Annotated in this window: 107 protein-coding genes, 4 tRNA genes and 1 pseudogene (2 of these 112 only partly in view); 45 read left to right on the top strand and 67 right to left on the bottom strand. The window is 64.8% G+C overall.

Annotated features, from left to right (window positions below):
- A protein-coding gene (locus GA645_RS18535) for a DUF5801 repeats-in-toxin domain-containing protein (RefSeq protein WP_256676197.1) crosses the window boundary here: on the top strand, nt 1-3,405 show its 3' portion. The gene continues 2,577 nt to the left of window position 1, outside the view; the window shows 3,405 of its 5,982 coding nt (coding positions 2,578-5,982); its start codon lies off the left edge, out of view; its stop codon occupies nt 3,403-3,405.
- Between the two features lie 151 nt (nt 3,406-3,556).
- On the opposite strand, the gene GA645_RS18540 is transcribed toward GA645_RS18535, so the two are convergent.
- From GA645_RS18540 to GA645_RS18570, 7 genes are all read right to left on the bottom strand, one after another.
- Nucleotides 3,557-4,312 (bottom strand): response regulator transcription factor, encoded by a 756-nt coding sequence (locus tag GA645_RS18540; protein ID WP_152224448.1) that lies wholly within the window; start codon nt 4,310-4,312, stop codon nt 3,557-3,559.
- Between the two features lie 591 nt (nt 4,313-4,903).
- Nucleotides 4,904-6,283, bottom strand: a complete 1,380-nt coding sequence (locus GA645_RS18545) for a TolC family outer membrane protein (protein WP_152224449.1) — start codon at nt 6,281-6,283, stop codon at nt 4,904-4,906.
- A gap of 2 nt (nt 6,284-6,285) precedes the next feature.
- Nucleotides 6,286-7,599 (bottom strand): HlyD family type I secretion periplasmic adaptor subunit, encoded by a 1,314-nt coding sequence (locus GA645_RS18550; protein ID WP_152224450.1) that lies wholly within the window; start codon nt 7,597-7,599, stop codon nt 6,286-6,288.
- Nucleotides 7,580-9,367, bottom strand: a complete 1,788-nt coding sequence (locus GA645_RS18555; RefSeq protein WP_152224451.1) for a type I secretion system permease/ATPase — start codon at nt 9,365-9,367, stop codon at nt 7,580-7,582. The genes GA645_RS18550 and GA645_RS18555 overlap by 20 nt, the downstream gene beginning before the upstream one ends.
- A 275-nt stretch (nt 9,368-9,642) precedes the next feature.
- Nucleotides 9,643-9,718, bottom strand: a tRNA-Gly gene (locus GA645_RS18560).
- Between the two features lie 84 nt (nt 9,719-9,802).
- Nucleotides 9,803-9,878, bottom strand: a tRNA-Gly gene (locus tag GA645_RS18565).
- A 2-nt stretch (nt 9,879-9,880) separates the two neighbouring features.
- A tRNA-Glu gene (locus GA645_RS18570) sits at nt 9,881-9,956 on the bottom strand.
- 215 nt (nt 9,957-10,171) lie between these two features.
- Between GA645_RS18570 and GA645_RS18575 the strand changes: the two genes are divergently transcribed.
- Together GA645_RS18575 and GA645_RS18580 are read left to right on the top strand one after the other, a co-directional pair.
- A complete protein-coding gene (locus GA645_RS18575) occupies nt 10,172-10,945 on the top strand; it encodes a hypothetical protein (protein WP_152224452.1) in 774 nt (257 codons plus the stop codon).
- Between the two features lie 46 nt (nt 10,946-10,991).
- Nucleotides 10,992-11,654: a glutathione S-transferase family protein gene (locus tag GA645_RS18580; RefSeq protein WP_152224453.1), complete on the top strand. Its 663-nt coding sequence runs from the start codon at nt 10,992-10,994 to the stop codon at nt 11,652-11,654.
- A 56-nt stretch (nt 11,655-11,710) separates the two neighbouring features.
- On the opposite strand, the gene GA645_RS18585 is transcribed toward GA645_RS18580, so the two are convergent.
- Nucleotides 11,711-12,193: a GAF domain-containing protein gene (locus GA645_RS18585; RefSeq protein ID WP_152224454.1), complete on the bottom strand. Its 483-nt coding sequence runs from the start codon at nt 12,191-12,193 to the stop codon at nt 11,711-11,713.
- The gene (locus tag GA645_RS18590) at nt 12,190-13,086 is read right to left on the bottom strand and encodes an ATP-binding protein (protein WP_152224455.1); all 897 of its coding nucleotides are present in this window, start codon (nt 13,084-13,086) and stop codon (nt 12,190-12,192) included. The genes GA645_RS18585 and GA645_RS18590 overlap by 4 nt, the downstream gene beginning before the upstream one ends.
- A gap of 111 nt (nt 13,087-13,197) precedes the next feature.
- Between GA645_RS18590 and GA645_RS18595 the strand changes: the two genes are divergently transcribed.
- Complete coding sequence (locus GA645_RS18595) at nt 13,198-15,519, top strand: ATP-binding protein (protein ID WP_152224456.1); 2,322 nt, start codon at nt 13,198-13,200, stop codon at nt 15,517-15,519.
- A gap of 2 nt (nt 15,520-15,521) precedes the next feature.
- Here GA645_RS18595 and GA645_RS18600 read toward each other — a convergent pair whose 3' ends face one another.
- The 3 genes from GA645_RS18600 to msrB form a co-directional block, all read right to left on the bottom strand.
- Nucleotides 15,522-15,992, bottom strand: coding sequence for a MarR family winged helix-turn-helix transcriptional regulator (locus GA645_RS18600; RefSeq protein ID WP_152224457.1), 471 nt, complete (start codon nt 15,990-15,992; stop codon nt 15,522-15,524).
- Nucleotides 15,992-16,474, bottom strand: a complete 483-nt coding sequence (locus GA645_RS18605) for a glutathione peroxidase (RefSeq protein WP_152224458.1) — start codon at nt 16,472-16,474, stop codon at nt 15,992-15,994. Before GA645_RS18605 ends, GA645_RS18600 begins: the two co-directional genes overlap by 1 nt.
- 297 nt (nt 16,475-16,771) lie before the next feature.
- The gene (gene msrB, locus GA645_RS18610; RefSeq protein WP_152224459.1) at nt 16,772-17,167 is read right to left on the bottom strand and encodes a peptide-methionine (R)-S-oxide reductase MsrB; all 396 of its coding nucleotides are present in this window, start codon (nt 17,165-17,167) and stop codon (nt 16,772-16,774) included.
- 291 nt (nt 17,168-17,458) lie between these two features.
- On the opposite strand from msrB, the gene GA645_RS18615 reads away from it, so the two are divergent.
- From GA645_RS18615 to htpX, 3 genes are all read left to right on the top strand, one after another.
- A complete protein-coding gene (locus GA645_RS18615; protein ID WP_152224460.1) occupies nt 17,459-18,670 on the top strand; it encodes a pyridoxal phosphate-dependent aminotransferase in 1,212 nt (403 codons plus the stop codon).
- 4 nt (nt 18,671-18,674) lie between these two features.
- Nucleotides 18,675-19,127: a hypothetical protein gene (locus GA645_RS18620; RefSeq protein WP_152224461.1), complete on the top strand. Its 453-nt coding sequence runs from the start codon at nt 18,675-18,677 to the stop codon at nt 19,125-19,127.
- A gap of 150 nt (nt 19,128-19,277) precedes the next feature.
- Nucleotides 19,278-20,153 (top strand): protease HtpX, encoded by an 876-nt coding sequence (htpX, locus tag GA645_RS18625; RefSeq protein WP_152224462.1) that lies wholly within the window; start codon nt 19,278-19,280, stop codon nt 20,151-20,153.
- 56 nt (nt 20,154-20,209) lie between these two features.
- Here htpX and GA645_RS18630 read toward each other — a convergent pair whose 3' ends face one another.
- On the bottom strand, nt 20,210-20,866 hold the full coding sequence (locus tag GA645_RS18630; protein ID WP_152224463.1) for a thiopurine S-methyltransferase: 657 nt from the start codon (nt 20,864-20,866) through the stop codon (nt 20,210-20,212).
- A 378-nt stretch (nt 20,867-21,244) separates the two neighbouring features.
- Here GA645_RS18630 and GA645_RS18635 point away from each other — a divergent pair, with 378 nt between their 5' ends.
- Nucleotides 21,245-22,015 carry a class III extradiol ring-cleavage dioxygenase gene (locus GA645_RS18635; RefSeq protein WP_152224464.1) on the top strand — a complete coding sequence of 257 codons (771 nt, stop codon included), beginning with the start codon at nt 21,245-21,247 and terminating at the stop codon, nt 22,013-22,015.
- A gap of 137 nt (nt 22,016-22,152) precedes the next feature.
- Here the strand turns inward: GA645_RS18635 and GA645_RS18640 are convergent.
- Nucleotides 22,153-23,885: pseudogene (locus GA645_RS18640) on the bottom strand (DEAD/DEAH box helicase).
- A gap of 303 nt (nt 23,886-24,188) precedes the next feature.
- Here GA645_RS18640 and GA645_RS18645 point away from each other — a divergent pair.
- The 3 genes from GA645_RS18645 (at nt 24,189) to GA645_RS18655 (ending at nt 28,714) form a co-directional block, all read left to right on the top strand.
- Nucleotides 24,189-24,980, top strand: coding sequence for a crotonase/enoyl-CoA hydratase family protein (locus GA645_RS18645; protein ID WP_152224466.1), 792 nt, complete (start codon nt 24,189-24,191; stop codon nt 24,978-24,980).
- A gap of 255 nt (nt 24,981-25,235) precedes the next feature.
- Complete coding sequence (locus GA645_RS29195; protein ID WP_152224467.1) at nt 25,236-26,975, top strand: collagen-like triple helix repeat-containing protein; 1,740 nt, start codon at nt 25,236-25,238, stop codon at nt 26,973-26,975.
- A 71-nt stretch (nt 26,976-27,046) separates the two neighbouring features.
- Nucleotides 27,047-28,714: a ShlB/FhaC/HecB family hemolysin secretion/activation protein gene (locus tag GA645_RS18655; RefSeq protein ID WP_152224468.1), complete on the top strand. Its 1,668-nt coding sequence runs from the start codon at nt 27,047-27,049 to the stop codon at nt 28,712-28,714.
- A gap of 15 nt (nt 28,715-28,729) precedes the next feature.
- Here the strand turns inward: GA645_RS18655 and GA645_RS18660 are convergent, their stop codons facing one another.
- Nucleotides 28,730-29,491, bottom strand: coding sequence for a spermidine synthase (locus GA645_RS18660; RefSeq protein WP_152224469.1), 762 nt, complete (start codon nt 29,489-29,491; stop codon nt 28,730-28,732).
- Between the two features lie 194 nt (nt 29,492-29,685).
- Between GA645_RS18660 and GA645_RS18665 the strand changes: the two genes are divergently transcribed.
- The 3 genes from GA645_RS18665 (at nt 29,686) to GA645_RS18675 (ending at nt 33,573) form a co-directional block, all read left to right on the top strand.
- On the top strand, nt 29,686-31,017 hold the full coding sequence (locus GA645_RS18665) for an NAD(P)/FAD-dependent oxidoreductase (protein ID WP_152224470.1): 1,332 nt from the start codon (nt 29,686-29,688) through the stop codon (nt 31,015-31,017).
- 316 nt (nt 31,018-31,333) lie between these two features.
- Nucleotides 31,334-32,680 (top strand): class II 3-deoxy-7-phosphoheptulonate synthase, encoded by a 1,347-nt coding sequence (locus GA645_RS18670; protein ID WP_152224471.1) that lies wholly within the window; start codon nt 31,334-31,336, stop codon nt 32,678-32,680.
- 131 nt (nt 32,681-32,811) lie between these two features.
- Entirely contained in the window at nt 32,812-33,573 is a 762-nt protein-coding gene (locus GA645_RS18675) for a M48 family metalloprotease (protein WP_152224472.1), read from the top strand.
- 36 nt (nt 33,574-33,609) lie between these two features.
- Here the strand turns inward: GA645_RS18675 and GA645_RS18680 are convergent, their stop codons facing one another.
- The 3 genes from GA645_RS18680 to GA645_RS18690 form a co-directional block, all read right to left on the bottom strand.
- Nucleotides 33,610-34,830, bottom strand: a complete 1,221-nt coding sequence (locus GA645_RS18680; protein WP_152224473.1) for a winged helix-turn-helix domain-containing protein — start codon at nt 34,828-34,830, stop codon at nt 33,610-33,612.
- Nucleotides 34,831-34,890: 60 nt separating this feature from the next.
- A complete protein-coding gene (locus tag GA645_RS18685) occupies nt 34,891-35,361 on the bottom strand; it encodes a DUF3291 domain-containing protein (protein WP_152224474.1) in 471 nt (156 codons plus the stop codon).
- A 74-nt stretch (nt 35,362-35,435) separates the two neighbouring features.
- Complete coding sequence (locus GA645_RS18690; RefSeq protein WP_152224475.1) at nt 35,436-35,666, bottom strand: DUF1127 domain-containing protein; 231 nt, start codon at nt 35,664-35,666, stop codon at nt 35,436-35,438.
- Nucleotides 35,667-35,763: 97 nt separating this feature from the next.
- Between GA645_RS18690 and GA645_RS18695 the strand changes: the two genes are divergently transcribed.
- The 3 genes from GA645_RS18695 (at nt 35,764) to GA645_RS18705 (ending at nt 37,786) form a co-directional block, all read left to right on the top strand.
- Nucleotides 35,764-36,615 carry a LysR substrate-binding domain-containing protein gene (locus GA645_RS18695; protein ID WP_152224476.1) on the top strand — a complete coding sequence of 284 codons (852 nt, stop codon included), beginning with the start codon at nt 35,764-35,766 and terminating at the stop codon, nt 36,613-36,615.
- Between the two features lie 146 nt (nt 36,616-36,761).
- A complete protein-coding gene (locus GA645_RS18700; RefSeq protein ID WP_152224477.1) occupies nt 36,762-37,211 on the top strand; it encodes a MarR family winged helix-turn-helix transcriptional regulator in 450 nt (149 codons plus the stop codon).
- A gap of 146 nt (nt 37,212-37,357) precedes the next feature.
- Entirely contained in the window at nt 37,358-37,786 is a 429-nt protein-coding gene (locus GA645_RS18705; RefSeq protein WP_152224478.1) for an organic hydroperoxide resistance protein, read from the top strand.
- Nucleotides 37,787-37,859: 73 nt separating this feature from the next.
- On the opposite strand, the gene efp is transcribed toward GA645_RS18705, so the two are convergent.
- Together efp and earP are read right to left on the bottom strand one after the other, a co-directional pair.
- Complete coding sequence (gene efp / locus GA645_RS18710) at nt 37,860-38,426, bottom strand: elongation factor P (protein ID WP_017517001.1); 567 nt, start codon at nt 38,424-38,426, stop codon at nt 37,860-37,862.
- A 42-nt stretch (nt 38,427-38,468) separates the two neighbouring features.
- Entirely contained in the window at nt 38,469-39,596 is a 1,128-nt protein-coding gene (gene earP / locus GA645_RS18715; RefSeq protein WP_152224479.1) for an elongation factor P maturation arginine rhamnosyltransferase EarP, read from the bottom strand.
- Nucleotides 39,597-39,760: 164 nt separating this feature from the next.
- Here earP and GA645_RS18720 point away from each other — a divergent pair.
- Both GA645_RS18720 and oprI read left to right on the top strand, forming a co-directional pair.
- A tRNA-Ser gene (locus GA645_RS18720) sits at nt 39,761-39,850 on the top strand.
- A gap of 412 nt (nt 39,851-40,262) precedes the next feature.
- A complete protein-coding gene (oprI, locus tag GA645_RS18725) occupies nt 40,263-40,514 on the top strand; it encodes an outer membrane lipoprotei OprI (RefSeq protein ID WP_017517003.1) in 252 nt (83 codons plus the stop codon).
- 145 nt (nt 40,515-40,659) lie between these two features.
- On the opposite strand, the gene GA645_RS18730 is transcribed toward oprI, so the two are convergent.
- The 3 genes from GA645_RS18730 to GA645_RS18740 all read right to left on the bottom strand — a co-directional run bounded on the left by GA645_RS18730 (nt 40,660) and on the right by GA645_RS18740 (nt 42,664).
- Nucleotides 40,660-41,637: a L,D-transpeptidase family protein gene (locus GA645_RS18730; protein ID WP_152224480.1), complete on the bottom strand. Its 978-nt coding sequence runs from the start codon at nt 41,635-41,637 to the stop codon at nt 40,660-40,662.
- A 73-nt stretch (nt 41,638-41,710) separates the two neighbouring features.
- Entirely contained in the window at nt 41,711-41,989 is a 279-nt protein-coding gene (locus GA645_RS18735) for a hypothetical protein (protein WP_152224481.1), read from the bottom strand.
- 69 nt (nt 41,990-42,058) lie between these two features.
- Complete coding sequence (locus tag GA645_RS18740) at nt 42,059-42,664, bottom strand: arylesterase (protein ID WP_152224482.1); 606 nt, start codon at nt 42,662-42,664, stop codon at nt 42,059-42,061.
- Nucleotides 42,665-42,674: 10 nt separating this feature from the next.
- Here GA645_RS18740 and GA645_RS18745 point away from each other — a divergent pair, with 10 nt between their 5' ends.
- The 3 genes from GA645_RS18745 to greB are packed head-to-tail and all read left to right on the top strand — an operon-like array spanning nt 42,675 to nt 46,412.
- Nucleotides 42,675-43,358: an ABC transporter ATP-binding protein gene (locus GA645_RS18745; RefSeq protein ID WP_152224483.1), complete on the top strand. Its 684-nt coding sequence runs from the start codon at nt 42,675-42,677 to the stop codon at nt 43,356-43,358.
- Between the two features lie 13 nt (nt 43,359-43,371).
- A complete protein-coding gene (locus GA645_RS18750) occupies nt 43,372-45,873 on the top strand; it encodes an ABC transporter permease (RefSeq protein WP_152224484.1) in 2,502 nt (833 codons plus the stop codon).
- A gap of 41 nt (nt 45,874-45,914) precedes the next feature.
- Nucleotides 45,915-46,412 carry a transcription elongation factor GreB gene (gene greB / locus GA645_RS18755; protein ID WP_152224485.1) on the top strand — a complete coding sequence of 166 codons (498 nt, stop codon included), beginning with the start codon at nt 45,915-45,917 and terminating at the stop codon, nt 46,410-46,412.
- Nucleotides 46,413-46,451: 39 nt separating this feature from the next.
- Here the strand turns inward: greB and GA645_RS18760 are convergent, their stop codons facing one another.
- A complete protein-coding gene (locus tag GA645_RS18760) occupies nt 46,452-46,772 on the bottom strand; it encodes a hypothetical protein (RefSeq protein WP_152224486.1) in 321 nt (106 codons plus the stop codon).
- 192 nt (nt 46,773-46,964) lie between these two features.
- On the opposite strand from GA645_RS18760, the gene thpR reads away from it, so the two are divergent.
- Nucleotides 46,965-47,483 (top strand): RNA 2',3'-cyclic phosphodiesterase, encoded by a 519-nt coding sequence (thpR, locus tag GA645_RS18765; RefSeq protein ID WP_152224487.1) that lies wholly within the window; start codon nt 46,965-46,967, stop codon nt 47,481-47,483.
- Here the strand turns inward: thpR and GA645_RS18770 are convergent.
- On the bottom strand, nt 47,469-48,353 hold the full coding sequence (locus GA645_RS18770; protein WP_152224488.1) for a LysR family transcriptional regulator: 885 nt from the start codon (nt 48,351-48,353) through the stop codon (nt 47,469-47,471). The two genes, thpR and GA645_RS18770, sit on opposite strands and share 15 nt — an antisense overlap.
- Before the next feature lie 93 nt (nt 48,354-48,446).
- Between GA645_RS18770 and GA645_RS18775 the strand changes: the two genes are divergently transcribed.
- A complete protein-coding gene (locus GA645_RS18775) occupies nt 48,447-49,475 on the top strand; it encodes a YeiH family protein (RefSeq protein WP_152224489.1) in 1,029 nt (342 codons plus the stop codon).
- Nucleotides 49,476-49,539: 64 nt separating this feature from the next.
- Here GA645_RS18775 and GA645_RS18780 read toward each other — a convergent pair whose 3' ends face one another.
- Entirely contained in the window at nt 49,540-49,974 is a 435-nt protein-coding gene (locus GA645_RS18780) for a DoxX family protein (protein ID WP_152224490.1), read from the bottom strand.
- Between the two features lie 117 nt (nt 49,975-50,091).
- On the bottom strand, nt 50,092-51,516 hold the full coding sequence (locus tag GA645_RS18785; RefSeq protein WP_152224491.1) for a transglycosylase SLT domain-containing protein: 1,425 nt from the start codon (nt 51,514-51,516) through the stop codon (nt 50,092-50,094).
- A 226-nt stretch (nt 51,517-51,742) separates the two neighbouring features.
- On the opposite strand from GA645_RS18785, the gene GA645_RS18790 reads away from it, so the two are divergent.
- The 5 genes from GA645_RS18790 (at nt 51,743) to GA645_RS18810 (ending at nt 56,790) form a co-directional block, all read left to right on the top strand.
- On the top strand, nt 51,743-52,543 hold the full coding sequence (locus GA645_RS18790; protein WP_152224492.1) for a TatD family hydrolase: 801 nt from the start codon (nt 51,743-51,745) through the stop codon (nt 52,541-52,543).
- A 138-nt stretch (nt 52,544-52,681) separates the two neighbouring features.
- On the top strand, nt 52,682-54,160 hold the full coding sequence (locus GA645_RS18795; RefSeq protein WP_152224493.1) for a methyl-accepting chemotaxis protein: 1,479 nt from the start codon (nt 52,682-52,684) through the stop codon (nt 54,158-54,160).
- Between the two features lie 114 nt (nt 54,161-54,274).
- Complete coding sequence (locus tag GA645_RS18800; protein WP_152224494.1) at nt 54,275-54,634, top strand: Mpo1-like protein; 360 nt, start codon at nt 54,275-54,277, stop codon at nt 54,632-54,634.
- 81 nt (nt 54,635-54,715) lie between these two features.
- A complete protein-coding gene (locus tag GA645_RS18805) occupies nt 54,716-55,219 on the top strand; it encodes an oxidoreductase (protein ID WP_256675968.1) in 504 nt (167 codons plus the stop codon).
- Nucleotides 55,219-56,790: a diguanylate cyclase gene (locus GA645_RS18810; protein WP_256676198.1), complete on the top strand. Its 1,572-nt coding sequence runs from the start codon at nt 55,219-55,221 to the stop codon at nt 56,788-56,790. The genes GA645_RS18805 and GA645_RS18810 overlap by 1 nt, the downstream gene beginning before the upstream one ends.
- Here GA645_RS18810 and GA645_RS18815 read toward each other — a convergent pair.
- The 6 genes from GA645_RS18815 to GA645_RS18840 form a co-directional block, all read right to left on the bottom strand.
- Nucleotides 56,787-57,587 carry an acyl-CoA thioesterase II gene (locus GA645_RS18815; RefSeq protein ID WP_152224495.1) on the bottom strand — a complete coding sequence of 267 codons (801 nt, stop codon included), beginning with the start codon at nt 57,585-57,587 and terminating at the stop codon, nt 56,787-56,789. The genes GA645_RS18810 and GA645_RS18815 overlap by 4 nt on opposite strands.
- Nucleotides 57,588-57,705: 118 nt before the next feature.
- Nucleotides 57,706-58,467, bottom strand: a complete 762-nt coding sequence (locus GA645_RS18820; RefSeq protein ID WP_152224496.1) for a CHAD domain-containing protein — start codon at nt 58,465-58,467, stop codon at nt 57,706-57,708.
- A gap of 75 nt (nt 58,468-58,542) precedes the next feature.
- Nucleotides 58,543-60,525, bottom strand: a complete 1,983-nt coding sequence (locus GA645_RS18825) for a DUF3488 and transglutaminase-like domain-containing protein (protein ID WP_256676199.1) — start codon at nt 60,523-60,525, stop codon at nt 58,543-58,545.
- 5 nt (nt 60,526-60,530) lie between these two features.
- Complete coding sequence (locus GA645_RS18830; protein ID WP_152224498.1) at nt 60,531-61,484, bottom strand: DUF58 domain-containing protein; 954 nt, start codon at nt 61,482-61,484, stop codon at nt 60,531-60,533.
- A 9-nt stretch (nt 61,485-61,493) separates the two neighbouring features.
- Entirely contained in the window at nt 61,494-62,411 is a 918-nt protein-coding gene (locus GA645_RS18835) for a MoxR family ATPase (protein ID WP_152224499.1), read from the bottom strand.
- 128 nt (nt 62,412-62,539) lie between these two features.
- Nucleotides 62,540-63,400: a LysR family transcriptional regulator gene (locus tag GA645_RS18840; RefSeq protein WP_152224500.1), complete on the bottom strand. Its 861-nt coding sequence runs from the start codon at nt 63,398-63,400 to the stop codon at nt 62,540-62,542.
- Nucleotides 63,401-63,519: 119 nt separating this feature from the next.
- On the opposite strand from GA645_RS18840, the gene GA645_RS18845 reads away from it, so the two are divergent.
- Entirely contained in the window at nt 63,520-63,966 is a 447-nt protein-coding gene (locus tag GA645_RS18845) for a multidrug/biocide efflux PACE transporter (RefSeq protein ID WP_152224501.1), read from the top strand.
- A 256-nt stretch (nt 63,967-64,222) separates the two neighbouring features.
- On the opposite strand, the gene pyrF is transcribed toward GA645_RS18845, so the two are convergent.
- The 3 genes from pyrF to GA645_RS18860 all read right to left on the bottom strand — a co-directional run bounded on the left by pyrF (nt 64,223) and on the right by GA645_RS18860 (nt 67,485).
- Nucleotides 64,223-64,921, bottom strand: a complete 699-nt coding sequence (gene pyrF, locus GA645_RS18850) for an orotidine-5'-phosphate decarboxylase (RefSeq protein WP_152224502.1) — start codon at nt 64,919-64,921, stop codon at nt 64,223-64,225.
- Nucleotides 64,922-65,260: 339 nt separating this feature from the next.
- Nucleotides 65,261-66,181 (bottom strand): response regulator, encoded by a 921-nt coding sequence (locus tag GA645_RS18855; protein ID WP_152224503.1) that lies wholly within the window; start codon nt 66,179-66,181, stop codon nt 65,261-65,263.
- A 2-nt stretch (nt 66,182-66,183) separates the two neighbouring features.
- Entirely contained in the window at nt 66,184-67,485 is a 1,302-nt protein-coding gene (locus tag GA645_RS18860; RefSeq protein ID WP_152224504.1) for a sensor histidine kinase, read from the bottom strand.
- Nucleotides 67,486-67,691: 206 nt separating this feature from the next.
- Here GA645_RS18860 and GA645_RS18865 point away from each other — a divergent pair, with 206 nt between their 5' ends.
- From GA645_RS18865 to GA645_RS18875, 3 genes are all read left to right on the top strand, one after another.
- A complete protein-coding gene (locus GA645_RS18865; RefSeq protein WP_152224505.1) occupies nt 67,692-68,615 on the top strand; it encodes a YeeE/YedE thiosulfate transporter family protein in 924 nt (307 codons plus the stop codon).
- Nucleotides 68,616-68,707: 92 nt separating this feature from the next.
- Nucleotides 68,708-68,878, top strand: a complete 171-nt coding sequence (locus GA645_RS18870) for a DUF2897 family protein (protein ID WP_152224506.1) — start codon at nt 68,708-68,710, stop codon at nt 68,876-68,878.
- Between the two features lie 100 nt (nt 68,879-68,978).
- Nucleotides 68,979-69,743 (top strand): CPBP family intramembrane glutamic endopeptidase, encoded by a 765-nt coding sequence (locus tag GA645_RS18875; protein WP_152224507.1) that lies wholly within the window; start codon nt 68,979-68,981, stop codon nt 69,741-69,743.
- 110 nt (nt 69,744-69,853) lie between these two features.
- Here GA645_RS18875 and GA645_RS18880 read toward each other — a convergent pair whose 3' ends face one another.
- The gene (locus tag GA645_RS18880; RefSeq protein WP_218572333.1) at nt 69,854-70,474 is read right to left on the bottom strand and encodes a TetR/AcrR family transcriptional regulator; all 621 of its coding nucleotides are present in this window, start codon (nt 70,472-70,474) and stop codon (nt 69,854-69,856) included.
- Between the two features lie 220 nt (nt 70,475-70,694).
- Between GA645_RS18880 and GA645_RS18885 the strand changes: the two genes are divergently transcribed.
- From GA645_RS18885 to GA645_RS18920, 8 genes are all read left to right on the top strand, one after another.
- Nucleotides 70,695-72,497: an acyclic terpene utilization AtuA family protein gene (locus tag GA645_RS18885; RefSeq protein ID WP_152224508.1), complete on the top strand. Its 1,803-nt coding sequence runs from the start codon at nt 70,695-70,697 to the stop codon at nt 72,495-72,497.
- Between the two features lie 122 nt (nt 72,498-72,619).
- On the top strand, nt 72,620-73,495 hold the full coding sequence (locus GA645_RS18890) for an SDR family oxidoreductase (RefSeq protein ID WP_151187715.1): 876 nt from the start codon (nt 72,620-72,622) through the stop codon (nt 73,493-73,495).
- Nucleotides 73,496-73,498: 3 nt separating this feature from the next.
- Complete coding sequence (gene atuC, locus GA645_RS18895; protein ID WP_152224509.1) at nt 73,499-75,115, top strand: geranyl-CoA carboxylase subunit beta; 1,617 nt, start codon at nt 73,499-73,501, stop codon at nt 75,113-75,115.
- Between the two features lie 104 nt (nt 75,116-75,219).
- Entirely contained in the window at nt 75,220-76,380 is a 1,161-nt protein-coding gene (atuD, locus tag GA645_RS18900) for a citronellyl-CoA dehydrogenase (RefSeq protein ID WP_152224510.1), read from the top strand.
- A gap of 150 nt (nt 76,381-76,530) precedes the next feature.
- Complete coding sequence (gene atuE / locus GA645_RS18905; RefSeq protein ID WP_152224511.1) at nt 76,531-77,328, top strand: isohexenylglutaconyl-CoA hydratase; 798 nt, start codon at nt 76,531-76,533, stop codon at nt 77,326-77,328.
- A 130-nt stretch (nt 77,329-77,458) separates the two neighbouring features.
- Complete coding sequence (atuF, locus tag GA645_RS18910) at nt 77,459-79,447, top strand: geranyl-CoA carboxylase subunit apha (RefSeq protein ID WP_152224512.1); 1,989 nt, start codon at nt 77,459-77,461, stop codon at nt 79,445-79,447.
- A gap of 141 nt (nt 79,448-79,588) precedes the next feature.
- Nucleotides 79,589-80,425 (top strand): NAD(P)-dependent oxidoreductase, encoded by an 837-nt coding sequence (locus tag GA645_RS18915; RefSeq protein WP_152224513.1) that lies wholly within the window; start codon nt 79,589-79,591, stop codon nt 80,423-80,425.
- A 300-nt stretch (nt 80,426-80,725) separates the two neighbouring features.
- Nucleotides 80,726-82,552: a long-chain-acyl-CoA synthetase gene (locus tag GA645_RS18920; protein ID WP_152224514.1), complete on the top strand. Its 1,827-nt coding sequence runs from the start codon at nt 80,726-80,728 to the stop codon at nt 82,550-82,552.
- Between the two features lie 377 nt (nt 82,553-82,929).
- On the opposite strand, the gene GA645_RS18925 is transcribed toward GA645_RS18920, so the two are convergent.
- From GA645_RS18925 to GA645_RS18960, 8 genes are all read right to left on the bottom strand, one after another.
- Nucleotides 82,930-83,532: a translation initiation factor 2 gene (locus GA645_RS18925; protein ID WP_152224515.1), complete on the bottom strand. Its 603-nt coding sequence runs from the start codon at nt 83,530-83,532 to the stop codon at nt 82,930-82,932.
- A 131-nt stretch (nt 83,533-83,663) separates the two neighbouring features.
- Nucleotides 83,664-84,299, bottom strand: a complete 636-nt coding sequence (locus tag GA645_RS18930) for a hypothetical protein (RefSeq protein WP_152224516.1) — start codon at nt 84,297-84,299, stop codon at nt 83,664-83,666.
- Nucleotides 84,296-84,886, bottom strand: a complete 591-nt coding sequence (locus GA645_RS18935; protein WP_152228201.1) for an RNA polymerase sigma factor — start codon at nt 84,884-84,886, stop codon at nt 84,296-84,298. Before GA645_RS18935 ends, GA645_RS18930 begins: the two co-directional genes overlap by 4 nt.
- 279 nt (nt 84,887-85,165) lie before the next feature.
- A complete protein-coding gene (locus tag GA645_RS18940; RefSeq protein WP_152224517.1) occupies nt 85,166-86,605 on the bottom strand; it encodes a PLP-dependent aminotransferase family protein in 1,440 nt (479 codons plus the stop codon).
- A gap of 123 nt (nt 86,606-86,728) precedes the next feature.
- A complete protein-coding gene (locus GA645_RS18945; protein ID WP_152224518.1) occupies nt 86,729-87,364 on the bottom strand; it encodes a response regulator transcription factor in 636 nt (211 codons plus the stop codon).
- Nucleotides 87,365-87,520: 156 nt separating this feature from the next.
- Entirely contained in the window at nt 87,521-88,333 is an 813-nt protein-coding gene (locus tag GA645_RS18950; RefSeq protein ID WP_152224519.1) for an OmpA family protein, read from the bottom strand.
- Nucleotides 88,330-88,674: a DUF4398 domain-containing protein gene (locus GA645_RS18955; RefSeq protein ID WP_372239811.1), complete on the bottom strand. Its 345-nt coding sequence runs from the start codon at nt 88,672-88,674 to the stop codon at nt 88,330-88,332. The genes GA645_RS18950 and GA645_RS18955 overlap by 4 nt, the downstream gene beginning before the upstream one ends.
- 28 nt (nt 88,675-88,702) lie before the next feature.
- Nucleotides 88,703-89,530: an ABC transporter substrate-binding protein gene (locus tag GA645_RS18960; protein WP_152224521.1), complete on the bottom strand. Its 828-nt coding sequence runs from the start codon at nt 89,528-89,530 to the stop codon at nt 88,703-88,705.
- A gap of 97 nt (nt 89,531-89,627) precedes the next feature.
- Between GA645_RS18960 and GA645_RS18965 the strand changes: the two genes are divergently transcribed.
- On the top strand, nt 89,628-90,578 hold the full coding sequence (locus GA645_RS18965) for an alpha/beta fold hydrolase (RefSeq protein WP_152224522.1): 951 nt from the start codon (nt 89,628-89,630) through the stop codon (nt 90,576-90,578).
- Nucleotides 90,579-90,658: 80 nt separating this feature from the next.
- Here GA645_RS18965 and fabV read toward each other — a convergent pair whose 3' ends face one another.
- From fabV to GA645_RS18980, 3 genes are all read right to left on the bottom strand, one after another.
- Nucleotides 90,659-91,855 carry an enoyl-ACP reductase FabV gene (gene fabV / locus GA645_RS18970; protein WP_152224523.1) on the bottom strand — a complete coding sequence of 399 codons (1,197 nt, stop codon included), beginning with the start codon at nt 91,853-91,855 and terminating at the stop codon, nt 90,659-90,661.
- Nucleotides 91,856-92,069: 214 nt separating this feature from the next.
- Complete coding sequence (locus GA645_RS18975) at nt 92,070-92,999, bottom strand: electron transfer flavoprotein subunit alpha/FixB family protein (RefSeq protein ID WP_152224524.1); 930 nt, start codon at nt 92,997-92,999, stop codon at nt 92,070-92,072.
- Complete coding sequence (locus GA645_RS18980; protein ID WP_152224525.1) at nt 92,999-93,748, bottom strand: electron transfer flavoprotein subunit beta/FixA family protein; 750 nt, start codon at nt 93,746-93,748, stop codon at nt 92,999-93,001. The genes GA645_RS18975 and GA645_RS18980 overlap by 1 nt, the downstream gene beginning before the upstream one ends.
- 342 nt (nt 93,749-94,090) lie before the next feature.
- Between GA645_RS18980 and GA645_RS18985 the strand changes: the two genes are divergently transcribed.
- Entirely contained in the window at nt 94,091-95,746 is a 1,656-nt protein-coding gene (locus tag GA645_RS18985) for an electron transfer flavoprotein-ubiquinone oxidoreductase (RefSeq protein ID WP_256675970.1), read from the top strand.
- A 119-nt stretch (nt 95,747-95,865) separates the two neighbouring features.
- On the opposite strand, the gene GA645_RS18990 is transcribed toward GA645_RS18985, so the two are convergent.
- From GA645_RS18990 to GA645_RS19010, 5 genes are all read right to left on the bottom strand, one after another.
- A complete protein-coding gene (locus GA645_RS18990) occupies nt 95,866-96,432 on the bottom strand; it encodes a DUF1285 domain-containing protein (protein WP_152224527.1) in 567 nt (188 codons plus the stop codon).
- Nucleotides 96,429-97,040, bottom strand: coding sequence for a DUF4823 domain-containing protein (locus GA645_RS18995; protein WP_152224528.1), 612 nt, complete (start codon nt 97,038-97,040; stop codon nt 96,429-96,431). The genes GA645_RS18990 and GA645_RS18995 overlap by 4 nt, the downstream gene beginning before the upstream one ends.
- Before the next feature lie 64 nt (nt 97,041-97,104).
- Nucleotides 97,105-97,998: a radical SAM protein gene (locus GA645_RS19000; RefSeq protein WP_152224529.1), complete on the bottom strand. Its 894-nt coding sequence runs from the start codon at nt 97,996-97,998 to the stop codon at nt 97,105-97,107.
- Nucleotides 97,999-98,026: 28 nt separating this feature from the next.
- A complete protein-coding gene (locus tag GA645_RS19005) occupies nt 98,027-98,995 on the bottom strand; it encodes a GTP 3',8-cyclase MoaA (protein WP_152224530.1) in 969 nt (322 codons plus the stop codon).
- Between the two features lie 93 nt (nt 98,996-99,088).
- On the bottom strand, nt 99,089-99,727 hold the full coding sequence (locus GA645_RS19010; protein ID WP_152224531.1) for a TetR/AcrR family transcriptional regulator: 639 nt from the start codon (nt 99,725-99,727) through the stop codon (nt 99,089-99,091).
- 84 nt (nt 99,728-99,811) lie between these two features.
- Between GA645_RS19010 and GA645_RS19015 the strand changes: the two genes are divergently transcribed.
- Nucleotides 99,812-100,945 (top strand): aminotransferase class V-fold PLP-dependent enzyme, encoded by a 1,134-nt coding sequence (locus GA645_RS19015; protein WP_152224532.1) that lies wholly within the window; start codon nt 99,812-99,814, stop codon nt 100,943-100,945.
- Between the two features lie 250 nt (nt 100,946-101,195).
- On the opposite strand, the gene GA645_RS19020 is transcribed toward GA645_RS19015, so the two are convergent.
- From GA645_RS19020 to GA645_RS19080, 13 genes are all read right to left on the bottom strand, one after another.
- Nucleotides 101,196-101,972: a TatD family hydrolase gene (locus tag GA645_RS19020; protein ID WP_152224533.1), complete on the bottom strand. Its 777-nt coding sequence runs from the start codon at nt 101,970-101,972 to the stop codon at nt 101,196-101,198.
- Nucleotides 101,973-102,046: 74 nt separating this feature from the next.
- A complete protein-coding gene (locus GA645_RS19025; RefSeq protein WP_009621447.1) occupies nt 102,047-102,403 on the bottom strand; it encodes a PilZ domain-containing protein in 357 nt (118 codons plus the stop codon).
- A gap of 35 nt (nt 102,404-102,438) precedes the next feature.
- Complete coding sequence (locus tag GA645_RS19030; RefSeq protein ID WP_152224534.1) at nt 102,439-103,425, bottom strand: DNA polymerase III subunit delta'; 987 nt, start codon at nt 103,423-103,425, stop codon at nt 102,439-102,441.
- The gene (gene tmk / locus GA645_RS19035) at nt 103,418-104,050 is read right to left on the bottom strand and encodes a dTMP kinase (protein WP_152224535.1); all 633 of its coding nucleotides are present in this window, start codon (nt 104,048-104,050) and stop codon (nt 103,418-103,420) included. Before tmk ends, GA645_RS19030 begins: the two co-directional genes overlap by 8 nt.
- Nucleotides 104,051-104,076: 26 nt before the next feature.
- Nucleotides 104,077-105,141: an endolytic transglycosylase MltG gene (mltG, locus tag GA645_RS19040; RefSeq protein WP_152228203.1), complete on the bottom strand. Its 1,065-nt coding sequence runs from the start codon at nt 105,139-105,141 to the stop codon at nt 104,077-104,079.
- A 6-nt stretch (nt 105,142-105,147) separates the two neighbouring features.
- Complete coding sequence (gene pabC / locus GA645_RS19045; RefSeq protein ID WP_152224536.1) at nt 105,148-105,963, bottom strand: aminodeoxychorismate lyase; 816 nt, start codon at nt 105,961-105,963, stop codon at nt 105,148-105,150.
- Nucleotides 105,963-107,207, bottom strand: coding sequence for a beta-ketoacyl-ACP synthase II (gene fabF / locus GA645_RS19050; RefSeq protein ID WP_152224537.1), 1,245 nt, complete (start codon nt 107,205-107,207; stop codon nt 105,963-105,965). The genes pabC and fabF overlap by 1 nt, the downstream gene beginning before the upstream one ends.
- Before the next feature lie 118 nt (nt 107,208-107,325).
- On the bottom strand, nt 107,326-107,562 hold the full coding sequence (gene acpP, locus GA645_RS19055) for an acyl carrier protein (RefSeq protein WP_015477931.1): 237 nt from the start codon (nt 107,560-107,562) through the stop codon (nt 107,326-107,328).
- 192 nt (nt 107,563-107,754) lie between these two features.
- Nucleotides 107,755-108,498, bottom strand: a complete 744-nt coding sequence (gene fabG, locus GA645_RS19060) for a 3-oxoacyl-ACP reductase FabG (protein WP_152224538.1) — start codon at nt 108,496-108,498, stop codon at nt 107,755-107,757.
- Between the two features lie 13 nt (nt 108,499-108,511).
- On the bottom strand, nt 108,512-109,450 hold the full coding sequence (gene fabD / locus GA645_RS19065; RefSeq protein WP_152224539.1) for an ACP S-malonyltransferase: 939 nt from the start codon (nt 109,448-109,450) through the stop codon (nt 108,512-108,514).
- Between the two features lie 105 nt (nt 109,451-109,555).
- Nucleotides 109,556-110,563 carry a phosphate acyltransferase PlsX gene (gene plsX, locus GA645_RS19070; RefSeq protein ID WP_152224540.1) on the bottom strand — a complete coding sequence of 336 codons (1,008 nt, stop codon included), beginning with the start codon at nt 110,561-110,563 and terminating at the stop codon, nt 109,556-109,558.
- Nucleotides 110,564-110,566: 3 nt separating this feature from the next.
- The gene (gene rpmF / locus GA645_RS19075) at nt 110,567-110,749 is read right to left on the bottom strand and encodes a 50S ribosomal protein L32 (RefSeq protein WP_009621425.1); all 183 of its coding nucleotides are present in this window, start codon (nt 110,747-110,749) and stop codon (nt 110,567-110,569) included.
- Nucleotides 110,750-110,762: 13 nt separating this feature from the next.
- Complete coding sequence (locus tag GA645_RS19080; RefSeq protein ID WP_152224541.1) at nt 110,763-111,293, bottom strand: YceD family protein; 531 nt, start codon at nt 111,291-111,293, stop codon at nt 110,763-110,765.
- 112 nt (nt 111,294-111,405) lie between these two features.
- Here GA645_RS19080 and GA645_RS19085 point away from each other — a divergent pair, with 112 nt between their 5' ends.
- A complete protein-coding gene (locus GA645_RS19085) occupies nt 111,406-111,984 on the top strand; it encodes a nucleoside triphosphate pyrophosphatase (RefSeq protein WP_152224542.1) in 579 nt (192 codons plus the stop codon).
- Nucleotides 111,985-112,061: 77 nt separating this feature from the next.
- Here GA645_RS19085 and sppA read toward each other — a convergent pair whose 3' ends face one another.
- Nucleotides 112,062-112,775, bottom strand: the 3' portion of a protein-coding gene (gene sppA, locus GA645_RS19090; protein ID WP_152224543.1) for a signal peptide peptidase SppA. Its footprint extends 282 nt past the window's final position; only the last 714 of its 996 coding nucleotides appear in the window; the start codon falls outside the window, past its right edge; its stop codon occupies nt 112,062-112,064.

Raw genomic sequence — 112,775 nt, forward strand, 5'->3', positions numbered from 1 at the left:
GTGTTCACCGTCAGCGTGGCGGCCAACGGCGACGTCACCCTCGATCAGATCCGCGCCATCGTGCACCCCGACCCCACCAATCCCGACGACACCAAGACTTTGTCTGCGGATAACCTGGTGACATTGACCGCGACCAAGACCGACGGCGACGGCGACAGCGCCCAGGCCACCCTCAACATCGGCCAGAACCTGGTGTTCAAGGACGATGGGCCGAGCATCAGCACCACTGGCATTGAACCTGTGATGACGGTGGACGAGTCGAACCTGACCATCAACTCCACCCAGAGCTTCGCCCCCAACTTCAGTTCGTCCTATGGCGCGGATGGCGCCGGCACGCTGACCTATGCGCTGGGTGTAGTGGCTGGAGGCTCGGGGCTGACGGACACGGCTACCGGTGAAGCGGTCAACCTGGCCCTCAACAACGGTGTGGTGGAGGGCCGTACGGCCACCACCAACCTGCTGGTGTTCACCGTCAGCGTGGCCGCCAACGGGGACGTCACCCTCGACCAGATCCGTGCCATCGTGCATCCGGACGCCACCAACCCCGATGACTCCAAGACACTGACCTCGGACAACCTGGTAACCCTGACCGCGACCAAGACCGACAAGGACGGCGACAGCGTCCAGGCCACCCTCAACATCGGCCAGAACCTGGTGTTCAAGGATGACGGACCGAGCATCAGCACCACTGGCACCGAGCCGACCCTCACGGTCGACGAATCGAACCTGGCCATCAATGCCACCCAGGGCTTTGCCGCCAACTTCAGCTCGTCCTATGGCGCGGATGGCGCCGGCACGCTGACCTACGCCCTGGGCGTAGTCGTGGGCGCTTCCGGGCTGACGGACACAGCCACCGGCGAAGCGGTGAACCTGGCCCTCAACAACGGTGTGGTGGAGGGCCGCACGGCCACCACCAACCTGCTGGTGTTCACCGTCAGCGTGGCCGCCAACGGGGACGTCACCCTCGACCAGATCCGCGCCATCGTGCATCCGGACGCCACCAACCCCGATGACTCCAAGACCCTGTCCGCGGACAACCTGGTGACCCTGACCGCAACCAAGACCGACAAGGACGGCGACAGCGTCCAGGCCACCCTCAACATCGGCCAGAACCTGGTGTTCAAGGACGACGGACCGAGCATCAGCACCACCGGCACGGAGCCCGTCATGACGGTGGACGAGTCGAACCTGACCATCAACTCCACCCAGAGCTTCGCGCCCAACTTCAGTTCGTCGTTCGGCGCGGATGGCGCCGGCACCCTGACCTACGCCCTGGGCGTGGTGGCCGGGGGATCGGGGCTGACGGACACGGCCACCGGTGAAGCGGTGAACCTGGGACTCAACAACGGCGTGGTGGAGGGTCGCACGGTCACCACCAACCTGCTGGTGTTCACCGTCACAGTGGCCGCCAACGGTGACGTCACCCTCGACCAGATCCGCGCCATCGTGCATCCGGACACCACCAATCCCGATGATTCGAAGACCCTGTCCGCGGACAACCTGGTGACTCTCACCGCGACCAAGACCGACAAGGACGGCGACAGCGCCCAGGCTACCCTCAACATCGGCCAGAACCTGGTGTTCAAGGACGACGGACCGAGCATCAGCACCACCGGTACGGAGCCTGTGCTGACGGTGGATGAAACCGACCTGACCACCAACGCCACGCAGAACTTCGCCGCCAACTTCAGCTCGGCATATGGCGCGGATGGCGCCGGCACGCTGACCTATGCCCTGGGCGTGATCACCGGAGCTTCCGGGCTGACGGATACCGCCACCGGTGAAGCGGTCAACCTGGCCCTCAACAACGGCGTGGTGGAAGGCCGCACGGTCACCACCCACTTGCTGGTGTTCACCGTCAGCGCCGCCAGCAACGGTGACGTCACCCTCGACCAGCTCCGCGCCATCGTGCATCCGGACGCGACCAACCCCGACGACACCAAAACCCTGTCCGCGGATAACCTGGTAACCCTGACCGCGACCAAGACCGACAAGGACGGCGACAGCGCCCAGGCAACGCTCAACATCGGGCAGAACCTGGTGTTCCACGACGACGGTCCCTCCCTCGCCTTCGGCAACGTGGTCGGCACCGGCAGCACCCTGCCGCAGACCGGGTACTGGGACAAGGCTTACGGCGCCGACGGACTGGGTGCGACGGGCCTGGATATAGCCCTGGCCAATAACTCGTTCACCCTCGTCAGACCGGACAGCTCGACCGCTACCGGGACCGGCACGCTCACCGAGCAATCGCCCTCACCGGATGCCAATGGCGCGTTCCATTTCGCCGGGACCCTGACCGGTGACTTCGACAACAACGCCTCGACACCCAATACCAGCGTCGACTACACCTTGACCGCCTTTGCCGACGGCAGCTACCAGTTGGATCTGGTGCAGGGCTTCAGCTCGACGCTGATCCTCAGCACGGCCAACGGCTCGCTCGGGGCCGGTGGTCCGGACCCGGTGCAAACGCTGACGATCGGCACCGATGCCGTGGTCTTCTTCACCGCGAACCCGCTGGCGCCGCAAACCGTTGGTCCCGACAGTATCCTGGTCGGTATCGGCAAAGGGGCGCCCGACCCCACGGAAGCACAGCTGCAGACCAACCCCCTGCCGTCGTTCATCGGCACCAATGCCTTGAACGTCAGCACCTCCGGGATCGGCATCAAGAACAACATCCTGCAGGGCGACGGCACCGCAGGCATCACCTCCGGTGACGATAGTTTCGTCGCCAACCCACAGACCCTGCTGACCTCGGTGAAAGTCTTCATCGATAACTCGGTAGGCGGCTACGACCCCTCAACGGAAGCGCTGTACTACACGGCCTACTACGACGACGGCACGACGTCCGGCACGCCCATCAAGGTGCAAGCCGCTGACCTGCATACGGAGTTGGGTAACCAGAAGTCGTTCACCATCCAGACGGCCACCGGCAAGATGATCGACGCGGTCCAGCTCACGATGGGCCTGGGAGCGGTCAAGATCCCGACCATCCAGTTCATCAAGCAGGTCGAAAGCCTGGCCAGCGACGTCAAGCTGTCATTCAACGCCCTGGTAACGGACAAGGATGGGGACACGGCGTCGAGCGCCTTCACCGCCAACCTGTTCGCCAACAAGGCCGCCGGCTCCACATTCGACTACACGCTGGCTGGCGTGACCGGTGCGCGGGACGCCTTCAACGTCGACCTGTCACGGGCGGAGAACAAATATCAGGTCACCGGCTTCGATGTGACCGCGGGCCACCACGACACTCTGGTGCTCAATGGCGACCAGGCATCCACCGCCTCGATCGACAACACCGGCGTCAACAGCATCGTGACGGTCAATGAAACGGGCGGACAGGTAACGACCATCACGGTGGTCGGGGTCCACCTGCTCAATACCGACGTCGTGCATGGCAGTGCCTGAAAAATCGCACGCATAAAAAAATGCGAGGGTGGCCTGGAAACCACCCTCGCATTTTTTATATCCCGCAACGGGAGACGCACGCTCACACCCGGCAGGAATACCTGAGCCGACTACGGCATGAGCCCCCACGAAGTCGGCGAACGGAGACGCCTTAGCTCCCTCTGGGAGGCGGAACGTTCTGGCGCGAACCGCGATCCAGCTCCACCCAGGTGGACTCGGCCGGTTCATCGTTGCCGTTGAGCCCGTGCTTGAGCGCGTACATCAGTAGATCCATGCGGTTGATGAGATCCAGCTTCTGATAAATGCTGCTGAGGTGGTTGTGCACCGTGTGCTCGCTGATGCCCAGGCGCTCGGCGATGCTGATGTACTTGGCAGACGGTTCCTCGACGATCGCGCGAATCAGCTCCCGCTCGCGCAGCGTCAGCCGAGCCTGCTTGGCCTGCTCCAGATTGCAGTTCAAAGGCACATGATCGCTGGCGGCGTAGCCGGAAAGCCCGCCGGCCCAGGCCCTGTCCAGCCCGATGTCGCGATGGTGGACATTGATGATGGCCTGGATGATCGACTCCGTCGGATCTTCCGCCAGCACGACGCCACGTGCACCTGCCTCTATCGCCTGGGCAACGGGGACGGACTCGTACAACCCCTTGAGCACCAGCACTTTCATCTCGGCACTGCGGGTGAGCTCCGCGACGACTTCCAGCGGGTTCAGGGCATCCGGAAAGAAGCTGAAAAAGATGACATCGGGGCGCAGCTGGTCGGCGAGATCCAGCGCATAGGCATAGGTAGTGGCCTGGCCGCCCACTTCCATCCGGGGTCGCCTGGCATTGATCAAATCATGCAGGCCGACAAGAACGAGCGGGCGACAATCGATCAGCATCACGCGGATTGGTTTCCTGTGGTCAGGCATTTTCTTCTGACCTCCTCGAACGATGAAGCATGGCCTCATTCCCGCAGGACTTCCGGGAAAAGCGATTCGCTCACCCGGCCACTGCGATTGGCGGACAGGCGCGAGCGCCGACAAGGCTGGACTGTGCCGCTCGGGTTTGAGGGAACAAGAGAGGGTTGGCCGTGAAGAAACGTCCATCCGCTGAACCAGCAGAGGTTGCGGACATTTCCAGAGCCGGGGAGTGCCGTCGAGACGAAAGGAATGGGAATAGCTACCGCAAGCCCAGGAAGCTGCGCTCTCTCGACCGGTCAACAGAGTCTAGGCCAGCCTCCTCATCCGGCATCGACCCAGGCTGCGCGCGGGCTGCCCGGATGGCGCTCCAGAGAGAAGAAAAAGATCGCATTTAAATCAATCATTTAGATAGTCAGTCAACGACCAGAATCCCCACTCCATCAGGGGCAAATACGTCAATTAACCGACGAAAGGCTTGCGAAAGAAGAAAAATGATAATTACGTCAAATTATCGCCAAAGCCCGCCCCGCTCATCCCCGCATAGCCAGACCTCGGCGAAACCGGCGAATCACCGGAAACGCCCCACCCTGGCGGATTAGCTCAGCGGCGCATGATGTCCTGGACGGAGCGGCTGGGGCTCAACCAGCCATTCACGCTTTCGACACTTTCGACCGGCGCTTTTCCAGCCCAGCGGTTGAGGGTGAACACGTTGCTGAGGAAATCGTACTGCGTCTTGAGCAGATCACGCCGGGCGCGGAACTCATTGCGTACCGCGGACAACACATCGACGGCGTTGACCATGCCATAGCTCATCCCCTTCTCCGCCGCCACCCGGGACAGCTGCGCCGATGACAGGGCCAGGCGGCTCGCCTCGATCTTCTCGCCATTGGAGTTGGCGGTCAGGTAAGCGCTGGTGATCTCCTTGACCACCCGACGGCGAATTTCTTCCAGTTGCTCTTCGGCAACCACCTGGTCCTGGTAGAGCCCGCGGACCCGCGCCGAGGTCGAACCGCCGCTGTAGATCGGTACCTGAACGCCGACTCCCGCGACATAACTGTCGGTACGCGGCGCCAGAGAGTTGTTGTAGCCCTCGTTGGTCTGCTGGGCGCTCAGGTTCAGGCTCACGGTCGGGTAGTGCCCGCCTTCGCCGCTGCGCAATGCCGCCTCCGCGGCTTCCACGCCGCTCTCGCTGGCCTTGAGTGCCGGGTTCTGCGCTATCCCCTCACGGACCCAGGTTTCCAGGCTTTGTGCCGATACCTGCATGTGCACGTCATCGCGAATCCGACTGAGCTTCTCCTTGACGGGCCGACCGACGATTTCCGCCAATGCCTCGCGACTGATGGTGGCCTCGTTGCGGGCTTCCAGCTCCTGCGCGGCGAGCAGATCCACCCGCGCCTTGAGGTCGAGCTGATCGGTCACCAGTGCCAGCTGCTTTTCGTACAACGCATTGACCCGATCCAGGCTTTCCTGCGTGGTTCGACGCTCCGCCCTCACCAACTCCAGTTCATCCTCGGCCGCCAACGCGGTGAAGTATCGCCGCGCCAATTCCACGGTGGCCTCCGCCTGGGCGTCCAGCGCTTCCGATTCGGACTGTTTGGCCAGGCTCTTGAACTTCTGGTAGTTCTCCCACGCAGCCTTGTTGTAGAGATACTGACGCAGCACCAGGCTGTAGTCCTCGCTGTCGTAACTCTCCTGGACCAGGTCGCTTTCCTGGTGAATCCGGTTCGTCCCCGCGTTCAGCGATACTTGCGGCAGCAGCACGCCCATGGCCTCGGTCTGATGCTCCCGGCCCGCCTGTGCCTGGGCAAAGGAAGCCAGTACCTTCGGGTCCTCCAGCCGTGCCTCGTGATACAGCTGCAGGAGATCGGTGGAAACCGTCGAAGCACTGACCCCGCCCGAAGTTGCCGCAGCGGTCTGCGCCAGGGCGCTGCCTGCCGCCAGCATGAACGCCCCCGCCAACAGAATGACCGACGTGCCCATGGTCACTCCTCGATCATCGATTGAGCCAGGGCATTGCGGGCCGGCTGCATCAGGTACTGCAGCAACGTGCGGCGCCCCGTGATGATCAACACGTCCGCCGGCATCCCCGGCACCAGCTTGCGCTCACCCAGGGTGTGCACGCCATGTTCGGTTACCCGGACCCGCGCCAGATAATAGGCTGTCCCGCTCTTTTCATTGGTCAGGCGATCTGCCGATACGCTGCTGACCTCGCCCTCGATCACAGGCGTGGTCGCGGTGTTGAATGCACTGAAACGGATGTCGGCGCGCTTGCCGATGGCGATCCGGTCGATGTCCACCGGCGGCACCTGGGCCTCGATGATCAGCTCGGAAACCGATGGAACGATGTCCAGCAGCGGCGTCCCCGGGTGCACGACCCCACCTACGGTGTGCACGGTCATGCCAATCACCATGCCCGCATCGGGTGCGCGGATGACGATACGGCTGAGCCGGTCTTCCAGGGACGAGGCCTTCTCCCGCAGGTCGTAGATCCGGGTCTGGACCTCGGCCAACTGCTTGGCGACATCGGCATTGAAATCCTTGTCGACCTGCAGGATCTGCAGCTGTGTTTCGTTGATCTGCAGACGGGCCCGATTGATCGTAGCGCGGTGATCCGCCACCTCGGACTTGAGCATCTCCAGCTTGCGCTGCTGCTCGACCAGGCGCTGCTTGTCGACAAAGCCCTGCTTCAGCAAGTCGGACAGCTCGCCAATTTCTCCACTGTAGGATCTCTCCAGCTGGAGCTTGGTATCGATGACCGACTCCAGCCCGCTGATCTGTTGATTCAACTGGCCGATACGTTCACGCAGCACAGCGCTCTGTCCCTGCCTCGAACCTTGTCGGGCATTGAACACCAGCGTTTCGCTCTGGCGTGCTTCCACCCCCCGTGGACTGGTGAGATCGGCGAGTTCCCCGAAGTCGATCGCCGACAGCGAGTCGCGCTCGGCCTTGAGTCGCGCCTCCATGGCCTTGGCCGCGATCAGCTGACCACGAGTCATCTCGTATTCGAAGCGCAGCTGGGCATCATCGAGAACGATCAGCGGATCATCGCGTTTGACGATGTCACCGTCGTGGACCAGAACCTCTTTGACGATACCGCCTTCAAGGTGCTGAACCGTCTTGCGGTAGGTCTGCACCGTGACCACCCCCGGTGCGTAAACGGCCCCGTCCAGCGGCGCGAATGCCGCCCAAGTGCCGAACAGGCCGAAGGTCACCCCGACAATGGCAAGGCCCAGGCGGCGGATCTTGCGATCCGATACTGGCAGGTCGGCGAAGCTTTCAATTTGACGACTGGGCATCGTGGTCGTCCTTGCCGGTATCCACCGGTGCAATGCTGGCGCCAGCCGGCATGACGCGCTGCTGCGCATGCGCCTGCTGCTGTACCTGCTGCTTGGCGTTGAGCTCCGCCAGCACTTGGTCGCGCGGCCCGTAGAGCGTGATGATCCCGTCATTCATCAGCATGAGCCGGTCGAGTTGCGAGACGATGTTGGTGCGATGGGTAATGACGAATACGGTCGCGCCGGTCTGCTTGAGCTGCTGGATGGCGACTGCCAGGGCGCGATCGCCGACATCGTCCAGATTGGAGTTGGGCTCGTCGAGCACGATCAGCCGCGGGCTGCCGTACAGGGCTCGGGCCAGCCCGATACGCTGGCGCTGCCCTCCCGAGAGCATCACCCCCTCGCTGCCGATGACGGTGTCGTAGCCATCGGGCAACAACAGGATCATTTCGTGAACGCCTGCCATCCGGGCCGCCAGGATGACCTTCTCCGAATCGACTTCGGCGAAGCGGGCGATGTTCTCGCCAACGCTGCCTTCGAACAGCTCGATGTCCTGAGGCAGGTAACCGATGTGCGGACCCAGCTCATGCTTGTCCCAGGTGCTGATGTCGGCGCTGTCGAGCCTGACCACCCCGTGCAGCGGCGCCCACACCCCCATCAAGGACCTGACCAGGGTCGACTTGCCGGCGGCGCTCGGGCCGATGACACCGACCACACAACCGGCGGGCACGCTGAAACTGACATTCCTGATGATCGGGGTCCTGGAGCCGGGGGCCGCGACAATCAGCTCCTCGACCTGCACGTGCCCCTTGGGCGCAGGCAACGGCATGCGCTCGGGCTGGGCCTGCAGCTTGCCGAGAATGTCGTTCAGGCGGTTGTACTGCGAGCGAGCCGAAATGAAACCCTTCCAGCTGGCAATGAGCAGATCGATGGGCGCCAGTGCGCGCCCCAGCAGCACGGCCCCAGCGAACACCATGCCCGGCCCCACCTGGTGGTCCACCGCCAGGTACGCCCCCAACCCCAGCACCAGGGATTGCACCAGTAGCCGGAAAGTCCTGGACAGCGTACTGATGATGGCCCCTCTATCGCTCGCCTCGGACTGCAGCAGAAGAACGTTTCGCTGCCGACGTCCCCAGCGATCCATCAGGGTCTCCAGCATGCCCATGGACTCGATGACTTCGGCATTGCGCAGGTTTTTCGTGGTGTAGAGCGTCGCCCCGATATGCTCCTTGTTGGCCTGGGCCAGTGCCGGGGCCGTCAGCTTCTCATTGGCGTACGCCAGTAGAAGCAGCAACAGGGCACTGCCCACCGCCACCCAGCCGAACCAGGGGTGGAACAGGAACATCACCGCGATATAGATCGGCAACCAGGGCGCATCGAAAAAGGCGAACAGCCCACTGCCGGTGAGAAATTGCCGCAAGCCCGTCAGGTCGTTGAGTGGCTGCGCCGTGGCATCCATGCCGCCACTGTCGAGGGCGCGCTTGAAACCGGCCTTGTAGACCTGGCGACTGAGCAGTACATCGAGCCGGGTGCTGACCCGGACCATGATGCGCGAGCGAATCCACTCCAGGGAGCCGAGCGTGATCACCAGCAGGGTCATGATCAGCGTGAGCATGGCCAGGGTCGTCAGGCTTCCGCTGGTTATCACCCGCCCGTACACCTGAAGCATATAGAAGGTTGGAACGAGCATTAGCGCGTTGATGAACAAGCTGAAAAAGCCAACGAAGAGAAAACTCTCGCGACAGGCCTTCAACACACTATTGAGGTTTTCTTCCGGTGTGCTTCGCATAGCAACCGCGACTCGACAGGCCAACATTTGTGGAGCTTAGATCACGCCGAAAGACTCCGTGCGGCAACTGGCCAGCCCATCTCGGGTAGCGCAGATCGCCCCTGACGGCGCTTTGGCGCCACGGCGCACGGGCATAACCGGCAATGCGTCGCAGTACCAAAGGCGGCTGGAAACGAAGAAAGCCCGCACGATGCGGGCTTTTTTCATGGACAGGTGAGAAACATTTTTCGAACGCACGAACGAAAACGCCGCCCATAAGGGCGGCGTTTCGATTTTGGAGCGGGAAACGAGACTCGAACTCGCGACCCCGACCTTGGCAAGGTCGTGCTCTACCAACTGAGCTATTCCCGCATCAACTTTTTGCAACCTTCAGCTTTCGCCGAAGGGTAACGCCATTTCATTTTTCGGTCACCGCCGAAGCGATGATCGAGAATTTGGAGCGGGAAACGAGACTCGAACTCGCGACCCCGACCTTGGCAAGGTCGTGCTCTACCAACTGAGCTATTCCCGCAATGGCGTCCCCTAGGGGACTCGAACCCCTGTTACCGCCGTGAAAGGGCGGTGTCCTAGGCCACTAGACGAAGGGGACGCGGCCCGGAACTTACAACATCTTTCCGACTTCTTCGCTTTGCGTTTCCGCGTTTCGCGTCGAAGTGGCGCGCATTCTATGGACCCTTTGAGGGGTCGTCAACCCTCAGAAGAAAATTTTTTTAAATCAAAGACTTCTGGGTAAAAAGCGAGCGGCTGCTATCAGCGCTAGCACTAAGACATTACACTCGAGAAAAACCTTCGGGAGCTTTCCAGGTGTCGCCACTCGTCATTACCGTCCTGGTCCTCGTCGGCATCGCCCTGCTGGTTGCCATCGGCTACATCAACCATATGGTCGAGAACCGAAAGCTGGAACAGGCCCGACAGAAGGCCGATCTGCTCGACCGCTGTCGACGCTGCTCCGACATTTCCGAGTCCATGCCCGGCCAGTTCATGTCCCCGGCACTGAAGCTGCTGCTCAGCCGGTTCGAGCTGAACCTGGGCGAACGCCTGGTGGCCTTCGACAAGCAGAATACCCAGATAAAGGAGCGCATCGCCGAATTGCGCCCGCTCGTTGCCCAGGGCGAGTCCATCCCCGTGCGCAATGCGCCGCAGGCGATCCTCACCGAAGCCAAGGCCAAGGAAGTCCGCTTTATCTTCGAGAGCCTGCACGCCCAGCTCACCCGCTGCGCCCAGGACGGCCTGCTGCCACGCAACGAAGCCCAGCAGTGGGTCAAGGAAGTCCGCCACCTGCTCGCCCTTCTACATATAGAGTTCTTCGCCAACCTCGGTCAGCAGGCCCTGCAGCAGGGACAGCCAGGCCAGGCGCGGTTGGCCTTCGAGCGCGGCGTCCAGTACCTGAGCAAGCAGCAGGACGTTGGTCGCTACCAGGCGCCACTGCAGCAGATGCAAGCCCAGCTGGCCCGCGCCAACGCGATGGTGCTGGAAACCGCCCAGCCCGCCGCCGATGCCGATAGCACGTTGAACGATGGCCTCAAGGCCCTCGACGACGATGATCTGTGGAAGAAGAAGAACCTTTACGACGACTGACCCGTCGAATCAGCATATCCGGCCACCTACGCCCCAGGAGTCCTACATGAGCCTCGTAGTCTTCGGCGCCCCGCTCTCCCCCTTCGTTCGCAAGGTCCGTCTGTTCTGTGCCGAAAAGGGCATGGACTACCAGTTGGAGAACGTCAATCCGTTCAACCAGCCCGACTGGTACCGCGAACTCAACCCCCTGCGCCGCGTGCCGGCGATCCGTGACGGCGAGTTCACCCTCGCCGACTCCAGCGTCATCTGCCATTACCTGGAAGAGCGCGATCCGCAGCGCGCCCCGCTGTGCGGCGAAACTCCGCAGGCGAAGGCGCGCATCCGCTGGCTGGAGAAGTACGCCGACTACGAAGTCGCGCCGCTGGCCACCTTCACCGTGTTCCGCAACCGCCTGCTCAAGCCGCTGATGGGCAAGCTCTGCGATGAGGATGCGGTGAAAGGCGCGATGCAGGAAAAGCTGCCGGAGCACTTCGACTACCTGGAGAAATGCCTGGGCGCGAACGACTACTTCGTCGACAACCGTTTCAGCCTCGCCGACATGGCCATTGCCAGCCAACTGGTGAACATGCGCCACGGTGGCGAAGAGCTGGACGCCCAGCGCTGGCCCGCACTGGCCGCGCACTTCGAACGCATCGCCAGCCGCCCCACCCTGGCCACGATCCTCGAGGGCGAACAGCAGATCATCGCCAAGATCCTCGCCAAGCGCTGATCCAGGCGCCAACGAAAAAGCCCCGCAATTGCGGGGCTTTTTCATGGAATCGCGGATCAGCAGTCGGTCAGGCGCAGGAAGATCGCCACCAGCCGCTCGATGCCGGCCTGGTCGGCTGCGCTGAAGCGGCCGACCTTGGGGCTGTCCAGGTCCAGCACGCCGATCAGACGGCCGTCCTTGACCAGCGGCACCACCAGTTCGCTATTGGAAGCGCTGTCGCAGGCAATGTGGCCGGGGAAGGCATGCACGTCCTCGACCCGCTGGGACTCACGGGTGCGCGCCGCCGCACCGCACACGCCCTTGGTGAAGGGAATGCGCACGCAGGCGACCTTGCCCTGGAACGGGCCGAGCACCAGCTCCTCATTGCGATTGAGGTAGAAGCCGGCCCAGTTCAGGTCCGACAGTTCGTTGAACAGGAATGCCGAGAATTGTGCGGCGTTGGCGATTACGTCGCGCTCGTCGGCGAACAGCGACTCCGCCTGCGCGGCCAGCAGCTCATAGCCATCCAGGCCGGCACCGGCCTGTTGCAGATCGATCATGGGGTTTCTCCTTCCAGCAGTTGGCGGCCCACCCAGTAGCGGGCGAATTGGTAGGCGCAGCGGCCATTTCGATTGCCGCGCCCGAGAGCCCAGCGGATGGCCTCTTTCTCCAATGTTTCGTCCCAGTGCCAGCCGGCCAGGCCGGACTTCTGCGCCAGCGCCTCGATCCAGTGGCGAACCACGCTGAGGAAGTGTTCCTGGGTGAAGGGGTAGAAAGAGAGCCAAAGGCCGAAACGGTCGGACAGGGCAATCTTGTCCTCCACCGCTTCGTTGGGATGCAGTTCGCCGTCGACCATCTGCCAGTTCTCGTTGTCGCTCTGTCTTTCCGAGACCAGATGGCGGCGATTCGAGGTCGCGTACAGCAGCACGTTGTCCGGTGCCTGTTCCAGGGAACCGTCGAGCACGCTCTTGAGCACCCGGTAGTCGCCCTCGCCGGCATCGAACGAGAGGTCGTCGCAGAACAGCACGAAGCGTTGCGGCAGACCGTGCAGTTGTTCGACAACACGCGGCAGGTCGGCCAGGTGATCGCGCTCGATCTCGATCAGGCGCAGCCCCTCGCCAGCCAGCTCGGCCAACAGCGCACGCACCAGGGAGGATTTGCCGGTGCCCCGCGCACCCCACAGCAAGGCATGGTTGGCGGGCTTGCCGGCGACGAACTGACGGGTGTTGCGCGCCAGCTGGTCACGCTGCGTGTCGACGCCCAGCAGGTCGTCCAGGCGCAGGTCGAGGCTGACCTCCAGAGGCTGCAGATAACCACTGCGCCCATCGCGGTGCCAGCGCGCGGCCAGGCTGCGCTGCCAATCGACGGGCGCTTGCAATGCCGGCAGCAAAGGCTCCAGGCGCGCCAGCACCGACTCGGCGCGCGCGAGAAAATCGTTCAGACGGGAATCCATGCGGGTCTCCACGGATCGTTCGAGGTTTGGCTACGGACGATGCCGACAGGCGGTTGCGATCGGCTATGCTACGCCGCAGGAAAGCTTTTGCGAGGCGATGCTACGCACTCCATGGATATTGCGCTCACCCATCGCCTCTCGTTCAAGCAGGCCAGCCTGACCGTGCTGGTGGCGTTCCTGCTGGGGACGCTGCTCAGCCTCATCCAGGTTGCCGTCGATTATGCCAGCCAGGACGCCTCCATCAACCGCGAAGTTCGCGCCTTGCTGGATGTCAGCCACAACCCCGCCGCACGCATCGCCTACAACATCGACGCCGAACTGGCGCAGGAGCTGGTGGTTGGCCTGCTGCGCTCGCCAGCGGTGATCCGCGCCGAGATCATCGACAACGCTGGCACGCCCCTGGCCAGTGCCAATCGCCCGCTCGCAGAGAGCCATCTGCGCAGCCTGAGCGACTTCCTCTTCGGCGAGCAGCGCAGTTATGAGGAGCCACTGTTCGTCGATCACGCACCCAGCGAATCCCTCGGCGTGCTGCGCCTGGAGATCGACACCTTCGTGTTCGGCAACGACTTCCTGCGCCGCGCCGGCATGACCTTCATCTCCGGTTTCATCCGCAGCCTGCTGCTGTCGCTGATCCTGCTGGTACTGTTCTACGCGCTGCTGACCAAGCCACTGGTGAGCCTGATCGACGCCCTCAGCCGTCACGACCCGCGCTCGCCCTCGCGCTTGCGCCTGCCCTGCCCGCACGGCCACGAGCGTGACGAGATCGGCGTGCTGGTGGAGGTCACCAATCGCCAGCTCAACCGCATCTCGGTGGAAATGGAGCAGCGCCGCGAGGCCGAAGACCGCCTGACCCAGTACCTGGAAGAGCTGGAAAGCATCGTCGCCGCCCGCACCGCCGAGCTGAAGGCCGCGAATGCTCGACTCACCCTGTCCAACCAGGAACTGGAGCACGCCCGGCAGACCGCCATGGGCATGGCCCAGGCACGCGGCAGCTTCCTGGCCAACATGAGCCACGAGATCCGCACCCCGCTCAACGGCCTGCTGGGCATGCTCGGCCTGGCCCTGGATGGCCCGCTGACCACCGAGCAGCGCCAGCAGCTGTCCATCGCCCATGACTCCGGCAAGGTGCTGCTGGAGTTGCTCAACGATGTGCTCGACCTGTCCAAGTTCGAGGCTGGCCAACTGGAACTGGAAAAGATCCCCTTCGACCTGGGCACCCTGGTGGAAGACACCGCCAGCCTGCTGTCGCAGAACGCCGCGCCTGCGGTGGAACTCACCTGCCTGATCAGTCCGCAGTTGCCGGCACAGCACTCCGGGGACCCGACGCGGGTGCGTCAGGTGGTGAGCAACCTGCTGTCCAATGCCTTGAAGTTCACCCGACTGGGACGCGTCGATGTGCGCGTAGAACCGCAGGGCCATGGTGTGCGCATCAGCGTGCGCGACACCGGTATCGGCATCGCCGCTGAAGCCCTGCAGAAAATCTTCCAGCCCTTCACCCAGGCCGACGCCGGTATTGCCCGCCAGTACGGTGGCACCGGACTCGGCCTGGCGCTGACGCGCAAGCTGTGCGAGGCGATGAAGGGCGAACTGATGGTGACGTCCGAGCCCGGGTTTGGCAGCGAATTCGTCGCCACCCTGCCTCTGCAGGCGCTGGAGCCGGCCCCGCCGCCACAGCCCCTGGATGGCAAGCTCATCGTGCAATGCGCCGCCAGCAGCGGCCTGGCGGCACTGCTGGAGAACTGGCTGCCGCACTGGAACATCGAGTACCGGCGCCTGGACATCGACGCGAGCCTTGCCGGCGTTGAGCTGGACGCACTGCTCTCGGATTGCCCGGACTGCCTGATCACCCTGCGTCGGCATCTGGCCAAGCCAGTCCTGCTGGTTACCGCCTATGGCAACTTCCTCGAACCACCACTGGCCCAGCGCCTGGCGCCCTTGCGCCAGCTGGCCCGCCCGCTGTCACGGGCAGTGCTGTACCAGGCACTCAAGCAGGCTTTCGAGCATCAACCGCTGCCGGCCTCCACCGACGCCAATGCCGCACAGGCGGAGCGCTTCTCGGCACGGGTGCTGCTGGTGGAGGACAATCCGGTCAACCAGTTGGTGGCCAAGGGGCTGCTGCAGAAACTCGGCTGTGTCGTCGCCGTCGCCGCCAATGGCGAAGAAGCGCTCGCACAACTGGGCGATGGCACCTTCGATCTGGTGCTGATGGACTGCAACATGCCGGTCATGGACGGCTACCAGGCCACCCAGGCGATTCGTGAAAGCGAATGCTGGCCGGGCCTGCCGGTCATCGCCCTGACCGCCAACGTCCTGCCGGACGAGCGCGAACGCTGTCGCGCCGCCGGCATGGACGACTACCTGGCCAAGCCTTTCCACCGCGACGAACTGGCGGCGATTCTGGAGCGCTGGGTCGATCATCGCCCGCGCGGCTGAGCTCAGCCCTCCAGCCTGGCGAGTTGCATCAGCAGCGAATCCAGCTGCTCGCGCAGGCCGTCGGTGACGCTCAGGTCCAGGCCGCTGCGGCAGAGCAGGTCTTTGCGCAGCGGCAGCACCTTGTCGCGCAACGCGATGCCCGACGAGGTCAGCCCCAGATGCACTTCCCGCTCGTCATGCCGCGCCCGGCGACGCTCGACCAGGCCCAACTGTTCCAGGCGCTTGAGCAGCGGTGTCAGGGTGCCGGAATCCAGCATCAGCCGTTCGCCCAGCGCCTTCACCGACGGCTGCGCTGGCGGCTCGGCCTGCCACTCCCAGAGCACCAGCATCGCCAGGTACTGCGGATAGGTCAGGCCAAGCGCCTCCAGCATCGGCCGGTAGCCGCGGATTACCGCACGGGACAAAGCGTACAGGCGAAAGCACAGCTGGTTGTCCAGCTGTAGCTCCGCCGGCAGGGATGCAACATCTTTCATCACAGCAGCGCTTCGATCTCGGCGGACAGTTGCTCGGGCTTGGTGGTCGGGGCAAAGCGCTTGACCACCTTGCCGTCCTTGCCGATCAGGAACTTGGTGAAGTTCCACTTGATGCCCTGGCTGCCCAGCAGACCCGGCGCACGCTGCTTCAGCTGCACGTAGAGCGGGTGGGCCTCGGCGCCGTTGACGTCGATCTTCTTGAACAACGGGAAGCTGACGCCGAAGTTCAGCTCGCAGAACTGGGTGATCTCCCCTTCGCTGCCCGGCTCCTGCTTGCCGAACTGGTTGCAGGGGAAGCCGAGCACCACCAGGCCCTTGTCCTTGTACTGCCGCCACAGCGCTTCCAGGCCCTTGTACTGGGGGGTGAAGCCGCACTGGCTGGCGGTGTTCACCACCAGCAGCGCCTTGCCGCCGAAATCGGCGAGGGTCTTCTGTTCGCCCTTGATGGTGGTCACGGGAATGTTCAGCAGTGCATCGCTCATCGGGCTTGGCTCCAGCGGATAGTGGGAACTCAAAGAATAGTGATCAATTAAATTGTGAGCAATTCAATTGGTCATGAATCACCCAGTGAAATAGCGGGGCATCACGCTTCCCGTAGGAGCGGGCCATGCCCGCGAACCGGCCGGAAGGCCGGAATCATCCGTTGGCGACAGACGTCGGCCATGGAGTTCAGCGACAACAGCGGACTTTGTCCGCTGATCGCGGGCATGGCCCGCTCCTACCGATAAACACCGTGCAAGCGTCCAAAGAAAAGGCCCGCTCGGTGGCGGGCCTTCGCGTCACTCTTTCGGCAACAGCTTCAACGACGCCGAATTGATGCAGTAGCGCAGCCCGGTCGGCCGCGGGCCGTCGGGGAAGACGTGGCCCAGGTGCGCATCGCACTTGCCGCAACGCACCTCGATGCGGTGCATGCCGTGGCTGAAGTCTTCAAGCTCCTTGACCACCTCGCCGTTCACCGGCTGGAAGTAACTCGGCCAGCCGCTGCCCGAATCGTACTTCGCGTCGGAGTCGAACAGCGCGGTGCCGCAGCACACGCAGTGGTAGATGCCGGGGGTCTTGGTGTCGTGGTATTCGCCGGTGAAGGCGCGCTCGGTGCCGCCCAGACGGCAGATGTGGAACTGCTCGTCGGTGAGTTCGTCACGCCAGGAATCCAGGGGCTTTTCCAGCTTTTCCATCGATCTGCCTCCATTAATGGAAAAAATGCCCGATGCCTCCTTTTCCGGGAATCGGGCCGCACGTATGATGCGCGTGGTTAACGTCATGTTCAGAATCTGCCGCACAGAGACATTCTCGCGATAGAAAAGCCTTAAAAACTCTACTTTTTCGAGAAATCCACTGTTTTCCTGTCGATTTTCAGGGTCGACACCAGGGAAAAGCACTTCCGAACCGATCATTTGACGCCAGTCTGTCACCCGCGTTACAGCCTGCCAAGTCGCCGGCCGCGGACTATTTCGGAATCCCAGATCATGCAGGTCACCAAATCGAACAAGCTCGCCAACGTCTGCTACGACATTCGCGGGCCCGTGCTCAAGCACGCCAAACGCCTGGAAGAGGAAGGCCACCGCATCCTCAAGCTGAACATCGGCAACCCGGCGCCGTTCGGTTTCGAGGCGCCGGACGAAATCCTCCAGGACGTGATCCGCAACCTGCCCACCGCCCAGGGCTACAGCGACTCCAAGGGCCTGTTCAGCGCACGCAAAGCGGTGATGCAGTACTACCAGCAGAAGCAGGTGGAAGGCGTCGGCATCGAAGACATCTACCTGGGCAACGGCGTCTCCGAGCTGATCGTGATGGCACTGCAGGCACTGCTCAACAACGGTGACGAGGTGCTGATCCCGGCGCCCGACTACCCGCTGTGGACCGCCTCGGTAGCCCTGGCCGGCGGCAAGCCGGTGCACTACCTGTGCGACGAGCAGGCCGGCTGGTTCCCCGACCTCGCCGACATGAAGGCGAAGATCACCAGCAATACCAAGGCCCTGGTGCTGATCAACCCGAACAACCCCACTGGCGCGGTGTACTCCAAGGAAGTGCTGCTGGATATCGTCGAACTGGCGCGCCAGCACAATCTGGTGATCTTCTCCGACGAGATCTACGACAAGATCCTCTATGACGAGGCCCAGCACATCTCCACCGCGTCGCTGGCGCCGGACGTGCTCTGCCTGACCTTCAACGGCCTGTCCAAATCTTATCGCGTCGCCGGCTTCCGCTCCGGCTGGATCGCCATTTCCGGTCCCAAGCACAAGGCGCAGAGCTACATCGAGGGCCTGGATATCCTGGCCAACATGCGCCTGTGCGCCAACGTGCCGAGCCAGCACGCGATCCAGACCGCGCTGGGCGGCTACCAGAGCATCAACGACCTGGTGCTGCCGGGCGGGCGCCTGCTGGAACAGCGCAACCGCGCCTGGGAACTGCTCAACGACATTCCCGGCGTCAGCTGCGTGAAACCCATGGGCGCGCTCTACGCCTTCCCGCGCATCGACCCGAAGGTCTGCCCGATCCACAACGACGAGAAATTCGTCCTCGACCTGCTGCTTTCCGAGAAGCTGCTCATTGTTCAAGGCACCGCTTTCAACTGGCCCTGGCCGGATCACTTCCGGGTGGTTACCCTGCCCCGTGTCGATGACCTGGAACAGGCCATCGGCCGCATCGGCAACTTCCTGAAAACCTATCGCCAGTGACTCGATGGACCTCCAGATCGACGACTTCTACAAGGACATCGCAGCGGGCCTGCTGATGCTCTACCAGGCCTTCCCGCGCAAGATCGCCCTCTACGTCGAGGACCTGATCGGCCGGGAAGAGCCCGATGAGTTCGGCCTGCCCAGCCAGCGCCACCAGAGTTGCCTGGGGGCCCTGCTGTGGTTGGCGGACGAGGGCTATCTGCGCTTCGAGACAACCATTCGTTACGAAGCGCTGGACCAGGCAGTACTCAGCGAAAAGGCCTTCATGCGCCTGACCCGCATCATCCCCCACGCGGTGCGCGCCGGCGAGGAGCTGCCACCCAGCGTGCGCCGCGAGCAGGCGTCACTGATCAACCAGCTGCGCGAGGCACTCGCCAGCCGTCACAGTGACCGCATCGCACGTTTGACCCGTCTATTCTTCGAGAGTGACCTCGGACGGCCGAACGACACAGTTTGAAATAGTCCCCGAGTTGAATCACCTCGGGGGCAACCGTATATACCCCGCATACTATTGAGCGATCCTGGGTTCCGATGTGCCCAGCGATCCGGAGAGCCGCGCTCCCAAGTGGTTCTCCCCTAATCCAGCCGTGAGGAGAAGCTTTACGCCATGATGCGCATCCTGTTGTTCCTGGCCACCAACCTGGCAGTTCTGGTGATCGCCAGCATCACCCTGAAACTGCTCGGCGTGGACCGATTCACCGGCCAGAATTACGGTAGCCTTCTGATCTTCTGCGCCGTCTTCGGCTTCGCCGGCTCCCTGGTTTCGCTGTTCATCTCCAAGTGGATGGCGAAGATGAGCACCGGCACCGAGATCATCAGCCAGCCGCGCACCCGTCATGAGCAGTGGCTGCTGCAGACCGTGGAAGAGCTGTCCCGCGAGGCCGGCATCAAGATGCCGGAAGTGGGCATCTTCCCCGCCTACGAAGCCAACGCCTTCGCCACCGGCTGGAACCGCAACGACGCACTGGTCGCGGTCAGCCAGGGCCTGCTGGAGCGCTTCTCGCCTGAAGAAGTCAAAGCCGTGCTGGCCCACGAGATCGGCCACGTGGCCAACGGCGACATGGTCACCCTGGCGCTGATCCAGGGCGTGGTGAACACCTTCGTGATGTTCTTCGCGCGCATCTTCGGCAACTTCGTCGACAAGGCCATCCTGAAGAACGAAGACGGCCCAGGCATCGGCTACTTCATCGCGACCATCTTCGCCGAACTGGTCCTGGGCATCCTGGCCAGCATCATCGTCATGTGGTTCTCGCGCAAACGCGAATACCGCGCCGACGAAGCCGGCGCTCGCCTGGCCAGCACCGGCGCGATGATCGCCGCCCTGCAACGCCTGCGCGCCGAACAGGGCGTGCCGGTGCAGATGCCCGACACGCTGCAGGCCTTCGGCATCAACGGCAATCTCAAGCACGGCCTCGCCGGCCTGCTCATGAGCCACCCGCCGCTGGAAGACCGCATCGAAGCCCTGCGCGCCGCTGCTCGCTAAGGCTCGAAGCAACAAAAAAGGGCGACCCTCGGGTCGCCCTTTTTCATGCCGGCGAGTCAGCCGCGTCGCAGCGCGAATACCACCTCGTCGAGCCGGGTGACGCCGTTCTTGAGGAACTTGGGACTCTCGGTCAACACATCGACGCGCTCCAGCTCATCGACCTGCCAACCCTCGGCGAAGTGCCGGCGCACCTCGTCATCCAGCACCGCAAAGGGCGGCCCGTCCATTTCCGCCTGCGGATACTCCAGGGTGACCAGCAGCCCGCGCATCTGCTGCGGCAGTATGCGCTGCAGGTGGATCGAGTAATCAGCGCGCATGTCCTCCGGCAGCGCGATCAGCGCCGCGCGGTCGTACAGGGCGCAGCAGTCGGCCACCTGCCCGGCGGTGACATCGAAGATATCGCCCTGGAGAATCTCCAGCCGCTCGAAACGGTAGCGGCGCAGCGTCCCCTCCTCGGTGATCTCCGGCTCGACGCCCAGCTCGGCGAAGAAGTCCACTGCGGCGCGCTCCGCCAGCTCGACGCCCAGCACGCGATAGCCCCATTGCGCCAGCCAGAGCATGTCCAGGCTCTTGCCGCACATCGGTACCAGCACCTGCGACTCCACTGGCACACCCAGGGTCGCCCACTGACGATCCAGACCAGGGTTCACCTTCTGCTGGTGAAAGCCAATCTCATTGCGCGCCCAGCGCGCCTGCCAGAATTCATGTTGCATGAAGCACCTGCTCGATTGCTGCGCCACGCGAGGCAGTCAGCAGTGCCACCCGGCACCACCCCTCGCGCCAAATCTTCCACCTCGACGCACGTCTGTCGCGCTGGCTCGCCCTACCGGGCCGACCTGCTGCACGACTGAACACGCCATCTGCTTCGGAAATTTCCACAAACTCTACCGCATCGACCGACAGACATCCTCCAAATACACCCAGCAACAGCCCGCCCGACTGATCTGCAACTCAGTTGGCATTCCGAGCGCCCGGCACTGACGGTGCGGCAGCAACGCATCTCTGAAGTCGATCATTCCGGTCGAAAACCCATACTGGTCTTCGATCTGTTCCAGCGAGAAGATAGGGTCATCCATGTAGCGAGGTTCATCATGCTGCCTACCCTGTTCATCTCCCACGGCTCCCCCATGCTGGCCCTGGACCCCGGCGCCAGCGACGCTCCACTCAAGCGCCTGGCCCACGAACTGCCAAGGCCCAAAGCGATTCTGGTGGTTTCCGCCCACTGGGAAACTCCGGACCTGCGCGTCACCGCCGCTGCCCAGCCGGCGACCTGGCACGACTTCTACGGCTTCCCGGCGGAACTCTACGCCGTACAGTACCCAGCCGCCGGCTCACCGGCGCTGGCAGCCCGGGTTGCCGAGCTGCTGGCGAAGGACGGCCTGCCGGCCACCCTCGACGCCGAACGCCCGCTGGACCACGGCACCTGGGTACCGCTGAGCCTGATGTACCCGCAGGCGGACATTCCGGTGGTGCAACTGTCGCTGCCCACCCGCCTCGGCCCGCAGATGCAGGACCGCGTCGGCAAGGCGCTGCAGGCACTGCGTGAGGAAGGCATCCTGCTGATCGGCTCGGGCAGCATCACCCATAACCTGGGCGAGCTGAACTGGCGTGCCGGGCCGGAGGTCATCGAGCCCTGGGCCAAGGCCTTCCGCGACTGGATGGGCGATCGCCTGGCCGCCAACGATGACGCCGCACTGTTCGACTACCGCAAGCAGGCACCCTGGGCCACCCGCAATCACCCCAGCGACGAACACCTGCTGCCGCTGTACTTTGCCCGTGGAGCAGGCGGTACACCGATGACCGTGGAGCACGCCGGCTTCACCCTCGGCGCGCTGGGCATGGATATCTACCGCTTCGGCTGAAGCTCACTGACCTGCAGGAGCGCCCCATAGGCGCGATCGCGGGCATGGCCCGCTCCTACAGGGAAAGCCACCCCAAACCCTGGAAACGAAAAAGCCCCGCCAAGGCGGGGCTTTTTCATGCGCGGGAGACTGACGGATCAGTCTTCGCGGTAGCGGCGCAGGCGCAGCGCCTTGCCAGCGACGCGGGTGTCCTTGAGCTTGGTCAGCAGGCGGTCGAGGTTCTCTTCCGGCAGCTCGATCAGGCTGAAGGTCTCGCGGATCTGGATACGGCCGATGGCCTCGCGGGACAGGCCGCCCTCGTTGAGGATGGCGCCCAGCAGGTTCTTCGCCTGCACGCCATCACGGGCGCCCAGGGCGGTACGGCAACGGGACTTGCCTTCCGACGGCGGGGCCATCGTGCGGGGCGCGCCGCTGCGTTCCGGACGGTCGCCGCGCTCAGGACGATCACCACGCTCGCTGCGCTCGTAACGGTCGCTGCGCTCACGCGGGGCGGCCGGGGTCAGCGGCTGTTCGCGGCGAACCGATTCCAGGTCCAGCGCCTTGCCTTCGGTCAGCTTGGCCAGCAGCACGGCAGCCAGGGTGTCCATGTCGGTACCCAGGCGACGGCACAGCTCGTCACGTACGGCGCCACGGCTGGCAACGGCGTTGGCCAGCAGCGGTTGCAGGCCGGTGGCCAGGCGGTTCAGGCGCGCTTCGAGCACGGTGTCGGCGTCCGGCAGGCGAACTTCGCCGACCTTCTGACCGGTCACACGCTCGATCACCTGCAGCATGCGGCGCTCGCGCGGAGTCACCAGCAGCAGGGCGCGGCCTTCGCGACCGGCACGGCCGGTACGGCCGATACGGTGTACGTAGGATTCCGGATCGTAGGGCATGTCCACGTTCAGTACGTGGGTGATGCGCGCCACGTCGAGGCCGCGGGCGGCGACGTCGGTGGCGATGACGATGTCCAGCGAGCCGTCCTTCAGGGACTCGATCACGCGCTCACGCTGGGCCTGCGGCATGTCGCCGTTCAGCGCGGCGGCACGGTAGCCCTGGCGCTCGAGCAACTCGGCGATGTCCAGGGTGGCCTGCTTGGTGCGGACGAAGCCGATCAGGGCGTCGAACTGCTCGACTTCCAGCAGACGCAGGATCGAGGCCGGCTTCTGGTCGGCGTGGACCATCAGGTGCACCTGCTCGATGCGGGCGACGGTCTGGGTCTTGGCAGCGATGCGGACGTGCTTGGGCTCTTTCAGGTGGCGTTCGGCGATGCTGCGGATCGAGGCCGGCAGGGTCGCGGAGAACAGCACGGTCTGGCGGCTGGCCGGCATGGCTTCGAAGATCACTTCGAGGTCATCCATGAAGCCGAGCTTGAGCATCTCGTCCGCTTCGTCGAGGACCAGGCGCTCGACGGTGGAGAGCAGGTTCTCGTCGCGACGCAGGTGGTCGCACAGACGGCCCGGCGTGGCGACCAGAACCTGGGCGCCCTGGCGCAGAGCCTTCAGCTGCGGGCCCATGGGGGCGCCACCGTAAACGGCGACGACGCCAACGCCCGGCATCTGCTTGGAGTAGGTTTCGCAAGCGGTAGCAACCTGCAGGGCCAGCTCGCGGGTCGGAACCAGCACCAACACCTGGGGTACGCGGCGGCTCGGTTCGATCTTCGACAGCAGCGGCAGCGCAAAGGCAGCGGTCTTGCCGGTACCGGTCTGGGCCTGGCCGATCATGTCGTGGCCTTCGAGGATCACCGGGATCGACTGGGCCTGGATCGGCGACGGCTCTTCGTAACCGACAGCGGCAATGGCAGCGAGAATACTGGGGTGAATACCGAGCGCGGCGAAGCCGGCGGTTTCCTGGGTCATGGGTTTTGCCTCTAAGTACATCCGCAAAGACCCAATAGCCGAGCTGCGCATGCCCTGTACGACAATGAAGTCACCCAGGCAGCTGGAAGCGGGGATTTGCGAAATGAAGATTGGAAGAATACGTCAAGGAAGTCCGCACAGCGGACGCACAGACAGCGTGTGAAAACACCGAAAAATGCGGGATCCGAAACGGGGCCTTAGCTTGGCCGGCGCGCATCATACCGGAAAATCGTCCGTCATGTGCGGATTTTCAGACAAGGACCGGCGAACGGTCGCGTCTGGACGAGGCCGGCAACGCCGACTATACCGAGCAGGCCCCTCCCCGCCGGATGCCACCGATGAAGCCCAGCAGCGAGCCCCGCATCACCCGCGAACGCCACGACCATGTCCTGCTGCTCGGCCTGAACCGGGTCGACAAGCGCAATGCCTTCGACCTGGACATGCTCAACCAGCTGGTGCTCGCCCTGGGCGAGTACGAGCGTGACGATCAGTTGCGCTGCGCCCTGGTGTTCGCCCACGGCGACCACTTCACCGCCGGGCTCGACCTGGGCAATGTCAGCGAAACCTTCCGCACGGGCTGGCAGTTGCCCAATGGCGCAGTGGACCCCTGGGGCACCTTCGGCGGGCCCCGCCTGACCAAACCCTTGATGGTCGCCGCCCAGGGCTACTGCTTCACCCTCGGCATCGAGCTGATGCTGGCGGCGGATATCAACCTCTGCGCCAGCAACGCTCGCTTCGCCCAGCTGGAAGTGCAGCGCGGCATCTTCCCCTTCGGCGGCGCAACGCTACGCCTGCACCAGGTGGCGGGTTGGGGCAATGCGATGCGCTGGCTGCTTACCGGCGACCAGTTCGATGCCCACGAAGCATGCCGCCTGGGGCTGGTCCAGGAAGTCACCGCACCCGAGGAACTGATGCCCCGCGCCCTGTGGATGGCCCAACGGGTCGCGGCCCAGGCACCGCTGGGCATTCGCGCCACCCTGGCGTCAGCCCGCAAATGCCTGGACGAGGGCGAACTGGCCGCCGCGCGCGAATTGCCCGCGATGGCCAGCCGCCTGTTGTCCAGCGAAGACGCCCAGGAAGGGTTCAAGGCCATGCAGGAAAAACGCGAAGGACGCTTCAGCGGAAAATGAGTGGGGACTGGAACGCACTCCAGGCCCGCACAGAAAGCGCTATATCCAAGGTATTAAAATCGTTCGAAAAATCCATATAACCACAAAGTTTTCTCCTTAAAAATCAACAACATAAAAACAACAAAACGACTATATACAAGTTCCAATTACGCGATCAGAAACAAATCTCTAGAACTGACATCGAGCGCAGCGCAGTGACTCGCCGGAACTACCGTTCGAGCCGCGCTGGATTTAGTCCCTCAAGGAGGAACTCGCATGTCAGGCCCGATTCGCATCTTCGCACTGTCTCTTCTGGTTGCCGCCATGTCGCTGCAGGGATGCAGCAGTCACGGTGGCGGTAGTCATCACAGTTCCGGCAGCAGCTCCCAGGACGCCGCCGCGGGCACTGGCGGCTCGGGCACAACCGGCAGCAGCGATGGCAGCAGTGCCAGTGGCGGCAGCGACGCCAGTGCCGGCACGGGTGGCAGCGATGGCAGTGCGGGCGGCAGCACCGGCGGTACGACGGGCACGGGAGGATCGGGCGGTACGGCTGGCACCGGCACACTTGGCGGTACCGGTGGCATTGGTGGTACCACTGGCGGCACGGGTGGCAGCACTGGTGGCACCGGCAATACTGGCGGAACCGGGAGCACTGGCAGCACCGGAGGCACCGGAGGCACCGATGGTGGTACCGGCGGCGGCAGCACCACCCCCAACCTCGCCACCAGCAACGTCCTGAGCGAGACCGGCCAGGTCGTGTCCGGCGTCGGCGACACCGTCGGCAACGTGGGTGGCGCAGTCAAGAACATCGACGTTCCGCTGGTTGGCAGCGGCGTTACCAACAATGCTGGCGGCGTCATCCAGCAGGTTGCCGCCGGCGTGGATCACATTGGCGAAGGCGTCACCGACGGCCTGGGTAACCTGAGCAACAATCCCAACGCCATCGGCATCACGGTGGCCGGCCCGACCAACCTGGTCAGCCATACCGGCAAGGCAGTCAGCAGCCTCGGCGGCACGGTGGCCGCGGTCGGCGACGGCCCTCTGCTGGCCAGCACCCCGCTCAACGGCGCCACCGGCCAGGTCGGCGGCGTGGTGAACGGCGTCGGCAACCAGATCACCATGCTCGGTGACTCCCTCACCGGCGCAGTCACCACCGGCCCACTGAGCCAACTGACCACACAACTCAGCGGCACAACCAAAGGCCTGGCGGGCACGGTCGAGAACACCACCAGGACCGTGGGCGCAACCACCACCCTGGGCGCGCCGGTGAACAACCTGTTGACCACCGTCGGCACCGCAGTGACCCAGACAGGCAACCAGGTAGCCAGCCAGAGTCCGGCGCTGGCCCCCGTCGGCGCAGTCGTCAGCAATACGGGTCAGGCAGTCAGCGATGCCGGCGGCCTGGTCAGTGGCAGCACGACAGCTGGCAGCAATCCAGTTGGTGGACTGCTCGGCGGTGTATCCAACACGGTGGGTACTGTCACTGGCTCCCTGGGGGCTACGGCCGGCGCCAGCAACCCGGTCGGCGGGCTGGTCGGCGGCGTAACAGGCGCGGTGGGCACCGCAACTGGCGGCCTGGGCGCAGCGGCCGGTGGCAGCAACCCGGTTGGCGGGCTGGTCAATGGCGTGACCGGCACAGTCGGGACCGTCACCAGCTCCCTGGGTGGCACGACGGCTGGCAGCAATCCGGTCGGAGGCCTGGTAAATGGCGTCGCCAGCACAGTCGGCGGCCTTACCGCCCCCCTGGGCGGCACGACCGGTGCCAGCGCCCCGGCTGGCGGTCTGCTCAATGGCGTCACCAATACGGTCAGCGGCGTGACCGGCACCGGCGGCCTGGCGGCAGGGGCCGGGGTCGGTACCAATAGCACCCCGCAGGGCACGGGAGTTGCCGTGGGTGCCGGTGTCGGCAGCACTGGCGGCACCACGCCCCAGGGCGGGCTGTTGGGCGCGGTCGGCGGCACTCTCGGTGGCCTCGGGGCCGGCCTGGGGGTTGGCGTCGGGACTCCCCACCAGTAATCCCTCCCCTGTAGCCAGGAGCCGCCAGAGGCTCCTGGTCCCCGCTGAAGTCGGTCCCATGGAGGAGCCAGATGCGCAGACTCGCCGCCCTCACCCTGTTGTTGGCCAGCCCCCTCGTCTGGGCTGAACGTCCGGTCCAGATCCCCGGGTCCGATATCGAACAGACCCTGCCCCGCCCCAACCTCCCCGGCGGCGAACTGCGCCCCACCGCTCCCAAGGTCAGCGCGCCCGCCCCGGCGGCCGAACAGCCCGGCCAGATCCTGCAGAAGCGCATCCAGCTCAAGCGCATCGAAATCGCCGGTGGTGGCCACTACCCGCTGGACACCTGGCGCACGCTGCTGGAGCCGCTGACCCAGCGGCCGATCCAGGTCAGCGAACTGGTGACGGCGGCCAAGGCCATCACCCAGCATTACCAGGACGACGGGTTCTTCATCTCCTTCGCCTACGTACCCAACCAGGACTTCCGTGGCGGTGTCGCGCGCATCGTACTGGTCGAGGGCCATATCAAGGAGGTGCGCAGCAGTGGCGACGTGGGCGCTCACCAGGCTCGCGTGGACCGCTGGATCGCCCGCCTGAAGAGCGAACGGCCGCTGACCCGCGCAAGCTTCGAACGCTTCAGCGTCCTGATGAGCCGCGTACCGGGCCTGCAACTGGCGATGGTGCTCAATCCACCGACCACCAGCGACGGCGGCGCGGTGCTGGAGCTGGCCGGGCAGAGCAAGCGCTTCAATACCGGTGCCAACCTCGACTCACGCCATGGCGAACAGCGCGGCCTGCTTTCCGCCGAGGTGATGTCGATGCTCGGCCTGGGCGAACAGCTGCAATTCAACTACCTCTACCCGCCGGGCCAGGACCACGAGTACTACCGCGCCTGGAACTACAGCCAGCTGCTGGGTGACAACGGCCTGCAGCTGACCGCCGGCTACAGCCACTACAACTCAAGCCCGGAAGACCACCTGCGGCTGGCCAACGGCCTGGAGTTCGCTCGCAAGCGGGAGAACGAGCGGGTCAATGCGGGGCTCGGCATCCCGCTGGTGCTGCGCCGCGACCTGACCTGGGACATGAACCTTCGCGGCTACACGGTGAACGACACCAACCGCTACGACCTGGTGGTGCCGAACATCCCCTACAGCATCGAGCAGAAGAGCAAGCTGCGCGTCGTCGGCGTGGATACCGTGGTCCAGCAGTTCGCCGCCAAGCGCGTGCGCGCCGGGAGCCTGGCGATCTTCCAGGGCCTGAACGGAATGGGGGCGGAGACCGAGGCGCCGGTGCGCAAGGACTTCACCCGCATACAGGGCTACGGCGCCCAGCAGGATCAGTTCACCGATCGCTGGCAAGGCGTCGTCACCGCCGGCTTCCAGTGGACCGACGACGTGCTGCCCGACTCCGAACAGGTCACCTACGGCGGCGCCAACTTCGGCCGCGGCTACCCGGACGACCAGGCCAGCGGAGACAAGGGCTGGGGCGCGGCCTACGAGGTGAATTACTCCTTCCTGCGCCAGAGCGTGGTGCTCAACCAGATCCAGCCCTACGCCGTGGTGGACACTGCCCGCACCCATTACACCCAGGATGGCCTGCCCGACGCCCAGCTCGGCTCGGCGGCCGTCGGCGTGCGTCTGACCAACCGCAAGCACTACCTGGTGTCGATGGAAGTGGCCAAGCCGTTTGGTGATCGCGCGGTGGACAACAACGAGCGCACCCCACGCCTCAACTTCGCCTTCAGCTACCAGATTCCCTGAGGACGCCTGCCCGGCTCACTGCGCCGGGCACAACGAATCGATATAGCCGCGCAGCGAGTAGCCGAGCTTCGGTTCGAGGCTCGCCACGCGCTTCTTCAGCGCCCGCAGATCGAGTTCCTGCTCCAGCTCGGCGGGGACGAAGACGATCACGTTGCCCTCTGGCACCGAGCATTCCCAGTAGTGACGATGGAAGCGCCCACGCAACAGCGCCGCCCCCAGCGGACGGCCATCGTCGGTGCTCCACTGGTTGATCACCAGCCAGCCGCCGGGGCGCAGGCGCTCGCGGCAGGCGCCGAGGAAGTCCCAGGCGATGTGGGCCGGCGCGGGGCCGGTGTCGGTGTACAGATCGAGGAAGATCAGGTCCGCCGGCTCGCAGCGCTCCAACTCCTCCACCGCATCGCCGACGCGCAGGTTCAGCCGTGGATCATCCCCCAGTCCCAGGTGCTCGCGGGCCAGCCGGGGAATCGATGGCCGCAGCTCGATGGCCTCCACCTCCTCCAGCGGCAGGTACTTCAGGCAGGCCTGGGTCAGGCTGCCGGCACCAAAGCCCAGGAACAGCGCGCGGCGCGGGCGCGCATGGCACAGCGCGCCGAGCAGCATCGCCCGCGAGTAGTCGTACTCCAGCCAGCAGGGGTCCTGCATCAGCACGCAACTCTGCTCGACCTCGTCGCCGAACTCCAGGTAACGGAAGGCGCCGCTCTCCACGACGCGAATCACACCGAAGGCGTCGTGCTCCTCGACGATCAGGCGCTCCTCGATCAGGTGCTCCTCGCTCATGCGCGCGCCCCGAGGAAGGCGACTGTGACATTGCGACTCGCCAGGATGCACAGACGGCGCGGTTTGCCATTGAACTGCAAGGGCTGAAGCACGTGATAATCCTTCAAAAACAGGCGTGGACAGCCTGAGCAGCCAGCAAGCGGCTGCCAGGTCCGAAAGCCGCAAGAATAACAGCCCAAGAGGCACAAACGAGCATGTATGCCATTATCGGCGCGGGTCCGGCCGGCCTTGCCGCCGCCCGCCAACTGCAGAAGTACGGCATCCCCTTCACCGGATTCGAATTGCACGGCAACGTCGGTGGGCTATGGGACATCGACAATCCGCACAGCACGCTTTATCACTCCGCTCACCTGATTTCCTCCAAGGGCACGACCCAGTTCGACGACTTCCCCATGGACATGGATGTCCCCCCTTATCCGCACCACACCCAGGTACTGCGCTACCTTCACGCCTACGCCCAGCACTACGGCCTGCACACCCACTACCGCTTCAACACCCGGGTCACCGCCCTGCTCCGCCAGGAGCGCGGCTGGCGGCTGCGCTGCGAGCACAACGGCGAAGTGCATGAGGGGCTTTTCGATGGCGTGCTGATCGCCAACGGCACCCTGCACATGCCCAACCGGCCGGAGCTGCCCGGCGAGTTCAGCGGCGAAATCCTCCACGCCAGCCAGTACCGCGATGCCGACTGCTTCGCCGGCAAGCGCGTGCTGATCATCGGCTGCGGCAACTCCGCCTGTGACATCGCGGTGGACGCCGTGCATCGCGCACGCTCGGTGGACCTCTCGGTGCGACGTGGCTACCACTTCCTGCCCAAGTTCTGCATGGGTCGGCCGATCGACACCTTCGGCAGCCTGGTCCGCCTGCCGCGTCCGCTCAAGCAGCGGCTCGATGCGGCGTTGCTGCGCCTGCTGATCGGACGCCCGTCGGACTATGGCCTGCCCGATCCCGACCACCGCCTGTACGAATCGCACCCGGTGGTGAACTCGCTGGTGCTGCATCACCTCGCCCACGGCGACATCCGCGCCCGCCGCGATGTGCGCAGCCTGGAGGGTCAGCGCGTGGTGTTCAGCGATGGCGAGCGCCAGGAGTACGACCTGATCCTGCTCGCCACCGGCTACCACCTGGACTACCCCTTCATCGACCGCGGGCTGCTCAACTGGCCCCGCGACTGCGCCGCACCGCAGCTGTACCTCAACGCCTTCCACCCGCAGTACGACGACCTGTTCATCCTCGGCATGCTGGAAGCCTCGGGCCTGGGCTGGCAGGGGCGTGCCGAACAGGCCGAGCTGGTTGCCCTGTACATCCGCCAGCTGGCGGCGGGCAACCCGGCCGCCGAGCGCTTCCGCCAGGTGAAGCGAATGCTCGCCGGGCAACGCATCGACGGCGGCTACCAGTACCTGCCACTGGAACGCATGGCCCACTACGTGGACAAGGACAGCTATCGGCGCAGCGTGCGCGAGCACATCGCCGAGCTGCGCCGCGACCTGCCACGCACCGCCCCGCTGCAACCGCTGCCGGCGCACTGAGAACCTGTTTACGATCTCGCACGCTGGCGCAGAACAAAGCGCAACGACCCACGGGAGTAACAGCCGCAGGCTGGCCCGAAGGGTGAGCGCCAGCGAATCAAACAGGCGAGGACGCGGAGGGTAAATAAGCAGTACTCGCTACGCTCGCCCCTGCGGGGCCGCACTGAAGTGCGTTAGCCGCAAGCGGCTTCCGAGCCTGTTTTTAACGCAGTTATGCCGACGCGCAGCAGATCGTTAACAGGTTCGTAGTGCGCGCCGCACGCGGGGCGAGCTGATACCATGGCCTTCACCGCCCCTAGCCGCGAACGAGCCACCGATGAGCCTGCCCTGGAGTCCCGACAGCTGGAGAAGCAAGCCGATCCAGCAACAACCCGCCTACCCTGACCCCGCTCACCTGGGCGACATCGAGCGCACCCTGGCCGGCTTCCCGCCGCTGGTGTTCGCCGGCGAAGCCCGCGAGCTGCGCCGGCAGTTCGCCGAAGTCACCGCCGGACGCGCCTTCCTGCTGCAAGGTGGCGACTGCGCCGAGAGCTTTGCCGAATTCTCCGCGGCAAAGATCCGCGACACCTTCAAGGTGCTGCTGCAGATGGCCGTGGTGATGACCTTCGCCGCCGGCTGCCCGGTGGTGAAAGTCGGGCGCATGGCCGGCCAGTTCGCCAAGCCGCGCTCCTCCGGCGAGGAAACCATCGACGGCGTGACCCTGCCCGCCTACCGCGGCGACATCGTCAACGGCATCGGCTTCGACGAGAAGAGCCGCGTGCCGGACCCGGAGCGCCTGCTGCAGGCGTACCACCAGTCCACCGCCTCGCTGAACCTGCTGCGCGCCTTCGCTGGCGGCGGCTTCGCCGACCTGCACCAGGTGCACCAGTGGAACCTGGTCTTCATCGCCAACTCGGCGCTGTCCGAGCGCTACCAGCAACTGGCCGACCGCATCGACGAAACCCTCGCCTTCATGCGCGCCTGCGGCCTGGACACCGCGCCGCAGCTGCGCGAGACCAGCTTCTTCACCGCCCATGAAGCGCTGCTGCTAAATTACGAGGAAGCCTTCATCCGCCGTGACAGCCTGACCGGCGACTGGTACGACTGCTCGGCGCACATGCTGTGGATCGGCGACCGCACCCGCCAGCTCGATGGCGCCCATGTGGAAATGCTGCGCGGCGTCGGCAACCCCATCGGCGTGAAGGTCGGCCCGAGCATGGACAGCGACGAGCTGATCCGCCTGATCGACATCCTCAACCCGGACAACGACCCCGGCCGCCTCAACCTCATCGTACGGATGGGCGCGGACAAGGTCGGCGATGGCCTGCCGCGTCTGATCCAGACTGTGCAACGCGAAGGCAAGCAGGTGCTGTGGAGCTCCGACCCCATGCACGGCAACACCATCAAGGCCTCCAGCGGCTACAAGACCCGCGACTTCGCGCGCGTGCTTACCGAGGTGCGGCAGTTCTTCGAGGTGCACCAAGCCGAGGGCAGCTACGCCGGCGGCATCCACATCGAGATGACCGGGCAGAACGTCACCGAGTGCATCGGCGGCGCCCGTCCGATCACCGAGGCCGGGCTGAGCGATCGCTACCACACCCACTGCGATCCGCGCCTGAATGCCGACCAGTCCCTGGAACTGGCCTTCCTGATTGCGGAAACCTTGAAGCAGGTGCGCCGCTAGTTCCGACAAGGCCGCCGGATAAATCCCAAACCTCCTTCCTTCGATTGTCCTCCGCGAGGGCGCCTACCTAGAGTGGCCGCCCTTCGTGCGCCCCGCACACCGGATCATCCGTCAATCCCAGGAAGACCTCGATGTACCTGCACCGCTCCCTCCTCGCCCTGCTCATCGGCGCCAGCGCCGCGCTTTCCGGCTGCCAGAACATGTCCACCGACGGCCTCGTGCAGTCGGGCCTTATGGCGATGAAAGCCGCCACTTTGAGTGACGCCGAAATCAAGCAGGTGGCCGACGAAGCCTGCGCCAAGATGGACTCCGAGGCGCAGATTGCCCCGGCCTCCAGCCCCTACACCCAGCGCCTGGACAAGATCGCCGCCGCCCTGGGCAACCCGCTGACCGGCACCTCGATCGACTACAAGGTCTACATCGCCAAGGACATCAACGCCTTTGCCATGGCCAACGGCTGCGTCCGCGTGTATTCCGGCCTGATGGACCTGATGAACGACAACGAGGTGGAAGGCGTGCTCGGCCATGAGATCGGCCACGTCGCCCTCGGACACGTGAAGAAGGCTACCCAGACCGCTTACGCCGCTGCCGCCGCGCGCACCGCTGCAGCCTCCACGGGCAATAACGCCGTTGCCGCCCTGTCGCAGTCACAGCTGGGTGAAATCGGTGAAGCGCTGATCAACGCGCAGTTCTCGCAGTCCCAGGAGTCGGCGGCCGACGATTACTCCTTCGACCTGCTGAAGCAGCGCGGCATCCCGCTCGAAGGTCTGGCCAGCGCATTCGACAAGCTGGCCAAGCTGAACGGTGGCGCCGATAGCAGCATGTTCGACTCCCACCCTGGCGCCCAGCAGCGCGCGGATCACATCCGCCAGCGCATCGCCAGCGGCAAGTGATGTCCCGGCGAGCCTCCTTGCGAGGCTCATCCTCTTTCACACCTCAGCCAGCAGTGCCTGCAAGCGCACGCCCAACGGCCGCCGACAGTTCACTTCCACACGCTCCAGCCCCAGCCAGGTCGCCATCTCGTCGAGTTGCTGTGCCAATGCGATCCAACCCTCCTCACCCGGCCCCTTCGGCTCTTCATGGACGGCATGCACCATGAGTTTTCCCGCCGCGCGATCGGAGCGCAGGTCGACCCGCGCCGCCAGGTGCTCGTCGAACAGGAAGGGCAGCACGTAGTAGCCGTAGACGCGTTTGTGCTGCGGCGTGTAGATCTCCAGACGATAGCGAAAGTCGAACAGGCGCTCGGTACGTGCGCGCTCCCAAACCAGCGAGTCGAAGGGTGAAAGCAAGGCGCTGGCGCGCACCTTGCGCGGAATGACCGCATCGGCCAGGCAGTAACCCGGCGCCTGCCAATCCTGCACCTGCACCGCCAACAAATCGCCCGCCTCCACCAGCTCGGCCAGGCGCGCCTTGCTGTCGGCTGGCTCCAAGCGGAAGTAATCGCGCAGGTCCTTCTCGGTGGCAACGCCCAACGCCTGCGCCGAATGCAGCAGCAACCGGCGCTGCGCCTCGGTCTCCCCGAGGTCGGGTTGATCGAGGACGGCGGGTGGCAGAACCCGCTCCGGCAGATCGTAAAGCCGCTCGAATCCACGGCGTCCGGCCACCGTCACTTCACCTGCGGCGAACAGCCATTCCAGCGCGTGCTTCTCATCGCTCCAGTCCCACCAGGGCCCGGCGCGTTCCTCGCGGGTATTCAGGCTGCCGGCCCCCAGCGCGCCCTGCTCGCGCACAGCGTTCAGCACGCGCTGGATCACCGGCTGCTGCTCACGACCGAAGCGTGCCAGTTGCTGGTAGATGCCACGGCCATCGGCGGCGCGACGCATGCGCCAGCGCATCAGTGGATAGAGCTCCAGTGGCAGGAGCGAAGCCTCGTGCCCCCAGTACTCGAACAGGCGCCGGTGCCGCCCGGAACTCCAGGCCGCCTCTTCCAGCAGGGTCGGCGAGTAGTTGCCCAGGCGCGAGAACAGAGGCAGGTAATGCGAGCGCACCAGCGCATTCACCGAGTCGATCTGCAGTACGCCCAGGCGCTCCAGCAGGCCGCGCACATGGCGGCGCTGGACTTCCCCATTCGGCCTGCGCAGGGTGAAGCCCTGGGCGGCCAGGGCCAGGCGGCGGGCTTGCTTGAGGGACAGCGTGTCGGCAATCGGCATCGGTGCACTCCAGGACTGAAGAGCCCTAGAGCCTAGCGCCAAAAACGCGGGCTGACCGCATCAGGCCGGTTCGCCAACGCGCTCGGGTATCGGAAATGGCCGGGCAAAGGTGAAAACCTCCGGCGACGCCCCCTGCGCCTGCAACAGCTCCAGCTTTCGCCGCGCCATCAGCACATCGGGCAACTCTCCTTGCGGCAGCCACCACAACGCCAGGCTCGGCGTCGGCAGCCTCTCCATCCAGTCGCGCTTCTGGCGCAACACGGCCAGGTGCTCGCCGCCGTAAACATACTCGCGCAGCGCCTCGACGGACTCCCATACCGACAGGTTGACGATGATCAGCGGGTCGTCGAATGCGCGGATGGCCGTGGCATCGCCTTCATCCGTCTGCAGGCGCCAGACGAACCCGGAGCTGGCCTCGGCCAGCCGGTTGATGTGATCCAGCTGATCGACGAAGCCTTTCATCACGGGGTGATCCAGCGGCGCGCGGGCCTTGGCGATATTGACCTGGGCGAGATGGTAGTGCGAAGACATGGGGGCATTCCCTGGCAAAGTGATTTATCCCGTACAACGGCGGGCGACACGATCTCGCGTGCCGCCCGTGCGGATTAACGCCTCAGATGATCGACCCAGAACGGACGCTCGATTTCCTCCTGGATGTCGGCACGGCTCAGACCGATATCCTTGAGCGCCTCATCGCTCATGCTGGCCAGCAGACTGCGCTGGCGAGCCAGTTCGTGCCAATGCAATACGCGCTTCAGGGCACGTTGCCATAGTGGCGCGGCCGGCGCCTTGTGGGCGTGATAGGACATCGATACGAAACCCAGTTGACCTTTCATCGTGAATCCCTCCGTGTGGGCCTGGATGCAGTCTCACTCCGGGGATAAGATCAATCCAACGAATCATTCTTATGCGACCCATCTCGGAGATTGATGAATGAGCAGCTTCCCCAGTATCGACAGCGAACTGCTGCGCACCTTCGTCGCCATCGCCGATCACGGCGGCTTCACCCGCGCCGCCGAGGTGGTCAACCGCACCCAGTCGGCGGTGAGCATGCAGATGAAGCGCCTGGAAGAGGACGTGCTGGAGCGCGCGCTGTTCGAGCGCGATGGACGCCAGGTGCGCCTGACGCCGGAGGGCCAGGTCTTGCTGGGCTTTGCCCGGCGCATCCTTCGGCTGCAAGGCGAGGTGTTCAACACCTTCCGCCAGCCGCACATGGTCGGCGCGGTCAAGATCGGCACGCCGGACGATTACGTGATGCGCTTCCTGCCGGAGATTCTGTCGCGCTTCGCCGAGGCCTATCCGCTGGTCCAGGTGGAAGTGCACTGCGAATCCTCGGCGCAACTGCTGCTGCGCAATGACCTGGACCTGTCCATCGTGACCCGCGAACCGGGCACCGAGATCGGCCAGTTGCTGCGCCAGGAACCCTTCGTCTGGATGGCCGCGGAGAGCTTCTGCCCGCAGGACCAGCGCCCGCTGCCGCTGGCGATGTTCAACACCGCCTGCTTCTGCCGCGCCTGGGCCTGCAATGCGCTGGAAGCCATGGAAGTGGACTACCGCATCGCCTACAGCAGCCCGAGCCTGTCGGCGCTGTTCGCGGTGGCCAGCGCGGGCCTGGCTGTGACCGCACAGCTGCGCAGCCTGCTCACCGGCAACCTGCGCATCCTCGGCGAAGAGGAAGGGCTGCCGCAATTGCCCAACGCCAGCATCGTCCTGCTGCGCGGGTCGAAGATGACACCGGTCACCGACAAGCTGGCGGAGTACATCGTCGAAGGCTTCCGCGCCTGACGGAAGGTCCAGATCGCATCCACAGCCAGGAATCAGCAGGGACGCTGTTCATCAAATAACCATCGCGCTAAATTAATGCGCAATTACCTGTCCATCCCGGACGCTCACCCAGGGCATCTGCCCAGGCGTCTACCCAGGAGACTGCGATGGCCCAGCCAGACCCGACCTGCGAAGCCCTCAAGCTCGACAACCAGCTGTGCTTTGCCCTCTATTCCACCTCCCTGCAGATGACCAAGGTCTACAAACCCCTGCTGCAGGAGCTTGGCCTCACCTACCCGCAATACATCGCCATGCTGGTGCTCTGGGAGGGCGACGGTATCACCGTTGGCGAGATCAGCGCGCGGATGCTCACCGACCCCGGCTCCCTCACTCCCCTGCTCAAGCGCCTGGAGGCCGAAGGGCTGATCACCCGCACCCGCAGCCAGGCCGACGAGCGCGTGGTGCAGCTGCGCCTGACCGACAAAGGCCGCGAGCTGCGCCGACAAGCGGAGAGCATTCCGGGCTGCATCCTCGCCAGCAGCCGTCTAACGTTGGAAAAGCTCCAGCGCCTTCAGCGGGAACTGGTGGAGCTGCGCGAACAGCTGCAAGGCCCGTAATCCGGGCTTATGCCTGATCGCACCGTTCTTTAGTCCGAAATCTTCCGAAATTTATCTTGCGCACTAAATTAAATAGAACTAACTTACACCTCACGCACTACTTAGCGCACAAGATATTAACCAGCAAGACAATCGGAGACACCATCATGCAAGCCATCAAAGCCCTCTACACCGCCACCGCTACCGCCACCGGAGGCCGTGACGGTCGCGCCATTTCCTCGGACGGCATCCTCGACGTGAAACTGAGCACCCCACGCGAACTGGGCGGCCAGGGCGGCGAAGCCACCAACCCGGAACAACTGTTCGCTGCTGGCTACTCCGCGTGCTTCATCGGCGCGATCAAGTTCGTCGCCAGCCAGAGCAAGAAGCAGGTCCCGGCTGACGCCTCGATCACTGGCAAGGTCGGCATCGGCCAGATCCCGGGCGGGTTCGGCCTGGAAGTGGAACTGAACATCAACCTGCCGGGCCTGGACCTGGCCGAGGCCCAGGACCTGGTCGCCAAGGCCCACCAGGTCTGCCCCTACTCCAACGCCACCCGCGGCAACATCGACGTACGCCTGAACGTGAGCGTCTGACAGGTCGGATTGGTAAACGGCAGAAACGAAAAAGCCCGGCATCAGCCGGGCTTTTTCTTGTCTCGGTTCAGGCTCAGGCCTTGACGCGGGACTTGTACTCGCCAGTGCGGGTATCGATTTCGATCGAGTCGCCGATTTCGCAGAAGGCGGAAACCTGGACTTCAGCACCGTTCTTCAGGCGAGCGGTCTTCATCACTTTACCGGAGGTGTCGCCACGGACAGCCGGCTCGGTGTAGACGATTTCGCGAACGATGGTGGTCGGCAGTTCAACGGAGATGACTTTCTCGTTGTAGAAGACCGCTTCGCAGACGTCGGTCATGCCGTCTTCGATGAAGGTCAGCACGCCTTCCAGATCGTCTTTCTCGATCTCGTACTGGTTGAACTCGGTGTCCATGAAGACATACAGCGGGTCCGCGAAGTAGGAGTAGGTCACTTCCTTGCGATCGAGGATGATCGGCTCCAGCTTGTCGTCGGCCTTGAACACGGTCTCGGTGCCGGCACCGGTCAGCAGGTTCTTCAGCTTCATCTTGACGACCGCGGAGTTACGGCCGGATTTGTTGAACTCGGCCTTCTGGATGACCCAGGGGGCGCCATTGATGTTGGCAACCTGGCCAGCGCGGAACTCTTGTGCGGTTTTCATACGATTATCCGATTGGATTGGAGACAAAAAACAGGGGCCATATCATAGCCAATTTGTATAAAAACACACCAGCCCCGCCGCAAGATCGGTTTGTTCGGTCAGACGCCGCTGCCAATTTCCAATCCACGCCGACCACTCCGGCAGCCTTACCTCCAGCCTGCGCCAGGCCTCGCCAACCTCGCCGCGCCCATTCCAGGCCAGCCAGAAATCGCTCAGCGCCTCGCCCAGTGCATCGTCCATGCCCTCGGTGAACAGCGCCAGAAACGCCTCCAGCTTTTCCAGATGGATGTCTTCGTCCTGCTGGTAGATGTGCCAGAGGAAGGGACGCCCCGCCCATTGCGCGCGGACGAAGGAGTCCTCGCCACGCACCGCGTTGATGTCGCAGCTCCACAGCAACGGGTCGTAATCCTCCTGGCGGACGAACGGCAGCACTTGTACGCGCAGCGCGCCGCGCTCGCAGCCCTGCCCTACCCCCAGCAGTTGCTGCGCCCAGTGCTGGACGTCGCCCAGCACCCGACCTTCAGGCACCAGCAGCAGGGTTGGCGTCACGCCCTTGGCCAGAACATCCAGCCAGCTGGCCAACCCGGGGTTCTCATAGGCGAACAGGGAAATACGCCGCTCCCCGCCGCGCACCTGTACGCCGAGGCTTTCGAGGAAGCGGGCGCTATTGCCGGGGTCCGCCTGGAAGGCATCCCGACGCCGGATCAGATCGCCTTCGCGCAGCAGCCCTCCGGTGAGCGGCGTGAAGCCGGGGAAATAGAAGTACTTCTGCAGGCCGTTGGGCTGCAGCGACGGCAGGCCATGGCAGGACTCCACCCAGGGCTCGGCACTGAGGTATTCGAGGTTCAGCCACAACGAAGGCTTCGTCCGCCGGGCCATCGCTTCTATATAGGCAGGCGGCATGGCACAGGCGAAGGCCTCGATCACCACATCCGCCGCATCGGTATCGGGCCAGGCTTGCGGCCAATGCCGAACGTCCACGCCGGACTGCTGCTGCGATTGTGCCTGCACATCGGCCTGGGGGCAGATGCGCACGAAGGCGGCAAGGTCATCCACCCACAGGCGCACCGCTTGCCCGTGCTCGGTCGCCAACTGGCGAGCCAGGCGCCAGGTAACGCCGATGTCACCGTAGTTGTCGACTACGCTGCAGAAGATGTCCCAGCTCGCCATACGCCCGCACCCAGCACTTTAGAAGGCGCCAGTGTAGCCGCGATCCGGCCTTTCCTCCTTAAGCCGATGAATCCGTTGGAAAAAATTTTCAAAAAACATTTGCCAACAGGGAACGCTTTGAGTAAAGTGCGCGCCTCGACAGACACAGCGCTGTCGAGAAATCTGGTGAGGTGTCCGAGCGGTTGAAGGAGCACGCCTGGAAAGTGTGTATACGAGAAATCGTATCGAGGGTTCGAATCCCTCCCTCACCGCCAGATCATGAAAAAGCCCGGCTAAGCAATTAGCCGGGCTTTTTCGTTATGGCGTCACACTATTTCCCCGCATGCCCGCTCTTGCAAGTTGCCACTTCCACAAATGCACGATGGCAATTAAACAGCTGTTCGACTATAGACGACAGCCATCTGCCAGGCAGGTTCCCCGCCCCCCCCTGGAAACCTCCCCCCTCTCCCACTGACACTCTCTGGAAACACTCCTTTGCCAGATTGGACAGTTTTTGCCCAAATCCGCCTCGAGCAACTGCAAATATCGGGCTAACATGAAAAAAAAGTGCCGTACTTGCGTCCAGTCAGTTTACTTACTACAAGTAATGAGTACTATGTAGTCCGGCTAATTTCCCAGTCATGGGAGATTGCTTTTAATGGAAATGTCCACCTTAAGGGGAACACGATGAACAACGTTCTGAAATTCTCTGCTCTGGCTCTGGCTGCTGTTCTGGCCACCGGTTGCAGCAGCCACTCGAAAGAAACCGAAGCACGTCTGACCGCTACTGAAGACGCCGCTGCTCGCGCTCAAGCCCGTGCCGATGAAGCCTATCGCAAGGCTGACGAAGCTCTGGCCGCCGCTCAGAAAGCCCAGCAGACCGCTGACGAGGCTAACGAGCGCGCCCTGCGCATGCTGGACAAAGCCAGCCGCAAGTAATAGATCTTCGGATCTGTTAAAAAACCGACCCTTCGGGGTCGGTTTTTTTATGCCTGCGATTTCTTATGCCGACACCAAGCCTGCCCACAGAAAGCGCACGCAAGAAAAAGCCCGCTCGAAGCGGGCTCTTTCAAAGCAGTTCGAGTTATTGCAGCGGCATGGCGTCCTGATCGACAGTGGCCGCAACCGGCGCACCCTGCGCTTGCGGCTGGGCAATGGCGACCGGCAGGCCATCTTCGGCGGCCACGACTTCGCGCACCACGTTCCAGTCCATCTGCATCTGGCTGGCGATGTCTTCGCGCTTGAGCAGCGCATTGATCACCGCAGTGTGCTTGTCGACCACCGATGGATTGCCGTTGTCGTCGATCGGCGCGTGGGCCTCGAGATAGATCTTGCCTTCACTGCGGCCGAACTTGTAGGGCTCGTTGATGATGCGCACCTTGGTGCCCACCGGAATCATCGAGAACAACTGGGTCACGTCCGAGTTGTACATACGGAAGCAGCCGTGGCTGGTACGGGTACCGATGCCGAACTTCTTGTTCGAACCGTGGATCAGGTAGCCGTGGAAACCCAGGCTCATCTTGTACGGACCCAGCGGGTTATCCGGGCCTGCCGGAACCACGGTCGGCAGCGGGTCGCCGTCGGCGGCGTGCTCAGCGCGGATCGACGCCGGCGGGTACCAGGCCGGGTCCTTGGTCTTGGCGATCACGGAGGTGCTGCCAACCGGCGAGCCCCAACCTTCACGACCGATGCCCAGGGCATAGGTGTAGACGACGCCCTTGTCCTTGGGGAAGTAATACAGGCGGTATTCGGCCAGGTTGATCACCACGCCTTCGCGCGGGCCCGCCGGGAGAATGAAGCGGGTCGGAATGATCACTTCGGTACCCACGCCCGGCAGCCAGGCATCGACGCCCGGGTTGGCGGCGATCATCTCGGAGTAACCGAGGCCATATTTCTCGCCGAGGTCGGCAAAGGTATCTTCGTACTTGGCCTTGATCACCTGGACCTGACCGACGATATCGTCGCCCGGGGCCGGCAATGGCAATTCAATGGCGGAAACGGGGCCGGCCGAGAGCAACGCGGCTAAGGACAGCGAGCAGGCGGCAATAACGCGCGACAACATCCGAGAATCCTTGACAAGGGCAATGGGCAAAGGGGTAACAGTTTACCACCGCCAGCCGTGTCGCTGGGAGATATCAGACGAGCCAGGAGGCCCGCGCGCCGCGCTTTTCCTGTTCCAGTTGTTTCAGGCAGGCGTCGCAGACGCGTCGGTCGCGCAACAACGGTTTCTCAAGCCCACGCCAGAGCGGCTGGGCCGGCAGCAGGCCGCCGCAGAGTGTACGATCGGCCGGCGTTCCCAGCTCCAGCTGGCGTGCGACAAGGTGCACCCGGACCTCGCGGCAGGCGAACAGATCCAGCTGCTCATCGGGCTCGATCAGCTGGTAGGCGAAGTGGGTCCAGGCGGGGCGCGGCATAGGGGCTCCAGAAGGGTGCGCAAACATAGCCGAAAGGCCGTTCGCGGGGAAGCCTTGATACAGTGGAATTCAGAGCAGCGGCTTGAGCTCCGACCACACATTGTCGAGCAGTTTAGGCTGTGCCGCAGCCGCCGGATGAATGCCGTCCGCCTGCATCATCCCCGGCACGCCACCGACACCGTCGAGGAAGAACGGCACCAGGGCGATTTTCTGCTCCCGCGCGACCGTCTCGAACACCTTGGAGAACGCGTCGGTATAACGCTGCCCGTAGTTCGGCGGCAGCTTCATGCCCAGCAGCACCACCCTGGCACCCGCCTTCTGCGACTGCTGAACCATGCCGCTAAGATTCTGTTGCAATTGCGCCGGCGCCATTCCGCGCAATCCGTCGTTGCCACCCAGCTCGATCACCACCAGCTTCGGCTTCTGCTCCGAAAGCAGCGCCGGCAGGCGCGCGAGGCCGCCTGCGCTGGTGTCACCGCTGATCGATGCATTGACTATCTTGTAGTCGAAACCCTGCTCCTTCAGGCGCTTGTCCAGCAGGCTCACCCACCCCAGGCTGGTATCCAGTCCCAAACCGGCGCTGATACTATCGCCAACGACCAACAGCGTCTGCGCCGCGGCCTGCTGCGCAACCAGAAGCAACGCCAGGCAGCCGCCCATTAGCCATGCACGCATCGGATTCTCCATGAGCGAACGCATTCTCACCGCGCGGAACCTTAGCAAGGTTGTTTCCAGCGCGGAAGGCAAGCTGGCCATCCTCCACGACCTCTCCCTCGACCTCTCCCGCGGCGACAGCCTGGCCATCGTCGGCAGTTCCGGTTCGGGCAAGTCCACCCTCCTCGGCCTGCTCGCCGGGCTCGACCTGCCCAGCGGCGGCGATATCGTCCTGCTCGGCCATTCGCTGGCCAGCCTGGACGAAGACCAGCGCGCCCGCGTCCGCGCCGCCCACGTCGGCTTCGTGTTCCAGTCGTTCCAGTTGCTCGACAGCCTCAACGCGCTGGAGAACGTCATGCTGCCGCTGGAGCTCGACGGCCGCGCAGACGCCCGGCAACGCGCTCGTGAGTTGCTCGAGCGTGTCGGCCTCGGCCAGCGCCTCACCCACTACCCGCGCCAGCTCTCCGGCGGCGAGCAGCAACGGGTCGCCATCGCCCGCGCCTTTGCCGCCGAGCCGGACGTGCTGTTTGCCGACGAGCCCACCGGCAACCTCGACACCGCCACCGGCGAGCACATCAGCGACCTGCTGTTCGAGCTCAATCGCGAGCGTGGCACCACCCTGGTGCTAGTGACCCACGACGAGCGCCTGGCCCATCGTTGCCAGCGCCTGATCCATCTGGAAAGCGGCCACCTGATCGACCACGCCGAACCCTGACGGACGAGAGCCGATGAAGTCATTGTCGCTGCCCAACCTGTTCCGCCTGTCCCTGCGCCAGTTATGGCGCGAAGGGCGTAGCGGAGAGCTGCGCGTACTGTTCTTCGCCCTGCTAATCGCCGTGGCAGCCAGCTCAGCCATCGGCTATTTCAGCGCCCGGCTCAACGCGGCGATGCTGGTGCGCGCCGCCGAATTCCTCGGCGCCGACCTGGTACTGAACGGCACCCAGCCCGCAAGCCAGCAGCAGATCAATAGTGGCCTCAAACTCGGCTTGGAGCACGCTCGCAGCGTCGAATTCTCCAGCGTGGTAGCCACCAACCAGGGCATCCAGCTCAGCAGCGTAAAAGCCGTCGGCGACAGCTATCCGCTGCGTGGCGAGCTGAAAAGCGCTCCCGAGCCCCTACAGCCCGAAGTCGAGGGCGGGCGACCCCAGCCGGGGGAGATCTGGGTCGAATCACGGCTGCTGGCGAGCCTCGATCTGAAGGTGGGCGACAGCGTCGACATCGGCCGCCAGAGCCTGCGCATCGCCCGCGTACTGACCTACGAGCCGGACCGCGCCGGCGACTTCTACAGCCTGACGCCACGGGTCCTGATGAACCTGCGGGACCTGGACGCCACCGGCGTGGTCCAGCCCGGCAGCCGCGTACGCTACCGCGACTTGTGGGGCGGCCCGCCCGAGGCGCTGCTGGCCTATGGAAAGGCAACACAGGACGGTCTTGCCGCCAACCAGCAGTTGCAGGACGCCCACCATGGCAATCGACAGATCGGCGACGCCCTCGGCCGCGCCGAACGCTACCTGAACCTCGCCAGCCTCGCCGCCGTGTTGCTCGCTGGCGTCGCCGTGGCGCTCTCGGCCAACCGTTTCGCCACCCGCCGCTTCGACGCCAGCGCCCTGTTGCGCTGCCTCGGCCTGTCACGGCGCCAAGCCCTGCTTCTATACGGTACACAGCTGCTCACCCTGGGACTGGCCGCCAGCCTCTGCGGCGCCTTCCTGGGCTGGCTCGCGCAACTCGGCCTGATCCACCTGCTGGGCGACCTGCTGCCGCCGCAGATTCCCGAAGCAGGGATTGTCCCGGCCCTGGCCGGCACGGCCACCGGCCTTGTCGCACTCGCCGGCTTCGCCCTGCCACCGCTGGCCGCCCTCGGCCGTGTGCCACCGCTACGCGTGCTGCGCAGCGACCTGCTGCCGGTGCCAATGCGCACCTGGATGGCCTACGCCTGCGCGTTGATCGCCCTGGGCCTGATCATGTGGCGCCTGAGCCTGGACCTGAAGCTGACCCTCGCCCTGCTGGGTGGCGGCGCCATCGCCGCGCTGATCCTCGGCTTCATCCTCCTGCTCGCACTGCGCGGACTGCGCGGCGCGCTGCAAGGCGCCAGCCTGCCCTGGCGTCTCGGCCTCGGCCAACTGCTGCGCTACCCGCTGGCGGCCGCCGGACAGAGTCTGGCCTTCGGCCTGATCCTGCTGGCCATGGCGCTCATCGCGCTGCTGCGCGGCGAGCTGCTGGACACCTGGCACGCGCAATTGCCGGCGAATGCGCCGAATCACTTCGCGCTGAACATCCTCCCCGCCGAGAAGGACAGCTTCGAGCAACGGGTGAAGGAACTCTCACCCAACGCCGAAGACCTCTACCCGATGGTGCCTGGACGCCTGGTGGCGGTGAATGGCCAGCCGGTCCATGCGCTGAGCGAGGACGTCCGCAGCGAACGCGCCCTGCAACGCGACCTTGGGTTGACCTGGTCGGCGCGCCTGCCCGCGGGCAACCAGATCGTCGCCGGACAGTGGTGGCAAGCCGGCGAAAAGAACTCATTGCCCGGCGTGTCGGTGGAAGAAAAACTCGCCAACAACCTCAGCCTGAAAGTCGGCGACCGCCTGAGTTTCAGCGTCGCCGGCCAGACACGCGAGGCTCAGGTGCTCAGCCTGCGTTCAGTGAAGTGGGACAATTTCCAGCCCAACTTCTTCATGGTCTTCGAGCCCGGAACCCTGACCAACCTGCCGGTAACCTACCTCACCAGCTTCTACCTGCCAGTCAGCCAGGAGCACGACCTGATCGAACTGGCGCGCGCGTTCCCCACCGTCACCCTGCTGCCGGTGGACGCACTGCTCGCACAACTGCGCAGCATCCTCGACCAGGTGACATTAGCGGTGGAGTACGTGCTGGTGTTTGTCCTCGCTGCCGGCTTCGTGGTGCTCTTCGCCGGCCTGCAGGCCACCCTCGACGAGCGCTTGCGCCAGGGCGCCCTGCTCCGCGCACTGGGCGCGGAGCGCCAGCTGCTGATGCGTACCCGGCGCAGCGAGTTCGCCCTGCTCGGCGCAGTCAGCGGGCTGCTGGCGGCGCTGGGTTGCGAGCTGATCAGCTACCTGCTCTACCGGCTGGTCTTCGACCTGCCGTGGAGCCCGCACCCCTGGCTGCTCGCACTGCCGGCGCTGGGCGCGCTGCTGGTCGGCGGCGCCGGGCTGCTCGGCACGCGAAGAGCCTTGAGCGTGAGCCCGTTACGCCTGCTGCGCGAAGGCTGATCGGGTAGACTCCCATCATCATTCCCGTTACCCCGGAAGCCATGAGCCGTTATCGCCCTCCCCGCCCCGCCGGCACCCCGCTGATCACCCCCGAAGGCGAAGCGCGCCTGCGCGCCGAGCTGCATGAACTGTGGAACGTGCGCCGACCGCAGGTCACCCAGTCGGTCAGCGAAGCCGCGGCCCAGGGCGACCGCTCGGAAAACGCGGAATACACCTACGGCAAGAAGATGCTGCGCGAGATCGACAGCCGCGTGCGCTTCCTGCGCAAGCGCCTGGAAAACTGCAAGGTAGTGTGCGAGCGCCCCGCCGATCCGAACAAGGTCTACTTCGGCGCCTGGGTCACCCTGGAGGACGAAGATGGCGAGCAGGCACGCTATCGCATCGTCGGCCCGGACGAGCTCGACCTGCGCAACAACCACATCAGCATCGACTCGCCGCTCGCCCGCGCCCTGGTCGGCAAGGAACTGGACGCCGAAGTGATGGTGCACAGCCCGTCCGGCGAGAAGATGTGGTTCGTGGTGGAAATCGAGTATCCCTGAACGGCGAAGGGATATGCCCTTGTAGGATCAGACCGGGGTTCAGAGCGACTGCGGCCGCCGGGTAATCAGCCCCTGCCGCGCCACACGGGTCAACTCGCGAACGGTGGACTCCAACTGCCTGGCACTGGGCGCCTGGACCACGGCGAAGTCGAAGCTGTTGGAAGGGAAACGGGCGATGTCGGCGACGGTTTCGGCGAACTGGATCAGGAAGGTGCGCGAGCCGTTCCAGCGCTTGGGCCAGCCATCGAGGTAACGGACGAGTGTGGGCTGGTGATTGCCGCCCAGGAGAATCTTCGGATTGCGGCGCACCAGGCCGGTGGTGATCGGGGCCAGGCGCACATGCGGGTTGGGACAGGTCATGGTGTCACGTCTCCGCCTCAGGGGTCCTGCTGGACGCGGCGAGAGGCACACCGAACCAGCGCTTTAGCGGTATTTCGATGTCGGCCTAGCCGCATCCGCGCCCCGCAAGTTGCTACTTAAATCGGCGCTGAGCGGCATCCTAGATAAGCCCCGGCGATACTGTCAAGGCGACCTCAGTCAAGGAATCCCACAATGAGCACACCCCCGCTGCGGCTGTTCTTCGCCCTGCCCTGCCCGCCAGAGCTGGCGCAGGCGATCTGCTCCTGGCGCGAGGGCCTGCATCTGGACGGCCAGAGCGTCGCACAAGCCAACCTGCACCTGACGCTCGCCTTCCTAGGCGCCACTCCCCGTGGCCGCAAGGCGGAACTGCTGGCCATCGGCGCGAGCCTGCCGCGCCAGGGCTTCACCCTGCAGCTGGACAACCTGGCACGCTGGAAGAACGGCATCCTGCACCTGGCGCCGAGCCAGGTTCCCACCGAACTGCACGAGCTGGTGCAGGCCCTGCGCGAGGCACTGCAGGCGCACGCCTTCGAGGTCGAAGCGCGCCCCTTCCACCCACACATCACCCTGGCGCGACACGCCCACAGCCTGCCAGCCGCACAGCCGGCCTTCAAATGGCCAGCCCGCGCGATCACCCTGTACAGCTCGGAAAACAGTCCGACTGGCGTGCGCTATCGCCCGCTCGGCGAATGGCCGCTAGACCACGCCTGACTGCGCGTAATCGAGGAAGCGCCGCAGCCCCGCCGTGGGGAACTTGTCGATATGCAGCGCAAGGAAGAAGGTGCGGCGTAGCGGCCCCAGCGGGTTGTCCAGGCGCACCAGTTCACCCCGCGCCAGCTCCGCCTGCACCACGCGCTCCGACAGGCAGCCAATCCCCGCTCCACGTCCGACCAGGTGCTTGATCGCCTCGGCATTGCTGATTTCCAGCGGCGCGTTGACGCTGCCCAGGCGCGGCAGCACCTGCTGCTCGAAAGTGACGCGGGTGCCCGAGCCGGACTCGCGCAGCACCCAGCGTGCGGCTGACAGGTCCTCAAGGGTGACCTGCCGGGCCAGCGCCAGCGGATGATCCGGCGCAGCCACCAGCAACAGCTCATCGTCGGCCCAGGGTGTGAGCTGGATCTGCGGATGCTGAATCGGCGCCTCGATGAACGCGACATCCAGGCGAAACTCGGCCAGCGCCTCGACCACGTCGCGGCTGTTGGCGACCTGCAGTTGCAGGCGGCTGTCCGGCAACTCGGCGAGAAAGCCCGCCATTACCTGCGGCAGTACATAGCCGCCGATGCTGCGGCTCGCCCCCAGGCTGAGCTGCACCGGCGCGGATTCGAACAGGTTCTCCAGCTCCTCGCCCTGGGCCAGCAGCGCACTGGCCTTCGGGTAGAAGGCCCGGCCGTTATCGTTCAGCGCCAGGCGCTTGCCGCTGCGATCGAACAGCCGGGTTCCCAGCGCCCGCTCCAGTTCCTGCAATGCCTGGCTCGCCGCCGACTGCGAAAGCGCGATGCGCGCGGCCGCCTGGGTGACATTGCCCAGTTCGGCGATGGCCGTGAAGGTCGCCAATTGGCGAAGGGTGATGCGAGGCCACATATCGAAAAAACCGGTTAACCCAATAAGAACAATCCGTTTTTACACTAAGCACGGGCGCGGCACCATGGCTTCACCTTACACAAGGAGCCTTTCATGGACGCCCTACGCCGCCTGCCCTACTACCTGCCCGGTGCCCTGCTCTGCCTGGGCATCGCCTTCGGCTCGCGCCAACTGATGGAAATTCCAGCGCTGCAACACCTGGGCCTCGGCAGCCTGACCCTAGCCATCCTGATCGGTCTGCTGGCGGGCAACCTCGGGCTGGCCCGTTTCGGCGGCATCCGTCCCGGCGTGGATCTCTCCCGTCAGCAATTGCTGCGCCTGGGCGTAGTGCTCTACGGCCTGCGCCTGACCTTCCAGGACATTGCCGCCCTCGGCCCGGCCGCCCTGGTGATCGATGTACTGATGGTTACCAGCACCCTGGTCATGGCCTGGTGGATCGGCGAACGCTGGCTGAAGCTGCCACGCGAAAGCGCCCTGCTGATCGGAGCCGGCAGCGCCATCTGTGGCGCCGCGGCAGTCATGGCGAGCAGCCCTGTACTCAAGGCGCGCGCCGAGCACACCGCCGTCGCCGTGGCCACCGTCGTGCTGTTCGGCACCCTGGCGATGCTGCTGCACCCGCTGATCTACGCCGCCCTGCCAAATCTGTTCGGCAGCGAGCAGGCATTCGGTGTGTTCACCGGCTCGACCATCCATGAAGTGGCCCAGGTGGTCGCTGCCGGGCGCGCCATGGACCCGGCCGCCGCCGATGCAGCATTGATCAGCAAGATGCTGCGGGTACTGCTGCTGGCCCCCGCACTGCTGGTTCTCGGCCGCGTCGGTTGTGCGGAAGCCGCCGAACCGGGCCAGCGTCGCAAGCTGCACATTCCCGGCTTCGCCGTAGGCTTCCTGCTGGTCACCGGCCTGCGCTCGCTGGGTTGGGTCCCGGAAAGCTGGCTGGCACCGCTGCAGCAACTGGACGATGTGATGCTGGGCATGGCCATGGCCGCTCTGGGCCTGGCAACCCGCCTGGGCGACCTGCGCAAGGAAGGACCGAAGCCGCTGCTGCTGGGCGCCGGGCTGTTCATCTTCCTGCTGGTCGGCGGTGGTCTGATCAATGGTGGCGTGCAGTACCTCTTCCACTGAACCGGGCGGGCAAAAAAGGGCGGACACCTGAGGTGTCCGCCCTTTTCGTTTTCGCGACCGGCGATCAGCTGGACAGTTTGCGGTCCAGCGAGAAGGGACCGGCGCCGCTGATCAGCAGCGCAACGCTGATCATGATCAGGGTGAAGGCATATTCGAAGCCGTTCGCCTGGATGAAGAAGCCGTTCGCAACGTGCACGCTGAACACGGCGACCAGCATGGCGACGATCAGCGGGATGCTGGCCAGACGCACCAGCAGACCCAGTACCAGCGCCAGGCCACCGAAGAACTCCGCACTGCCGGCCAGGGTGGCCATCAGGTAGCCCGGAGTCACGCCGATGGACTCCAGCCAACCGGCCATACCCTGCAACCCTGGGCCGCCAAAGGCGCCGAAGAGCTTCTGCGAACCGTGAGCCATGAAGGTCAGGCCAGTGGTGATGCGCAGGACAGCGAGACCAGCGCCAGCGTTGGTGGACATGATGGATTTGATCAGCGAGTTCATGGTGAATCCTTGTGCAGAGAAGAGTGGGCCACAACCGTGGTTGCTTGGGGATCAATATATCCAATTATTCCGATATAAAAAGCGCAAAATTGCACTGATAACTATCGAATTAATTAATTACTTCTTGATCACTGCCACGCTCTCCCGTGGCTCCAGGCCATCACGTTCGCGCTGATATGCAAGATAGTACTTGTTGATGCTGCTGACATAGTTCACCACGCCCATGCCCAGCTGCTCGGCCGCCACTCGCTCGACCTGGAAGAACCATTGGTTCGGATTGAGCCCCTGGCGCTTGGCTTCCGCGCGCAGGCTCTGGATCCGTTCGGGACCGGCGTTGTACGCCGCCAGCACGAAGGCCATGCGATCACGCTCGCTGATACGCGGGCTGGAGAAGAAGCGCTTGCGCAGCATGGCCATGTAGCGGCTGGCGGCCTGCACATTGCTCTCCTTCTGGTGCACGGCGTCCACCCCCACGGTACGCGCCGCTGCCGGAGTGATCTGCATCAGGCCGGTGGCGCCACCGGCGCCTCGCGCGCCGGCATCGAGGTTGGACTCCTTGAATGCCACCGCCGCCAGGGCCAGCCAGTCGAGGCTGCTCTGCTCGGCGAAGCGCTGCAGGGTCGGACGCACGGCCTCCAGGCGCTTGCGATCAGGCGCCACCAGAGGATTGCGCACCTGATAGGCGCGCCGGTAGAGACGCTGGAAGGCACTGTCCTGGTCGGCCGGCGGACGATATCCCTTGAGGAAGCCATTGACGCTGGCGCGCAGCATCGGCGCATCGCGGCGCACGTACCACGTCATGCTCTCGGTGTTGTCCAGCACCAGGTGCCGGTCGATTCGCAGCTTGGTGAAGACCTTGGCCCAGCGCTCGGCTATGGGCTGCTCGACCACGGTGTAATTGAAGATGCCGGCCTGGACCATCTCCAGCACGTCTTCCACGGCCAGCGAGGAGTCGGTCCATTCCATCACCATCGGCGCCATCCGGCGCTGGGCCAGCCGCTCGTTGACCCGCTGTATGGCGTCGCCGGCGGCGCTGCCGGCCGGCAGGGTGACGGTGCGTCCGGCAAGCTGCTCCAGCCGCACGAAGCGGCGGTTGCCCTGCCGGGTCACCAGTACCAGCGGTACGTCTTCCTTCCACGGCAGACTGGCGCTGGCATTCTGCCCGTCGCGGGCCAGCAGGACTTCGCCAGGGGCGACCAAATCGCCCTCGCCGCGCTGCAGCGCACCCAGCAGTTGGTCCTTCGCCTTGGGAATGAATTTGATGGTGAGCGGCTTGCGCCCCGGGGCTGAGTCGTTCAGGTACTGTTCGAAGGCGCGCAGGCGGCGATATTCGACGCCAATGGGTTCGCCCTTGATCTCGCCAGAGCTGTTGCGGCTCTGATTGACCAGGACGCGGAGAACGCCGCCGGAACGGATGCTGGCCAGGTCATGGAGGCTGCCGCTGTCCTGCTCCCAGTTTTCCGGCTGGGTCGTCAGGCGCGCAGCCGCTGGCAGTGGCGCCAAAGCCACCAGGCACAGCAGTAGCAGCAACAGTCGAGTCATCCAGTTCTCCAGGGGCTCACACACAGCGCCGGCCCAATCAGAGCGCAGCATTGGCCGTAAGTTCCTGGCCGTCGAAAGCGCGCCAGAGTCTCACAGCAAGGGCGTAATACCAACCCGAAATTCCGGAAGCTAGACCAGAAAATTCCTCAATAACCTGATTTTGAAGAATTTTCACAGAAGAATAAGGGGGATTGCTAATCTTCTCGCCCAAACCAAGGGAAGCAAAATGCAACTGATCGACATCGGCGTCAACCTCACTCACCCGAGCTTTGCCCAGGAACGTGAAGCCGTACTCGCCCGTGCCATCGCGGCCGGAATCGGGCAAATGGTGCTCACCGGCACCAGCCTGGACGACAGCGAACAGGCCCTGGAACTGTGCCGGCAACTGGACGAAGAGCAGCGTCTTTACTGCACCGCTGGCGTCCATCCGCATGAGGCCAGCCATTGGGACAGCGGCAGCGCCAAGGTATTGCGCGGCTTGTTGCAGGAGGATCGGGTACGCGCCGTCGGCGAGTGCGGACTGGACTTCAACCGCGACTTTTCACCACGCCCGCAGCAGGAGAAGGCCTTCGAGGAACAGCTCGCCCTGGCAGTGGAGCTGCAGCGCCCGGTATTCATCCACGAGCGTGATGCCGCCGACCGCCTGCTGGCGATCCTCAAGGACTTCCGCGACAAGCTTCCCGCGGCCGTTGTGCATTGTTTCACCGGCGAGCGCCGCGCGCTCTACAGCTACCTCGACCTGGACCTGCACATCGGCATCACCGGCTGGATCTGCGACGAACGCCGCGGCACCCACCTGCAGGAGCTGGTGAAGGAGATCCCTGCCGGCCGCCTGATGCTGGAGAGCGACGCGCCCTACCTGCTGCCGCGCACTCTGCGGCCCAAGCCGAAGCACGGCCACAACGAACCGGCCTACCTGCCGGAAGTGCTGACCTGTGTAGCCCTGCATCGCGGTGAAAGCCCCGAGCGGGTCGCCGCCCACACCACCGACTGCGCGCGGCGGTTCTTCAACCTGCCAGCGCTGTGAAGCTGATCTCAAGATTGCCGTCCATCGGCCGTTAACCATGGGAGTGGAAGGCGGCTTGATCCCTATCAATGGCCAGCCTTCATCCTTTTCATGACAATGGCGGCGCTTTGCCACCATTCGACCGACAAGAAGACAGCCATGGCCGCCTGGATCCGCGACATTTCCCTCAAGTACAAATTCTGGGCCGTAAACGCGGTCGCCTTCGTCACTACGCTGCTGCTGGTGCTGTTCGCCATGCACCAGGAACTCGACGCCCGCAACCAACAGGCGCGCCAGGGCGCCGAAGCCCAGGCCCAGCTGCTCAAGAGCTGGCCCACGAGCACGCCGCTGCCGTCCTCTTCGAATCTCATCAGCTTTGCCGCCGGTAGTACGCCACAGATCGCCGGCGTCGACGGTTCCGCCCTTGCCCGCGCCAGCGGCTGGGTCGATCTGCAGGGTGCCCAGACCCGTGCCGGGGCACTGGCCGGCGCCTACGTGCAGGACCTGGGCAATGGCCAGCGAGTCGCCGTAGTCGCCCCGGGCGCGGACTTCTGGACTGTCTTCGCGGATCGCGCGCTGCCCTACGCCGGCGCCGTCATGGTGCTGATGCTGGTGCTGCTGGCGGCCTCGCAGCTGCTGATCCGTTTCATCCTCACTCACCTGCTGACCCTGCGCGACGTGATGCTGCACGTGGAAAAGAGCGGTGACCTGTCCGCCCGCGTGCCGCTGGAAAGTCGTGATGAGGTCGGACAGATGGCCACCGCCTTCAACGCCATGCAGGGTGGCTACCAGCGCGTGGTCGGCACCGTCGCCCAGGCCGCCGGGCGCCTCGACGAAGGCGCGCGCAGCCTCGCCAGCACCATGGGCCAGGTGCGCCAGGGCATGCTCGGCCAGCAGAGCGAGACCGACCAGGCCGCCACCGCTATCAACGAGATGTCCACCACCGTCCACCATATCGCCCAGCACGCCGCCGACACCCGCGACCAGTCGCAGGAAGCCGATCGCCTGGCGGGTAACGGCCAGCAGGTGGTCGGCCGCGTCGGCCAGTCCATCGCCGGGCTGTCCCAGGGCGTGCAGCAGACCGCCGAGATGATCCAGCAGCTGGCCCAGGACAGCCACAAGATCAGCAGCGTGGTCAGCGTGATCCACGGCATCGCCGAGCAGACCAACCTGCTCGCCTTGAACGCGGCCATCGAAGCGGCCCGCGCCGGGGAAATGGGCCGTGGCTTCGCCGTGGTGGCCGATGAAGTACGCAACCTGGCCAAGCGCGTGCAGGACTCCACCGACGAGATCACCCAGATGATCAACGCCCTGCAGTCGGGCACCCGCGACGCCGTGGAGTTCATGCAGGAAAGCTCGATCAAGGCCGACGGCTGCGTCGAGGAAGCCCGCGAGGCCGGCGAGGCCCTGGCCGCCATCGCCGCCGCCGTGGCGCAGATGCGCGAGAGCAATACGCAGATCGCCGTGGCCGCCGAACAGCAGAGCCAGGTCGCCGAGGAAATGACCCGCTCGGTGGTGGGTATCCGCGACGTTACCGAGCTCACCGTGCAGCAGACTGTGGACTCGGCCGGCACCAGCCATCAACTGGCGGACCTGGCCGGGGAACTGAGCCGGGCGATCGGTCAACTGCGTCTGTAATCCCTATCGGACGCATAGCCAGCGCCGATTGGCGGCCCTTTCCAGCCAGGACCTAGACTGCAGATACAAAGCCCGCCGCCAGCGGCGGGCCGGTTTTCGCATAGGAGAGTGTCCGTGGCCAAACGTCATCCCAACCTGCTCGCCTGGCAATGGCAGGGCTACGCCGCCAACCACCGCAACCCCACCAACCTGGCACTGCACATCCTCGCCGTACCGCTGTTCATCCTCGCGGCCGTGATCCTGGTCAGCGGGCTGCTGCGCCTGCACCTGAGCGGCGTCGCCCTCGGTGTGATCGGCATCATCGCTTCGCTGGCAATCCAGGGGCGCGGACACAAGCTTGAAGACCAGCCGCCGGAACCCTTCGCGGACCGCCAGGACGCCATCGGTCGGCTGCTCGCCGAACAGTTCATCACCTTTCCCCGCTTCGTTCTCAACGGCGCCTGGTGGCGCGCCTGGAAAAATCGCAAGCGTTGACGAAGGAGCGGCATTTCGGCCATTCAAGTCAGCCGGGGGTTCGCCGATATAATCGTCGAAATTACGTCACGAGCTGTCGAGATGTTGGTTTTTCGTCACTTTTTTGGCTTTTTGGCCTGCCTGTTTATTGGCAGCCAGGTGGCGGCAAGCCCGCCCCTTCCCTCGTCTACCGAGCGCACCATCCTCACGCTGGAGATCGCCGGTCGCCCTGAGGCACTCCGGCGCCTGACCCTCTCTGAGCTGCAGCGCCTCCCCCAGCAGACCTACACCGCCATGCTTCCCGAGGAAGAGCGCATCTCCAGCTGGCAAGGCGTTCCACTCAGCCAGTTGTTCGATGCCGGCCAGCTGGACACGTCGAAGCGCCTGCGCGTCGATGCCCTGAACGACTACTCCGCGCTGATCCCGTTGAGCGACCTGAGCTCGTACCAGCCGATCCTCGCCTATCGCCGCGATGACCGTTACATCGGCATCAGCGAACGCGGCCCCCTGTTCATCATCTATCCGCTGGTGCGTTATCCCGAGCTGCGCACCCAGCTCTACTTCAACCGGACTGTCTGGCAGGTCAGCCACATTACCCTGGAGTGATCGCCTTGCCTGTTCAGACTCCCGAGCGTCATCGGCGCCGCCTGACCTTCATCATCCTCTGCAGCCTGATTGCAGCGCTCACCCTGGGTGCCTGCGCCGCCCTGCTGCTGGTCGACCAGCAGGTCCGCCGGCTGGCGCACCCCAGTGCACACAGCGAGCTGTGGCAGGCCTACCAGATGCGCGCCGAGCTGGAGCGATCGCTGGACACCGCCCAGGCCGTGCTGGACGGTCGCACCGACAGCGACGCCCTCGCCACCCGCATCGAAGTCCTGGTCAGCCTGCTGGCGCCACTGCGCAGGACCTCCGTGTTTCATTACCTCGCCGAGCCGCGTCCGGAAGTCGACGACACGCTCGGACGCCTCGAAGAGCTCAGCGCGGGCTGGGCCAAGCGCGCACCGTGGGGGCAGCCCGCAGCGGCGCGGGTGATTGCCCAGGAGATGCAGAACCAGCTGCCGCGGCTGCTCAAACCCACCCACGAGCTCATCGTCGCCACCAACATCGCCCTGACCAACCAGCTCGACGAAGAACGCCAGGACCTGCAACACGCCTTCGCCCTGCTCGCCTGGGTACTCGCCGGCCTGGGCCTGTGCTGTGTACTACTGACCCGGCGGGTCATCGCCAACTCAAGGCGCAAGCGGCGGCTCACCGAGCGCCTGAACGACCTCAACCAGTCCCTGGAAAAGCGCGTGGAGCAACGCACCCAGGAACTGAGCGAACGCAAGTCACTGCTGCGCTACATCCTCGACACCAGCCCTAGCGACGTGGCGCTGCTCAACGACCACGACGGCCACGCCCACTACGTAAGCCCGGGTCTGCTGCAACGCACCGGCACCGACGACGAGAGCTTCAACCTCACGCGCCTGTTCGACGACCCCGACGAGGAGAGCCGCTTCCGCCAGGCGCTTGGCGACTTCGGTCAACTGGATGGCTGGGAAACCCGACTGGCCGGCAACCCGCCGTATTGGGCGGTGGTCTGGGCGCGGCAACTGGATATCGACGGGCAGCCGGCCTCGCTGGTATGGAGCTTCGACATCCAGCAACGCAAGGCGCTGGAGCAGGAGCTGCGTCTGCTCGCCAGTACCGATCCGTTGACCGGATTGCAGAATCGCCATGCCTTCGTCAAACGCGGCGTCAGTCTGCTCAAGGGCGCCCAGCGCTATCAGCGCCAATGCTCCGCGCTGATGCTCGACATCGATCACTTCAAGCGGATCAACGACACCTACGGTCACGCGTTCGGCGACGCGGTGCTCAAGGCAGTGGCCGGCGAGCTGAGCCAGGGCCTGCGGGATATCGACCTGCTCGGCCGCTTGGGTGGCGAGGAGTTCGCCGCGATCCTCCCGGAGACCGATCCGCAGCACGCGCTGCAGGTCGCCGAGCGCCTGCGCCGCGCCGTGCAGGCACTGTCCTTCACCGGAGAGGACGGCAGCCGCCTGCACCTGACCCTGAGCATCGGGATGGCCGAGCGTCTACCCGGCGAGGTGCGCCTGGAAGACCTGTTGGCCCGTGCCGACCGCGCCCTCTACCGGGCCAAGGCCGCAGGGCGCAACCGCACCGAGCGGGCGCCGAGCTAACCGAAGATGGTCGCCGTCTGCCGGCTGATCGCCAACAGGCGGCCGTCAGACGCCCAGCAATGGGCAGCAATATGACCGTAGCCATCGCGGGCGTGTTCGATGGTCGCCCGATACTGGCACCAGCCATCCACGGGCATGGCCGGCTGTGGCTGGATGAACTCCACGGTCCAGGTCAGCGAACTGGACGGCGCGGGGCTCTTCAGGTGCGGCAGCGTCGCTGGCGGCCAGGCATCGATCAGCGCCAGCAGGTGCGACACCTCCAGCGCTGCATCAGCCACACCGCCACCGCGAAAGCGCATCCAGCCGCCCATTTCCACCTCGCGGCTGGACGAGAACGGCATGTGCCCGCGTGCCCAGCGCATCGCGATGTGCTGGGTGAAGGCCGGCATCAGTTTGCGAATGAACGGCAGTTCCTGGCAGTGCTCGGGCTCCTTGAAGCCCGGCGCAGGAAGATTCTCCACCTTGACGCTGGAGCTGCGCGACTCACCGAAGCTGCCCTGCACCAGCGCCACCACCTTACCGTTCTGCACCGCGCGGCAGAACACCTGGCTCACCGACTTGCCCTCGCGCAGCGCCTCGGCCTCGAAGCTCACCGGTGTTTCCACCTCGACCGGACCGACGAAGGTGATCGCCAGCGAACGCACCGGCCGCCCCTCGTGAGTCACCGCGCGCATCGCCTCGTAGGCTGCCGCGGCCACCAGCCCACCGAAGCTCGCCCGCCCCTGCGCCCAGCTCGTCGGGATGACCACGCACAGCGGCGCGGCACGCACCGCCTGAAGCATTTCGGTGAAAGTCATGGATCGCTTCCATTCTGGGGTTGGGCAGCGATCTTAGGCTGACGGGCGGCACGAGAACACCATCCAAAGCGTTGTTCGCCCCGGAACAAATGGCGCGTCATCTACACCTTCTATGGTGTCAGCCGAGTGCCTGCTGCAGGGCGTCCAGGCTCTCGTCGGCCTCGCGCTCAGCGAGGTCGTGGCGGGCATTCCAGTGCGGCTGCAATGGCATCAGATCCAGCTCGCGCTCGCTGCGGATCAGCCACTGCTCATAGTCATGCCACTCGCCCAGGGCAGTCTGCGCATCCTTCAACGGAACGAGCAGGCGCTGCGGCACCGCCGACTCTTCGGGATAGGCTTCCAGCGAATAGCGCACCCGCTTGATCAGCAGGCGCAGGCGGTGACGGTCGTGCGCGGGGTCCTTCAGTGCCAGGCGCAACTTCTGCCACTCCTTGCCCAGGCGTTTGCGCACCTTGTCATGCAAGCCGCCCAGCACGCCATGGCGCTGCGCCGTGCGCCACAGCTGCGGCCAACCGTCCAGGCGCATCAGCAGGCGGTCCCACTGGGGGCTGGCGAGCAGCGCGATGTAACCCGATAGCAGGGCCGGACGGCGCAGGGCCGCGGCCCGCTCGTAGCCTTCGGCCTCCAGCACCGGCAGCAGCACTTCCAGGTCGCGCAGCGGCCCACTCAACCGGCCTACTTCGCCCAGCGACTCCTCCAGCTCATCGATGCCCGGCATCCCGCGCACCGCATGCAGCAGGCTGCGCAAACGACGCACGGCGATGCGCAGGTCGTGCAGGGCTTCGGGGTCGGAGCCGGCGCTCAGACGGGCGGAGGCGGAGAACAGCGCGACCTCCTGCTCGATCAGATGGGTCACCAGATAGTCGCTGAAGGAGGACACGGCACGCTCCGCACAGTGGGATGAATTATCAGGTTAGTTGGCATGCCGCCGCCAGCAAGTGACCGGCGTCATGCCTCATGGAAGTCGCCGCCAGCGCCACGGCAATTCACGCCGCAACCGCGCCAGATGCGCACGCAACATGGCAGGGTCGACCGCGGCGCCAGCATAACGCTGCGCTTCGAACGCCTCGTTGTAGGCGCGAATCGCCTCGGCCTGGTTCGGCAGCGCGAGCATGGCGCGACCGCTGAAATCGCGGTGTCCCTCCCCTGCCTCGCGACGCAGCCCATGCGGCGCCAGCAGATGCTCGAAACGCTCGAAGCTACGCAGCTGGACATCCCGCTGGTGCCGCCAGGGTTTGAACAACCACAACGCCAGCGCAGCCAGCAGCAGCGCTCCACCACCAACCGTGAGCAGCACTAGCCAGGGGCTGTCCGGCGAGCCGAACCAGCGGCGGATCAGTTCGTCCTGCTGGTCACCCTGGTAACCCAGCACCCAGCGCTGCCAGCCGTAGTTGACCTGATCCCAGGTCAGGCGCAAGCCGTTGAGCAGACTGAACCCGCGATAGCGCAGCGGTGAAAACGGATCACTGGAAAGGAAACTGCCCTCGCGGCTCATCGCCTGCTCCAGCCCCAGCTCAATGCGTTCGGGCGATACCGCGCCGGTGGGATCGATCCGCGTCCAGCCACTGCCCGCCTGCCAGTACTCCACCCAGGCATGGGCGTCGAACTGGTGCACCAGCAGGTAGTTGCCGGCGGGATTCAGTTCGCCGCCCTGATAGCCGGTCACCACCCGTGCGGGGATCCCGGCCGCACGCAGGACGAAGGTCATGGCCCCGGCGTAGTGCTCGCAGAAGCCGGCGCGTGTGTCGAAGAGGAAACCATCGATGCGCTCCGCTCCGGTTGCCGGAGGCTTGAGCGTGTAGGCAAAGGGTTGCTCACGGAAGTGCCGAAGCATTGCCTGTGCCAGTTCGCGGGGCTGCGGGTAGCGCTCGCGCAGTTCCTTGGCCCAGGCCCTGGCGCGCGGGTTGCCGCGGGCTGGGAGGTTGAGATTGAGGTGAAGCGCGCGGCGATTGTCGGAGGGTTCGAGCAACCCACGCGGCCAGGACATTGCGTTATAGAGCAGGCTCTGGCGCACGGGAGATCGACGTTCCAGGCGGAAGTCGCTCATCATCCGGGCATCGCTCAGTTCGCTCTGCGCCACGTCGAGCACGAACAGCCATGGATGGTTGCTCGGTTCCATGACCACCTTGTATTCGAGCGCGACACCCTGCCGCTCCCACTGCGGCGTCGGCGCATCACGGCGCTGACCAGCCTGGGTCCAGCGTTCGCCGTCGAAGTTCTCCAGGGTCAGCGCGCGCCAGTAGAGCTCCGCGCGCGGCGGCGGCTCGCCCTTGAAGCTGACGCGGAAGGCCAGCTCGGGAGACTGGCTGAGCTCCACCATGTCCCCCGGCATCATCGAGTCGCTGAGGCCCGTGCGGGCCTGGCCGCCGGGCATTGGCAGCGACCACAGCGGCCCCAGGCGCGGGAACAGCATGAACAGCAACAGCATCAGTGGCAGTGCCTGAAGCAGCAGGCCACCCGCCAGGCGCAGGGTCGATCCGGGACGGGCGGCGAAGCTGCTCTGCTGCAGGCCGATCAGCGCCGCCAGCAAGGCGGTTACCGGCAGCAGGCTGAAGGCGGCGGCCAGGATGTCGTCCTGGAACAGGTAGCTGGTCACCACCGCGAAGAACCCCAGCAGGATCAGCACCCAGGCATCGCGCCGGGTCTTGAGCTCCACCAGCTTGATGACGAACGCGGCGATCAGCAGCACCACCCCGGCGTCCAGGCCGATCAGCGAACCACGCGAGTACCACACGCCGAGCCCGGCGGCACCGACCAGCGCCAGCTTGGCCAGGCCGCTGGGGTAGTTGGCGCGCATGCGGAACACCTGGATGCGCCAGAACGCGCAACCCAGCCAGAGGCCAACGATCCACAGCGGCAGGTGTTCCAGGTGCGGGATGATCACTACCGACTGGGCCACCAGCAGCCAGGTCAGCGCGACCCTCGGAATGGACTGCACCGTGCTCATGCGCGCTCCCCGAACAGGGCAAGCGCGCGCAGGCAGGCCTCACGATGGGCATCGCCGCTGGCCACCGCCAGTTGCACACCCGGCAGGCGCAAGCCGAACGGTTGCTGACGCTGCGACAACTGCAGCACCCAGTAGCACAGCCGCGACAGACGACCTTCGATATCGCCGCCAAGCAGCGTGAAGTCCAGCCACAGATTGCGCCCGGCCAGCGCGGAAAAATCCTTCACCAACAGTCCCTGGCCACGGGAGTAGGCCTTCCAGTGCAGACGCCGGCGCGAGTCGCCAGGCTGGTAGGCGCGCAGCCCCTGGAAGTCATCGACGCCCTGGCCACAGGGCCGCACGCCCTCCTCCTCGTCGGCCGCCGCGCCGCCCTCCAGCGGCAGATCGCTGGCAATCGGGCTCGGATAGACCAGGCCGGCCTGATCCAGGTCAAGCCAGCTCCAGGCCACCAGCAGGCCGAGCGGGAAGCGGCTTTCCACCCGCAGGCGGCCGGGGCGCAGCCAGCCGCGCCGTTGCGCCGAGACATCCAGCCGGAGCTCCTCGGCGCCCTCGGCCGGCACATCGGCGAAGTGCAACTGTTCCGCCGTCCAGCCGATGGCAATGGCCTGGCGCGCGCGCCCTTCCGCATCCAGCCGTACGCGGAAGCCCACCTGCTCGCCGACGAACACCGGCGGCGCGCCCAGCGCGGTCAGGCGCAGGCCGCCCAGGTTCCGGTAGGTGTGCAGGATGGCAACGATGAACAGCGACAGCAGCAGGAAGGTCAGCCCATAGGCCAGGCTGTTCTGGTAGTTGATCGCCGTCAGCAGCATCAGCGTCAGCGCCACGCCGAACGCCGCGCCCTGGCGGGAAGGGATAATGAAGATGCGTCGCTGGTTGAGCTGCAGCGAAGGCGACGGCGGAATCCGCCGGGCGATCCAGCTTTGCCACAGCGGCCTGACCCTGACCAGCATGGTGGCCCCTCAGAGCGCCGGCACTTCGCGCAGCAACCACTGCACCAGCGCACCGCCGCCGTGTCCAGTGGGATCGGCCTGGTCACGCAGCCGATGGCCGGCCACCGACGGCAGCACCGCCTGCACATCCTCGGGAATCGCGTAATCACGGCCGGCAAGCAGTGCCCAGGCGCGTGCGGCGGCGAGCAACCCCAGGCTGCCGCGCGGCGACAGTCCGAGGGCGAACGCCGGCTGGCTACGGGTAGCCTCGACCAGGCGCAGCACGTAATCGACCAGTGCATCGCTGGCGCGAACCTCCAGCACCTCGCCCTGCAATGACAGCAGCTCCTTCGGATCGAGCATGGGCTCCAGGCGCGGCAGCAGGTCGCGGCGCGCCTCGCCCAACAGCAGCGCCTTCTCCGCCGCGCGCCCCGGATAGCCCAGCGACAGGCGCATGAGGAAGCGGTCCAGCTGGGACTCCGGCAGCGCAAAGGTGCCGCCCTGGGTCACCGGGTTCTGCGTGGCGATGACGAAGAAGGGCTCAGGCAGCGGGCGGGTCGCCCCCTCGATGGTCACCTGCCCCTCCTCCATTGCCTCCAGCAGCGCGCTCTGGCTCTTGGGCGTGGCACGGTTGATCTCGTCGGCCAGGACCAGCTCGGCGAAGATCGGGCCCGCGTGGAAGACGAACTGCCCGGTTTCCCGGTCGAATACCGAGGTCCCCAGCACATCGCCAGGCAACAGGTCGGAGGTGAACTGGATGCGCTGGAAACTCAAACCCAGGACACGCGCCAAGGCGTGGCTCAAGGTGGTCTTGCCCATGCCGGGCAGGTCTTCGATGAGCAGGTGGCCACGGGCCAACAGGCAGGTCAGCGCCAGCCGGACCTGAATCTCCTTGCCGAGCAGAACCTCGTCCACTGCCTTCAGGCAATTCTCCAGCTTGGCGCGCATCCCGACCTCTCGCTCTAGGAAAACTCCGATCCTACTGGCCCTGCGCCAGCCATCATAGGCCCGGACACATTTCGTCCGCATTCCTGTGAAGCAGTGCGCCCGTGAAGCAGCGCGTGCCTCCACTGACGCTAGCGCCCCAACAGCCGCTCTACCAGCCAACTGGCCGCTGGCCCGGTCGGGCGCTGCCGCGACCAGATCACGTCCACCGCCACCCGGCGAGGCCAGCCGGCGACCTTCAGCTCGTGCATACGCCCGCCTGCGAAACGTCCGACCATCCAGCTGGGCAATTCGATCCAGCCGAAGCCCAGTACCGCCATGTCCAGCAACAGCAGGTAGTTCGGTGCGCTCCAGCAGCGGCCGCCGAGTATCGGCGCGGCGTCGTCCAGGTAGGTGTTCAGGCGCAACGCCCGGTAGGCCAGCAGGTCCTCTCGCTCCACTCGCTCACGGCTGGCCAGAGGATGATTGCGGCTGACGAACAGGCCGAACTCGGCCTGTTCGCTAAGGGTCGCCGAGCCGATGTCCGGCGGGTACTCCCGCTGCGCCGCCAGCAGGCCCAGGCTGGCGCGGCCCTGGACGACCAGATCGAGCACATCGCCGTGTTCGGCAATCAGCCATTCGAATTCCAGGTCCGGGTAGCGCGCGTCGATCTCCGCCAGGCGCGCCTCGAACTGCGCCGAGGGGTAGGTATCGGACATGGCCAGGGTCACCCGCGACTCCAGTCCACCGACAAGCTGCTGGGCGAGTTGGCCGAGACGGTCGTTGGCCATCAGCACCTCCTCCACCCGGCTGAGCAACGCGTGGCCGGCCTCGGTCAGCTGGGGCTGGCGGGCGCTGCGGTCGAACAGGGTCAGGCCCAGGTCGATCTCCAGGCGGGCGATGGCTTCGCTGACGGTGGACTGGCTCTTGCCCAGCTTGCGCGCGGCGGCGCTGAAGGAACCAAGGCAGGCGGCCTCGGCGAAGGCTTGCAGGGATTCGGGGGAATATTGCATTGGCGATACCCTCTTCCATCGGTTTAACCGATGGTATCCAACTTATATCCAGCCGGTCGACCGATGATAATGGCGCCGGACCGACGGAGTCGGCCTGCAACTGTTATCTGGAGAATCCCATGAGCCCGAATAAAACCCTGAAAGAGCGGCTGTTCCACGCCGTGCTTTTCGAACTGCTGGCGGTCGCCATCTGCGCGCCGACCCTGGCCTGGCTGATGGATCAACCCCTGGGCCACATGGGCGCCATGACCCTGATGTTCTCGGCCATCGCTACCGCCTGGAACATGCTGTTCAACGCCGGCTTCGACCGTGCCCAGCAGCGCATGGGCTTCACCCGCACCCTTCCGGTGCGCGTGCTGCACGCCTCGCTGTTCGAACTGGGGCTGATCTTCCTGCTGGTGCCGCTGGCCGCCTGGTGGCTGTCGGTGAGCCTGCTGGAAGCCTTCATCCTGGATATCGGCCTGATCCTGTTCTTCCTGCCCTACGCCATCGTCTTCAACTGGGTGTATGACGTGGTACGCGAGCGCTGGGTAGGCCGGGCGCAGATGGCGCAGGCCAACGGCTGACCGCCCTGCAGGTACGCCCCATTCACGCTGCTGCAACTACCTCGGGCACGGATACCCCAATGCAGGGCGCATAACGCCTACGGCGTTATCCGCCATCGCGGCAGATAACCCGTTCCGGGTTATGCGCCCTACAAGAGCCGGTCCGCAGGTACGACACGTAGGATTGGCGGAGCGAAACGCAGCACCCGGAAACGAAAAAGCCCGCATCAAGCGGGCTTTTTCGTGTCTGGCGGCTTTTTCCGCGCAGAGAAAGGACTCAGGCCAGGCTGGCGACGATGTCGCGCAGGGCCTTGGCGGGATCGGCAGCCTGGCTGATCGGACGACCGATCACCAGATAATCGGAGCCGTTGTCCAGCGCCTGGCGCGGGGTGAGGATGCGGCGCTGGTCGTCCTGGGCGCTACCAGCCGGGCGGATGCCGGGCGTGACCAGTTGCAGCGCCGGATGCGCGGCCTTGAGTGCCGGCGCTTCCTGGGCCGAGCAGACCAGACCGTCCATGCCAGCCTTCTGCGCCAGGGCCGCCAGGCGCAGCACCTGCTCCTGAGGCTCGACGTCCAGGCCGATGCCGGCCAGGTCCTCGCGTTCCATGCTCGTCAGCACGGTCACGCCGATCAGCAGCGGCCTGGGGCCATTGAAGGCTTCGAGGGTCTCACGGCAGGCGCTCATCATGCGCAGGCCGCCGGAGCAGTGCACGTTGACCATCCACACGCCCATCTCGGCGGCGGCGCGTACGGCCATCGCGGTGGTGTTGGGGATGTCGTGGAATTTCAGGTCGAGGAAGACTTCGAAGCCGCGGCTGTTCAGCGTCTCGACGATACCGGCGGCGCAGCTGGTAAACAGCTCCTTGCCCACCTTCACCCGGCACAGCTTGGGATCGAGCTGGTCAGCCAGCGCCAGCGCGGCTTCGCGGGTGGGGAAATCCAGGGCGACGATGATCGGGGACTGGCAGGCGGACATGGGCTCTCTCGGAGGTTGCGAAAAAATCGGCGCGTATTGTCGCAGAAACGCGCCGACTTCCGTAGCCCGCCCGGCAGGAATGCTCCGAGCCTCAGAACCTGTTTACGATCTCGCACGCTGGCGCAGAACAAGGCGCAACGACCACCGGGAGTAACAGCCGCAGGCTGGCCCGAAGGGTGAGCGCCAGCGAATCAAACAGGCGAGGACGCGGAGGGTAAATGAGCAGTACTCGCTACGCTCGCCCCTGCGGGGCCGCACTGAAGTGCGTTAGCCGCAAGCGGCTTCCGAGCCTGTTTTTAACGCAGTTATGCCGACGCGCAGCAGATCGTTAACAAGTTCTCAGGCGCTCAGGCGATCACGCAGGCGCCCCAGCATACCCTGCAGGCTGCCGACCTTCTCCCGTTCGCGCTCCTCGCGCGGCACCTCGGCGATGCGCGCCACCTTCGGCTCGGGCTGCGCGCGCCACAACAGCGCCTGTTCGGCGGCGGCCTTCAGGCCCTTCTCGAACAGGCCGCGACGGATCGGCTTGGGCAGGTAGCGGAAGATCTGCGCCTGGTTGATCAGCGCCAGCAACTCCTGAGTATCGCGGAATGGCGTGACCACGATGCTGAGCAGGCGCGGATGGGCCTGGGCCAGGGACTTGAGCAGCGGCGCGGTGTCTTCGCCGGCAAGCTTCAGGTCGCTGACCAGGACGTCGATTGGCTCGCTGTTAAGGCGCAGGATCGCCTCGGCCAGGTTACGCGCGCGGTGCAGCCGGTGATTGCCGGCACTGCAGAAGTCGCCGACGCAGGCCAGGGTTTCCGGGTCGTCATCCAGCAGCAGCACATTGAGCGGAGCAGCCAACCGGCTGATCACCTGCGGATCGGCCACCGCCGGCACCTGGCGCTGCGCGATCTCGGCCGCCTGGCGCAGGGTGAAGGCCATTTCCTGCGGGTCCCAGGGTTTGGTCAGGTAGCGGAAGATGCCGCCGCTGTTGAGCGCATCCACCGCCGCATCCAGGTCGGAGTAGCCGGTGAGGAGAATGCGCAGGGTGTCAGGGGCTATCTCCCGCGCCTGCGCCAGCAGCTCGGCGCCGCTCATCTGCGGCATGCGCTGGTCGCTCACCAGGATGTCCACGCGCTCCTCGCGCAGGCGCTGCAGTGCCTTGTGCGGGTCGGTCTCGATCAGCACCTCGTAATGGCGGCGGAACTGCATCGCGAGGCTGCGCAGGATGCGCTCCTCGTCATCGACGAAGAGGATGCGGACAGGCTGCTGGCTCATGTTCAGGCGCTCCGTTTCAATTCGCGGGCCTGCCGCAGCGGCAGGCTGATGAGGAATCGCGTGCCGCGCCCCGGTTCGGACGCCACGCGGATGCGACCGCCATGGTCCTGGACGATCTTGTAGCTGATCGACAGGCCCAGGCCCGTGCCCTGCCCCACCGGTTTGGTGGTGAAGAAGGGATCGAAGATGCGCGCGCGCACCTCCTCGCTCATGCCCTTGCCGTTGTCCTGCACCGAGAGGTGTACGTGCGTATCGTCTGCCCAGGACTTCACCTGGATCAGGCCGAACCTCTCCATGGCCTGGGCAGCATTGGTCAGCAGGTTGAGCAGCACCTGGTTGATCTGGCTCGGCGCACAGGCGACCTTCGGCAGCTCGCCGAGCTGGGTCACCACCTCGGCCTTTTCCTTGATGCTGTTGCGGGCGATCAGCAGCGCGCTGCGCACGCAGTCGTTGAGGTCGACTTCCTCGCTGCGGGCACGGTCCAGGCGGGCGAAGTCCTTCAGCCCACCGACCAGCTCGCCGATCTGCGCGAGGCCGAAATCGGTGTCGCCGAACAGTTGGTCGAGATCGCCCACCAGTTGCTCCAGCGCCGCTTCGTCGCGGGCCTGCTCGCAGGCGCTGCGGGCGCGAGCCAATTGCTCGGGCCCGCAGGCGGGATTGTCCAGGCACTCGTTGAGCAGGGTCTGCGCTTCAGTCAGGCCAAGCAGCGGGATCAGTAATTCGCGCAGCAAGGCGATGTTGTTCTTCACGTAGCCCAGCGGGGTGTTCAGCTCGTGGGCGACGCCGGCGACCATCTGCCCGAGGGAGGCCATCTTCTCCGACTGCACCAGCTGCGCCTGGGATTCGCGCAGGTCGTGCAAGGCCTTGTGCAGCACACGGTTGCGCTGGGCGACACGCTGCTCCATGGCTTTCAGCAGATCCAGCACGGTGCCCAGTCCGAGGTAGCGTCCTTGCTCGTCCACCAGGACGAAGTCCTCGGTGATCGGGTAACTCAGCTGTGCGGTGACCTGTTGCGCCGACTCTTCCAGGCTGAGGTCGACGCGGACTTTCAGAGGCGCGGGGTTCATCACGTCGCGTGCCGGACGGCGCCCCCAGAGATCACGACCGAAGCGCTGCATGAAAATGTCCTGCAGGCCGTAGCGGCTGACGAGGCCTTGCGGCATGCCGTCGGCATCCACCACCGGCAACGACAGAAAGGCGCGGTGCTCGGCCACCAGGAAGCGGTCGGCCACGTCGCTGATGCTCAGCTCCGGGGCCAATGGCGCTACCTGGCGCAGCAATTCATGCAGGGCGCGGGTGGTCATCGGCGGGTCTCCGGTCGCTGGAATGGGCAGCAGTAGAGCAGCGGCAGATTGCCATCCTGTGACAGCCGTCGCGGCCAACCCAATTTTCATCGGGGCTTCATTGCCGTGTCACAAACCACCCGGCGCGGCATCTACTCTTCAGAGACCACCGCCTGCGCTGCCGGGCGGCGGCACGACAGGCTCCGCACAACGCAGGCACCGACGCCATGCCGACACTACTTGCCAGCCTGACACTGGCCCTGCTCATGGGCTTCGCCATCCAGCGCGGCGGCACCTGTCTGGTCGCAGCCCTCGACGAAGTGCTGCACAAGCGGCGCTGGACCCGCTTCGCCGCCTTGCTGGAGGCCACGCTCTGGGTCACGGCCGGGCTGGTGGCCCTGCGGGCCCTGGGTCTGTTGCCGCAGGTGCCGATGGGCATCCCCCTGCACTGGAGCGCGGTGGTCGGCGGCGTTCTCCTCGGCCTGGGCGCCGTAGTCAATGGCGGCTGCGTGCTGGGCACCCTCGCCCGGCTCGGCTCCGGACAATGGGCCTGGCTGGCCACACCTTTGGGTTTCCTCGGCGGTTGCCTGCTCCTGCGCAGTTGGGACGCTGGAGCCGCCAGCCTGCCCATGCCGCTATCGAGTTGGCTGCAGGATCTGCCCGCGACCCTGCCGGCACTGGTGCTGCTGCCACTGGCGCTACGCGCCGGCTGGCTCGTCCACGGCGCGCGCGGCCTGGGCAGCGCGCCATGGCCGGCACACCTGGCCACCCTGGTCATCGCGATGTGCTTTCTGGGGCTCTTCGTCACAGTCGGCCCGTGGAATTACACCGACCTGCTGAACGAGCTGGCGGACGGGCGCTTCATGCACCTGGGCATTCGCGGCCTGCTGTTGCCGACCCTGTTCGCTGGCGCCCTGCTCGGCGGTTGGCTTTCAGGGAGCTGGGGGCAGCGCTGGCCGCGTGGACTCGACATCGCGCGCTGCCTCGCTGGCGGACTGCTGATGGGAGCCGGCGCCAGGCTGGTACCGGGCGGCAACGACAGCCTGATCCTGTTCGGCATGCCATTGTTCTGGCCGAACGCCTGGCTGGCCTTCGCCTGCATGTGCCTGAGCATCCTGTTCGCTCTCCGGCTGTCGCAGTGGGTGAAATAAGCACCCGCCACCTGCGCGACCAGCCCTGCGCCTGACAACCCCACCCTGCCAGCGTATCGTTAAGGGCTACTACCACTGTCGGAGACAGGACCATGCCCTGGTATGCCTGGTTGATCATTGCCCTCGCGCTGGGCTCGATTGTCGGGGCGCTGATGATGCTGCGCGATACGGCGAAGAAGCTCCCGCTCACCGAGGAACAGCTGCGCCGCATCCATGAACGCAACGCGGAAATGGACGCCAAGGACGCCGACGACAAGCGTTGAAACCGCTGCAAATGACTGACTGATCAGCCAAAAGCTGACGTCAATATGGCAAGTGGCAGGGGAAATTGCCTAGACTGCGCCTCCTTCGATGGAGGAAAGAATGCCTAGGAAGCTCCTGCCGCTGCTGCCCGTCCTGTTGTTGCTCTGCGGATTCACGCTGGGTTATGTGCAGCCGATGGGGTTGCTGATCGGCGCCGTGTTCGTCGCCTGGACGCTCTACGGCGAGCCATACCTGCCACGCCTGCTCTGGTGGCTGGTGTGCCTGGTGGTCAGCGTTGCACTGGCCGCACACCTGTTGCCCGGCACCCTCTCCTGGACGCTATGGCCGGTACGCCAGCTCAGCCCCGATGCTCCCGTCTACGCCCTGCGACTGTCCTGGGACAAGGCCCTGGTCGGCATCACCCTGTTCGCCTGGTGGCTACGGCGCGAGCCGGTGCCGGCGGAGAAACGCTCGCCGGACTTCGCCGCCATCGCCATCGTCACCACCCTCTTCGCCGTACCGCTGGTGGCCGTGGCCGGTGGGTTGGTGGTGTGGAATCCGAAATGGCCACCGGGCTTCTGGCTGTGGATGCTGGTCAACGTCTGCGTGATCTCGCTGACCGAGGAAGCCTTCTTTCGCGGCCTGCTGCAAAGCGAACTGGTACGCCGCTTCGGCGCGCCCTTCGGAGTGATCGCGGCGAGCCTGCTGTTCGGTCTGGTGCACTGGCCGATCAACCCGCTGTTCGCGGTGGTCGCCGGCATCGCGGGACTGGGGTACGGCCTGGCCTTCCACTTCAGCGGCCGCCTGCTGGTGGCCGTGTTGCTGCATGCGGCGGTGAACAGCCTGCACCTGCTGTTGTTCAGTTATCCGTTGCGGATTATCTGATCGAATCGGCGCCGCCGGTGAGCTATCGCGGACGGAGTCCGCTCCTACCGAACCTGACACGTGGGTAGGAGCGGACTCCGTCCGCGATCGATTTCCCCCAACTCCGTAGCTCAGTCGCGCATCACCAGCAACAGCGCCTGCTCCGCCAGCTCATCCAGCGTCAGGCTGCCATCGGGGCGGAACCAGGTGATCGACCAGGACAGCGCCCCGGTGAGGAAGCGCCGCAGGATGAACGGATCGCCCTGGCTGTAGCCCGCTACTCGCGCTTCCTCCAGCACTTCCAGCCACATCTGCTCGTAGATGTCGCGCAGGCTGAGGATGTAGGCCTGGCCGTCCTCCGACAGCGAACGCCATTCGTAGACCAGCACCGCCATCGCCTCGCCGGTGCCGCCGGTGATCGACTGCAATTCGCAGCGGATCAGCGCCAGCAGCCGCTCGCGCAGCGTCGTGGCGTCGACCAGGGCGGCGCGCATCAGGGCGGTGTTGTAGAGGATGGTTTCCTCCATCACCGAGCGCAGGATTTCATCCTTGCTCTTGAAGTGATGGAAGATGCTGCCGGACTGGATACCCACCGCGCCGGCCAGGTCGCGCACCGTGGTGCGTTCGTAGCCCTTGCTGCGGAACAGGTGCGCGGCCGTCTGCAGCAGCTTGCCGCGGGCACTCTCCGGGTCGGTGATCTGCCCGGTCCCGATCAGCTCCAGCATCACTTCGCGGGCTTTACGGTCATCCACGCTGTTCTCTCCCCATTGGTCCCATCTGGCAGCTCTGCTTTCGGCGATTCATCGAAACGCCGCGCAAGTACTTGTGTTGTCTGACGAAATGTAATCCCGCGAGCCTCAACCAAGCAAGCGCTTGGCCATCCAATGGTTGGGGTTGTCATGCAATCGACTCTTTTCAACCAAGCGCTTGCTTGGTAATGTCGATCCATCACTCAGCGTCACGGGCAGAACAATGACTAGAACCGTACGTATCGGCTGCGCCTCCGCCTTCTGGGGCGACACCTCCACCGCGGCAGCCCAGTTGGTGCGCGGCGCGGAAATGGATTACCTGGTGTTCGACTACCTGGCCGAAATCACCATGTCGATCATGGCCGGCGCCCGCCTGAAGAATCCCGAGGCAGGCTACGCCACCGATTTCGTCGAAGTGATGACCCCCCTGCTGGGCGACATCGCGGCGAAACAGGTGCGCGTGATCAGCAACGCCGGCGGGGTGAATCCCACCGCCTGCGCCAGCGCCCTGGCTGCCGCCTGCGAGAAAGCCGGCGTGGCGCTGAAGATCGCCGTCGTTCACGGCGACAACCTGCAACCGCGCCTGGGCGAACTGGCCAAGGCCGGCATTCGCGAGATGTTCTCAGGCGCGCCGATGCCGCCGATGTGCGTCTCGGTCAACGCCTACCTCGGCGCCCCCGGCATTGTCGAAGCGCTGAAGGCAGGCGCCGATATCGTCATCACCGGTCGCGTGGTGGACAGCGCGGTGGTCAGCGCCGCCCTGGTGCATGAATTCGGCTGGGCCTGGAACGACTACGACAAGCTGGCCCAGGCCGCCCTGGCCGGGCACATCATCGAATGCGGCGCACAGTGCACCGGCGGCAACTTCACCGACTGGGAAAGCGTGCCGGACTATGAGCACATCGGCTTCCCCGTCGTCGAAGTGCAGGCCAGCGGCGACTTCGTGGTGACCAAGCCGCAAGGCACCGGCGGGCTGGTGACGCCGCTGTCGGTGGGCGAGCAGATGCTCTACGAGATCGGCGACCCGCGCGCCTACCTGCTGCCCGACGTGGTCTGCGACTTCACTCAGGTCGTGCTCGCCCAGGTGGGTGACAACCGCGTGGCTGTATGCGGTGCGCGCGGCCTGCCGCCCACTGGCCAGTACAAGGTCAGCGCCACCTACCCGGACGGTTTCCGCTGCACCGCCAGCTGCCTGATCGCCGGCATCGACGCCGTCCGGAAAGCTGAACGGGTCAGCCAGGCGATCATCGCCAAGACCGAGGAAATCCTCATGGAGCGCGGCTGGGGTCCGTACCGTGAGGTGAGCGTCGAACTGCTCGGCAGCGAGGCCACTTATGGCCCGCATGGACGGCGCGGCGACAGCCGCGAGATCGTGGTGAAGCTCGCCGTTCGCCACAGCCGCAAGGAGGCCCTGGTGCTGTTCTCCCGCGAGATCGCCCAGGCCGCGACCGGCATGGCACCGGGCCTGACCGGCATCGTTGGCGGTCGCCCGACCGTGTACCCGCTGATCCGCCTGTTCTCCTTCCTGATCGACAAGGCCGCCTGCGAGCTGGCCGTGGAGCTCGACGGTGAGCGCCAGCCGCTTGCCCTGCCGAAGATTGACGTCTTCGACCCGGCCGCGCTGGCCGACGACATTCCCGCCCCAGCCGCCAAAGGCCCGGCCCAGGCCAGCGTGCCGCTGGTGAAGCTGGCCGTGGCGCGCTCCGGCGACAAGGGCAACCACAGCAATATCGGCGTCATGGCGCGCCGGCCCGAATACCTGCCGTGGATCGCCGAGGCGCTGAGTGAAGGCGCCGTGGCCGAATGGATGCAGCACGTGCTCGACCCGCAGCTTGGCCGCGTCAGCCGCTGGCACCTGCCGGGCAGCCACAGCCTGAACTTCCTGCTGGAGAACGCCCTGGGCGGCGGCGGTGTCGCCAGCCTGCGCATCGACCCGCAGGGCAAGGCCTTTGCCCAGCAGTTGCTGGAGTTCCCGGTGGCGGTGCCGCAGCACATCGCCGATGAACTGAGCGCCCACATCCTGTAGGACCGACGGGGGCGCCTAGCCCTTGCTCGCGAACGCCAGCCCCGCAGCGGAGCCTGTTCGCGAGCAAGCTCGCTCCTACGAAGAGCCCGTACAAAGAACGATTGAGCAGGACGAAAACAACAATGAGCTACGACTCGATCTTCAAACCTGGCCTGTTCGACGGCCAGACCATCATCGTCACCGGCGGCGGCAGCGGCATCGGCCGCTGCACCGCCCATGAGCTGGCGGCCCTCGGCGCCCACGTGGTGCTGGTCGGGCGCAAGGCGGAGAAGCTGGAGAAGACCGCCGGCGAAATCATCGAGGACGGCGGCAGCGCCAGCTGGCACAGCTGCGATATCCGTGACGAGGAAGCGGTGAAGGCGCTGGTGGCGCAGGTCATCGCCGAGCGCGGGCCGATCCATCACCTGGTCAACAACGCCGGCGGCCAGTATCCCGCGCCGTTGGCCTCGATCAACCTGAAGGGTTTCGAGGCCGTGGTGCGCACCAACCTGGTGGGCGGCTTCCTGATGGCTCGCGAGGTGTTCAACCAGAGCCTGAGCAAGACCGGCGGCAGCATCGTCAACATGCTCGCCGACATGTGGGGCGGCATGCCCGGCATGGGCCATTCCGGCGCCGCCCGTGCCGGCATGGAGAACTTCACCAAGACCGCCGCCATCGAGTGGGGCCACGCCGGGGTGCGGGTCAACGCCGTGGCGCCGGGCTGGGTCGCATCCAGCGGCATGGACACCTACGAAGGTGCGTTCAAGGCGGTAATCCCGACCCTGCGCGAGCACGTGCCGCTCAAGCGCATCGGCACCGAGTCGGAAGTCTCCGCCGCCATCGTCTTCCTGCTCTCCCCCGGCGCAGCCTTCATCAGCGGCAACACTATCCGCATCGACGGCGCCGCCAGCCAGGGCAGCCGCGCCTTCCCGCTGGTGAAGGGCAAGCCGGGGCAGAGCCGTTCCTACAACGGCTTCCACCGTGCCTACCTGCCCGACGTATTGAAGGATCAGGAGTAAGCGATGCCCGTCATCCAATCCGAACTCGATCCCCAGGGCGAAGACTTCGCCCGCAACCGCGAGGCCATGCTGGCCGCCGTAGCGAGCTTCCGCGAGGTCGAACAGAAGGTGCTGGACAAGGCCGCCGAGGCCAAGCCCAAGTTCGACAAGCGCGGCCAGCTACTGCCGCGCGAGCGCCTGAACCTGCTGCTGGACGCCGGCGCGCCGTTCCTCGAGATATCCTCGCTGGCCGGCTACAAGCTGCATGACGACAAGGACGGCACCCAGGCCGGTGGCGGCATCATCTCCGGCATTGGCTACATCGCCGGGGTGCGCTGCCTGGTCACCGCCAGCAACAGCGCGATCAAGGGCGGCACCATCTCCCCCACCGGGCTGAAGAAGACCCTGCGCCTGCAGCAGATCGCCTTCGAGAACAAGCTGCCGGTGGTGGCGCTGACCGAGAGCGGCGGCGCCAACCTGAACTACGCGGCGGACATCTTCGTCGAGGGCGCGCGCGGCTTCGCCAACCAGGCGCGCATGTCGGCGGCGGGCATTCCGCAGGTCACCGTGGTGCACGGCTCGTCCACCGCCGGCGGCGCCTACCAGCCAGGCCTGTCGGACTACGTGGTGGTGGTACGCGGCAAGGCCAAGATGTTCCTCGCCGGCCCGCCGCTGCTGAAAGCCGCCACTGGCGAAATCGCCACCGACGAGGAGTTGGGCGGCGCCGAACTGCACGCCCAGGTCGCCGGCACCGCCGAATACCTGGCGGAGAACGACGCCGACGGCGTGCGCCTCGCCCGCGAAATTCTTGCCTCGCTGCCCTGGAATGCGCAGCTGCCGGCTCGCGTGAAACTGGCATGGGACGAGCCTCTGTACTCTGCGCAGGAACTGCTCGGCGTGGTCCCGGCGGACGCGAAGAAGCCCTATGACGTGCGCGAGATCGTTGCGCGCATCGCCGACGGCTCGCGCTTCCTCGACTTCAAGAACGAGTTCGACAGCCAGACCGTCTGCGGCCACCTGCACATCGAAGGCCACGCCTGCGGCCTGATCGGCAACAACGGCCCGATCACTCCGCAGGGCGCGGCCAAGGCGGCGCAATTCATCCAGCTGTGCGAGCAGAGCAACACGCCGATCCTGTTCCTGCACAACACCACCGGTTTCATGGTCGGCACCGAGTCCGAGCGCCTGGGCGTGATCAAGCACGGCTCGAAGATGATCCAGGCGGTGGCCAACGCCACGGTGCCCAAGCTCACGCTGGTCGTCGGCGGCTCCTACGGTGCCGGCAACTACGCCATGTGTGGCCGCGGGCTGGACCCGCGCTTCATCTTCGCCTGGCCCAACAGCCGCACCGCCGTGATGGGCGGCGCCCAGGCCGGCAAGGTGCTGCGCATCGTCACCGAGGAGAAGCACGCCAAGGAGGGCAAAGAGCCCGACCCGAAGATGCTCGACATGCTCGAACAGATGACCGCGCAGAAGCTCGACGCCCAGTCCACCGCGCTCTACGGCACAGCGAGCCTGTGGGACGACGGGCTGATCGACCCGCGCGACACCCGCGCGCTGCTCGGCTACCTGCTGGACATCTGCGCGGAGGCGGCCGTACGGCCGCTGAAGAACAACAGTTTCGGCGTCGCACGATTTTGACCGTAGGGCGCATGACGCCCCCGGCGTCATCCGCCAAGCCGGCGGATAAAGCGTTCCGCTTTATTCGCCCTACCTGAATTGAAAGATCCCACGGAGAACAAGAAATGATCTTCACCCAGGAACACGAAGAACTCCGCCGCACTGTCCTCAACTTCGTCGAGCGCGAGATCAATCCCTACGTCGACGAGTGGGAAAAGGCCGGTCGCTTCCCGATCCATGAAGTCTTCAAGAAGGCCGGCGACCTGGGTCTGCTGGGCATCTCCAAGCCGGAGAAGTTCGGCGGCATGGGCCTGGACTACAGCTACTCGGTGGTCGCCGCCGAAGAGTTCGGCACCATCCATTGCGGCGGCGTGCCGATGGCCCTGGGCGTGCAGACCGACATGTGCACCCCGGCCCTGGCGCGCTTCGGCTCCGATGAGCTGCGCGAGGAATTCCTCCGCCCGGCCATCGCCGGCGAAATGGTCGGCTGCATCGGTGTCTCGGAAGTGGGTGCCGGTTCCGACGTCGCAGGGCTGAAGACCACCGCGCGCAAGGATGGCGACGACTACGTCATCAACGGCAGCAAGATGTGGATCACCAACTCGCCCTCCGCCGACTTCATCTGCCTGCTGGCCAACACCTCCGACGACAAGCCCCACGTCAACAAGTCGCTGATCATGGTGCCGATGAAGTCCAAGGGCATCAGCGTCAGCCCGCACCTGGACAAGCTCGGCATGCGCAGTTCGGAGACCGCCCAGGTGTTCTTCGACGACGTACGCGTCCCGCAGCGCAACCGCATCGGCGCCGAGGGCGCGGGCTTCATGATGCAGATGCTGCAGTTCCAGGAAGAGCGCCTGTTCGGCGCCGCCAGCGGGATCAAGGGCCTGGAGTACTGCGTCAACGCCACCATCGACTACTGCAAGGAGCGCAAGACCTTCGGCCAGGCGCTGATCGACAACCAGGTCATCCACTTCCGCATGGCCGAACTGATGACCGAGATCGAGTGCCTGCGCGCCCTCACCTACCAGGCCACCGAGCAGTACATCCGCGGCAAGGACGTGACCCGCCTGGCCTCCATGGCCAAGCTCAAGGTCGGCCGCCTCGCCCGCGAGGTCACCGACGCCTGCCTGCAGTACTGGGGCGGCCAGGGCTTCATGTGGGAAAACCCGGTCTCCCGCGCCTACCGCGATACCCGCCTGGTCTCCATTGGCGGCGGCGCGGACGAAATCATGCTGGGGATCATCTGCAAGATGATGGGCACCCTGCCGGGCAAGAAGAAGGGCTGAGAGCCTTTGCTTGGCCCTTGTAGGACCGAGGGGGGCGCCTAGCCCTTGCTCGCGAACGGAGTTTAGCTTGGCACCGAGGTGTCATGCGGTTCGCGAGCAAGCTCGCTCCTACGAAGAGCCCGCCGATACCGAATTGACGAGGACCCCGGCATGAACGAATTGCCGAACTGCGAAACCCTGCTGCTGGAACGTGACGGTGGCGTGCTGCACGTCACCCTGAACCGCCCGGACAGCCGCAACGCCATGAGCCTGGCCATGGTCGGCGAACTGCGCGCGGTGCTCGCCGCCGTGCGCGACGACCGCGGCGTGCGCGCCATCGTCCTGCGCGGTGCTGGCGGGCACTTTTGCGCTGGCGGCGACATCAAGGACATGGCCGGCGCCCGCGCCGCCGGTCCCGATGCCTACGCCGCGCTGAACCGCGCCTTCGGCGGCCTGCTCGAGGAAGCCCAGGCGCAGCCGCAAGTGCTGGTCGCCGTGCTGGAAGGCGCGGTGCTCGGCGGCGGCTTCGGCCTCGCCTGCGTCTCGGACATCGCCCTGTCGGCGGTGGATGCGCAGTTCGGCCTGCCGGAAACCAGCCTAGGCATCCTGCCGGCGCAGATCGCACCCTTCGTGGTGAAGCGCATCGGCCTGACCCAGGCGCGCCGCCTGGCCCTCACCGCCGCCCGCTTCGATGGCCGCGAGGCACTGCGCCTGGGCCTGGTACATGCCTGCGCGGACAGCGCCGAGAGCCTCGGCGAGCAACTGGCCCAGAGCCTCGACCAGGTCCGCCGCTGCGCCCCCGGCGCCAACGCCGCCACCAAGGCGCTGCTGCTGGCCACCGAGACCGAGGCACTCGGCCCGCTGCTGGACGATGCCGCCCACCAGTTCGCCGCCGCGGTGACGGGAGCGGAAGGCGCCGAGGGCACCATGGCCTTCGTGCAGAAACGTAAACCGAACTGGGCGCAGTGAGGCTGATTATTGGATCCCCGCGTTCGCGGGGATGACGGGGAGAAACACCGCCGCTCCCCCATACGTCATTCCCGCGAACGCGGGAACCCAGAAACACCCCAGACGCAGCCAGACAAGCAGGAGCACCCAGATGCCCGCCTTCGACAAGATCCTCATCGCCAACCGTGGCGAGATCGCCTGCCGGGTGATCCGCACCGCCCACGACCTGGGCTACCGCACCGTGGCCGTGTACAGCGAGGCCGACGCCAACGCCCGCCATGTGCAGCTGGCCGACGAAGCCGTGTGCATCGGCCCGGCACCGGTGGGCCAGTCCTACCTGAAACCGGAAGCGATACTCGATGCTGCGAAGCGCACCGGCGCCGGCGCGGTCCACCCCGGCTACGGCTTCCTCTCGGAGAACGCCGACTTCGCCCGCGCCTGCGAAGCCGTTGGCATCGTATTCATCGGCCCCGGGGTTGAAGCCATCCACCTGATGGGCAGCAAGCGCCTGTCAAAGATCGCCATGCTCGAAGCCGGCGTGCCCTGCATCCCTGGTTACGAAGGCGCGGAGCAGGACGACGCCACGCTCACCCGCGAAGCGCAGCGCATCGGCTACCCGCTGATGATCAAGGCCAGCGCCGGCGGTGGCGGGCGCGGCATGCGCCTGGTGACCCGCAGCGAAGACCTCGCCGAGCAACTGCGCACCGCGCGCTCGGAAGCGCAGAACGCCTTCGGCAGTGGCGAGCTGATCCTGGAGAAAGCCGTGGTGCAGCCGCGTCACGTGGAAATCCAGGTGTTCGGCGACAGCCACGGCAACATCGTCTACCTCGGCGAGCGCGATTGCTCGGTGCAGCGCCGCCACCAGAAGGTCATCGAGGAAGCGCCCTGCCCGGTGCTCACCGAGGAACTGCGCGCTGCCATGGGCGCGGCCGCGGTGAAGGCCGCCGCGTCGGTGAACTACCAGGGCGCCGGCACCGTGGAGTTTCTGCTGGACGCCAGTGGCGCCTTCTACTTCCTGGAAATGAACACCCGCCTGCAGGTGGAGCACCCGGTCACCGAGCTGGTCACCGGCCAGGACCTGGTGGCCTGGCAGATCCGCGTCGCCGAAGGCCATCCGCTGCCGCTGACCCAGGAGCAGATCCAGCTCAAGGGCCACGCCATCGAAGTGCGCCTGTACGCCGAAGACGCCGGCCACGGCTTCCTCCCGCAGACCGGCCAGGTGCTGCGCTGGACACCGCCGCAGCTGGATGGCATCCGCATCGACCATGGCCTGCGCGAAGGCCAGCCGGTGACGCCGTTCTACGACCCGATGCTGGCCAAGGTCATCGCCTACGGCGCCACCCGCGACGAGGCCCGGCGCAAGCTGGTGCGCGCGGTGGAGGACTGCGTCCTGCTGGGCGTGACCGGCAACCAGCGCTTCCTCGCCAACCTGCTCAAGCACCCGGAATTCGCCGCCGGCAAGGCCACCACCGCGCTCATCGGCGAGCAGTTCGCCGGCGACCCGAGCCTGGCCCCGCACCAGCCGCAGGCGCTGGAACTGGCCTGCGCCGCCGCCCTGCTCTACCAGGCCTCGGCCGAGACCCGCGCGCACCAACCCGGCCTATCCGGCTGGCGCAACGCGGGCAGCGCGCCGTGGCGTTTCGCGCTCAAGCATGGCGAGGAGAAATTCGTCGTCGAACTGGAGGTCCGCGAGCACGGCACCCAGCCGACGCTGCTGGCGCGCATCGGTGAAACGGAGATGAATCTGCGTCTGCTCGGCGAGGAGAACGGCGACGCGATCCTCGAAGCCGACGGTGTGCGCCGTCGCCTGCCCTTCCACCGCGATGGCACGCGCCTGTGGCTGTACGGCGCAGACGGTAACCTGGAGCTGCTGGACGTCACCCACGAGCCGGCCGGCGCCGCCGCTGGCGCGGGCTCCGGCACGGTGAAGGCGCCGATGGATGGCGCCATCGTCGACGTACTGGTGGCCGAAGGCGCGCGGGTCAGCAAGGGCCAGCTGCTGCTGGTGCTGGAAGCGATGAAGATGGAGCACCCGCTCAAGGCCGGCGTCGACGGCGTTATCCGCCGCGTGCAGGTGATCAAGGGCGAGCAGGTGAAATCCCGGCAGTTGCTGGTGGAGGTCGCGGCCGAAGACGCCTGAACCGCCCGTAGGATGGGTAGAGCGCAGCGAAACCCATGCTGTCGGTGCGCGGAAATGATGGGTTTCGCTCTGCTCTACCCATCCTACCCAGCCCCAAAAAATTGCGCCCGAACAAGACAACAAGAACACGGAGCCCCAACCATGTCCCTTTCCATTAACAACCTGGCCGGCAAAACCCTCTTCGTCACCGGCGCCAGCCGTGGCATCGGCCGCGAGATCGCCCTGCGCGCCGCGCGCGACGGCGCCAACATCGTCATCGCCGCCAAGAGCGCCGAGCCCCATCCGAAGCTCGAAGGCACCATCTTCAGCGTCGCCGCGGAAGTCGAGGCGGCGGGCGGCAAGGCGCTGGCCCTGCAACTGGACGTGCGCGACGAGAATGCCGTGCGCGAAGCCATGGCTCGCGCGGCCGAGCATTTCGGCGGCATCGACGCCGTGGTGAACAATGCCGGCGCCATCAAGCTGGTCGGCGTGGAACGCCTGGAGCCCAAGCGCTTCGACCTGATGTACCAGATCAACACCCGCGCCGTGATGGTCTGCAGCCAGGCCGCGCTGCCCTACCTGAAGCAGAGCCAGGGCCACATCCTCAGCCTGTCGCCGCCGCTGAACATCGCCAACAAATGGTTCGCCCAGCACGGCCCTTACACCGTCACCAAGTACGGCATGAGCATGCTCACCCTGGGGATGCACGAGGAGTTCAAGCGCTACGGCATCAGCGTCAACTCACTGTGGCCGCAGACCATGATCGCCACCGCCGCCATCGAGTTCGAACTGGGCAGCCGCGACGCCTTCAAGCGCGCGCGTACCCCGGCGATCATGGCCGATGCGGCCTACGCGATCCTCTCCAGCACTGGCCGCAGCATCAGCGGTCGCCTGCTGATCGACGAGGAGATCCTCCGCGAGCAGGGCCAGACCGACTTCGACCAGTACCGCTACGATCCAGCCGGCGGCAGCCTGGTGCCCGACCTGTTCCTCGACTGAATCCATGACCTCGCACCCCGTAGGATGGGTGGAGCCTGCGATACCCATCGATTGCGCCATGGGTATCGTTCCGCTGCACCCATCCTACGGACGGCGCCCACTGCGTTTACCAATCGACACAATCCCTGCCTGGCCGTCCGGCCATCCCCTCCTAGACTGCGATGATCGCCCGCCGGCGTGTTTGCCGATCTGCCCTGCGCCGCGCGCGCAAGGGCCATAGCCGGTAGCCAGGCAGCGGCCTAGAGTCGCGCAGCAACGTCTGCACGCCACGGACAACAATGACAACAAGGGCACGCGTCAATGACCCACGCCGATCTGATCACCCCGACCCGCTTCCTGGCCCACCTGCCGGCCACCCTCGGCCGCGTGCCGCGCATGCTGCGCGGGCTGTACTACACCGGCATCCGCAACCGCGAGAAGAACCTTTCGCTAGGCTGGGCGCTGGAGCGCGCAGCGCGCCTCTATCCGGACAGCCCGGCGCTGATCGACGAACGCCGGCGCCTCTCCTACGCCCTCTTCAACGGCTGGGCCAACCGCCTGGCGCGGGCCTTCCAGTCTGAGGGCGTGGGCCACGCCAGCGTGGTCGCGGTGATGCTGGAGAACCGCGCCGAGCTGATGGTGGTTCTCGCTGCGCTGGCCAAGCTCGGCGCCATCGGTGCTCTGGTCAACACGACCCAGCGCGGCCAGGTGCTCAGCCATAGCCTGAATCTGGTAAAGCCCAGCCACTTCGTGGTCGGCGAGGAGCTGCGGGAAGCGTTCGAGGATGTCCGTCCGGTGCTGGAGAACAGCGGCGGCCGCTGCTACTGGGTGGCCGATGGCGACACCCTGAGCGAGCCCAGCCAGCCCCCGGTAGGCTGGCACAACCTGATGCGCCTGGCCCAGGAGCAGAGCTCGACCAACCTAGCGGAAACCGCCCAGGTACGCCTCAAGGATGCCTGCTTCTACATCTACACCTCCGGCACCACCGGCCTGCCCAAGGCGTCGATCATGAGCCACGGCAAGTGGATCAAGGCCTATGGCGGTTTCGGCCATTCCGGACTTGGCCTGACCACCAGCGACGTGCTCTACCTGACCCTGCCCTGTTACCACAACAACGCCGTCACCGTGTGCTGGAGCGCGGCGCTGGCCGGCGGCGCGGCCATCGCCCTGCGCCGCCGGTTCTCCGCCAGCGCCTTCTGGAAGGACGTGAAGACTTACCAGGCAACCTGCTTCGGCTATATCGGCGAGCTTTGCCGCTACCTGCTCAACCAGCCGGAATGTGCGGAGGAACGCGGCAACAGCCTGACCTGCATGATCGGCAACGGCCTGCGTCCATCGATCTGGAACGAGTTCAAGGCGCGCTTCGGCATCGAGCGGATTACCGAGTTCTACGCCTCCAGCGAAGGCAACATCGGCTTCACCAATGTCTTCAACTTCGACAACACCGTGGGCTTCTCGCCCGCCGCCTACGCCATCGTCCGTTATGACCTGGAGAACGACCAGCCGGTGCGTGGCGCCAAGGGCTTCATGGAGAAGGTCGACAAGGGCGAGGCGGGCCTGCTGATCAGCGAGATCAGCGACAAATGGCCGTTCGACGGCTACACCGACCCGTCCAAGAGCGAGGCGGCGATCTTCCGTGACGTGTTCAAGAAGGGTGACGCCTGGTTCAACACCGGCGACCTGATGCGCGATATCGGCTTCAAGCACACCCAGTTTGTCGACCGCCTGGGCGACACCTTCCGCTGGAAGGGCGAAAACGTCTCGACCACCGAGGTGGAAAACGCCCTGGGCGCCTTCCCGGTTGTGGAAGATGCCGTGGTTTACGGGGTGGAGATTCCCGGCACCAACGGCCGCTGCGGGATGGCCGCGCTGCGCCTGCGCGATGGCGCCAGCCTGGATGGCACGCAGTTGGCCGAACACCTGGACCGCGAACTGCCGGCCTACGCCGTTCCGCTGTTCCTGCGTCTGTTGCAGCAGGTCGAGACCACCGGGACCTTCAAGTACAAGAAGACCGACCTCAAGCGCAGCGCCTATGACCCGGAGCAGGTGAACGAAACCCTGTTCGTACGCCTGCCCGGCGAGACGAGCTACCGGGAAATGGACGGCGGACTGTTCGAGGCGATCCGGCGCGGCGAGCACCGGTTCTGACATTCGCACCGTAGGGCGTACAAGCGTTCGCGGTTGTACGCCGATACACCGTGCTTATTGTCAGCGCCATGATCAGGCTCGGAATGCTCTGCCTCCATGGCCAAATGGCGTATGGCGTATGGCGTATGGCGTATGGCGTCGAATGCCATACGCCCCCCACTGTAGGAGCAATTGTCTTTTGGGCTCCCGCGTCCGCGGGAATGACGGTGTTATGCACCACTCTTCTCACGAGTCATCCCCGCGAACGCGGGACGCGGCTCCATCGCGAACAGCGCTTGCGCTGGCCCGAAGGGGTATCACCCAGAAACAATGCAAAAGCGGGCCATGCCCTCGAATCGCGCGCATGGCCCGCGCCTACAGGAGGCGCGGCATGGTGATCAGTTGCGGAACTGGAACTGCAGCTCTGCGCCGCGGATATCCGAGTGCCAGCTCTCATCGCTGGGCTCGCGCTCGTTGTGTTCGCGCTGGATCAACCGCCCCCCTACCTGGAACGGGCTCTGGCCGGACTTTTCAACGAACATCGGCGGCAACAGCGGCTTCTCTTCCAGTTCCGGTACCGGCTTGTCCGGTTGCAACTGTTGCACCAGGTCCTTGGGTAGGCGCAGGTCCAGTTTCACGGGTGGCAGCGGCTGCTTGACGACGGGATCGAGCGCCGCCTTCTTTGCCGCCCGCGCCTTCGGCTCGGTCTTGTCCCCGTGTTCAGACTCGGATTTCGACTTGGTGGGCGCTTTCGCTTCAGGCTTGGTCGCCGCTTCCACGGCTGGCGCCTTGGCGGATGCTACCGGCTCGGCCGCAGCCGGTGCCGCTTCCGACTCGCGCGGCTGCTCAGCCGACGGCTTCGGCGCCGGCGTGGAGGCAGGCGCCGGCTCGCCTGCGGACTGCGCGGGCGACGGGCTCGGAGCCTTGTCCTTGTGCTCGTCGCCACAGGCGGCAAGCAAGAGGGTCAGGCAGGCGGCAAGAAGGATTCGGCTGGGTGTCATGATCGTGCAGGCGGAAAAAAACGCGCAATGCTGGCGCGAGTCGAGCGCTATGGCAAGAGGCCAGTTACCACAAGGTTTTACCGTTACCCCAGGAGCCTGTCAGAGGCCGCCCTTCGGCGGCCTGTCATCAGTCAAGGCTTGGGTGGCAAGGCGTTCAGCGCGGCGTCGATATCCAGCTTCGGGAATTGCCGTTGCAAGGCCTGGCGCAGCTCGCGAGCGTCAGCCTCCCGCCCTTGCTGCTGTAGTGCACGCAGGCGCAGCAGACTGGCCTGGGGTTCTTCCGGGGCCAGTGCATCGGCCATCCGGGCCGCTGGCGCGGCCTCTTCCGCCAACGCGCCGGCCACCTTCGCTGCGGGTGGCGCCGCAGACGGCCGTTCGGTGACGGACTCGACCTTGCGCTTGGCCTCCGCCGGCTCGGCGGCGAGCGGCGCAGCGGGAGCCATGGCCGGTGCCGGTGCTGGCGCCGCACGCATCATCGCCGGGGCGACGGGGGCATCGAACCGCTCGGGGGCTTCATCGAAACTGCGCAGGGTCAGGCTCAAGCCGATACCCAGGGTCGCCAGACCAGCCACGGCAACGCCCCAGCGCTGGCGGCTGCCGGTGCCCAGCAGCCAGTGGCGCAAGCGTTCGCCGAAGCTGGGCTTCTGCTCCTGAACAGCGGCGCGAGCGGCGGCCAGGATGCGCGCGTCCAGCTGCGCCGACGGCTGCTCATCGCTGTGCCGGCGGTAGTGCTCGAGCAGCTGCTGCTCGTGCGGATCGCGGTTCATGGGCTCACCTCCTCGGTCGCCGCCGGGTCGGACAGCAACCGGCGCAATTTCTGCAACGCGTAGCGCAGCCGGCTCTTCACCGTTTCGGCCGGGGTACGCGTCAGCTCGGCAATCTCGTTGAGTTCCAGGTCGCCGTGGGCGCGTAGCAGGAACACCTCGCGCTGCTCCTCCGGCAGCGCCTCCAGTGCGCCCTGCAGGCGCTGCTGGTCGCGGCTGAGGAACAGTTCGCGCTCAGGGTCTTCGCCCTCGCCGGGCAGCGCGTCGCCGTGCAGCTGTTCCTCGAAGCTCTCCTGGCGCCCCTGGTGCCGGCCCAGCTTGCGCCAGTGGTCGATCAGCCGGTTGCGGCCAATCTGGTACAGCCAGGTCTTGAAGCTGGCCGCGCCCGGCTGGCTGTCACTGCGGACCAGGCTCAGCCAGGTTTCCTGGAACACCTCTTCGGCCAGGCCGTGGTCGCCGCACAGACCGCAGAGGAAACGGAACAGGCCGAGGCGATGGCGAGCATAGAGCTCGGCAAAGGCCTCGGCGTCGCCTTGTCGGTAACGCCGCAGCAGCGCGGCGTCGTTTTCATCCTTGAGGGATATCTTCAACTCTCTCGATCCGTAGCGGTGCGGGTGTCGGCTGGCGCTGCGCCAGCGACCGAGTATCGCCGATGCTGCCGGCGCCGGTGTAGCGCCGTGGCTGGCGGGCACGAGTTCGGGCGTGGCGAGTGGCACGGCGGCGGCCTCGTCGAGGGATCAGTACCCTTGGACGAGACGACACAGGTAAACGGGTTAACCGTCGATAAGCATTGATGTAGGAGCGGACTCCGTCCGCGATAGGTCCGCATCGCGCCGGATACCATCGCGGACAAAGTCCGCTCCTACGAATCAGGCCGCGATCAGCCCTTCCTGGCACAACTGGCAGGCCAGCATGCCGAGGGTCATGATCGCCCGCTCCGCCTCGCGGTCCCACGGAATGCCGCAGGTCAGGCGCAGGCAGTTGTTGAACTGCTCGGTGTTACTGAAGATCAGCCCCGGTGCGATGCTGATGCCCTGCTCCAGCGCGCGCACGTGCAGCTCCTTGGTGTTCACCTTGGCCGGCAGGCTGACCCAGAGGATGAAGCCGCCCTTGGGCCGGGTCATCTGCGTGCCTTCGGGGAAGTACTGCTGCACCGCCAGCTGGTAGGCGGTCATGTTCTTGCGGTACTCCTGGCGGATGTAGCGCAGGTGCCGGTCGTAGCCGCCGTTCTCCAGGTAGGCCGCCACGCCCATCTGGGTGACGGTGCACGCCGAATGGGTGGTGAAGGTCTGCAGGCGGCGGATTTCTTCCTGGTAGCGCTCGGTGATGATCCAGCCGATACGCACGCCGGGGGAAATGGTCTTGGAGAAACTGGAGCAGTACACCACCCGGCCATCACGGTCGTGGGCCTTGAGTGCCTTGGTCTGCCCCTGGTCGAACATCAGCTCGCCGTAGATGTCGTCCTCGATCACCCCGATGTTGTGCTCGGCGGTGAGCTTGAGCAGCTGCTTCTGGCGCTCCTCCGGGATGGTGCCGCCCAGCGGGTTGCTCAGGCGCGGGGTCAGCACCAGCGCCTTGATCGACCACTGGTTGGCGGCCAGCTGCAGGGCCTCCAGGCTGATCCCGGTGAGCGGGTCGCTGGGAATCTCGATGACCTTGAGGCCCAGGATATCGGCCAGTTGCAGCAGGCCGTAGTAACTCGGCGATTCGGTGGCGATCAGGTCTCCCGGACGGGTCATCACCCGCAGCGCCATGTGGATGGCATCCACGCAGCCATGGGTGATGGTCACCTGGGTCGGATCGACCACCACGCCGGCATCGCGCATGCGGATCGCCACCTGGCGGCGCAGCGGTTCGTAGCCGGGACTGAACATGTAGCTGAAGGCGCGCGGGCTGGAAAAGCGGGTGACCTTGGCCAACTGTTGGTGCAGCGCGCGGACCGGGAGGTAATCCACGTGCGGCACCGCGGCGCCCAGCGGGAACACGCCCTCGCGGCGCGCCTCGGCGAGCACCTGGTTGATGATGCTGCTGCGGGTGACCAGGCCAGGGCGCTCGACCCGGGCGATATCCGGGGTCGAAGCGGTCAGCGCTGGCGTGCGGTGCACGTAGTAGCCGGACTGCGGACGTGCGCGAATCAGCCCCTGGTCTTCGAGGGTGGCATAGGCCTGCAATACCGTGGCGTGGCTGACGTTGAGCTGGGTGCTCAGCTTGCGCACGGACGGCACGCGCTCGCCCGGCTGGTAGACACCACGACGGATGTCTTCGGCCAGTTGCTGGGCGATGCGCTGGTACAGAAGCAGATTGGACATGACGGCCATCCCTCGGTCATTGGACCGAAACAGTAGCTAAAAAGCCGCAACTGTTCCAGAACAGTGACAGGGATTGTGCGCGTTACAGTTCCCGCTTACCAGCGCCGCGTGTGGCGTGCTGCGTCAGACCTCGCCGAGCCAGTCCAGTACGCCAAAGGCGACCAGTTGGGCATCGCTGGTCAGGCCGAGCTTCTGCATGGCGTTGCGCTTGTGGGTACTGATGGTCGAGACGCTGCGGTTGGTGCGCTCGGCGATCTCGCCAACGGTGGCGCCATGGGCCAGGCGGCGGATGATGTCCATTTCGGTGGGGCTCAACGGCCGCCCGGTGTGGCGCGGCTGGCGCAGGGTCGGGTCGATGAAGGTGTCGCCACGGCGCACGCGCTGTATTGCATCGGTGAGCACGCTCAGGGCGCTGCGCTTGCAGACGTAGCCCAGCGCGCCGCACTTCACCACCGACGCCGCCATCAGCGGGGCGCCGAGCAGCGAGTACACCAGTATCTGCACATTGGGATAGTGACGGCGCAGCCATTCTATCAGGTGTACGCCATCGCGCCCCCGCTCGCCCGGCAAGGCCATCTCCATGATCAGCAGGTCGGTATCGGTCCATTCGCTCAAAGCAGTCAGCAGACTCTCCGTGTCGCTGACATAGGCGTTCACCTGAGCATCGCAGTGGTCGGCCAGAAAATGTTCCAGCCCCCAGCCAATCATCGGTTGGGGATCGGCCACGATTACGTTCAGGGTCTTTTTCTCGGACAGCATTTACGTCTCTCGCTGGTGGTTCCCCAGCATGGGGATTAGTCGCATGAGTTCATTTTCTCCAACGCCACCCTCGAACAAATTCGAGATAGCCATGCAAAAAGCCCCGGAGCGGGGCGCTCCGGGGCTTCATTTGCAACCCGATGTAACCGAGTGAAATCAGCGTTCGGCGCCCAACTGGCCTTTTTCGTCCGAGAAGACGATCTCGACCCGGCGATTCTGCGCGCGGCCCAGCGACGAGGCATTGTCCGAAACCGGATAGGTCTCGCCATACCCCTGCACCTGGATGCGCTTGGCGTCGATTCCCAGATCGGACAGTGCGTCGGCCACCGCCTGCGCGCGGTCCTTGGACAGTTGCAGGTTCTGCTCCCGGTCGCCGTTGCTGTCGGTATAGCCTTCGATGCGGAGCACCCGGCGCGGATTGAGCTGGAGGAACTGCACCACCTTGAGCACGGTGCGGTTGGCCGCGGGTTTGAGATCCGCCTCGCCGCTGTCGAACAGCACGTCACCCAGGGTCAGCACGAGGCCGCGCTCGGTTTCGTTGGTGGCCAGGCTGACCATCTGCTGCTCCAGCCACTTGTTCTGCTCCTGCACATTGAGCAGGCGAGCTTCACGCATGGCCAACTGCAGGCGCTCGCGCTCGAGCTGCTGCTTGGCCAGGCGCTCCTGGTTCAGCGCGTAGTTGCTGTGCTCGCGGGCGATCTCGCTATAGCGCTGACTCAGGTAGGCGTACTGCAGCACATCGTCGTTGCTGCCCCAGTAGCTGGACAGGCGCTCGGCACGCGCCAGCGACTCTCCGGCACGGATCACATCCTTTGGCGCGCTGCGCAGCACCGACGAGTCTTCCTTCACCGCCTGGAACTGGCTGCGCGCCTGTTCCAGGGATTTTTCGCTCAACTGGCTGTTGGCGCAGCCCGCCAGGGCGACCACGAAGCCCAGTGCCACGAAGCGCAACAGTTGCAGCGAAGTCATTGTGCTTCTCCCAACTGTTTACGCAGGCGATTGATGCTCTTGCTCTGATCGGCCAACTGATCCGCGCTCTTGCGCGTCAGCACCTTGGCCTCGGCGAGACGGGCATCGAGTTCGGCCTGCTCGGCAAGCTGCCGCGCCTTCTTGTTCGACGCCACCGCCAGAGCACCCTTGGCGGCCTGGTATTTGTCCTCGGCGAGCTTCAGCTCGGCTACGTCGTCCGTCGCGCCCACGGCCTTGGCCTGTTCCAGCGCCTGTTCGGTGAGGCGCATCTGCTCGGTGGGTGCCGGGTCATTCGTTGCACAACCGGCCAGGGCAATAAGAGCCAGACCGGCGGCCATCATCCGTCGATTGATCACGAAATCTGTTGTCCTACTGGGTGGGAGTGCTGGCGGGCTGCAACTGCTGCCCCTTCCAGCGGGCCAGGTTGTCCTGCAGCAGGCGCTGCGGGACTCCGGCGGCCGTCAATTCTGTCATTTTTTTCGCCAGTTGTCCGCGCAGCCACGGATCGTTGCAGGCCGAGTTGTGCGACAGGGTCAGGTACAACCCTTCGCTGGAGACCGGCGGCTCCAGCGGCTGCAGGTCGTCGACCATGCCGAGGGTAGCGGCCACCGCAAGGCCGGGATAGTGCTCATAGATCACATAATCGGAACGCTTGAGCAGCAGCTTCTGGAAGGCCTGGGTCAGGCTAGGCACCTCTTCCAGGGTCAGTTGCTGCTTGGCGAAGCTGTCGAATTGCGCACCGAAACTGTTGTTCACCAGCGTGCCGCCCTTCAGGCCGCGCAGATCCTCCCAGTGCGTAAAGGGGATGCTGGTGTCCTTGCGCGTCCAGACCACGCTGTCGGTCGTCAGGAAGGCCGGATGGACGTAGTCCATGGTCTCCATCCGCGCCGGAGTGAGGAAGGCGCCGGCGATCAGGTCGACGCGACCGAGCCGCGCCTCCTCCTGCGCCCGCGCCCAGGAGCCGGTATAAATCACCCGGATATCCACGCCGATGGCCTTGCCGATCTCTTCCAGCAGGTCGGCATTGGCGCCGATCAGGCGCTCGGGCTTCATCGGGTCGCGCCACAGATAGGGTGGGTATTCCGGGTTGCCGGTGGCGACCAGGCGCTCACACTTGCCTGCGGCAAAGCCGGCCAGGGACACTGAAAAGGTCGCCAGCAAAAGCGCTGCACGCAGCATTGTGGAGCATTGAGGCATCGTCAATCTCGCTCACCGGAAGTAAGAACAGTCATGCTTAGACCTGCAAAATGCTAGCGTAAATCACACCATCCCGATTTGGTAATAAGGACTTCTCATGAAGAAAGCCCTTCTGTTCCTTGTACTGCTGCTCGCCGCCACGGCGGGCGTGCTCTACGTCTTTCCCTCCACGCTGCTGGCTACCGCGCAGTTCGCCGAGAGCAGCCGCGCGGGCCTGAGCGAACGCAGCCTTGCCGTGGACAACCTCGACATCCGCTACTACGAGGGTGGCCCGGACAAGGCACAGACCGTTCTACTGGTCCACGGTTTCGGCGCCGACAAGAGCAACTGGCTGCGCTTCGCCCGCTTCCTCACCGATCGCTACCACGTCATCGCCCTGGACCTTCCGGGCTTCGGCGAAAGCAGTCGGCCCGCGAACATCAGCTACGACGTCGGCACCCAGGCCGAACGTCTGGCGGACTTCATGCGCGAACTGGGCATCGGCCGCTTCCATGTGGTCGGCAACTCCATGGGCGGGCACATCGCCGCCCTGCTCGCCGCACGCCACCCGAACGAGGTGCTGTCGGTCGGCCTGTTCGATAACGCCGGGATCGTGTCGCCTCATCAGAGCGAACTGTTCCAGCGCCTGAGCAAGGGTGAAGACAACCCGCTGGTGCTGCGCTCGGTAGACGACTTCCCCGCCCTGCTCGACTTCGTGTTCGTACAAAAACCGCCGATGCCCTCACGACTGGAACACTACCTGGCGGAGCGCTCGCTGGAGCGTAGCGCCTTCAACAACCGCGTTTTCCAGCAACTGCGCGAACGCTATATCCCGCTGGAACCGGAACTGCCGAAGATCACCGCGCCGACTCTGCTGCTGTGGGGTGATCGCGACCGGGTGCTGGACATCTCCAGCATCGATGTGATGAAACCGCTGTTGAAGAAACCCAGCGTAGCCATCCTCCGCGACTGCGGCCATGCGCCGATGATCGAGCGGCCGGAAGAAACCGCCCAGCTGTATCTGGACTTCCTCCGGCAGAGCCAGGCGCCAGCCACTGCGGCGAACTGAACGACCCGAAAAACAGAAACGGCGCCCAGGGCGCCGTTTCTGCTTGAGCCGAAGGTCCGGCACGCGGCCGGCCCTCTTCCTCAGAGCTGGATCAGATTGGGAATCTGCACGTCTGGATTGACGTCCTGCTCGTAGTCCACGCCGGCGATCTCGAAGCCGAACAGGCGCAGGAACTCGGTCTTGTAGCCGGTGAAGTCGGTCAGCTGGTACAGGTTCTCGTTGGTCACCTTGTCCCACAGGTTCTTCACGGTGTCCTGCACATCCGGCTGCAGTTCCTTGTAGTCGGCGCGCAGGCGGCCGTCGGCGTCCAGATGCGGTTCGGCGCCGTACAGGCTTTCGCGGAACAGGCCGTCGACCTGCTCGATGCAGCCTTCGTGGGTGCCCTTCTCCTTCATCACCTTGAACAACAGCGACAGGTACAGCGGCATCATCGGGATGGCCGAACTGGCCTGGGTGACCACGGCCTTCAGCACGGAAACACGGGCGTCGCCACCAGTAGCGGCCAGTTTCTCGCGAATGCCCAGGACTTTCTGGTCCAGGTCCTTCTTGGCGGCGCCGATGGAGCCGTTCCAGTACAGGTCGTGGGTGATCTCTTCGCCCAGGTAGGTGAAGGCGGTGGTCTTGGCGCCATCGGCCAGCACACCGGCTTCCTGCAGGGCGTCGATCCACATCTGCCAGTCTTCACCGCCCATCACCGCCACGGTGTTGGCGATTTCCTCGGCAGTGGCCGGCTCCATCACGCTTTCCTTGATCACTTCCTTGTCGGTGTCCAGACCACGGAAGTTGACGGTCTTGCCGACCGGCTTGAGCACGGAGTTGAAGACCTCGCCGGTCTTCGGGTGGGTGCGGCGCGGAGCAGCCAGGCTGTAGACCACCAGGTCGACCTTGCCCAGGTCCTGCTTGATGGTGTCGATGGTGACTTGCTTCACTTCATCGGAGAAGGCGTCGCCGTTGATGCTGCGCGCATACAGGCCCTTGGCCTTGGCGAACTTCTCGAAGGCAGCGGAGTTGTACCAGCCGGCGGTGCCCGCCTTGGTCTCGCTGCCCGGACGCTCGAAGAACACGCCCAGGGTGTCGGCGCCGGCGCCGAAGGCGGCGCTGATGCGCGCGGCCAGGCCGTAGCCGGTGGACGAACCGATCACCAGGACCTTCTTCGGACCGTTGGCGATGGGGCCATGCGCCTCGACGTACTCGATCTGTTCCTTGACGTTGGCTTCACAGCCGGTCGGGTGGGTAGTGACGCAGATGAAGCCACGCACGCGCGGTTTGATGATCATGAAAACCTCGGTAGCCAGGTGTCGTTTAAACACATTCAGGAACTGGAGACGTCGCGCATTGTAGATGAGACACCTTCGCCCGTGGACTTATCGGCGAAGATTCGTGACCAATGGGTCATCAGTGCCGCGAAATGACCATTTCCCGAGGAAAATCAGGGACCTGAAATGAAAGAACCCGCCACGAGGGCGGGTTCCTTCAACAAGCGGATCAGGCTCAGACGGCCTTTTCCAGCTCCGGTACGGCTTCGAACAGGTCAGCGACCAGGCCGTAGTCGGCAACCTGGAAGATCGGCGCCTCTTCGTCCTTGTTGATCGCAACGATGACCTTGGAGTCCTTCATGCCCGCCAGGTGCTGGATGGCACCGGAGATGCCGACCGCGATGTACAGCTGCGGTGCAACGATCTTGCCGGTCTGGCCGACCTGCATGTCGTTCGGCACGAAGCCGGCGTCGACCGCGGCGCGGGAAGCGCCGACCGCGGCGCCCAGCTTGTCGGCCAGGGCGTAGAGGATCTTGAAGTTGTCGCCGTTGCCCATGCCACGGCCGCCGGAAACGACGATCTTGGCAGCGGTCAGTTCCGGACGATCGGACTTGGCCAGTTCTTCGCCAACGAAGGCGGACTTGCCGGCATCGGCCGGGCCGGAAACCTGCTCGACAGCGGCGGAGCCACCTTCGGCAGCAACGGCGTCGAAGCCGGTGCCACGTACGGTGATGACCTTGACGGCAGCCGAGGACTGCACGGTAGCGATGGCGTTACCGGCATAGATCGGGCGCTTGAAGGTGTCAGCGCTGACGACTTCGATGATCTCGGAGATCTGGTCGACATCCAGCAGGGCGGCAACGCGCGGCAGGAAGTTCTTGCCGTTGGTGGTGGCCGGAGCCAGCACGTGGCTGTAGCCCTTGCCCAGCTCAGCGATCAGCGGAGCGACGTTTTCCGGCAGCTGGTGAGCGTAGGCGGCGTTGTCGGCGACCAGCACCTTGGATACGCCTGCGATCTTGGCAGCGGCTTCGGCCACGCCACCGACGTTCTGGCCAGCGACCAGGACGGCGATGTCACCACCGATCTTCTGCGCGGCAGCGACGGTGTTCAGGGTGGCAGCGCCCAGTGCGCCGTTGTTGTGCTCAGCGATTACCAGGATAGCCATCAGATTACTTTCGCCTCGTTCTTCAGTTTCTCGACCAGTTCGGCAACGGACTTGACCTTGACGCCAGCGCTACGGGCAGCCGGAGCTTCGACTTTCACGGTCTTCACGGTGGAAGCGGTGGAAACGCCCAGGGCGTCCGGGGTCACCACGTCCAGCGGCTTCTTCTTCGCCTTCATGATGTTCGGCAGCGACGCGTAGCGCGGCTCGTTCAGGCGCAGGTCGGTGGTGACGATCGCCGGCAGGTTCAGGGCAACGGTCTGCAGGCCGCCGTCGATTTCACGGGTGACATTGACCTTGTCGCCAGCGATTTCGACCTTGGAGGCGAAGGTGCCCTGAGCGTAGCCGGTCAGCGCAGCCAGCATCTGGCCGGTCTGGTTGTTGTCGCTGTCGATGGCCTGCTTGCCGAGGATGACCAGCTGCGGCTGCTCTTTGTCGACGAGGGCTTTCAGCGCCTTGGCGATGGCCAGGGAGCTCAGTTCTTCGTTGGATTCAACGAGGATGGCGCGATCGGCACCCAGAGCCAGCGCGGTACGCAGTTGCTCCTGGGCAGCGGTCGGGCCGACGGAGACCGCGACGATCTCGGTGACGACGCCTTTCTCTTTCAGGCGTACGGCCTCTTCCACGGCGATTTCGCAGAAGGGGTTCATGGACATCTTGACGTTGGCGAGATCGACGCCGGAGTTGTCCGCCTTGACGCGGACCTTGACGTTATAGTCAACCACTCGTTTGACAGCTACAAGAACCTTCATGGATTCCTCGTTTTCTCCGGTGAATAGGAATGTCGCCAGACAGGCCTGGCTGGTAGTGCACGCCATCTGCGACTACATCCAGCGCAACGCGACCGCAAAACCGCAGGTATCTTGACCGCATCGACCGGGCGGGTCAATACACGAAAATACCCCTTCATAAGCCGCGGACCCCGATTCTATCAGGGTTACGTGCGATTCAAACAAACGTTTGTATTGCTCTCGATAAAGGGTTTAGATATAGCAACAGGTCTAGCTATAATGCGCCCCGCTCTTACCGGGTGGGGGCACGCCCAACCCAATACCTACAAAATGCCCAGAGCCTTGATTCAGGAGAGATCGATAGTGGAACGCGAATTTATGGAATTCGACGTCGTCATCGTCGGCGCCGGCCCTGCCGGTCTGTCCGCCGCCTGCCGACTGAAGCAGAAGGCCGCCGACGCCGGTCAGGAAATCAGCGTCTGTGTGGTCGAGAAGGGTTCCGAAGTGGGCGCCCACATCCTCTCCGGCGCCGTGTTCGAACCGCGCGCGCTCAACGAGCTGTTCCCCAACTGGAAAGAGCTCGAAGCGCCGCTGAACACCCCGGTCAAGCGTGACGACATCTATGTACTGAAGAGCCCGGAAGCGGCGTCCAAGGTGCCGAACTTCTTCGTGCCCAAGACCATGCACAACGAAGGCAACTACATCATCTCCCTGGGCAACCTGTGCCGCTGGCTGGCCCAGCAGGCCGAAGGCCTGGGCGTCGAGATCTACCCGGGCTTCGCCGCCCAGGAAGCGCTGATCGACGAAAATGGCGTGGTGCGCGGCATCGTCACCGGTGACCTGGGCGTCGACCGCGAAGGCAATCCGAAAGAGGGTTACTACACCCCCGGCATGGAACTGCGCGCCAAGTACACCCTGTTCGCCGAAGGCTGCCGTGGCCACATCGGCAAGCAGCTGATCAAGAAGTACAAGCTCGACAGCGAAGCCGACGCCCAGCACTACGGCATCGGCATCAAGGAAATCTGGGACATCGACCCGTCCAAGCACGAGCAGGGCCTGGTGGTGCACACCGCCGGCTGGCCGCTGAACGACGAAAACCCGGGTGGTTCCTTCCTCTATCACCTGGAGAACAACCAGGTGGTGGTCGGCCTGATCATCGACCTGTCCTACACCAACCCGCACCTGTCGCCGTTCGACGAATTCCAGCGCTACAAGCACCACCCGGTGATCAAGCAGTACCTGGAAGGCGGCAAGCGCGTGGCCTACGGCGCTCGCGCCATCTGCAAGGGCGGCCTGAACTCGCTGCCGAAGATGGTCTTCCCGGGCGGCGCGCTGATCGGTTGCGACCTGGGCACCCTGAACTTCGCAAAGATCAAGGGCAGCCACACCGCCATGAAGTCCGGCATGCTGGCCGCCGAATCCGTGGCTGAAGCCCTGTTCGCCGGCCGCGAAGGCGGCGACGTGCTGAACAACTACGTCGATGCCTTCAAGGGCAGCTGGCTGTACGACGAGCTGTTCCGCAGCCGTAACTTCGGCGCGGCGATGCACAAGTTCGGCGCCATCGGTGGCGGTGCGTTCAACTTCATCGACCAGAACATCTTCGGCGGCAAGATCCCGTTCACCCTGCACGACACGACTCCGGACTACGCAACCCTGAAGAAGGCCAGCGAAGCGCCGAAGATCGACTACCCGAAGCCGGACGGCAAGATCAGCTTCGACAAGCTCTCCTCGGTGTTCCTCTCCAACACCAACCACGAGGAAGACCAGCCGATCCACCTGAAGCTGACCGACCCGAGCGTCCCGGTACAGAAGAACCTGCCGCTCTACGACGAGCCTGCGCAGCGTTACTGCCCGGCCGGCGTGTACGAAGTGGTGAGCAACGACGACGGTAGCAAGCGCTTCCAGATCAACGCGCAGAACTGCGTGCACTGCAAGACCTGCGACATCAAGGACCCGGCCCAGAACATCACCTGGGTGGCACCGGAAGGTACCGGCGGTCCGAACTACCCCAACATGTAATGCGTTGGCGGTAACGAAAAAAGGCTCCCATTCGGGAGCCTTTTTTTTGCACCAATCCGGGAACAGAGAGCGTGTAGCAAACTTTAATCCGGACTACCAGACGCGTTCGGACTATTCAGTCACGGCTGCGGCGCAATGGGGAAGAACTCGCCCGAACTCCACACTCCCAGCCATTCCTGCCCATCGATTTCGCGACTGACGGCCAGCTCGACCAACTGGTAGAACACGTTGCGATGGATCAGCGCCTCCAGGTTGACCCGCACCAGCACATAGGGCGACGGCTCCTGGGTCTGCGGGTCGAGCTCCACGCGAATCGGATGCGCGGCATCGGCCACCACTTCATCCTCGACATTGGTGGTGAAGCGCAGCACCTGCTGCTCCCCCTCGCCCTCTACAACCAGGCTGATTGCGACGAACGGCGCGTCATCGACGGTGATTCCGCACTTCTCCACCGGCGTGACCAGGAAATAGTCGTCGCCATCGCGGCGGATGATGGTGGAGAACAGCCGTACCATCGGCTTGCGCCCGATTGGCGTCCCCAGGTAATACCAGGTGCCATCGCGGGCGATGCGCATGTCGATGTCACCGCAGCAGTCCGGGTTCCACAGGTGCACCGGCGGCAGCCCCTTGTCCTTGGTGGCAGGGATCTGCGCCAGCAGGTTGCCGGCCTTTGCGGGATCGGTCATTGGAACTCCTCGTGCGTTTTCACCCCCAGCAGGCTGCGGGCATAATCTTCCAGCGGCGGCCCGATCAAGTCATCGGGGCTGGCATCAAAGAATGTCAGAAAACCGCCGCGGCTGCGGATGGTGGCACTGTCCACCAGATAACGGTTGGCGGTTTCGATCAGCATCACCTGAATCACGCTGCGGTCGCGTCCGATGGCATTGTCGGTGTCTTCATACTGCTCGTAGCTGCCGGCATTGTCTTCACCGTACGCGAAGCGGGTATAGAGCAGATAGTTGGCCCCCACCGCGCGCGCCTCCTGCATCGCGCCCTCCAGCCCCAGCGGCCCCTGGGCACGCCGTACCATCGGGAAATACTCGACGAAGCCCTTGAACGCTTCCTCCGCCACCACGTTCGGCCGCGCGTAGGGATGGCCTGGCGGCACGAAGGGGCCCTGGGCGATGAAGATGAAGGAATCGGACTGCAGGCGCCAGTTCCCCGTACGACGTGTCTGACTGTGATCGAGGAAGCCGGCATCGCCCGCGTAGTAGCCGGTACGTTCAGCCATGTCGCTGGGCGTCATGCAACCTGCCAGGGCCGCAAAGACGAGGGTCAACATCAGGTAGCGCATGCAAAGTCTCCAGGGCCGGCGACGTAAAACCGGCATTTGGACAAGCAATGCAGCTTCCGAGCCATCACAGGCCGCGCTGCCATTCCTGGCGCAAATGCGCGTGCTGCGGCTGTTCGATGGCTTGGCGAACCTGAGCCAGCATACGGGCCTTGTCCGCCCCCAGAACGCCCTTGAGGACCAGGTAGTTGGAGGCGTGATCGCTGCGGAATACGGTGTCGCGCAGCTCAAGGGCACTCAACAGACGCTCGACTTCGGCAAACAGCTCGGCTTGCGACAGCGGCTGGAAATCCGGGAAGCCCGCGCGGAAACGCTCTTCGCCGACCGGGAAGCTCACCACCAGGGTGGAGAGAAACTCCGGCTGCGCCTCGTTCATCAGGCGCGCCGAGTTGTCGGCATGCTGCATGCTCAGCGTGCTGCCGCCCAACCCGTTGAGGATCATCACCGAGCGCTTGATCCCCGCCTCGCCCAGCTTCTGCAGGGCATCCAGCGTGGACGCATAGGTCTCGCCCTTGCTCACCCGCGCCAGCACTTCGTCGTCACCCGACTCGGCGCCGACATAGGCCATGCGCAGGCCGGCATCGGCCAGCTCCTTCAGCTCCTCCACCGACTTCTTGCGCAGGTTACGCGGCAGGCAGTAACTGGAGACGCGATCCACCTCGGGCATATGCTCGCGGATCGCACGCAGGATGTTGAGCAGACGCCGCGTCGGCAGCACAAGCGCATCGCCGTCGGCCAGGAACACCCGCTGGACGATCAGGCGCTCACCGCAACGGCGAATCTCATCCAGCACTTCGGCCTCGTCGCGGGCGCGGAATTTCTTCTGCGGCTGGGTGTACATCTCGCAGAACCCACACTGGTTCCAGGAGCAACCGTTGGTCACCGGCAGGATCAGCGAGTGCGCCTCGCTCGGCGGCCGGAACACCGGCTCGACATAGGAAATAGGGAATTCGTTGGGCATCTGGGCAAATCGGGCAGTTAAGGCGGCCTCAGCCACCGATGATCTTCATGATGGTAACGCCGCCGGAGAAGGCGACTTCCTGTTTGTCCGCGAGCGCGCGCACCAGCAGGCGCTGGAGTGCCGGCAGGGCCTGGTGGCGGGGCTTGTCGAGGAGATCGCCGACGTAATGGCGGTTGCTCGACGACAGACAGCCATGCAGCCAGCCGGTGGACGACAGACGCAGGCGCGAGCAGGTACGGCAGAACGGCACGCTTTCGTTGGCGATCACGCCGAAGAAGCCCTGCCCCGGCACTTCATAGCGCAGCGCGGTGGCATCCACGGGCGCGTTGGCCTGGATATAGGGATGGCGTTCGCCGATCAGCTCCAGCAGCTCCTGCATACCGATGAACTGCTGGTTGAACGCGTTCGGATCGCGGGCCAGGTGTCCCATGCGCATCAGTTCGATGAAGCGCAGTTCGAAGCCATGCTCCAGGCAGTATTCCAGCAGCGGCAGAACCTGATCCAGATTCTGGCCACGCAGCGGCACCATGTTGAGCTTGATCTTCAGGCCCGCCGCGCGGGCCTCGTCGAGCCCCTTGAGCACGGTCGCCAGATCACCGCCACGGGCAATGCGACGGAAGGCGTCGGCATCCAGGGTATCGAGGGAAACGTTGAGGCGACGGATACCGCAATCCAGCAGCAGCGGCAGCTTCTTCGAGAGCAGTTGGCCGTTGGTGGTGATAGCGATGTCCTGCAGGCCGAGGCGACTCACGCCATGCAGGAAGGCGTCCAGCTTGGGGCTGACCAGCGGCTCGCCACCGGTCACTCGCAGGCGCTCGATGCCGGCGGCTTCGATCAGGTAGGCGACGCCGCGGACCAGGGACTCGGCCGACAGCTCGTCCTGTGCGGCGACCAGACGCTTGCCGTCCGGCACGCAGTAGGTGCAGGCGTAATTGCACGCGGCGGTCAGGCTGACCCGCAGGTTGCGGAAGCGCCTGCCCTGGCGGTCGACGATCATGCTCGGCTCCGGTGGGGATTACCCATTCAGTATATCCCCACCCTCACCCGCCGCCCTGTCGCATGAGCGACCGTGGGCCACGTGAATATCGACTCAGGCGGCCGGCGTATCGCCGTCGCGCTTGCGCTTGTTGCCCATGCGCACACCGATGTCCATGAGGAACTGGAAGAAGCCTTCCTGATCCTCCAGCACTTCGCGCCAGAACGGCGAGTGGTACAGCGCCACGGCGCCGTGCACCAGCGCCCAGGCCGCGCAGTAGTGGAAGTAGGCCGGCACGTCTTCCAGCTTGCCCGCTGCGATGCGCTCCTTGATGAGCTGGCTCAGGCGCTCGAAGTTGGACTCGCGGATCTTGTGCAGCTCCTCGACCATCTCCGGGACCTGGCTGGTCTTCACCACCTTCTCTTCCAGGCGGTCGAACAGGCGATAGCGCTGCGGGTCACGCATGCGGAACTCGAAGTAGGCGCGCGAGAGGCGCTCCTTGTCCCGAGCCACATCTTCGGAGTGGAACAGCGCCGCCAGGTCACGCTCATAGTCCAGCATCAGGCGCAGGTAGATCTCCGCCTTGGACTTGAAGTGCTTGTAGATGGTGCCTTTGCCGATACCCACGGCATCGGCGATCATTTCGACCGTGACACTGTCTTCGCCCTGCTCCAGGAAGAGCTTGAGGGCGGTGTCGAGGATTTCCTGTTCGCGTCGACGGAATTCGCGAACCTTGCGCGGCTCTTTCTGCATAAAAAGACTGTTCGGTCAAAAATAGTCAAAATTCGAAGCCGCGTATTATGCCTATTCAGCGCCAAATTGCACGGATCATCCGACATGATTAGCTTCTCCCATGAATTTCCCCAACAGTCCGGCCTGCGCTACCTGAATCACGCAGCTGTAGCGCCCTGGCCCAAGCGTGCGGCTGACGCCGTGGCCGCCTTCGCCCAGGAGAACATCCTGCTCGGCGCCCGCGACTACCCGCAGTGGCTGACCATAGAGAAGCGCCTGCGCGAGCGTCTGGCGCGCCTGCTCAACGCCCAGACCACCGGCGATATCGCCCTGGTGAAGAACACCTCCGAGGCGCTCTCGTTCGTCGCCTTCGGCCTCGACTGGCGCGCGGGTGATCAGGTGGTGATCAGCGACCAGGAGTTCCCCTCCAACCGGGTTGTCTGGGAAGCCCTCAAACCCAAGGGCGTCGAAGTCATCCAGGTCAGCCTGAACGGCAGCGACCCGGAGGGCGATCTGCTCGCCGCCTGCGGCCCGCGTACGCGCCTGCTGTCGATCAGTGCGGTGCAGTACGCCAGCGGGCTGCGCATGGACCTGGAGCGCCTGGGCGCGGGCTGCCGCCAGCGCGGCGTGCTGTATTGCATCGATGCCATCCAGCAACTGGGCGCCCTGCCCTTCGATGTCCAGGCCTACGACTGCGCCTTCGCCATGGCCGACGGACACAAGTGGATGCTCGGCCCGGAAGGCCTGGGCGTATTCTATTGCCGCGCCGCCGAACGGGAACAACTGGCGCTGCAGGAGTACGGCTGGCATATGCTGGAAAACGCAGGCAACTACGACTCGGCCGACTGGCAACCGGCGCGCAGCGCGCGGCGCTTCGAGTGCGGCAGCCCGAACATGCTCGGGGCGGTGGCACTGGACGCCAGCCTGGGCCTGCTCGAAGAGGTCGGCATGCAACACGTGGGCGCCCTGGTTGCGGAGCGCGTGCAGCAGCTGCAGGACGGGCTGGCACGGATTTCCACCGCGACCCTGCACAGCCCGCTCAATCCGGCACGCCGCGCGGGCATCCTGACCTTCAGCCTGGCCGGCTGGGACAACACGCAGTTGCTGGAGCGCCTGCGCGCGGAACAGGTGGTGTGCATCCAGCGGGGCGCCGGCATTCGCTTCTCGCCGCACTTCTACACGACGGAGAACGTGATCGAGGAAACCCTAGCATTGATCGCCGGAATGGCGCAGGAATGAGCCTGGGTGCTCAGCCCGCTGTGATGTATTCCAAATCCGTTTAAAAAAGCCCCGTCCCTCTGTGGCAGCCGCGTCATCTTGACCAATACTTGTAGATACCGGTGCGCGGCATCTCCCCCCAAGTGCCCCGCCGGTGAAGGTACCGAGGATCGCGTACCTTATTGTTACACTCCTAATGGTCTTGACCCGGATTCATCCCCCAGAACCCGGGTTTTTTTTGTCCGCGTTTTTTGTAAAGGTGCCGCCGCGATCAGGCCGCAAGCGGGAACAGCCGACGGAAGTTGGCGGTGGTCTGCTCGGCCAACGTCTCGAAACTCACGCCGCGCAACACGGCCAGGTACTCGGCCACTTCGCGCACGTATTCCGGCAGGTTCGGCTTGCCACGGTACGGCACCGGGGCGAGGTACGGCGAATCGGTTTCCACCAGCAGGCGGTCGGCCGGCACCTGGCGCGCCACTTCGCGCAGCTGCTCGGCATTGCGGAAGGTGACGATGCCCGACAGCGAGATGTAGAAGCCGATATCCAGCGCCGCCTTGGCCATCTCCCAGTCCTCGGTGAAGCAGTGCAGTACGCCAGCCTGCGGCAGCGCCGCCTCGCGCAGCAGCGCCAGGGTATCGGCACGCGCTTCGCGGGTATGCACGATGACCGGCTTGCCGGTGACCTTCGCCGCTTCCAGGTGCAGACGGAAGGCTTCCTGCTGAAGCTCGGCGGCTTCAGGCTCATAGTGGTAGTCCAGGCCGGTTTCACCGATGGCGACCACGCGCGGATGGTTCAGCTCGCCCAGCAGCCAGTCCAGCGCCGGCGCACTGCCCGGCTCCAGGTCCAGCGGATGGACACCCACCGAACAATGCACATCGGCGTAGCGGTCAGCCAGGTCCTTGACTGCCTTGGCATTGTCCGCACTGACACCGATGCACAGGAACTGGCTCACGCCGCGCGCGCGAGCGGCGTCCAGCGCGGCATCCAGCGAACCGCCATGGGCAGCGAGATCGAGGCGATCGAGGTGACAGTGGGAATCGACCAGCATGAAAGCATTCTCCGGAAAATGACGAAGCGCCCATTCGGGCGCTTCGTGTTTGCAGCCTGTAGAACCTGCAAATTCTACATGGTATGGGTCGGACGGTCCGACTTCAGCGCACCAGCCAGATAGGTCTCGATCTTGTTGCGCGCGGTGTTGTCGCCGTCGTTGAATTGCACGCCGATGCCCGCCGCACGGTTGCCCTGGGCTCCCTTGGGGGTGATCCAGACCACCTTGCCGGCAACCGGGATCTTCTCCGGCTCATCCATCAGGTTGAGCAACATGAAGACCTCATCGCCCAGCTTGTAGGTCTTGTTGGTCGGGATGAACAGACCACCGTTACGAATGAACGGCATGTAGGCGGCATACAGTACGGACTTGTCCTTGATCGTCAGGGACAGAATTCCGTTCCGCGGACCCAGATTCGGTGGCAAGCTCATTCAGCTGTCCTGGCAGTTGTATCCATGGGCGGATTCTAGCTCGGCCCGGGAAGGCTTGCCCACTGTACGAGCAAGGCTTCGAGAAGCAAGGCACGATTAAGATTGGCTTTGTTCAGAACTTTCTGCCGTTGCGCGAGCAGCCACTCCTGAATCGCCAGCACTTTTTTCTGCGCCGATTTCTCAGCCAGGTACTGCACCACCTTGCGCATGTCGGCCAGGCCGAGGCCGGCTTCGTCACGCGCCAACTGGTAGCGCAGGGTCAGCAGGGCCCAGTCGCAGAACCAGTCGAACAGCAGCGGCAAGGGCAGCGCGTTCCAGCTTTCCGCCAGCTGGCTGGGGGCGACCTGCTGCTTGAGCAGCTTCTTCACCCCATCCACGACCAGCGCGCGCTGCTCACGCACGCCCTGCCCTTGCAGGCGCAATGCGGTGAGCGGGGAGCCGCCGGCGAGTACCAGCAATTCGTCCAGCCCCTCTGCCGACTCTTCCGGCAAGGAGCCGGCCAGCCAGGCGCGACTCTGCTCCACGGTCGGTTGCGGACAGGCCTGCTGTACGCAGCGACTCTTGATGGTCGGCAGCAGCCGGCTGGGCTGGTGGCTGATGAGCAGCAGCACCGTGTCGCCGGACGGCTCCTCCAGGCTTTTCAGGAGGGCGTTGGCGGCGTTCAGGTTCATCGCCTCGGCGGGCTCCAACAGCACCACCTTGCGCCCGCCCAGCTGGGCGGTCTGCACCACGAAACCCACCAGCTCGCGCACCTGATCGACACGGATGGGCTTCTCCGGCTCTTCCGGCTCCAGCAGGAAGAAGTCCGGGTGGGTCCCTGCGGCGAGCAACTGGCAGGCCTTGCACTGGCCGCAGGCCTTGCCGTCCATCGGCCTCTGGCAGAGCAGCAGATGCACCAGGTTCTCGGCCAGCACACGCTTGCCGATACCGGCCGGGCCGTGCAACAGATAGGCGTGGGCATGCTGCCCGCGCCCGCTTAGCTGCTGCCAGAGCCCCTGCTGCCAGGGATAGATATCAGCCATGCAGGCGCTCCAGCAGGACCGGTAGCAGTGCGTCCAGGCTGCGCTGCACCTCGACCAGCGGCTGAGCGGCGTCGACGATGTGGTAGCGCGCAGGCTCGGCACGGGCGCGACCCAGATAGGTGCTGCGCACCGCCTCGAAGAAGCCGCGTCCTTCCTGCTCGAAGCGGTCCAACCGGCCACGGGCCGCCGCGCGGGACAGGCCGATTTCCACCGGCAAGTCGAAGACCAGGGTCAGGTCCGGGCGCAGGTCGCCCTGGACGAAGCTTTCCAACTGCGCGATACGCTCCACCGGCAGCCCACGGCCGCCGCCCTGATAGGCATAGGTGGCATCGGTGAAGCGATCACAGAGCACCACGGCGCCACGCCCCAGGGCCGGGCGGATCACCTCGGCGATGTGTTGGGCGCGGGCGGCGAAGACCAGCAGCAGCTCGGTGTCCACCGCCATCTTCTCATCGCTGGGCGCCAGCAGCAGTTCACGGATGCGCTCTGCCAGCGGGGTGCCACCGGGTTCGCGGGTCAGCTGGACCTCGATGCCGCGCTCGCGCAGGCGCTCGGCCAGGTACTCGCGATTGGTGCTCTTGCCCGCGCCTTCGGGGCCTTCCAGGGTGATGAACAGGCCGGTCACTCGGCTCTCCTTGATTGCTTGTCGGGCTACTGCGCCACCGGGGCATTGCCGGCCGGGGCGCTCGGCGCCGGACTGGAACGGTAGTCGGCGCGGCGCTTGAGCTGGAATTCCTGGACCGCCTTGTTGTGATCGTCGAGGTTGTCGGAGAAGGCATGGCTGCCATCGCCGCGCGCAACGAAGTACAGGCTTTGTCCCGGCACCGGGTTGAGCGCCGCATGAATGGCCTCGCGCCCCGGCAAGGCGATCGGCGTCGGCGGCAAGCCGGCGATCACATAGGTGTTGTAGGGGGTCGCCTCGCGCAGGTCGGCGCGGGTGATCTTGCCGGCGTAGCGCTCGCCCAGGCCGTAGATGACGGTCGGGTCGGTCTGCAGCAGCATGTTCTTCTCGAGGCGACGCACGAAGACCCCGGCGATCTGCCCGCGCTCCTGCGGCACGCCGGTCTCCTTCTCCACCAGGGAAGCCATGATCAGCGCCTGGTAGGAGTCCTTGTACGGCAGGTCCGACTCACGCTTGTCCCACTCCTCGGCAAGGATGTTGTCCATGCGCTGGTAGGCCTGCTTCAGCAGATCAATGTCCTTGGTGCCACGGACGTAGCGGTAGGTATCCGGGAAGAAGCGCCCCTCGGGGAAGACGCCCGGCTTGCCCAGCCTGGCCATGACATCGGTATCGCTGAGCCCGGCCAGGGTCTGGCCGAGCTTGGGCTGGCGGGCAAGCAGCTCGCGCACCTGATGGAAGGTCCAGCCTTCGACCAGGGTCAGGCCGTACTGCACTACGTCGCCATCGCGCCACTGGTCGAGCAGTTCGGCAGCGGTCATGCCCGGCTTGAGGCGGTATTCGCCGCTGTGCAGCGCCTCGCCGGCCAGGTTGAAGCGCCAGTAAAGACGCAGCCAGAACGCGCCATGCAGCACGTCCTCGTCCTGCAGTCGGGCCAGCAGTCCGCCCGGCGTTGCCCCGGAAGGCGCATCGAGCAGTCGCTCTTCGGTGAGCTGCAGTGGCTGCTGCAGCGCGCGGTGCTGCTCCCAGGCCGCCAGTCCCAGCACGAGCCCAACCAACAGCAGGCCGCCTTCCAGCAGCACCAGCAATTTGCGCATCACGTGTCAGGAATCCAGAAGTTCGCGAAGTTGGCCCTGCAGTTTACGGGTCAGCGGCCCAACCGGCCAAGCGTGGCCAGCAAAGCCACGCACCGGCCAGATACCGTAGAGGCTGTTGCAGAGAAAGACCTCGTCGGCCTGCGCCAGTTCGGCAAAGTCGATGTCCCGGACGATGACCGGTAGCCCGAGGTCACGGGCACGCTCGATCACCTCGGCGCGCATCACGCCAGCGACGCCGCAACGGCTGAGGTCGGCGGTGATCAGTTCGCCACCATGAACCAGGAACAGATTGCTGAACACGCCTTCGACGATCCGCCCGGATACATCGCGCATCAGGCCTTCGGCAAAGGTCGGATCATCCCACTCGGCGCGGGCCAGTACCTGCTCCAGGCGATTGAGGTGCTTGAGGCCGGCCAGCAATGGCTGCTCGGCCAGGCGCGTGGCACAGGAGAAGAGTTGTACGCCCTCGTCCTGGTGCTTTATCGGATAAGCCGGTGCCGGAGAGCCGAGCAGCAGGCGACGCACCTGGGCGTCCGCCTGTGGCGCGTAGCCACGCAGGCCTTCGCCACGGGTCAGCATCAGCTTGGCGACACCATCGCCCAATGCCGTACTGAAGCGCAGCAGCTCGTCTTCAACCCGATCCAGCGAGACCGGCAGGGACAGGCGCTGCACGCCCTCCTCGAGTCTCGCCAGGTGGCGTGCCAGCAGGCGCGGGCGGCCTGCCGACACGCGAATGGTTTCGAACAGGCCGTCGCCATAGGCCAGCCCGCGATCTCTCACGGACAGGACCTCGGCGCAACGGCCGTCGACCCAGCTCAGCATCAGCCGTGGAACCGGCGGAACACCAGGGAACCGTTGGTGCCACCAAAACCGAAGGAGTTCGACAGTGCGATCTCGATCGGACGCTCCTTGGGCTGGTGCGCCACCAGGTCCAGGTCGCAGCCCTCATCGGGGTTGTCCAGGTTGATGGTCGGCGGCGCCACCTGATCGCGCAGGGCGAGCACGCAGAAGATCGCCTCGACTGCGCCGGCGGCACCCAGCAGGTGACCGGTCATGGACTTGGTGGAGCTCATCGAGAGCCGGTAGGCATGCTCGCCGAAGATCGACTTCACCGCGGCGATTTCCGCGATATCGCCGGCCGGCGTGGAGGTGCCATGGGCGTTGATGTAGTCGACCTGCTCCGGGTTCAGGCCGGCGTCACGCAGCGCCGCCTTCATGCAGCGCGCGGCGCCCGCGCCGCTTTCCGGCGGAGCGGTCATGTGGTAGGCGTCACCGCTCATACCGAAACCGACGACCTCGGCATAGATACGCGCGCCACGAGCCTTGGCATGCTCCAGCTCTTCCAGCACCAGGGAGCCGGCGCCATCGGAGAGCACGAAGCCGTCACGGTCCTTGTCCCACGGGCGGCTGGCCTTGGCTGGCTCGTCGTTGCGGGTGGACAGCGCACGGGCCGCGCCGAAGCCGCCCAGTCCAAGCCCACAGGCTGCCATTTCGGAGCCACCGGCGACCATCACGTCAGCGTCGCCATAGGCGATGTTGCGCGCGGCCATGCCGATATTGTGGGTGCCGGTGGTGCAGGCGGTGGTGATGGCGTAATTGGGGCCCTGCAGACCGAGGTTGATCGACAGGAATCCGGAAACCATGTTGATGACCGAGCCGGGCACGAAGAACGGCGAGATGCGCCGCGGGCCCTGCTCGAACAGTGAACGGCAGGTATTTTCGATGTTGGTCAGACCGCCGATGCCCGAACCGATGGCAACGCCGATGCGTTCGCGGTTGGCGTCGGTGACTTCCAGGCCGGAGTCGCGCATCGCCTGGTAGCTAGCGGCCAGGCCGTACTGGATGAACAGGTCGAGTTTGCGAGCTTCCTTGGCGGACATGTACTGCTCGACGTCGAACCCCTTCACCGAACCGCCAAAGCGGGTGGAGAAGGCGGACAGGTCCATGTGTTCGATCGGGGCGATACCGCTGCGCCCGGCGAGAATGCCTTCCCAACTGCTCGGCACATCCACACCCAGGGGCGACAACATACCCATGCCGGTGATGACTACGCGTCTACGCGACACTGTGACTTCCTCTCATACGTTTCACGGCAATAACGCCGGCTGATGCCGGCGTTAAAGAAAAGCCGCACGCCTTTGCAGGCCGTGCGGCTTCTTTCGTCGGGGAACCGACGACTACGTCTTATGCCTGGTGGGCAACGATGTAGTCGATGGCTTCCTGAACGGTGGTGATCTTTTCGGCTTGCTCGTCGGGGATTTCGGTCTCGAATTCCTCTTCCAGAGCCATCACCAGCTCAACGGTGTCAAGGGAGTCGGCGCCCAGGTCTTCAACGAAGGAAGCGCTGTTGGTGACTTCTTCTTCCTTAACGCCGAGTTGCTCAGCAACGATCTTCTTGACGCGTTCTTCGATGGTGCTCATACCTTGTTTTCACTCCTATGGACAATCCGTACAGCTGGGCTGCGGGTAAGTGTATAGAAAGGGTTTTCTGCATTTCAAGCTGAACGCTGACGCCCCTTCGCGGCTAACCCAGATGCTCTGCCTAATCCCGAATGCAGTGCATTGGGAATTTTAGACAGCGCATATGACATCGCCGCGAAGGAACACGTCACATCAACTCATGTACATTCCGCCATTCACCGGTACCGTGGCACCCGTAACGTAAGCTGCGCCCTCGGAAGCGAGGAATGCTACCACTTTGGCGATCTCTTCTGCTTGCCCAAGTCGACCCAGCGGAATCTGACCGAGCAGTGCTTCACGCTGCGCTTCGGGCAGCTCACGGGTCATGTCGGTGTCGATGAAGCCCGGAGCGACCGCGTTGACAGTGATAGCACGGGAACCGACTTCGCGCGCCAGAGCGCGGGTAAAGCCTTCCAGGCCGGCCTTGGCAGCAGCGTAGTTGGTCTGCCCGGCGTTGCCCATGGCGCCAACCACCGAGCCAATGTTGATGATGCGACCCCAGCGTGCCTTGGTCATGCCACGCAGGACGGCTTTCGACAGACGGTAGAGGCTGTTGAGGTTGGTGTTGACCACATCGAACCACTCGTCGTCTTTCATGCGCATCAGCAGGTTATCGCGAGTGATGCCAGCGTTATTGACGACGATAGCCGGAGCGCCGGCCTCTTTCTGAATGGCTTCCAGGGTGCTGGTTACGGACTCGTCATTGGAGACGTCCAGCACCATGCCCGAACCCTGAATGCCATTGGCCTTGAGGTATTCGGAAATCTTCTGCGCACCGGACTCGCTGGTGGCGGTGCCGATCACGGTGGCGCCCATACGACCCAGCTCCAGGGCGATGGCCTGGCCGATACCGCGGCTCGCGCCGGTAACCAGTGCAACCTTACCTTGCAGACTCATGCTCTATCTCCTGTTAAACCAGCGCCGCGCGTGCCGCCCCGAAGGCGTCCGCGGAATCCAGGTTGTGGGTGGTCACGCCCTTGGCGCAACGCTTGTTCAAACCAGCCAGCACCTTGCCCGGGCCACACTCGACCAGGTCGGTGACACCCTTCTCAGCCAGCAGCTGAACGCTCTCGACCCAGCGGACCGGGCTGTACAGCTGCGCCAACAGGTCGCGCTTGAGCGCGGCCAGATCAGCCGGCACCTGGGCGGTAACGTTCTGCACCAGGGCGATCTGCGGCATTTGCCACTGAACGGCTTCGACAGCTTCAGCAAAACGCTCGGCAGCCGGGCGCATCAGCGCGCAGTGCGACGGCACGCTGACCGGCAGCGCGACAGCGCGCTTGGCGCCACGGGCCTTGCACGCTTCGATGGCACGCTCGACAGCCTTGGCTGCACCGGCGATCACCACCTGGCCGGGCGCGTTGAAGTTCACAGCACTGACTACTTCACCCTGAGCCGCTTCGGCGCAGGCAGCGAGCACATCTGCGTCTTCCAGACCGAGAATGGCGGCCATGCCACCAGTACCAGCCGGTACGGCTTCCTGCATCAGTTGACCACGACGCTCGACCAGCTTCACCGCATCGGCGAAGGCCAGGCTCCCAGCGGCGACCAGCGCGGAATACTCACCCAGGCTGTGGCCAGCGACGTAGGCTGGCTGCACGCCGCCTTCGGCCTGCCACAGACGCCACAGGGCGATGGAGGCAGTGAGGATGGCGGGCTGGGTCTTGTCGGTCTGGTTCAGGCGCTCTTCCGGACCTTCCTGCACCAGGGCCCAGAGGTCATAACCCAGGGCGGCGGAAGCTTCGGCAAAGGTGTCGCGCACGACGGCGTGCTGAGCGCCCAGCTCGGCGAGCATGCCGAGGGACTGCGAACCTTGACCGGGGAATACGAAGGCGAGGGATGCGGACATTGCAACAGTTCCCTTTTTGTCTGTTTCGTCAAATGGATATCGCCGGCGGAAGCCTGGCGTATTGAACTGACAGTTGGATGACGGTCTGGCGACCGCGGTCACACATTAGAGCAGATGTTCCAGCCGGCCATGCAGCCGTTGAGGCAGATTCTCACGAACTTCGAGGAGCGCCCGACGCAACGCACTCTGGATCCCCTCCTCTCTAGCACTGCCATGACTCTTCACCACGATGCCCTGCAAGCCCAGGAAACTCGCACCATTGTGCTGAGACGGCGTGAGATCGGCACGCAATCGACGCAGGAACGGCATGGCCATCAGCCCCACCGCCTTCGCCGGCAGACTGGAACGGAACAACGCCTCAAGGCGAGAGGCGACCATCGCCGCCAAGCCCTCGCTAGACTTGAGCAGGATATTACCGACGAAGCCGTCGCACACCACCACGTCCGCCAACCCGCGATACAGGCCGTCACCCTCGATGTAGCCGATGTAATTCACGCCCCGCGCCTGCTGCAGAAGACTGGCCGCCAGCTTCACCTGCTGGTTGCCCTTGATATCCTCGGTGCCGACGTTCAGCAACGCCACCCTGGGATTCTGCTTGCCCAGCGTCTCCGCGGCGACAGCACCCATGACGGCGAACTGGTACAGATGCTCGGCACTGCAATCGACGTTGGCCCCCAGGTCGAGCAGATGACAGTGACCGCCCTGTGTCGGCACGGCAGTGACCATCGCCGGACGATCGATGCCGGGCAGTGTCTTCAACAGGTAACGGGACAGCGCCATCAGCGCACCGGTATTGCCGGCACTGACGCAGGCATGAGCCTTGCCATCCCGAACCAGCTCGAGGGCAACACGCATGGAGGAATCGGGTTTGCCACGCAACGCCTGGGACGGACGCTCGTCCATCGTGACGACTTCGCTGGCATGGTGAACGTGAAGACGCTGCCGCTCGACCGGGGAAAGGCCGCTCAGGTGTTCTTCGATCAGGGGAGCCTGGCCGACAAGGACCAGTTGAAGAGAGGCATACTCGGCCAGAAAAGAAATGCAGGCCGGAACAATGCAGTGGGGACCGTAGTCCCCACCCATTGCATCAATCGCGATGATTGGTGCGGACAAGGATTACTCGTCAGAGCCCTTGTCTACGACCTTACGGCCGCGATAGAAACCGTCCGGGGAGACGTGGTGACGCAGGTGAACTTCACCGGTGCTCTTTTCTACGGACAGAGCGTTCGCGTCCAGGGCATCGTGGGAACGACGCATGTCACGAGCGGAACGGGATTTTTTGTTCTGCTGAACAGCCATGATTGATTAACTCCTAAACGTTTGGGTCACGCTTCAACTGCGCCAGTACGCTGAACGGATTGGGCCGCTCTTCGACGTTCTCGCTCGGTTCGGGCGCTGTAGCGTATCCCACCGGCTGCTGGCAATCCTCAGGGTCATGGACCGGCACGATGGGCAAGGCGAGCAGCAACTCGTCCTCGGCCAGCGAGGTCAGGTCGATGGGGTCATCCCCCACTTCCAGCGCATCGTAGCCATTGGGCAGATCATCGATCGACTTGCCTTCCGGGATGATGACGTAATCGTACTCACCACCCACATGGAAGTTGGCCGCTTCGAGACAGCGCTGGCATACCATGCTCACCTCGGCGTCGAGTTCGACGTGCATGACCGCCAGTTTCTGCTCATCACGGAAGAAGGAAAACTTCGCGTGAATCTTGCCGTCACTGCTGGCCAGTTGCTCGTTGAGACGTGGCATCCTGGCGATCGGCAGCTCACCTTCGAGGGTGGCGGCGCGCTCTACCAATTTGCGCGGATCAACGTGAGGTGGTATCGGTCCATTCAACATAAGCGCGCCATTATAGGGATGCACCCGAAGCTGTCAAAGGAAATTAGCCATAAACCGCTGTATGGACAGCCCTTTTCGCTAGAATCGCCGCGACGCTCCGAAGGAATTATCCATGCTACCCCTGATCCTTGCATCCAGCTCACCCTACCGCCGCGAATTGTTGCAGCGGCTGCGCCTGCCGTTCGAATGCGCAAGCCCCGACATCGACGAAAACCCGCTCCCCGGCGAAAGCGCCGAGCAACTGGTTCAGCGCCTGGCGGAAAGCAAAGCGCGCGCCCTGAGCCAGCACTACCCCAGCCACCTGATCATCGGCTCCGACCAGGCCGCGGTGAACGGCAGCCGGATTCTCGGCAAATCCTACGATATCGAGCGCGCCACCGAGCAACTGAAGGCCGCCAGCGGCAAGAGCGTCAGCTTCCTCACCGGCCTCTGCCTGCTGAACAGCCTGAGCGACCGCAGCCAGGTCGATTGTGTGCCCTTCACCGTGCACTTCCGCGATCTCGACGAAGCGCGCATCCGCCGCTACCTGGAAGCTGAGCAACCCTTCGACTGCGCTGGCAGCTTCAAGGCCGAAGGCCTGGGAGTCAGCCTGTTCCGCTCCACCGAAGGCGAAGACGCCACCAGCCTGATCGGCCTGCCATTGATCCGCCTGGTGGACATGTTGCTGGCCGAACAAGTAGCCATCCCTTGAAACAGAAAGCCTGAAACGAAAGACCTGAAACGCAGAAGGCCCGGCAATCGCCGGGCCTTCCTTTATATAGAGAGGGATCAGCGCAACGCCGGCCCCTGCCAGCCCATCCACAGCGCCAGGCGCTCGGCAACGCTGGTACCCAGTTTCTTGGCGAAGCGGTCGAAGGGCGTTTCCTGGACGGTATAGTCCACCACTTCCTTCTCCTTGATGATCTCGCGCGCCACGTAGCTGGTACTGCCCAGACCGTCGATCAGACCCAACTGCAGCGCCTGCTCGCCGGACCAGATCAGACCGGAGAACAGCTCGGGATGATCCTTGTCCTTCAGGCGATCGCCACGCCCCTTCTTCACACTGTCGATGAACTGCTTGTGCGTGGTATCCAGCACCTGCTGCCAGAACGCCGTTTCATCCAGCTTCTGCGGCTGGAACGGATCGAGGAACGCCTTGTGCTCGCCCGAAGTGTAGACACGACGATCCACACCCAGCTTCTCCATGGTGCCGACGAAACCGAAAGTCGCCGCCGTCACACCGATGGACCCCACCAGACTGGCCTTGTCGGCGTATATCTGGTCGGCAGCACTGGCAATGTAATAGGCACCGGAGGCGCCGAGATCACTGATCACGGCATAGACCTTGATATCCGGATGCTCGCCACGCAGGCGCTTGATTTCATCGTAGATATAGCCGGACTGCACCGGACTGCCGCCAGGACTGTTGATGCGCAGGACGATACCCTTGGTACCAGCATCCTCGAACGCCGCACGCAGCGCACCAACGACATTGTCGGCACT

This window comes from Pseudomonas sp. SCB32, assembly GCF_009189165.1.
Lineage (GTDB): Bacteria > Pseudomonadota > Gammaproteobacteria > Pseudomonadales > Pseudomonadaceae > Pseudomonas.

Coding starts and splice junctions, on each gene's coding strand:
- mltG (WP_152228203.1), bottom strand. CDS start 105,141: ATGCGCAAATTGCTGGTGCTGCTGGAAGGCGGCCTGCTGTTGGTTGGG.
- GA645_RS18995 (WP_152224528.1), bottom strand. CDS start 97,040: ATGCGCTACCTGATGTTGACCCTCGTCTTTGCGGCCCTGGCAGGTTGC.
- GA645_RS18685 (WP_152224474.1), bottom strand. CDS start 35,361: ATGTCTTCGCACTACCATCTCGCCCAGGTCAATATCGCCAAGGCCCGC.
- GA645_RS18745 (WP_152224483.1), top strand. CDS start 42,675: ATGAGCGAACGCATTCTCACCGCGCGGAACCTTAGCAAGGTTGTTTCC.
- GA645_RS19030 (WP_152224534.1), bottom strand. CDS start 103,425: ATGGCTGATATCTATCCCTGGCAGCAGGGGCTCTGGCAGCAGCTAAGC.
- GA645_RS18980 (WP_152224525.1), bottom strand. CDS start 93,748: ATGAAGGTTCTTGTAGCTGTCAAACGAGTGGTTGACTATAACGTCAAG.
- GA645_RS18645 (WP_152224466.1), top strand. CDS start 24,189: ATGAAGCCCAGCAGCGAGCCCCGCATCACCCGCGAACGCCACGACCAT.
- GA645_RS18750 (WP_152224484.1), top strand. CDS start 43,372: ATGAAGTCATTGTCGCTGCCCAACCTGTTCCGCCTGTCCCTGCGCCAG.
- GA645_RS18635 (WP_152224464.1), top strand. CDS start 21,245: ATGCTGCCTACCCTGTTCATCTCCCACGGCTCCCCCATGCTGGCCCTG.
- rpmF (WP_009621425.1), bottom strand. CDS start 110,749: ATGGCTGTTCAGCAGAACAAAAAATCCCGTTCCGCTCGTGACATGCGT.
- fabG (WP_152224538.1), bottom strand. CDS start 108,498: ATGAGTCTGCAAGGTAAGGTTGCACTGGTTACCGGCGCGAGCCGCGGT.
- GA645_RS18690 (WP_152224475.1), bottom strand. CDS start 35,666: ATGAAAGGTCAACTGGGTTTCGTATCGATGTCCTATCACGCCCACAAG.
- GA645_RS18860 (WP_152224504.1), bottom strand. CDS start 67,485: ATGACCACCCGCGCCCTGCATGAATTGCTGCGCCAGGTAGCGCCATTG.
- GA645_RS18580 (WP_152224453.1), top strand. CDS start 10,992: ATGAGCCTCGTAGTCTTCGGCGCCCCGCTCTCCCCCTTCGTTCGCAAG.
- thpR (WP_152224487.1), top strand. CDS start 46,965: ATGAGCACACCCCCGCTGCGGCTGTTCTTCGCCCTGCCCTGCCCGCCA.
- GA645_RS18540 (WP_152224448.1), bottom strand. CDS start 4,312: ATGCCTGACCACAGGAAACCAATCCGCGTGATGCTGATCGATTGTCGC.
- GA645_RS19020 (WP_152224533.1), bottom strand. CDS start 101,972: ATGCTGGTCGATTCCCACTGTCACCTCGATCGCCTCGATCTCGCTGCC.
- GA645_RS18735 (WP_152224481.1), bottom strand. CDS start 41,989: ATGCCGCGCCCCGCCTGGACCCACTTCGCCTACCAGCTGATCGAGCCC.
- atuC (WP_152224509.1), top strand. CDS start 73,499: ATGCCCGTCATCCAATCCGAACTCGATCCCCAGGGCGAAGACTTCGCC.
- GA645_RS18700 (WP_152224477.1), top strand. CDS start 36,762: ATGGCCCAGCCAGACCCGACCTGCGAAGCCCTCAAGCTCGACAACCAG.
- GA645_RS18945 (WP_152224518.1), bottom strand. CDS start 87,364: ATGCTGTCCGAGAAAAAGACCCTGAACGTAATCGTGGCCGATCCCCAA.
- GA645_RS18770 (WP_152224488.1), bottom strand. CDS start 48,353: ATGTGGCCTCGCATCACCCTTCGCCAATTGGCGACCTTCACGGCCATC.
- GA645_RS18760 (WP_152224486.1), bottom strand. CDS start 46,772: ATGACCTGTCCCAACCCGCATGTGCGCCTGGCCCCGATCACCACCGGC.
- GA645_RS19010 (WP_152224531.1), bottom strand. CDS start 99,727: ATGCAGAAAGAGCCGCGCAAGGTTCGCGAATTCCGTCGACGCGAACAG.
- GA645_RS18680 (WP_152224473.1), bottom strand. CDS start 34,830: ATGCCGATTGCCGACACGCTGTCCCTCAAGCAAGCCCGCCGCCTGGCC.
- GA645_RS18600 (WP_152224457.1), bottom strand. CDS start 15,992: ATGAAAGATGTTGCATCCCTGCCGGCGGAGCTACAGCTGGACAACCAG.
- GA645_RS18865 (WP_152224505.1), top strand. CDS start 67,692: ATGCCGACACTACTTGCCAGCCTGACACTGGCCCTGCTCATGGGCTTC.
- GA645_RS18950 (WP_152224519.1), bottom strand. CDS start 88,333: ATGACTTCGCTGCAACTGTTGCGCTTCGTGGCACTGGGCTTCGTGGTC.
- GA645_RS18875 (WP_152224507.1), top strand. CDS start 68,979: ATGCCTAGGAAGCTCCTGCCGCTGCTGCCCGTCCTGTTGTTGCTCTGC.
- GA645_RS19025 (WP_009621447.1), bottom strand. CDS start 102,403: ATGAGCTTGCCACCGAATCTGGGTCCGCGGAACGGAATTCTGTCCCTG.
- GA645_RS18675 (WP_152224472.1), top strand. CDS start 32,812: ATGTACCTGCACCGCTCCCTCCTCGCCCTGCTCATCGGCGCCAGCGCC.
- GA645_RS18955 (WP_372239811.1), bottom strand. CDS start 88,674: ATGATGGCCGCCGGTCTGGCTCTTATTGCCCTGGCCGGTTGTGCAACG.
- GA645_RS18590 (WP_152224455.1), bottom strand. CDS start 13,086: ATGGATTCCCGTCTGAACGATTTTCTCGCGCGCGCCGAGTCGGTGCTG.
- GA645_RS18705 (WP_152224478.1), top strand. CDS start 37,358: ATGCAAGCCATCAAAGCCCTCTACACCGCCACCGCTACCGCCACCGGA.
- GA645_RS18605 (WP_152224458.1), bottom strand. CDS start 16,474: ATGAGCGATGCACTGCTGAACATTCCCGTGACCACCATCAAGGGCGAA.
- GA645_RS18840 (WP_152224500.1), bottom strand. CDS start 63,400: ATGCAATATTCCCCCGAATCCCTGCAAGCCTTCGCCGAGGCCGCCTGC.
- GA645_RS19080 (WP_152224541.1), bottom strand. CDS start 111,293: ATGTTGAATGGACCGATACCACCTCACGTTGATCCGCGCAAATTGGTA.
- GA645_RS18870 (WP_152224506.1), top strand. CDS start 68,708: ATGCCCTGGTATGCCTGGTTGATCATTGCCCTCGCGCTGGGCTCGATT.
- atuF (WP_152224512.1), top strand. CDS start 77,459: ATGCCCGCCTTCGACAAGATCCTCATCGCCAACCGTGGCGAGATCGCC.
- GA645_RS18965 (WP_152224522.1), top strand. CDS start 89,628: ATGAAGAAAGCCCTTCTGTTCCTTGTACTGCTGCTCGCCGCCACGGCG.
- GA645_RS18550 (WP_152224450.1), bottom strand. CDS start 7,599: ATGCCCAGTCGTCAAATTGAAAGCTTCGCCGACCTGCCAGTATCGGAT.
- GA645_RS18555 (WP_152224451.1), bottom strand. CDS start 9,367: ATGCGAAGCACACCGGAAGAAAACCTCAATAGTGTGTTGAAGGCCTGT.
- GA645_RS18785 (WP_152224491.1), bottom strand. CDS start 51,516: ATGACTCGACTGTTGCTGCTACTGCTGTGCCTGGTGGCTTTGGCGCCA.
- GA645_RS18795 (WP_152224493.1), top strand. CDS start 52,682: ATGGCCGCCTGGATCCGCGACATTTCCCTCAAGTACAAATTCTGGGCC.
- GA645_RS18695 (WP_152224476.1), top strand. CDS start 35,764: ATGAGCAGCTTCCCCAGTATCGACAGCGAACTGCTGCGCACCTTCGTC.
- GA645_RS18835 (WP_152224499.1), bottom strand. CDS start 62,411: ATGCGCGCCAAGCTGGAGAATTGCCTGAAGGCAGTGGACGAGGTTCTG.
- GA645_RS18730 (WP_152224480.1), bottom strand. CDS start 41,637: ATGTTGTCGCGCGTTATTGCCGCCTGCTCGCTGTCCTTAGCCGCGTTG.
- GA645_RS18615 (WP_152224460.1), top strand. CDS start 17,459: ATGCAGGTCACCAAATCGAACAAGCTCGCCAACGTCTGCTACGACATT.
- GA645_RS18655 (WP_152224468.1), top strand. CDS start 27,047: ATGCGCAGACTCGCCGCCCTCACCCTGTTGTTGGCCAGCCCCCTCGTC.
- GA645_RS18815 (WP_152224495.1), bottom strand. CDS start 57,587: ATGACTTTCACCGAAATGCTTCAGGCGGTGCGTGCCGCGCCGCTGTGC.
- GA645_RS18990 (WP_152224527.1), bottom strand. CDS start 96,432: ATGACCGATCCCGCAAAGGCCGGCAACCTGCTGGCGCAGATCCCTGCC.
- GA645_RS18790 (WP_152224492.1), top strand. CDS start 51,743: ATGCAACTGATCGACATCGGCGTCAACCTCACTCACCCGAGCTTTGCC.
- earP (WP_152224479.1), bottom strand. CDS start 39,596: ATGGCGAGCTGGGACATCTTCTGCAGCGTAGTCGACAACTACGGTGAC.
- GA645_RS18665 (WP_152224470.1), top strand. CDS start 29,686: ATGTATGCCATTATCGGCGCGGGTCCGGCCGGCCTTGCCGCCGCCCGC.
- oprI (WP_017517003.1), top strand. CDS start 40,263: ATGAACAACGTTCTGAAATTCTCTGCTCTGGCTCTGGCTGCTGTTCTG.
- msrB (WP_152224459.1), bottom strand. CDS start 17,167: ATGGAAAAGCTGGAAAAGCCCCTGGATTCCTGGCGTGACGAACTCACC.
- fabD (WP_152224539.1), bottom strand. CDS start 109,450: ATGTCCGCATCCCTCGCCTTCGTATTCCCCGGTCAAGGTTCGCAGTCC.
- GA645_RS18670 (WP_152224471.1), top strand. CDS start 31,334: ATGAGCCTGCCCTGGAGTCCCGACAGCTGGAGAAGCAAGCCGATCCAG.
- GA645_RS18805 (WP_256675968.1), top strand. CDS start 54,716: ATGTTGGTTTTTCGTCACTTTTTTGGCTTTTTGGCCTGCCTGTTTATT.
- GA645_RS19085 (WP_152224542.1), top strand. CDS start 111,406: ATGCTACCCCTGATCCTTGCATCCAGCTCACCCTACCGCCGCGAATTG.
- GA645_RS18915 (WP_152224513.1), top strand. CDS start 79,589: ATGTCCCTTTCCATTAACAACCTGGCCGGCAAAACCCTCTTCGTCACC.
- GA645_RS18940 (WP_152224517.1), bottom strand. CDS start 86,605: ATGTCCAATCTGCTTCTGTACCAGCGCATCGCCCAGCAACTGGCCGAA.
- pyrF (WP_152224502.1), bottom strand. CDS start 64,921: ATGTCCGCCTGCCAGTCCCCGATCATCGTCGCCCTGGATTTCCCCACC.
- fabV (WP_152224523.1), bottom strand. CDS start 91,855: ATGATCATCAAACCGCGCGTGCGTGGCTTCATCTGCGTCACTACCCAC.
- GA645_RS18885 (WP_152224508.1), top strand. CDS start 70,695: ATGACTAGAACCGTACGTATCGGCTGCGCCTCCGCCTTCTGGGGCGAC.
- GA645_RS29195 (WP_152224467.1), top strand. CDS start 25,236: ATGTCAGGCCCGATTCGCATCTTCGCACTGTCTCTTCTGGTTGCCGCC.
- GA645_RS19005 (WP_152224530.1), bottom strand. CDS start 98,995: ATGATCGTCGACCGCCAGGGCAGGCGCTTCCGCAACCTGCGGGTCAGC.
- GA645_RS19000 (WP_152224529.1), bottom strand. CDS start 97,998: ATGCCCAACGAATTCCCTATTTCCTATGTCGAGCCGGTGTTCCGGCCG.
- GA645_RS18960 (WP_152224521.1), bottom strand. CDS start 89,530: ATGCCTCAATGCTCCACAATGCTGCGTGCAGCGCTTTTGCTGGCGACC.
- pabC (WP_152224536.1), bottom strand. CDS start 105,963: ATGCTGAGCTGGGTCGACGGCCGTTGCGCCGAGGTCCTGTCCGTGAGA.
- GA645_RS18630 (WP_152224463.1), bottom strand. CDS start 20,866: ATGCAACATGAATTCTGGCAGGCGCGCTGGGCGCGCAATGAGATTGGC.
- acpP (WP_015477931.1), bottom strand. CDS start 107,562: ATGAGCACCATCGAAGAACGCGTCAAGAAGATCGTTGCTGAGCAACTC.
- GA645_RS18920 (WP_152224514.1), top strand. CDS start 80,726: ATGACCCACGCCGATCTGATCACCCCGACCCGCTTCCTGGCCCACCTG.
- efp (WP_017517001.1), bottom strand. CDS start 38,426: ATGAAAACCGCACAAGAGTTCCGCGCTGGCCAGGTTGCCAACATCAAT.
- greB (WP_152224485.1), top strand. CDS start 45,915: ATGAGCCGTTATCGCCCTCCCCGCCCCGCCGGCACCCCGCTGATCACC.
- GA645_RS18930 (WP_152224516.1), bottom strand. CDS start 84,299: ATGAACCGCGATCCGCACGAGCAGCAGCTGCTCGAGCACTACCGCCGG.
- GA645_RS18890 (WP_151187715.1), top strand. CDS start 72,620: ATGAGCTACGACTCGATCTTCAAACCTGGCCTGTTCGACGGCCAGACC.
- GA645_RS18925 (WP_152224515.1), bottom strand. CDS start 83,532: ATGACACCCAGCCGAATCCTTCTTGCCGCCTGCCTGACCCTCTTGCTT.
- GA645_RS18975 (WP_152224524.1), bottom strand. CDS start 92,999: ATGGCTATCCTGGTAATCGCTGAGCACAACAACGGCGCACTGGGCGCT.
- GA645_RS18740 (WP_152224482.1), bottom strand. CDS start 42,664: ATGCGTGCATGGCTAATGGGCGGCTGCCTGGCGTTGCTTCTGGTTGCG.
- htpX (WP_152224462.1), top strand. CDS start 19,278: ATGATGCGCATCCTGTTGTTCCTGGCCACCAACCTGGCAGTTCTGGTG.
- GA645_RS18830 (WP_152224498.1), bottom strand. CDS start 61,484: ATGCTGGTCAGGGTCAGGCCGCTGTGGCAAAGCTGGATCGCCCGGCGG.
- GA645_RS18585 (WP_152224454.1), bottom strand. CDS start 12,193: ATGATCGATCTGCAACAGGCCGGTGCCGGCCTGGATGGCTATGAGCTG.
- GA645_RS18595 (WP_152224456.1), top strand. CDS start 13,198: ATGGATATTGCGCTCACCCATCGCCTCTCGTTCAAGCAGGCCAGCCTG.
- GA645_RS18855 (WP_152224503.1), bottom strand. CDS start 66,181: ATGAGCCAGCAGCCTGTCCGCATCCTCTTCGTCGATGACGAGGAGCGC.
- GA645_RS18845 (WP_152224501.1), top strand. CDS start 63,520: ATGAGCCCGAATAAAACCCTGAAAGAGCGGCTGTTCCACGCCGTGCTT.
- GA645_RS18620 (WP_152224461.1), top strand. CDS start 18,675: ATGGACCTCCAGATCGACGACTTCTACAAGGACATCGCAGCGGGCCTG.
- GA645_RS19015 (WP_152224532.1), top strand. CDS start 99,812: ATGATTAGCTTCTCCCATGAATTTCCCCAACAGTCCGGCCTGCGCTAC.
- GA645_RS18780 (WP_152224490.1), bottom strand. CDS start 49,974: ATGAACTCGCTGATCAAATCCATCATGTCCACCAACGCTGGCGCTGGT.
- atuE (WP_152224511.1), top strand. CDS start 76,531: ATGAACGAATTGCCGAACTGCGAAACCCTGCTGCTGGAACGTGACGGT.
- GA645_RS18660 (WP_152224469.1), bottom strand. CDS start 29,491: ATGAGCGAGGAGCACCTGATCGAGGAGCGCCTGATCGTCGAGGAGCAC.
- atuD (WP_152224510.1), top strand. CDS start 75,220: ATGATCTTCACCCAGGAACACGAAGAACTCCGCCGCACTGTCCTCAAC.
- GA645_RS18775 (WP_152224489.1), top strand. CDS start 48,447: ATGGACGCCCTACGCCGCCTGCCCTACTACCTGCCCGGTGCCCTGCTC.
- GA645_RS18545 (WP_152224449.1), bottom strand. CDS start 6,283: ATGGGCACGTCGGTCATTCTGTTGGCGGGGGCGTTCATGCTGGCGGCA.